This is a genomic window from Phenylobacterium sp. LjRoot219 (assembly GCF_964252995.1).
In the GTDB taxonomy this organism is placed as follows: Bacteria; Pseudomonadota; Alphaproteobacteria; order Caulobacterales; family Caulobacteraceae; genus Phenylobacterium.
Genome location: NZ_CAXUQI020000001.1, coordinates 3,342,764 through 3,451,333, shown reverse-complemented (window position 1 = coordinate 3,451,333; position 108,570 = coordinate 3,342,764). Strand labels below are relative to the sequence as shown.

Annotated in this window: 108 protein-coding genes, 1 other RNA gene and 1 other annotated feature (2 of these 110 only partly in view); of the genes, 48 read left to right on the top strand and 61 right to left on the bottom strand. The window is 70.7% G+C overall.

The genetic code is table 11. From position 1 onward, the window contains the following. Positions 1-355, bottom strand: the 5' portion of a protein-coding gene (locus tag ACSQ14_RS16880; RefSeq protein WP_436014847.1) for a TetR/AcrR family transcriptional regulator. Its footprint begins 236 nt before the window's first position; only the first 355 of its 591 coding nucleotides appear in the window; it begins with the start codon at positions 353-355; its stop codon lies off the left edge, out of view. A 177-nt stretch (positions 356-532) separates the two neighbouring features. On the opposite strand from ACSQ14_RS16880, the gene ACSQ14_RS16875 reads away from it, so the two are divergent. From ACSQ14_RS16875 to ACSQ14_RS16860, 4 genes are all read left to right on the top strand, one after another. Then, positions 533-1,732: an aromatic ring-hydroxylating oxygenase subunit alpha gene (locus ACSQ14_RS16875; protein WP_436014845.1), complete on the top strand. Its 1,200-nt coding sequence runs from the start codon at positions 533-535 to the stop codon at positions 1,730-1,732. Next, positions 1,729-2,076: a hypothetical protein gene (locus ACSQ14_RS16870; protein WP_436014843.1), complete on the top strand. Its 348-nt coding sequence runs from the start codon at positions 1,729-1,731 to the stop codon at positions 2,074-2,076. Before ACSQ14_RS16875 ends, ACSQ14_RS16870 begins: the two co-directional genes overlap by 4 nt. 112 nt (positions 2,077-2,188) lie before the next feature. Beyond that, the gene (locus ACSQ14_RS16865) at positions 2,189-2,431 is read left to right on the top strand and encodes a DUF3606 domain-containing protein (protein WP_436014841.1); all 243 of its coding nucleotides are present in this window, start codon (positions 2,189-2,191) and stop codon (positions 2,429-2,431) included. 179 nt (positions 2,432-2,610) lie between these two features. Continuing rightward, positions 2,611-3,387, top strand: a complete 777-nt coding sequence (locus ACSQ14_RS16860) for an outer membrane protein (protein ID WP_436014839.1) — start codon at positions 2,611-2,613, stop codon at positions 3,385-3,387. Positions 3,388-3,610: 223 nt separating this feature from the next. On the opposite strand, the gene ACSQ14_RS16855 is transcribed toward ACSQ14_RS16860, so the two are convergent. Both ACSQ14_RS16855 and ACSQ14_RS16850 read right to left on the bottom strand, forming a co-directional pair. After that, complete coding sequence (locus ACSQ14_RS16855; protein WP_436014837.1) at positions 3,611-4,498, bottom strand: SMP-30/gluconolactonase/LRE family protein; 888 nt, start codon at positions 4,496-4,498, stop codon at positions 3,611-3,613. A gap of 168 nt (positions 4,499-4,666) precedes the next feature. After that, positions 4,667-4,921, bottom strand: coding sequence for a GlsB/YeaQ/YmgE family stress response membrane protein (locus ACSQ14_RS16850; protein WP_436014835.1), 255 nt, complete (start codon positions 4,919-4,921; stop codon positions 4,667-4,669). Between the two features lie 174 nt (positions 4,922-5,095). On the opposite strand from ACSQ14_RS16850, the gene ACSQ14_RS16845 reads away from it, so the two are divergent. Next, entirely contained in the window at positions 5,096-5,398 is a 303-nt protein-coding gene (locus ACSQ14_RS16845; protein ID WP_436014833.1) for a glycine zipper domain-containing protein, read from the top strand. Here ACSQ14_RS16845 and ACSQ14_RS16840 read toward each other — a convergent pair. The 5 genes from ACSQ14_RS16840 to ACSQ14_RS16820 all read right to left on the bottom strand — a co-directional run bounded on the left by ACSQ14_RS16840 (position 5,389) and on the right by ACSQ14_RS16820 (position 10,987). Further along, positions 5,389-7,032 (bottom strand): peptide ABC transporter substrate-binding protein, encoded by a 1,644-nt coding sequence (locus tag ACSQ14_RS16840; RefSeq protein WP_436014831.1) that lies wholly within the window; start codon positions 7,030-7,032, stop codon positions 5,389-5,391. The two genes, ACSQ14_RS16845 and ACSQ14_RS16840, sit on opposite strands and share 10 nt — an antisense overlap. A gap of 109 nt (positions 7,033-7,141) precedes the next feature. Beyond that, positions 7,142-9,493: an arylsulfatase gene (locus tag ACSQ14_RS16835; RefSeq protein ID WP_436014829.1), complete on the bottom strand. Its 2,352-nt coding sequence runs from the start codon at positions 9,491-9,493 to the stop codon at positions 7,142-7,144. Positions 9,494-9,602: 109 nt separating this feature from the next. Continuing rightward, complete coding sequence (locus ACSQ14_RS16830) at positions 9,603-9,875, bottom strand: usg protein (RefSeq protein WP_436014827.1); 273 nt, start codon at positions 9,873-9,875, stop codon at positions 9,603-9,605. Positions 9,876-10,011: 136 nt separating this feature from the next. After that, a complete protein-coding gene (locus tag ACSQ14_RS16825; protein WP_436014825.1) occupies positions 10,012-10,398 on the bottom strand; it encodes a hypothetical protein in 387 nt (128 codons plus the stop codon). A gap of 19 nt (positions 10,399-10,417) precedes the next feature. Then, positions 10,418-10,987 (bottom strand): NUDIX domain-containing protein, encoded by a 570-nt coding sequence (locus ACSQ14_RS16820; RefSeq protein ID WP_436014823.1) that lies wholly within the window; start codon positions 10,985-10,987, stop codon positions 10,418-10,420. Positions 10,988-11,049: 62 nt separating this feature from the next. Between ACSQ14_RS16820 and ACSQ14_RS16815 the strand changes: the two genes are divergently transcribed. Continuing rightward, complete coding sequence (locus ACSQ14_RS16815; RefSeq protein ID WP_436014821.1) at positions 11,050-12,402, top strand: erythromycin esterase family protein; 1,353 nt, start codon at positions 11,050-11,052, stop codon at positions 12,400-12,402. 24 nt (positions 12,403-12,426) lie between these two features. Here ACSQ14_RS16815 and ACSQ14_RS16810 read toward each other — a convergent pair whose 3' ends face one another. Then, complete coding sequence (locus tag ACSQ14_RS16810) at positions 12,427-13,521, bottom strand: NADH:flavin oxidoreductase (RefSeq protein WP_436014819.1); 1,095 nt, start codon at positions 13,519-13,521, stop codon at positions 12,427-12,429. 64 nt (positions 13,522-13,585) lie between these two features. Continuing rightward, the gene (locus ACSQ14_RS16805) at positions 13,586-15,649 is read right to left on the bottom strand and encodes a 3-hydroxyacyl-CoA dehydrogenase NAD-binding domain-containing protein (protein ID WP_436014817.1); all 2,064 of its coding nucleotides are present in this window, start codon (positions 15,647-15,649) and stop codon (positions 13,586-13,588) included. A 147-nt stretch (positions 15,650-15,796) separates the two neighbouring features. On the opposite strand from ACSQ14_RS16805, the gene ACSQ14_RS16800 reads away from it, so the two are divergent. The 3 genes from ACSQ14_RS16800 to ACSQ14_RS16790 are packed head-to-tail and all read left to right on the top strand — an operon-like array spanning position 15,797 to position 19,409. Then, positions 15,797-18,796: an intermembrane phospholipid transport protein YdbH family protein gene (locus ACSQ14_RS16800; protein ID WP_436014815.1), complete on the top strand. Its 3,000-nt coding sequence runs from the start codon at positions 15,797-15,799 to the stop codon at positions 18,794-18,796. Positions 18,797-18,836: 40 nt separating this feature from the next. Continuing rightward, positions 18,837-19,031 carry a YnbE family lipoprotein gene (locus ACSQ14_RS16795; RefSeq protein ID WP_436014813.1) on the top strand — a complete coding sequence of 65 codons (195 nt, stop codon included), beginning with the start codon at positions 18,837-18,839 and terminating at the stop codon, positions 19,029-19,031. Positions 19,032-19,046: 15 nt separating this feature from the next. Next, positions 19,047-19,409 carry a YdbL family protein gene (locus ACSQ14_RS16790; protein ID WP_436014811.1) on the top strand — a complete coding sequence of 121 codons (363 nt, stop codon included), beginning with the start codon at positions 19,047-19,049 and terminating at the stop codon, positions 19,407-19,409. Between the two features lie 364 nt (positions 19,410-19,773). On the opposite strand, the gene ACSQ14_RS16785 is transcribed toward ACSQ14_RS16790, so the two are convergent. The 3 genes from ACSQ14_RS16785 to ACSQ14_RS16775 form a co-directional block, all read right to left on the bottom strand. Beyond that, on the bottom strand, positions 19,774-21,879 hold the full coding sequence (locus ACSQ14_RS16785) for a malate synthase G (RefSeq protein WP_436014809.1): 2,106 nt from the start codon (positions 21,877-21,879) through the stop codon (positions 19,774-19,776). Positions 21,880-22,156: 277 nt separating this feature from the next. After that, positions 22,157-22,363 carry a DUF4170 domain-containing protein gene (locus ACSQ14_RS16780; protein ID WP_436014807.1) on the bottom strand — a complete coding sequence of 69 codons (207 nt, stop codon included), beginning with the start codon at positions 22,361-22,363 and terminating at the stop codon, positions 22,157-22,159. A 54-nt stretch (positions 22,364-22,417) separates the two neighbouring features. Continuing rightward, on the bottom strand, positions 22,418-24,010 hold the full coding sequence (locus ACSQ14_RS16775) for an isocitrate lyase (RefSeq protein WP_436014805.1): 1,593 nt from the start codon (positions 24,008-24,010) through the stop codon (positions 22,418-22,420). Positions 24,011-24,171: 161 nt separating this feature from the next. Between ACSQ14_RS16775 and ACSQ14_RS16770 the strand changes: the two genes are divergently transcribed. Next, positions 24,172-25,611: a helix-turn-helix domain-containing protein gene (locus tag ACSQ14_RS16770; protein WP_436014803.1), complete on the top strand. Its 1,440-nt coding sequence runs from the start codon at positions 24,172-24,174 to the stop codon at positions 25,609-25,611. Between the two features lie 57 nt (positions 25,612-25,668). On the opposite strand, the gene ACSQ14_RS16765 is transcribed toward ACSQ14_RS16770, so the two are convergent. Beyond that, complete coding sequence (locus ACSQ14_RS16765) at positions 25,669-26,655, bottom strand: NAD(P)H-quinone oxidoreductase (RefSeq protein WP_436014801.1); 987 nt, start codon at positions 26,653-26,655, stop codon at positions 25,669-25,671. 87 nt (positions 26,656-26,742) lie between these two features. Here ACSQ14_RS16765 and ACSQ14_RS16760 point away from each other — a divergent pair, with 87 nt between their 5' ends. Beyond that, the gene (locus ACSQ14_RS16760; RefSeq protein WP_436014799.1) at positions 26,743-26,946 is read left to right on the top strand and encodes a DUF1192 domain-containing protein; all 204 of its coding nucleotides are present in this window, start codon (positions 26,743-26,745) and stop codon (positions 26,944-26,946) included. A gap of 97 nt (positions 26,947-27,043) precedes the next feature. Then, a complete protein-coding gene (rcdA, locus tag ACSQ14_RS16755; RefSeq protein ID WP_436014797.1) occupies positions 27,044-27,553 on the top strand; it encodes a protease adaptor protein RcdA in 510 nt (169 codons plus the stop codon). A gap of 367 nt (positions 27,554-27,920) precedes the next feature. Here rcdA and rpmE read toward each other — a convergent pair whose 3' ends face one another. Next, on the bottom strand, positions 27,921-28,145 hold the full coding sequence (gene rpmE, locus ACSQ14_RS16750) for a 50S ribosomal protein L31 (protein WP_436014795.1): 225 nt from the start codon (positions 28,143-28,145) through the stop codon (positions 27,921-27,923). A gap of 119 nt (positions 28,146-28,264) precedes the next feature. Here rpmE and ACSQ14_RS16745 point away from each other — a divergent pair, with 119 nt between their 5' ends. Further along, a complete protein-coding gene (locus tag ACSQ14_RS16745) occupies positions 28,265-30,127 on the top strand; it encodes an ABC transporter transmembrane domain-containing protein (protein ID WP_436014793.1) in 1,863 nt (620 codons plus the stop codon). Between the two features lie 165 nt (positions 30,128-30,292). Here the strand turns inward: ACSQ14_RS16745 and ACSQ14_RS16740 are convergent, their stop codons facing one another. Next, a complete protein-coding gene (locus ACSQ14_RS16740) occupies positions 30,293-31,087 on the bottom strand; it encodes an inositol monophosphatase family protein (protein WP_436014791.1) in 795 nt (264 codons plus the stop codon). Between ACSQ14_RS16740 and ACSQ14_RS16735 the strand changes: the two genes are divergently transcribed. Then, entirely contained in the window at positions 31,086-31,595 is a 510-nt protein-coding gene (locus ACSQ14_RS16735) for a GFA family protein (protein WP_436014789.1), read from the top strand. The two genes, ACSQ14_RS16740 and ACSQ14_RS16735, sit on opposite strands and share 2 nt — an antisense overlap. Before the next feature lie 106 nt (positions 31,596-31,701). Here ACSQ14_RS16735 and thiE read toward each other — a convergent pair whose 3' ends face one another. After that, positions 31,702-32,352 (bottom strand): thiamine phosphate synthase, encoded by a 651-nt coding sequence (gene thiE, locus ACSQ14_RS16730; RefSeq protein WP_436014787.1) that lies wholly within the window; start codon positions 32,350-32,352, stop codon positions 31,702-31,704. Positions 32,353-32,450: 98 nt separating this feature from the next. On the opposite strand from thiE, the gene ACSQ14_RS16725 reads away from it, so the two are divergent. After that, on the top strand, positions 32,451-33,005 hold the full coding sequence (locus ACSQ14_RS16725; RefSeq protein WP_436014784.1) for a TspO/MBR family protein: 555 nt from the start codon (positions 32,451-32,453) through the stop codon (positions 33,003-33,005). Positions 33,006-33,026: 21 nt separating this feature from the next. Here ACSQ14_RS16725 and ACSQ14_RS16720 read toward each other — a convergent pair whose 3' ends face one another. After that, positions 33,027-33,272 carry a hypothetical protein gene (locus tag ACSQ14_RS16720; protein ID WP_436014782.1) on the bottom strand — a complete coding sequence of 82 codons (246 nt, stop codon included), beginning with the start codon at positions 33,270-33,272 and terminating at the stop codon, positions 33,027-33,029. Positions 33,273-33,316: 44 nt separating this feature from the next. Further along, entirely contained in the window at positions 33,317-34,366 is a 1,050-nt protein-coding gene (locus ACSQ14_RS16715; RefSeq protein WP_436014780.1) for a potassium channel family protein, read from the bottom strand. A gap of 90 nt (positions 34,367-34,456) precedes the next feature. Continuing rightward, positions 34,457-34,515, top strand: a sequence feature (sul1 is cis-regulatory element that is thought to sense ions involved in sulfur or methionine metabolism; They are found in Alphaproteobacteria). A gap of 40 nt (positions 34,516-34,555) precedes the next feature. On the opposite strand from ACSQ14_RS16715, the gene ACSQ14_RS16710 reads away from it, so the two are divergent. The 4 genes from ACSQ14_RS16710 (at position 34,556) to ACSQ14_RS16695 (ending at position 39,348) form a co-directional block, all read left to right on the top strand. Beyond that, entirely contained in the window at positions 34,556-35,194 is a 639-nt protein-coding gene (locus tag ACSQ14_RS16710; protein ID WP_436014778.1) for a SulP family inorganic anion transporter, read from the top strand. Beyond that, complete coding sequence (locus ACSQ14_RS16705) at positions 35,191-36,039, top strand: SulP family inorganic anion transporter (RefSeq protein ID WP_436014776.1); 849 nt, start codon at positions 35,191-35,193, stop codon at positions 36,037-36,039. The genes ACSQ14_RS16710 and ACSQ14_RS16705 overlap by 4 nt, the downstream gene beginning before the upstream one ends. Before the next feature lie 94 nt (positions 36,040-36,133). Further along, the gene (locus ACSQ14_RS16700) at positions 36,134-38,260 is read left to right on the top strand and encodes a TonB-dependent receptor (RefSeq protein ID WP_436014774.1); all 2,127 of its coding nucleotides are present in this window, start codon (positions 36,134-36,136) and stop codon (positions 38,258-38,260) included. Further along, positions 38,260-39,348 (top strand): PepSY-associated TM helix domain-containing protein, encoded by a 1,089-nt coding sequence (locus ACSQ14_RS16695; RefSeq protein WP_436014772.1) that lies wholly within the window; start codon positions 38,260-38,262, stop codon positions 39,346-39,348. Before ACSQ14_RS16700 ends, ACSQ14_RS16695 begins: the two co-directional genes overlap by 1 nt. Positions 39,349-39,488: 140 nt before the next feature. Here ACSQ14_RS16695 and ACSQ14_RS16690 read toward each other — a convergent pair whose 3' ends face one another. The 7 genes from ACSQ14_RS16690 to tkt form a co-directional block, all read right to left on the bottom strand. After that, a complete protein-coding gene (locus tag ACSQ14_RS16690) occupies positions 39,489-40,799 on the bottom strand; it encodes a dicarboxylate/amino acid:cation symporter (RefSeq protein WP_436014770.1) in 1,311 nt (436 codons plus the stop codon). Between the two features lie 77 nt (positions 40,800-40,876). Continuing rightward, positions 40,877-41,317, bottom strand: coding sequence for a hypothetical protein (locus ACSQ14_RS16685; protein WP_436014768.1), 441 nt, complete (start codon positions 41,315-41,317; stop codon positions 40,877-40,879). Positions 41,318-41,690: 373 nt separating this feature from the next. Continuing rightward, positions 41,691-42,776: a class II fructose-bisphosphate aldolase gene (gene fba, locus ACSQ14_RS16680; RefSeq protein ID WP_436014766.1), complete on the bottom strand. Its 1,086-nt coding sequence runs from the start codon at positions 42,774-42,776 to the stop codon at positions 41,691-41,693. A 10-nt stretch (positions 42,777-42,786) separates the two neighbouring features. Beyond that, positions 42,787-43,986 (bottom strand): phosphoglycerate kinase, encoded by a 1,200-nt coding sequence (locus ACSQ14_RS16675; RefSeq protein ID WP_436014764.1) that lies wholly within the window; start codon positions 43,984-43,986, stop codon positions 42,787-42,789. Positions 43,987-44,223: 237 nt separating this feature from the next. Beyond that, positions 44,224-45,237 (bottom strand): type I glyceraldehyde-3-phosphate dehydrogenase, encoded by a 1,014-nt coding sequence (gene gap / locus ACSQ14_RS16670; protein WP_436014762.1) that lies wholly within the window; start codon positions 45,235-45,237, stop codon positions 44,224-44,226. 206 nt (positions 45,238-45,443) lie between these two features. Beyond that, positions 45,444-46,643, bottom strand: a complete 1,200-nt coding sequence (gene purT / locus ACSQ14_RS16665; RefSeq protein WP_436014760.1) for a formate-dependent phosphoribosylglycinamide formyltransferase — start codon at positions 46,641-46,643, stop codon at positions 45,444-45,446. A 5-nt stretch (positions 46,644-46,648) separates the two neighbouring features. After that, positions 46,649-48,619 (bottom strand): transketolase, encoded by a 1,971-nt coding sequence (tkt, locus tag ACSQ14_RS16660; protein ID WP_436014758.1) that lies wholly within the window; start codon positions 48,617-48,619, stop codon positions 46,649-46,651. A 152-nt stretch (positions 48,620-48,771) separates the two neighbouring features. Between tkt and ACSQ14_RS16655 the strand changes: the two genes are divergently transcribed. The 5 genes from ACSQ14_RS16655 (at position 48,772) to ACSQ14_RS16635 (ending at position 51,294) form a co-directional block, all read left to right on the top strand. Beyond that, positions 48,772-49,056, top strand: a complete 285-nt coding sequence (locus tag ACSQ14_RS16655) for a hypothetical protein (protein ID WP_436014756.1) — start codon at positions 48,772-48,774, stop codon at positions 49,054-49,056. A gap of 3 nt (positions 49,057-49,059) precedes the next feature. Further along, complete coding sequence (locus ACSQ14_RS16650; RefSeq protein WP_436014754.1) at positions 49,060-49,386, top strand: cell division protein ZapA; 327 nt, start codon at positions 49,060-49,062, stop codon at positions 49,384-49,386. A gap of 196 nt (positions 49,387-49,582) precedes the next feature. Further along, positions 49,583-49,743, top strand: a non-coding RNA gene (gene ssrS / locus ACSQ14_RS16645) — 6S RNA. A 32-nt stretch (positions 49,744-49,775) separates the two neighbouring features. After that, positions 49,776-50,360 carry a 5-formyltetrahydrofolate cyclo-ligase gene (locus tag ACSQ14_RS16640; RefSeq protein ID WP_436014752.1) on the top strand — a complete coding sequence of 195 codons (585 nt, stop codon included), beginning with the start codon at positions 49,776-49,778 and terminating at the stop codon, positions 50,358-50,360. 97 nt (positions 50,361-50,457) lie between these two features. Further along, positions 50,458-51,294 carry a TIGR00282 family metallophosphoesterase gene (locus tag ACSQ14_RS16635; protein WP_436014750.1) on the top strand — a complete coding sequence of 279 codons (837 nt, stop codon included), beginning with the start codon at positions 50,458-50,460 and terminating at the stop codon, positions 51,292-51,294. A gap of 89 nt (positions 51,295-51,383) precedes the next feature. Here the strand turns inward: ACSQ14_RS16635 and ACSQ14_RS16630 are convergent, their stop codons facing one another. Next, positions 51,384-53,129 (bottom strand): ATP-binding protein, encoded by a 1,746-nt coding sequence (locus ACSQ14_RS16630; RefSeq protein WP_436014748.1) that lies wholly within the window; start codon positions 53,127-53,129, stop codon positions 51,384-51,386. A 71-nt stretch (positions 53,130-53,200) separates the two neighbouring features. Beyond that, the gene (locus tag ACSQ14_RS16625; RefSeq protein WP_436014746.1) at positions 53,201-53,863 is read right to left on the bottom strand and encodes a hypothetical protein; all 663 of its coding nucleotides are present in this window, start codon (positions 53,861-53,863) and stop codon (positions 53,201-53,203) included. Between the two features lie 113 nt (positions 53,864-53,976). On the opposite strand from ACSQ14_RS16625, the gene ACSQ14_RS16620 reads away from it, so the two are divergent. Further along, positions 53,977-54,330, top strand: a complete 354-nt coding sequence (locus tag ACSQ14_RS16620) for a phage holin family protein (RefSeq protein ID WP_436014744.1) — start codon at positions 53,977-53,979, stop codon at positions 54,328-54,330. A 114-nt stretch (positions 54,331-54,444) separates the two neighbouring features. On the opposite strand, the gene groL is transcribed toward ACSQ14_RS16620, so the two are convergent. Both groL and groES read right to left on the bottom strand, forming a co-directional pair. Continuing rightward, entirely contained in the window at positions 54,445-56,088 is a 1,644-nt protein-coding gene (groL, locus tag ACSQ14_RS16615; protein WP_436014742.1) for a chaperonin GroEL, read from the bottom strand. Between the two features lie 68 nt (positions 56,089-56,156). Then, entirely contained in the window at positions 56,157-56,447 is a 291-nt protein-coding gene (gene groES / locus ACSQ14_RS16610) for a co-chaperone GroES (protein ID WP_436014740.1), read from the bottom strand. A 249-nt stretch (positions 56,448-56,696) separates the two neighbouring features. On the opposite strand from groES, the gene ACSQ14_RS16605 reads away from it, so the two are divergent. Beyond that, positions 56,697-57,914, top strand: a complete 1,218-nt coding sequence (locus tag ACSQ14_RS16605; RefSeq protein ID WP_436014738.1) for a class I SAM-dependent methyltransferase — start codon at positions 56,697-56,699, stop codon at positions 57,912-57,914. Between the two features lie 30 nt (positions 57,915-57,944). On the opposite strand, the gene ACSQ14_RS16600 is transcribed toward ACSQ14_RS16605, so the two are convergent. After that, positions 57,945-58,871 carry an HAD family hydrolase gene (locus tag ACSQ14_RS16600; protein WP_436014736.1) on the bottom strand — a complete coding sequence of 309 codons (927 nt, stop codon included), beginning with the start codon at positions 58,869-58,871 and terminating at the stop codon, positions 57,945-57,947. Between the two features lie 209 nt (positions 58,872-59,080). Here ACSQ14_RS16600 and ACSQ14_RS16595 point away from each other — a divergent pair, with 209 nt between their 5' ends. After that, a complete protein-coding gene (locus ACSQ14_RS16595; RefSeq protein ID WP_436014734.1) occupies positions 59,081-59,773 on the top strand; it encodes a YidH family protein in 693 nt (230 codons plus the stop codon). On the opposite strand, the gene mobA is transcribed toward ACSQ14_RS16595, so the two are convergent. Further along, positions 59,770-60,378: a molybdenum cofactor guanylyltransferase gene (gene mobA, locus ACSQ14_RS16590; RefSeq protein WP_436014732.1), complete on the bottom strand. Its 609-nt coding sequence runs from the start codon at positions 60,376-60,378 to the stop codon at positions 59,770-59,772. The genes ACSQ14_RS16595 and mobA overlap by 4 nt on opposite strands. 96 nt (positions 60,379-60,474) lie before the next feature. Here mobA and ACSQ14_RS16585 point away from each other — a divergent pair, with 96 nt between their 5' ends. Together ACSQ14_RS16585 and ACSQ14_RS16580 are read left to right on the top strand one after the other, a co-directional pair. Beyond that, a complete protein-coding gene (locus tag ACSQ14_RS16585; protein WP_436014729.1) occupies positions 60,475-61,221 on the top strand; it encodes a TSUP family transporter in 747 nt (248 codons plus the stop codon). A gap of 160 nt (positions 61,222-61,381) precedes the next feature. Next, positions 61,382-61,966, top strand: a complete 585-nt coding sequence (locus tag ACSQ14_RS16580) for a GNAT family N-acetyltransferase (protein ID WP_436014727.1) — start codon at positions 61,382-61,384, stop codon at positions 61,964-61,966. A 124-nt stretch (positions 61,967-62,090) separates the two neighbouring features. Here the strand turns inward: ACSQ14_RS16580 and tadA are convergent, their stop codons facing one another. Beyond that, positions 62,091-62,531: a tRNA adenosine(34) deaminase TadA gene (gene tadA, locus ACSQ14_RS16575; protein ID WP_436015454.1), complete on the bottom strand. Its 441-nt coding sequence runs from the start codon at positions 62,529-62,531 to the stop codon at positions 62,091-62,093. A gap of 12 nt (positions 62,532-62,543) precedes the next feature. On the opposite strand from tadA, the gene ACSQ14_RS16570 reads away from it, so the two are divergent. The 4 genes from ACSQ14_RS16570 (at position 62,544) to ACSQ14_RS16555 (ending at position 67,366) form a co-directional block, all read left to right on the top strand. Continuing rightward, positions 62,544-63,860, top strand: coding sequence for a pseudouridine synthase (locus ACSQ14_RS16570; protein ID WP_436014725.1), 1,317 nt, complete (start codon positions 62,544-62,546; stop codon positions 63,858-63,860). Positions 63,861-63,920: 60 nt separating this feature from the next. After that, complete coding sequence (locus ACSQ14_RS16565) at positions 63,921-65,018, top strand: DUF3616 domain-containing protein (RefSeq protein WP_436014723.1); 1,098 nt, start codon at positions 63,921-63,923, stop codon at positions 65,016-65,018. Between the two features lie 72 nt (positions 65,019-65,090). Then, positions 65,091-65,660 carry a 16S rRNA (guanine(966)-N(2))-methyltransferase RsmD gene (rsmD, locus tag ACSQ14_RS16560; protein ID WP_436014721.1) on the top strand — a complete coding sequence of 190 codons (570 nt, stop codon included), beginning with the start codon at positions 65,091-65,093 and terminating at the stop codon, positions 65,658-65,660. 131 nt (positions 65,661-65,791) lie between these two features. Beyond that, positions 65,792-67,366 (top strand): ATP-binding protein, encoded by a 1,575-nt coding sequence (locus ACSQ14_RS16555; protein WP_436014719.1) that lies wholly within the window; start codon positions 65,792-65,794, stop codon positions 67,364-67,366. Positions 67,367-67,537: 171 nt separating this feature from the next. On the opposite strand, the gene mutL is transcribed toward ACSQ14_RS16555, so the two are convergent. Then, a complete protein-coding gene (gene mutL, locus ACSQ14_RS16550) occupies positions 67,538-69,391 on the bottom strand; it encodes a DNA mismatch repair endonuclease MutL (RefSeq protein WP_436014717.1) in 1,854 nt (617 codons plus the stop codon). 166 nt (positions 69,392-69,557) lie between these two features. Here mutL and ACSQ14_RS16545 point away from each other — a divergent pair, with 166 nt between their 5' ends. Further along, entirely contained in the window at positions 69,558-70,577 is a 1,020-nt protein-coding gene (locus ACSQ14_RS16545; protein WP_436014715.1) for a TraB/GumN family protein, read from the top strand. 242 nt (positions 70,578-70,819) lie between these two features. On the opposite strand, the gene ACSQ14_RS16540 is transcribed toward ACSQ14_RS16545, so the two are convergent. The 16 genes from ACSQ14_RS16540 to ACSQ14_RS16465 form a co-directional block, all read right to left on the bottom strand. Continuing rightward, complete coding sequence (locus ACSQ14_RS16540; RefSeq protein WP_436014713.1) at positions 70,820-71,359, bottom strand: DUF3035 domain-containing protein; 540 nt, start codon at positions 71,357-71,359, stop codon at positions 70,820-70,822. Between the two features lie 83 nt (positions 71,360-71,442). Further along, the gene (gene lspA, locus ACSQ14_RS16535) at positions 71,443-71,973 is read right to left on the bottom strand and encodes a signal peptidase II (protein ID WP_436014711.1); all 531 of its coding nucleotides are present in this window, start codon (positions 71,971-71,973) and stop codon (positions 71,443-71,445) included. Further along, positions 71,970-74,915, bottom strand: a complete 2,946-nt coding sequence (gene ileS / locus ACSQ14_RS16530) for an isoleucine--tRNA ligase (RefSeq protein ID WP_436014709.1) — start codon at positions 74,913-74,915, stop codon at positions 71,970-71,972. Before ileS ends, lspA begins: the two co-directional genes overlap by 4 nt. A gap of 356 nt (positions 74,916-75,271) precedes the next feature. Then, complete coding sequence (locus tag ACSQ14_RS16525) at positions 75,272-76,003, bottom strand: MBL fold metallo-hydrolase (protein ID WP_436014707.1); 732 nt, start codon at positions 76,001-76,003, stop codon at positions 75,272-75,274. Positions 76,004-76,114: 111 nt separating this feature from the next. Then, positions 76,115-77,056, bottom strand: a complete 942-nt coding sequence (locus ACSQ14_RS16520; protein ID WP_436014705.1) for a bifunctional riboflavin kinase/FAD synthetase — start codon at positions 77,054-77,056, stop codon at positions 76,115-76,117. Next, positions 77,053-77,475 (bottom strand): MaoC family dehydratase, encoded by a 423-nt coding sequence (locus ACSQ14_RS16515; protein ID WP_436014703.1) that lies wholly within the window; start codon positions 77,473-77,475, stop codon positions 77,053-77,055. The genes ACSQ14_RS16520 and ACSQ14_RS16515 overlap by 4 nt, the downstream gene beginning before the upstream one ends. Positions 77,476-77,526: 51 nt before the next feature. Continuing rightward, positions 77,527-78,390 carry a TIGR01459 family HAD-type hydrolase gene (locus tag ACSQ14_RS16510; RefSeq protein WP_436014701.1) on the bottom strand — a complete coding sequence of 288 codons (864 nt, stop codon included), beginning with the start codon at positions 78,388-78,390 and terminating at the stop codon, positions 77,527-77,529. Positions 78,391-78,569: 179 nt separating this feature from the next. Further along, a complete protein-coding gene (tipF, locus tag ACSQ14_RS16505) occupies positions 78,570-79,847 on the bottom strand; it encodes a flagella assembly cyclic-di-GMP phosphodiesterase TipF (RefSeq protein WP_436015452.1) in 1,278 nt (425 codons plus the stop codon). A 224-nt stretch (positions 79,848-80,071) separates the two neighbouring features. Beyond that, positions 80,072-80,491 carry a VOC family protein gene (locus ACSQ14_RS16500; protein ID WP_436014699.1) on the bottom strand — a complete coding sequence of 140 codons (420 nt, stop codon included), beginning with the start codon at positions 80,489-80,491 and terminating at the stop codon, positions 80,072-80,074. Positions 80,492-80,522: 31 nt separating this feature from the next. Next, positions 80,523-81,800, bottom strand: a complete 1,278-nt coding sequence (locus ACSQ14_RS16495) for an RNA polymerase sigma factor (RefSeq protein ID WP_436014697.1) — start codon at positions 81,798-81,800, stop codon at positions 80,523-80,525. Then, complete coding sequence (locus tag ACSQ14_RS16490; protein ID WP_436014695.1) at positions 81,797-82,174, bottom strand: YciI family protein; 378 nt, start codon at positions 82,172-82,174, stop codon at positions 81,797-81,799. The genes ACSQ14_RS16495 and ACSQ14_RS16490 overlap by 4 nt, the downstream gene beginning before the upstream one ends. Before the next feature lie 286 nt (positions 82,175-82,460). Next, positions 82,461-83,339 (bottom strand): 3-hydroxybutyryl-CoA dehydrogenase, encoded by an 879-nt coding sequence (locus tag ACSQ14_RS16485; RefSeq protein WP_436014693.1) that lies wholly within the window; start codon positions 83,337-83,339, stop codon positions 82,461-82,463. A gap of 179 nt (positions 83,340-83,518) precedes the next feature. After that, positions 83,519-84,268: an alpha/beta fold hydrolase gene (locus tag ACSQ14_RS16480; protein ID WP_436014691.1), complete on the bottom strand. Its 750-nt coding sequence runs from the start codon at positions 84,266-84,268 to the stop codon at positions 83,519-83,521. A 20-nt stretch (positions 84,269-84,288) separates the two neighbouring features. Continuing rightward, positions 84,289-85,038, bottom strand: coding sequence for an alpha/beta fold hydrolase (locus ACSQ14_RS16475; protein WP_436014689.1), 750 nt, complete (start codon positions 85,036-85,038; stop codon positions 84,289-84,291). A gap of 295 nt (positions 85,039-85,333) precedes the next feature. Next, complete coding sequence (locus ACSQ14_RS16470) at positions 85,334-86,266, bottom strand: electron transfer flavoprotein subunit alpha/FixB family protein (RefSeq protein WP_436014687.1); 933 nt, start codon at positions 86,264-86,266, stop codon at positions 85,334-85,336. Beyond that, a complete protein-coding gene (locus ACSQ14_RS16465; protein WP_436014685.1) occupies positions 86,266-87,018 on the bottom strand; it encodes an electron transfer flavoprotein subunit beta/FixA family protein in 753 nt (250 codons plus the stop codon). The genes ACSQ14_RS16470 and ACSQ14_RS16465 overlap by 1 nt, the downstream gene beginning before the upstream one ends. 155 nt (positions 87,019-87,173) lie before the next feature. On the opposite strand from ACSQ14_RS16465, the gene ACSQ14_RS16460 reads away from it, so the two are divergent. Beyond that, complete coding sequence (locus tag ACSQ14_RS16460; RefSeq protein ID WP_436014683.1) at positions 87,174-87,425, top strand: hypothetical protein; 252 nt, start codon at positions 87,174-87,176, stop codon at positions 87,423-87,425. Between the two features lie 141 nt (positions 87,426-87,566). Here ACSQ14_RS16460 and ACSQ14_RS16455 read toward each other — a convergent pair whose 3' ends face one another. Beyond that, positions 87,567-88,142: a cob(I)yrinic acid a,c-diamide adenosyltransferase gene (locus tag ACSQ14_RS16455; protein ID WP_436014681.1), complete on the bottom strand. Its 576-nt coding sequence runs from the start codon at positions 88,140-88,142 to the stop codon at positions 87,567-87,569. Beyond that, positions 88,143-88,340: a twin transmembrane helix small protein gene (locus ACSQ14_RS16450; protein WP_436014679.1), complete on the bottom strand. Its 198-nt coding sequence runs from the start codon at positions 88,338-88,340 to the stop codon at positions 88,143-88,145. Between the two features lie 323 nt (positions 88,341-88,663). On the opposite strand from ACSQ14_RS16450, the gene ACSQ14_RS16445 reads away from it, so the two are divergent. Next, positions 88,664-89,314 (top strand): TetR/AcrR family transcriptional regulator, encoded by a 651-nt coding sequence (locus tag ACSQ14_RS16445; RefSeq protein ID WP_436014675.1) that lies wholly within the window; start codon positions 88,664-88,666, stop codon positions 89,312-89,314. A gap of 3 nt (positions 89,315-89,317) precedes the next feature. Further along, entirely contained in the window at positions 89,318-89,929 is a 612-nt protein-coding gene (locus ACSQ14_RS16440; protein WP_436014673.1) for a TetR/AcrR family transcriptional regulator, read from the top strand. 18 nt (positions 89,930-89,947) lie between these two features. On the opposite strand, the gene ACSQ14_RS16435 is transcribed toward ACSQ14_RS16440, so the two are convergent. From ACSQ14_RS16435 to ACSQ14_RS16405, 7 genes are all read right to left on the bottom strand, one after another. After that, positions 89,948-90,919 (bottom strand): D-alanyl-D-alanine carboxypeptidase family protein, encoded by a 972-nt coding sequence (locus ACSQ14_RS16435; RefSeq protein WP_436014671.1) that lies wholly within the window; start codon positions 90,917-90,919, stop codon positions 89,948-89,950. Between the two features lie 204 nt (positions 90,920-91,123). Beyond that, positions 91,124-92,221, bottom strand: a complete 1,098-nt coding sequence (locus ACSQ14_RS16430; protein ID WP_436014669.1) for an aromatic ring-hydroxylating oxygenase subunit alpha — start codon at positions 92,219-92,221, stop codon at positions 91,124-91,126. 259 nt (positions 92,222-92,480) lie between these two features. After that, positions 92,481-94,091: an alpha-glucosidase family protein gene (locus tag ACSQ14_RS16425; protein WP_436014667.1), complete on the bottom strand. Its 1,611-nt coding sequence runs from the start codon at positions 94,089-94,091 to the stop codon at positions 92,481-92,483. A gap of 4 nt (positions 94,092-94,095) precedes the next feature. Further along, complete coding sequence (locus ACSQ14_RS16420; protein WP_436014665.1) at positions 94,096-94,713, bottom strand: ATP-dependent Clp protease proteolytic subunit; 618 nt, start codon at positions 94,711-94,713, stop codon at positions 94,096-94,098. Positions 94,714-94,965: 252 nt separating this feature from the next. Further along, the gene (locus ACSQ14_RS16415) at positions 94,966-96,132 is read right to left on the bottom strand and encodes an aminotransferase (protein WP_436014663.1); all 1,167 of its coding nucleotides are present in this window, start codon (positions 96,130-96,132) and stop codon (positions 94,966-94,968) included. Between the two features lie 104 nt (positions 96,133-96,236). Then, positions 96,237-97,298, bottom strand: coding sequence for a response regulator (locus tag ACSQ14_RS16410; protein WP_436014661.1), 1,062 nt, complete (start codon positions 97,296-97,298; stop codon positions 96,237-96,239). 107 nt (positions 97,299-97,405) lie between these two features. Continuing rightward, positions 97,406-97,588: a hypothetical protein gene (locus tag ACSQ14_RS16405; RefSeq protein WP_436014659.1), complete on the bottom strand. Its 183-nt coding sequence runs from the start codon at positions 97,586-97,588 to the stop codon at positions 97,406-97,408. A 109-nt stretch (positions 97,589-97,697) separates the two neighbouring features. On the opposite strand from ACSQ14_RS16405, the gene ruvC reads away from it, so the two are divergent. From ruvC to tilS, 11 genes are all read left to right on the top strand, one after another. Beyond that, positions 97,698-98,204, top strand: coding sequence for a crossover junction endodeoxyribonuclease RuvC (gene ruvC / locus ACSQ14_RS16400; RefSeq protein WP_436014657.1), 507 nt, complete (start codon positions 97,698-97,700; stop codon positions 98,202-98,204). A 90-nt stretch (positions 98,205-98,294) separates the two neighbouring features. Next, positions 98,295-98,915, top strand: coding sequence for a Holliday junction branch migration protein RuvA (gene ruvA / locus ACSQ14_RS16395; RefSeq protein ID WP_436014655.1), 621 nt, complete (start codon positions 98,295-98,297; stop codon positions 98,913-98,915). A 172-nt stretch (positions 98,916-99,087) separates the two neighbouring features. Next, positions 99,088-100,116 (top strand): Holliday junction branch migration DNA helicase RuvB, encoded by a 1,029-nt coding sequence (ruvB, locus tag ACSQ14_RS16390; protein WP_436014653.1) that lies wholly within the window; start codon positions 99,088-99,090, stop codon positions 100,114-100,116. Positions 100,117-100,306: 190 nt separating this feature from the next. Beyond that, complete coding sequence (locus ACSQ14_RS16385) at positions 100,307-100,753, top strand: YbgC/FadM family acyl-CoA thioesterase (RefSeq protein ID WP_436014651.1); 447 nt, start codon at positions 100,307-100,309, stop codon at positions 100,751-100,753. A gap of 135 nt (positions 100,754-100,888) precedes the next feature. Next, positions 100,889-101,581 carry a protein TolQ gene (gene tolQ / locus ACSQ14_RS16380; protein WP_436014649.1) on the top strand — a complete coding sequence of 231 codons (693 nt, stop codon included), beginning with the start codon at positions 100,889-100,891 and terminating at the stop codon, positions 101,579-101,581. Between the two features lie 3 nt (positions 101,582-101,584). Next, positions 101,585-102,079 (top strand): ExbD/TolR family protein, encoded by a 495-nt coding sequence (locus ACSQ14_RS16375; protein WP_436014647.1) that lies wholly within the window; start codon positions 101,585-101,587, stop codon positions 102,077-102,079. Then, a complete protein-coding gene (locus tag ACSQ14_RS16370) occupies positions 102,076-102,870 on the top strand; it encodes an energy transducer TonB (protein ID WP_436014645.1) in 795 nt (264 codons plus the stop codon). The genes ACSQ14_RS16375 and ACSQ14_RS16370 overlap by 4 nt, the downstream gene beginning before the upstream one ends. Further along, complete coding sequence (tolB, locus tag ACSQ14_RS16365; protein WP_436014643.1) at positions 102,867-104,183, top strand: Tol-Pal system beta propeller repeat protein TolB; 1,317 nt, start codon at positions 102,867-102,869, stop codon at positions 104,181-104,183. Before ACSQ14_RS16370 ends, tolB begins: the two co-directional genes overlap by 4 nt. Positions 104,184-104,256: 73 nt before the next feature. Continuing rightward, the gene (gene pal, locus ACSQ14_RS16360) at positions 104,257-104,796 is read left to right on the top strand and encodes a peptidoglycan-associated lipoprotein Pal (protein WP_436015450.1); all 540 of its coding nucleotides are present in this window, start codon (positions 104,257-104,259) and stop codon (positions 104,794-104,796) included. A 92-nt stretch (positions 104,797-104,888) separates the two neighbouring features. Continuing rightward, entirely contained in the window at positions 104,889-105,644 is a 756-nt protein-coding gene (gene ybgF / locus ACSQ14_RS16355) for a tol-pal system protein YbgF (RefSeq protein ID WP_436014641.1), read from the top strand. A gap of 106 nt (positions 105,645-105,750) precedes the next feature. After that, positions 105,751-106,971: a tRNA lysidine(34) synthetase TilS gene (gene tilS / locus ACSQ14_RS16350; RefSeq protein ID WP_436014639.1), complete on the top strand. Its 1,221-nt coding sequence runs from the start codon at positions 105,751-105,753 to the stop codon at positions 106,969-106,971. Positions 106,972-107,073: 102 nt separating this feature from the next. On the opposite strand, the gene ACSQ14_RS16345 is transcribed toward tilS, so the two are convergent. Together ACSQ14_RS16345 and ACSQ14_RS16340 are read right to left on the bottom strand one after the other, a co-directional pair. Continuing rightward, positions 107,074-107,940, bottom strand: coding sequence for an alpha/beta fold hydrolase (locus tag ACSQ14_RS16345; RefSeq protein WP_436014637.1), 867 nt, complete (start codon positions 107,938-107,940; stop codon positions 107,074-107,076). Positions 107,941-107,974: 34 nt separating this feature from the next. Next, positions 107,975-108,570, bottom strand: the 3' portion of a protein-coding gene (locus ACSQ14_RS16340; RefSeq protein ID WP_436014635.1) for a M23 family metallopeptidase. The gene runs 454 nt beyond the window's last position; 596 of the gene's 1,050 nt are visible here — the last part of the coding sequence; its start codon lies beyond the right edge, outside the window; the stop codon is at positions 107,975-107,977.

Below are 108,570 nucleotides of genomic sequence, written 5' to 3'. Positions count from 1 at the left end.
CGCGCATGTCGCCCGGCGACAGCACCTCCTCGATCCAGAGCTTGATCAGCTCCGGGTTCTCCAGGACGAAGCGGGTGATGTAGTCGGCGCGCTCGGCCCGCGAGCCGATCGGCCCGAAGCCGCGGGCGAGCTGCTCCGACGACCAGGCCTTGACCGCGGCGATCAACGCCTCGCGGGTCTCGAAGTGGTAGTAGACCGTCGTCCGGTTGACGCCCATCGCCCGGGCGAGCGCCGAGACCGACAGCGCCTCCACCCCCTTCTCCGAGATCAGGCGCACAGCCGTCTCGATCATCTCCTGATGGGTCTCTTCGAACCCCTTGTTGCGCCGTTGGGGGCCGGCATCGGCTGAGGTCATCGGGGCGGGGGAGTCCTGAAAGTCACGCCGGAAGCTAGCCTGATACGGCCTGCACGCGCCAGCGCGCGCCTACAGCCAAGCTTTGCGACAGGCCTGTTGTATTTACGACAGGTCTGTCGTATTTTTCGTCGCAGCCAGATACGCCGGCCGACCGGCCGCCGCAGCGGGATGGAAGCGATGAACCTGCAGTCTCCGCAGTTCCTGACGATCAAGGGCGAAGACCCGGCGCAACTGGGCACCGGCCCGGTGCCGGCCGGCCCCTACTATCGGACCGACTATTTCGAGCTGGAGCGCGAGGCGATCTTCCGACGCAGCTGGTTGCAGATCGGCCACGTCTGCGAGCTGCCCGAGCCGGGCAGCTTCATCGTCCGCGAGCTCGAGGTGCTCGGCGCCTCGATCCTGATCACCCGCGGCAAGGATGGCGCCTTGCGCGCCTTCCACAACGTCTGCACCCACCGCGGCACCCAGCTGGTCGCCGAGACCGAGGGCAAGCGCTCGTCGTTCAGCTGCCGCTATCACGCCTGGACCTTCGGCAACGACGGCGCGCTGCGCTCGGCCCCCGACATGGAGCGGTTCTATGTCGAGCCGAAGGATTGCGGCCTGCCGAAGATCGCCATCGACGTCTGCGCCGGCCTGATCTTCGTCAACTTCGCCGCGGCCCCGGCGCAGTCCCTGCGCGACTACCTCGGCCCGCTCGCCGCCGAGCTGGAGACCCTGCCGGTCGCCAAAGCGACGACCTTCTCGGAATACGTCTACGAGATCGACGCCAACTGGAAGCTGACCTACGACAACTTCCAGGAGAACTACCACCTGCGGTTCATTCACCCGCGCTCCGGCAAGGCGGCTGGCGGCGAGGACAATCCGTTCGGCTATCCGACCCGGTTCGGCTTCCACGGGCCGCACCGCACCCAGACGATCTGGTCGAACCCGGCGCCGGAGATCCTGCCGGTCCAGGGCTTCGCTTTCGGCAAGGGCTTCCAGTTCGTCACCGAGGCGGGCTTCGCCCAGGCGCCGAACAACCGCGAGTATTTCGCGCTGTTCCCGAACTTCTTCCTGCTGGGGTCGCCCAACCAGCATTTCTCCCACACGGTGTTTCCGATCTCGGCGACCAGGACCCGCGGGGTGATCCGGCTCTACTGGATCGGGCCGGACGACAGCGCCAGCAAGCGCTTCGCCCGCGAGTACGCCATGGCCTCGGCGAAGGACATCCACTCGGAGGACCGCGCGGTGATCGAGGCCGGCCAGCGTGGGCTGTCCAGCGGCGCGCTGCAGCACATCCATTTCCAATCGCAGGAGGTGCTCTGCCGCCACCTGATGCACGCCGTCGACCAGGCGGTCGAGGCCTACAAGGCCGAGCGCGCGGGAGCCGCCCAATGAGCCAGCCGCAGACCGCCCTGCCGTCCGGCTTCGAAACGCTGGAGCCGTTCGTCGTGTCCTGGGCCTTCGACCGGGCCGAGGCGCGCGCCGGCGCACGCCGATCCAGCAGCGCGGCCGACCGCGTCGCCTTCTTCGAGGCCGCCAAGCCGCTGCTGGCGCCGGCCCTCGCCTACCTCGACCAGAAGCCGCTCGATCAATTCGACGCGAAGGAGACGCGGCTGATGCAGCTCTGTCTCAGCTTTGCGCACATCGCCATGGCGGTGGAGGTGCTGGGCGACGACGAGGCCAAGCACGCCGAGGACGCGCGGCACCTCACCATCACCCGGGCGCCGTCGGAATTTTAATCCCGTCGGCGCGAGGGGTTTTAGCAATACAGCCGAAGGTGTGAACGGCGGCGCGGGAACGTCGGTCGCCAACGGTCCGTTTCTGTGCCGGACCACATGGAGCCATCGGCTGATGGGCAACAAGAAGCGCAATCTGGAACGCCGCGGCGACGAGCGCCGCAGCTTCGAGGCGCCCCGGACGATCGACGTCAGCGATCAGCAGGCCATGCGCTTCTGGTCCCAGCGGCTGGGCGTCCCGCAGGAAGAGATCGCCGAGGCGGTGAGGGAGGTGGGGCCGAATTCCACCGCCGTCGCGCTGAAGCTGGAGGCGCCGCAGGAAGAGCGCACCGCGCCGCCAAGTCCGCCTCTGCGCTGATCTGCTTCAGAAATCGCTGGTCGCTTTCAGCGCGAACCTTCTTGTCTACCTGCAACTAGCGACTGTGGCGTGACGGTCACATGCTGATGCGACTTTGCTTGAATAACGAGCTGCGCTGTTGCCGCTGCGGGCGCCGAGGCGCTAGGGGAGCGCCCATCCGTTCAACGGGAACAATAATTATGAAAACGTCTCTCCTCGCCACCGCCGCCGCCGTGATCGCCCTGTCGGCGACCGCCGCCCAAGCTCAAGTCACCGGCCAAGTCGGCGTGAACTACGCCCGCAGCGTCGTCGACGTCGACGGCCCGAACCCGGACCTCGACATCTTCCAACTGGAAGGCGCCACCGGCTTCGCCGCGGGCTCGCTGAACGCGCTGATCAACGGCGCCGTGACCAGCATCGGCGGCGACGTGAGCGACCAAGTCGACTATTCGCTGACCGGCCACCTGAACGGCAAGGTCGGCGCTGGCCTGGTCGGCGGCTTCGCCGGCTTCAACGCCACTGAGAACCTGAACGTGTGGGCCGCCGGCGCCGAAGGCCAATGGGCCGTCAGCGACGCCGTGACCCTCTACGGCCAAGGCGGCATCGGCTACTCGGACGACCTGGACGACGCCCTGCTGTACGGCCTGCGCGGTGAAGCCCGCTTCTTCGTCAACGAGAACGCCAAGCTGCAAGCGCAAGCCGGCTGGTCGAAGGTCGACACCGACGACCTCGGCTCGTTCGACACCTGGACCGTCGGCGTGGAAGGCGAATACCAGTTCGCCGGCACCCCGTGGTCGATCCAGGCCGGCTACGACTACGCCGACACCAGCGATTTCGACTACAAGAGCCACACCTTCCGCGTCGGCGGCCGCTACACCTTCGGTGGCGCGACCCTGAAGGCGCGTGACGCGTCGGGCGCCGACTTCGGCACCGTGCGCGACCTGTTCCCGGGCCTGAACGAACTGAACGCGTTCTAAGCCCGCGGCCCTCGCTCGAGGGCTGAGCTTGAAGAGCCCCCTTCGCCTCGCGGCGGAGGGGGCTTTTTCGTTTAGGTGCGAACCACGAAAGACACGAAAGGCACAAAAAGCCGGCGCTGAGAGCGGCTCACCGCAAGGGTGCAATGGATCGCATGACCGGCCAGCGGCCGGTCGATAGTCATGGTCGACCTTTCGTGCCTTTCGTGTCTTTCGTGGTTTCTCCTCAGAGCTTCGCTTTGAAGCTCTCCAGGCCTGCGACGTCGGCCTGGTAGGCGAACAGCGAGCCAGCCAGCCGGTCGGACGCGCTGGTCTCCATCGCCGCGGTGGTGATGTAGAGGGTCTTCAGGTCCGCGCCGCCGAAGGCGCAGGTGGTGACGTTGCGCGCCGGGACCTCCAGAACCTGCTCGATCGTCCCGTCCGGCGCGACGCAGACCACGCAGCCGCCGTCGAAGCGGCAGTTCCACAGCCGCCCCGCCGCGTCGACCGACGAGCCGTCCGGCACGCCGCGCTCGAAGCCCGAGAAGAACGGCCGTTCGCCGGAGATTTCGCCGCTCGCCACGTCGTAGTCGTACGCCCAGATGGTGTTCTGCAGGGTGTCGGCGAAATAGAAGGTCGTGCGGTCCGGCGACCAGCAGACGGTGTTGGAGATGCCGAGCTCGCGCTTGATCTCGGTGACCCGGCCGCCGGGCTGCAGCCGATGCAGCACGCCGTGGCCGAACGGCGCCGCGCCGGGCTCGCCGTTGGGGCCGACGTTGTTGGCCATGGTGCCGATCCAGAAGTCGCCGTTCGGCGCGGCGCGGCCGTCGTTCAGGCGCGCCGTCGGCCACTGGGCGAGTTGGAAGCCGTGCTCGCGGCGGCTGTCCTCCGCCGGCCGCCAGAGGATCAGCCGCGAGCCCAGCGCCACCAGCCACACGCCCGGCTGCTCGGTCAGCGACAGGGCGGTGACCGGCTGGTCGAAGTACCAGCTGGCGACCCGCTCCTCGGCGTCGAGCCGATGGATCAGGAAGCGGTTGACGTCGCACCAGTAGAGCGCCTGCTCCTCGGCGCTCCAGGTCGCCGCCTCGCCGCACTTGTCCCCGACCGGCGCCACGCACCGCAGCCGCTCGCTCATCACATTACTCCGACAAAAGGCAGGCGACCCTAGCGCGCTCTCTTCCTCCCGTCATCCCGGCCGGAGCGCCGGGACCTAAGGGGCGGTGGGCACGGCGCCAACCCGTCACGAAAAAGCCCCGCCCGATGCCCGGGCGGGGCCCTTCCAAAGCCACGAACGCGGGGGTCGCTACACCCGACGGCCCGCGATGGCGTGGTAGATGAACAGCACCACCACGGCGCCGACGATGGCGACCAGGATGCTGTAGAGGTTCAGGCCGCTGACGCCCGCCGCCCCAAAGCGGGTGAACAGGAAACCGCCGACGAAGGCGCCGACGACGCCCAGCACGAGGTCGGCGACGAGTCCGCCGCCGCTCTTGTTCACCAGCTTGCTGGCCACGAAGCCGGCGATCAGGCCCAGAACGATCCAGGCGAGGATGGACATCAGAGTATCTCCAATGGCGCCGGCCTGACGGGGAGTCGCAAGCCGACTGACGCCGCAGAAAAGCCCTAGGCCCCGGTTGGGTTCCGCCGACGCGCCCAAGCGGCGCAGCGTGCAACCCTCGGCCGTCCGAAGCTGTTTTCCGCCGGCGTGTTTTTGCGGAATGAGGAGATCTGTTTGCGTACGAAGATCATCGCCAAGGCGATCCTGGCGGCGTCGGCCCTGACCGTCGCGGCCGCCCCGATCACCGCCGAGGCCCGGCCGAAGAAGCGGGTCCTCGAATGCTCCACGCCGAGCGGCGTGCGGCGCAACGCCAACAACGGGACGCTGATCGGCGCGGTCGGCGGCGGCCTGGTCGGCAACGCCATCGGCAAGAACACCACCGGCACGCTGGTCGGCGCGGGCGTCGGCGCGGTGGCCGGCCATGAGATCGCGAAGAACCGCGCGCAGAAGAAGCAGTGCCGCTACGTCTATCGCTGAGCCCGGGCGCCGCGTCCGGCAGGCGCGCATAGCCACCGGGCGCGGTGCTTGTTCTCGATGTTGTCGACCCAGCCGGTCACCTGCGGGCTGACCAGGCTGCGGCTGACCGCGAAGAACACCGGCCCCACCGCCTCGTCCGTCAGGATCAGCTGTTCGGCCTGCGCAAGGATGTCGGCCCGGCGGCCGACGTCGGTCTGCTGCTCGGCGGCGGCGAGCAGGGCGTCGTAGGCGGGGTTGCTGTAGTCGCCGTAGTTCTGCGCCCCGGTGCGCGACTCGAACAGCGCCAGGAAGGTCAGCGGATCGTTGAAGTCCGCCACCCAGCTGACCAGCGCGGTCTGGAAGTTCCGCGCCCGCAGGTCGGCGAACAGGATCTGTCCCTCGTTCTGCTGGATCCGCGCCTCGACGCCGACGGCGCGCCAGTCGGCCTGCACCGCCTGGGCGATCAGCGCGCTGTCGGTGGCCGTCGCTGTCTTGACCTCGATCTTCAGCGGTTTGCCCGGGCCGTAGCCTGCCTGCGCCAGCAGGGCCCGCGCCTCGGCCTGGCGGGCGGCCAGCGACTTGCCGGCCCACACGGTGGCCGGGCCGATGCGGGCGTTCGCCGTGCCGGGCGGGACGAAGTTGTAGGCCGGCTGCTCGCCGGCGCGCAGCAGCTTGGCGGTGATGAAGTCGCGGTCGATCGACTGCGACAGCGCCCGGCGCACCCGCGGGTCGCGCAGGGGGCCGGGGTCGCGGGTGTTGACCGTCAGATAGGCGGTGCGCAGCCACAGGTGGGTGCGCGCATAGCCCGGCATGGTCTGGCGGATATGCGCCAGCCGGTTCGACTGGAAGGTGGTGACGACGTCGAGCTCGCCGCGCGCGACCCGGCGTTCGGCGGCGACATAGTCCGGGGTCGGATAATAGTTGATGCGGTCGACGCAGACCCGGGCGGCGTCGAAGAAGTGCGGGTTCTTCTCCACGGTGATCTGGTCGCCGAGCCGCCAGCCGATCAGCCGGTAGGGACCGTTGGAGACGTAGCGTCCGGGCCGCACCCAGGCCTCGCCCCAGCGGCGCACCGCGTGGGCCGGGGCCGGATAGAAGCTCAGGTGGGTCAGCAGCTGCGGCAGGTAGGGGGCCGGGTGCTCCAGCGTCAGCTGCAGGGTGCGGGCGTCGAGGGCGCGTGCGCCGACGCTCTCCAGCGGCGCCTTGCCGGCGGTGGCCGCCGCGCCGTTCTTCAGCAGCTGCAGCAGGTAGGCGTAGGTCGCGCCGGTCTTCGGATCGAGCACCCGGCGGTAGGCGAAGACGAAGTCTTCGGCGGTGACCGGCGCCCCGTCCGACCACAGCGCCCGCCGCAGGTGGAAGGTCCAGGTCAGCCCGTCGGGACTGGTCTCCCAGCGTTCCGCCATGCCGGGGATCACCGCGCCGTCCGCCGCCTCGGTGGTCAGCCCCATCATCAGGTCGCCGATCACCAGCGACTCGTTGACCAGTTCGGCGCGCTGCGGGTCGAGCGTCAGCGGCTCGGTGTCGTTGCCGTACTCCAGGCAGACCTTGCCGGCCGGGCAGGCGGGCCGCTGGACGCCCTGCTGGCAGCCGCCGAGCGCCACCGCCGCGGCGAGCGCGAGCCAGGTCAGCGGGCGACGGAGAGACGGAAGCGCCAAAGACGGCCTCGTGCGGCGAACGAAGCGGCCATCACGCCCGCAGCGCGGCGCATTGTCGAGAGGGCAGCGCCGCCGCCGGCGCTGAACCGGCGGCGGCCGTTCTCCGAGCCTACTGGCGGGCCATCGCCACCTTGAGCCGATCCTCGGCGGTGACCAGGTGATTGTGGTCGTCGTCGCCGACGTCGATCTGCACCCAGTGGATCTTGCCGGTGAAGCGGTTGCCGGAGGGACCGTAGTCGGGCGAGGCCGGCGAGCCGGAGTCGCTGCCGACGTCGCAGGCCTCATCCGCCGAATAGCCCATCGGCTCGGTCTGATCGACCCGGCCAGTCCCCACCGCCTTGCCGTCGTAGTAGAGGGTGACGTCGCCGCCTTTGGCGAGGCCGCCGCCGTCGTACTTGAACTCCATCCGCACCTGGTGGTCGCCGGCGGGGATCGGCTGGTCGGCCTCGGCGAAGTAGTGGTCGATGCCGAAGAAGTTGTAGCAATACTTCAGCTTGCCGCCCTTGGCGTAGAGGGTCCAGCCGCCGACGCTGCCGCCCTGGGTGATGATCACGCCCTCAGGGGTGACGCCGGCCGGGATCGTCAGATTGGCGGTCACCGAATGCGACTTGTTCTTGAGGGTCAGCACACAGGCTTCGCTGACCCGCATGCCGGGGAAAAGGATCTGGCTGGCGCCGGTGATCAGCTGCGGGCGGCCGGCGATGTCGGGATTGATCCGCTCGAAACCGCGGTCGTCGAGCGGCACGACGTTGTACTTGGTCGCCTCGATCAGCCACAGCCGCTGCATATCGGCCAGCTTCTTCGGCTCATTGGCGGCCAGGTTGTTCGCCTGGGTCCAATCGTCGGGGCCGTAGAGCTCCCAGGTGTCCTCATCGAAGGGGCCGGGCTGGTCGGCTTTCCACGGCGTGCGGTGCTTGGTGCAGGCGGTCCAGCCCTGGTGGTAGAGGCCGCGGTTGCCGAACATCTCGAAGTACTGCAGGTCGTGGACCTCCGGCGCCTTCGCGTCGTTGAAGGTCGGGGCCATGCTGAAGCCCTCGAGCGGCGCCTGGGCGATGCTGTTGACGATCGAGGGTTCCGGCAGGCCGGCGACCTCGAGGATCGTCTTGGCGACGTCGATCACATGGTGGAACTGACTGCGGATCTCGCCCTTGGCCTTGATGCCGTTCGGCCAGTGGACGATCGTCCCGTTGCGGGTGCCGCCCCAGTGCGAGGCGACCTGCTTGGTCCACTGATAGGGCGCGCACAGCGCATGCGCCCAGCCGACCGCATAGTGGTTGTAGGCTTTGGGCGTGCCGAAATCGTCGATCTTCGAGACCAGGAATTCGGTGGTCTCGATCCCCGGCATGCCGTTCAGCGTGGTCATCTCGTTGAAGCACCCCTGGATGGTGCCCTCCGCCGAGGCGCCGTTATCGCCGATGATCACATAGACCAGGGTGTCGTCGAGGCTCTGCAGGTCCTTCAGCGCGTCGAGCAGCCGGCCGGCCTGGTGGTCGGCCTGCTCGAGGAAGCCGGCGTAGATCTCCATCTGCCGCGCCAGCACTGGCTTCAGCGCCGCGTCGATCGAATCCCAGGACGGAATCTCTTCGTGGCGCGCGGTCAGCACCGCGTCCTTGGGCACCACGCCGAGCTGCTTCTGCCGCGCCAGGGTCTCCTCGCGCAGCTTGTCCCACCCCTGGTCGAACTTGCCCTTGTATTTGTCGGACCAGGCCTTCGGCACGTGGTGCGGCGCGTGGGTCGCGCCCGGCGCCCAGTACATGAAGAAGGGCTTGTCCGGCATCAGCGCCTTCTGCTGGCGCACCCAGGTGATCGCCCGGTCGGCCAGGTCCTCGGTGAGGGTGTAGCCCTCCTCCGGGGTCTTTGGCGGTTCGACCGCCGCCGTGCCCTCGTAGAGCCCCGGATAGTACTGGTTCGCCTCGCCGCCGACGAAGCCGTAGAAGTGCTCGAAGCCCGAGCCGGTCGGCCATTGGTTGAACGGCCCGACCGGGCTCACCTCCCAAAACGGCACCTCGTGGCACTTGCCGAACTGGGCGGTCGAATAGCCGTTCAGCTTCAGGGTCTCGGCGATTGGCGCCTTGTTTTTCGGCCGGATGCTGCTGTTGCCGGGGGCCGAGGTGGCCATCTCGGTGATCGCGCCCATGCCCACCGAATGATGGTTGCGGCCACACAGCAGCGCCTGGCGGGTCGGCGAGCAGAGCGCGGTGGTGTGGAAGCGGTTGTATTTCAGCCCGCCCGCCGCCAGCCGCTCGAAGTTCGGCGTGTGGCAGGGGCCGCCGAAGGCCGACGCGGCGCCGAAGCCGACGTCGTCGATCAGCACGATCAGCACGTTCGGCGCGCCCTTCGGCGGCCGCAGCGGCTTGATCGGCGGGTACTTCGTCGCCGGGTCGCGCGCGTCGTAGGTGGTGAGGCCGACATGCTGCGCGTCGGGGATCGGCAGGATGTCGCGGGACGGCTCTTGGGGCATGACCGGGCTCCTTTTGGGAGCCCGATCGAACGCCGGAGGCTGGGGCTGGGCTATCGGGTAAACCCCTAGCGCCGGGGGGAGGGCGCCCCCGCGACTTTCGCCGTCCGCCTCAGTGCAGTCGGAACTCGCCGTCCAGCGCCTTCAACTCCGCGGGCTTGATCAGCCGGTTATGGGCGACGCTCACCTTGAACAGCGGCCCGTCGAGGCTGCGGGTCCAGAAGTCGAGGAACTTCTTCAGCACCGGAAACTCGGGGAAGAGGTCGTACTCCTGCCAGATGTAGCTCTGCAGCAGCGCCGGGTGATCCGGCATCCGGTAGAGGATCTCGGCGGTGGTCAGGCCGTAGCCTTCGAGCTGTTTCCGGAACTCGGGCGACGCGATCATCAAGCACCTCGCGACTTGTTCAATCCGCGCGGCGCAGTCGGCGCCGCACCTGCGAAGCGTGCGCCCGATTCGAATAAATGTCGCGCAAATTCAGTGTTTTAGCACTCATCCATCGGGACTGCTGCCAAGCTTGGGATCATCCGCCGCCGAACGGTTTCGGTTCGAGCCGGATCGGGATTGGCGCCGGCAGCGCCGTAAAGCCCAGCTGGGCGATCACCGCGTTGCTCTCACGCGCCTCGCGGCCCGGCCCGAGCGACCAGGTGATGTGGTAGGTCGAGCCGTCCGGACGCGCGGTGGCGCCGTCGATCCGCACCACCAGCGCCTGTACGCCCTGGCCGTCGTCGGCGACGCCGACCACCTCGCCGGCGGTCGCGCTCGGCGGGTCGGCGCGGACGTCGCCGAACTTCTGCGTCACGTGATGAGCGACGACCTCGGGGTAGACCGGCGCAAAGCGCGCCAGCAGCGCCGCGCGATCGTCCGCGTCCAGCAGCCAGCCGGTGTAGAATTTTCGCGGGTCGCTCATCGGATGCTCCGTCTCCGGATCAACTCGCGAACAGCTCCGGCCGCCGCACCCGGAGCGCCAGGAGCAGCGTCAGGGTCTTCAGGTCCTCGATGCTGTGAGTTTCGACCCGGGCCCACAGCTGGGCGAGCGGGAGCTCCATCACCGTGATCAGCTCGTGCTCCTCGGCCAGCCCGCCTCCGGCGGCGACCCGGTCGCTCAAGCGGTAGGGCGCGAGGAACAGCTGCAGCCGCTCGCTGGAGACGCCGGGCGAGGCGTAGGCGGTCCCGACCGGCTCCAGCGCCTGCAGCTGGACGCCGGCCTCTTCCAGCGCCTCGCGGCGGACGCAGGTCTCGGCGTCCTCGCCGTCGAGCATGCCGGCGACCGCCTCCAGCAGTTCGGACGGCCCGTCGGCCCAGATCACCGGCGCCCGCGGCAGGCTGACCATCAGCGCGGTGCGCCGCTCGGGATCGTACGGCAGCACCGCCGCGGCGTGGCCGTGATGTTCGATCTCGCGCTTGAAGGTGGTTCCGTCGTCGGCCGCCAGCGTCGCCAGCATCAGCGTCATGTAGCCCTGGTAGACGGTCTCCAGCGTGCGCAGCTCGACGGGCATCACGGCTCCTTGAAACATCAGCGCGGGCGGAACTGGCGAGGGCCAGGGGCGGTTGCCTCGCCATGTCCGAGTTCCTTGACGACATCGGCCCGTCACGCCGACCCCGCAAGGATCTTCCGCAGCTGATCGGCGAGGCCGCCGAGCCGATGCCGGAGATCGACGACCCACTGTTCGGTCGGCTGTTCGACCGCTTCTTCGACGGCGCGCGTGTCGTGCTGTTGGGCGAGGCCAGCCATGGCACCGCGGAGTTCTATCGCGCCCGTGCCAGCCTCACCCGCTGGGCGATCGAGGAGCGCGGCTTCCGCATCGTCGCGCTGGAGGCCGACTGGCCCGACGCCCGCGTGCTCGACGCCCACGTGCGCTATCGCCACAAGCCGCCGCACGCCGCCGACGCCTTCACCCGCTTCCCGACCTGGATGTGGCGCAACCACGAGTTCGACGGATTCCTGCAGTGGCTGCGCGACCACAACCGCTTCCACACCGGGGCGCACCGGGCCGGGATCTACGGCCTCGACCTGTACAATCTCTCCGCCTCGATGCGGACGGTGATCGACTACCTGGACCGCGAGGACCCCGAGGCCGCCCGCATCGCCCGCGAGCGCTACGGCTGCCTGGAGCCCTGGGCGCACGCGCCGGCCGCCTATGGCCGCCAGGCGATCAGCGCCGGCTACACCCGCTGCGAACGGGCGGTCACCGCCATGCTGCGCGAGATGCTGGAGCGGCAGTTGGAGGCCGGGACCAAGGACGCCGAGGAGCTGCAGGACGCGGCCCAGAGCGCGCGGCTGGTGCGCGACGCCGAGGCCTACTACCGGGCCATGTACTACGGCGGCTCCGAGAGCTGGAACCTGCGCGACCGGCACATGTTCGAGACCCTCGAGGCGCTGCTCGAGTCGCACGGGCCCGACGCGCGGGCGGTGGTCTGGGCGCACAACTCGCACATCGGCGACGCCCGGGCGACCGAGATGGGCGTGGTGCGCGACGAGCTCAACATCGGCCAGCTCTGCCGCGAGCGCTGGGGCGAGTCCGCGCGGCTGATCGGCTTTGGCACGCATATGGGCGAGGTGGCCTGCGCCGACGACTGGGACGGGCCGATACAGATCAAGACCGTGCAGCCGTCGCTGCCGGGCAGTTGCGAGCGGGCGGCGCATGACTGCGGCCGCGACCGCTTCCTGCTCGACCTGCGCGAGGGCGAGAACGAGGCGGTGCGCAACGCCCTGTGGGAGCCCCGGCTGCAGCGCTTCATCGGGGTGATCTACCGGCCGCAGAGCGAGCGTTCGAGCCACTACGTCGACTGCCGCCTGCCCGGCCAGTACGACGCCTACGTCTGGTTCGACGAAACCACCGCCGTCACCCCGCTGCCGACCCGGATGTCGCCCGCCGGCGCCGCCGACGAGACCTGGCCGACGGGGCTGTGAAGGCGGACGCCGAGGGCCTGCCGCCTACTCCGCAGCTACGTGCTCGGCCACGAAGCCGCTGAAGCTCTTCATGTACTCGACGAACCCCGGGCTCAGGCCCTCGGCGGCCAGGTGCTCACGCGCGACCGGGGTCGCCACCGGGCGGAAACGGTCGTCGCGGCGCAAGCGGTCGGGATAGTCGTGGTGCAGGATCGCGGCGCGGCCGAGGCTGACGTAGTCGCAGCCGGCCGAAATCACCGCGGCGGCCTGGTCCGGGGTCATCACCTTGCCGGCGGCGCCGATGCGGGTCCGCCCGCGGTCGAGCTCGGTGAAATAGGACATCAGGGTGCGGCCCTGGAACGCCTCTTCCGCCGGCTCCTTGAAGACGTCCCACAGCGACAGGTCGAGGTAGTCGAGCTGGCCGCCGGCCAGCAGTCGCCGGGTCATCGCCACCGCCTCGGCGAGCTCGATGCCGAAGCGCTCGGGGGTGATCCGCAGGCCGAGCTGGAAATTGGGGCCGGCGGCGGCGCGCACCCCGTCGATGATCTCGAACAGCAGCCGCGTGCGGTTCTCCAGGGGGCCGCCGTAGCGGTCCTCGCGCCGGTTGAGCTCGGCCGACAGGAATTGGGTGATGATGTAGCCGTGGGCGCCGTGGATCTCGACGCCGTCAAAGCCGGCCCGCTCGGCGCGGACGGCGGCGGCGATGAAGTCGTCGCGCAGGGCCTCCACCTCGTCGAGGCTCAGGCCCCGGGCGCCGGTCTGCGGGTCGTCCGATGCCGAGACCGGCTGGCCGACTAGCTCGGCCGGCGAGCGATTGCCCGCATGATGCAGCTGGACGGCGCAGACCGCGCCATGCGCGCGCAAACGCTCGGCCATGCGGGCCAGGCCGGGCAGGTGCTGGTCGCCGAACACGCCGAGCTGGCCCTCGAAGCCCTTGCCGACCGCCTGCACGTGGGCCGCAGCGGTCATCACCAGGCCGAAGCCGCCCTTGGCCCGCAGCGACAGCCAGTGGATCTCGTCCTCGGTCAGCACGCCGTCCGGGCGGCTCTGTTTGTTGGTCAGCGGGGCCAGCATGAAGCGGTTCTTCATCTGCGGCCCGCGCGCGAAGGCGAGCGGCTGGAACAGGTTGTCGAACGACACGGAAATCCCCCGGCGAGTGATCCGTCTGATGTAGTGCGCCGCAAGCGCGGCGCCAGCGGAAGCTTCAGCTTCGGTCGGCCAGCTTCTTGCCTTCCGCGGCTAGCCGTTCGAGCCGCGGCGCGGGCTCGTACTGCGGCCCGAACTTGGCCTCGAATTCCTTGAGCCTGGCGACCACCTTATCCAGGCCGATCTGGTCGGCGTAGTACATCGGCCCGCCGCGATCGACCGGCCAGCCGTAGCCGTTGACCAGGGCGACATCGATGTCCGAGGCGCGGATGGCGACGCCCTCGTCCAGCACCTTCGCGCCCTCGTTGACCTCCAGGTAGAGGCTGCGCTCGAGGATCTCCTCGTCGGTCACCTCCTTCGGCTGCGCGCCGGCGGCCTGGCGGAAGTCGGCGATCACCTGGTCGGCGGCCGGCGAGGGCTGCGGATTGCGCGCCGCATCGTAGTCGTAGAAGCCGCCGCCGCCCTTCTGGCCGCGCCGGCCGGCCTCGACCATCCAGCTGCGGATGGTCTTCTGCCCCGGCGGGTCGGGGATCACGTCGAGCCCGACCAGGTCCATCATGGCGAACGGCCCCATCGGGAAGCCGAAGTCGTAGAGCACCTTGTCGACGCGGGCCGGCGACAGTCCCTCCAGCAGGAAGCTGTTGATCTCGGCCAGCCGGGCGCTGGCGACCCGGTTGGCGATGAAGCCGGGCCCGACGCGGGAGATCACCACGGTCTTGCGGATGCGCTTGCCGAGCTCCAGCACGGTGGCCAGGGTCTCCGGGCTGGTCTTCGCCCCACGGACGATCTCCAGCAGCGGCATGACGTTGGCCGGCGAGAAGAAGTGCAGGCCGAGCACCTCGCCGGGCCGGCTGGTCGCCGCCGCGATGTCGTCGATGTTCAGGTAGGAGGTGTTGCTGGCCAGGATCGCGCCCGGCTTGCAGGCCTTGTCGAGCTTGCCGAAGACCTCCTTCTTGACCTCGAGGTTCTCGAACACCGCCTCGATCACCAGGTCGCAGTCGGCGAGGTCGGCCATGTCCAGCGAGCCGGTCAGCAGGCTCATCCGCTGCTCGGTCTCCTCGGGGCGGGCCCCGCGCGAGCGCTCGTAATTGCCGCGGATCACCGCCAGGCCGCGGTCCAGCGCCTCCTGCTTCATCTCGATCAGGGTGGTCGGCAGGCCGATGTTGGCGAAGTTCATGGCGATGCCGCCGCCCATGGTGCCGGCGCCGATCACGCCGACCTTGCGGATCTCGCGCGGCTTGGTCTCGGGCGGCAGGTCGGGCGCCTTCTGGGCGGTGCGCTCGGCGAAGAAGTAGTAGCGCCGCGCCTGCGACTGCGGGCTCATCGCCGCCTGGAAGAAGCGCTGCTTCTCGAGCGCCAGGCCTTCGTCGAACGGCTTCTCGACCGCTGCCTGGACCGCCTCGACGATCCAGTCCGGCGCGATCTGGCCGCGGAACTTGGCCGCATTGGCCTTGCGGAACTGCTCGAACAGCTCGGGCTTGCCGCGGAACGGCGCGATCTGGTCGTCGCGGTCACGGATGCGCTTGAGCGGCCGGCCCTCGCTCAGCACCAGGCGGGCGAAGGCCAGCGCGCCGTCGCGCAGCTTGCCCTCCTCGACCAGGTCATCGACCAGCCCGAGCGCCAGGGCGTCCGGCGCACGCACCGGCTTGCCGGAGGTGATGATCTCCAGCGCCTTCTGCGGGCCGGTCACCCGCGGCAGTCGCTGGGTGCCGCCGGCGCCCGGCAGGAGGCCGAGGTTCACCTCCGGGAAGCCGAGCTTGGCCGAGGGGACCGCGACGCGAAAATGGGCGCACAGCGCGACCTCCAGGCCGCCGCCGAAGGCGGTGCCGTGCAGGGCGGCGAGCAGCGGCCGGTCAGCCCCGTCCATCAGCGTCTCGATGTCCTCGAGGCTCGGGCCTTTCAGCATGTCGCCGAGGTTGGTGATGTCGGCGCCGGAGATGAAGGTGCGGCCGGCGCAGATCAGCAGCGCCGCCTTGGCCTCGCTGGCCAGCGCCGCCTTGAAGCCTTCGAACAGGCCTTCGCGCACCGCCAATGACAGGGCGTTGACCGGTGGGGAGTCGAGGGTGAGGACGGCGACCTCGCCGTCGTGGCTCAAGTCCATCACCGTATTGACGGCCGTCATCGCAAATTCTCCTCGAAGGCGTCGCCTGGAAACGGATTGGCGTCGGGCGTGGCTCCCAAGTCAATCTCAGGTCGTTAGTCGCAAGCGGCGCCACGCTTTCGCGCGGTTTGCGCTACACCTTCGCCCTAGGATCTCAGGGACCCTCGTTTGACCGAAGCCGCGCCGCCCGTATTTTCCCGCCGCCTGCGCCTGGCGCTGACGGTGCTGGGCGTCGTCGTGCTGGTCGCGGCGCTGCTGCTCTATGCGGCGCGCAAGACCATCGCCCGCGAGGCGCTGACCGCCTGGCTGCGCTCCAAGGGGGTGGCCGCCTCGGCCGAGGTGCACGCGATCGGCCCGAGCGGGGTGGTCGGTTCGGTGACCATCGGCCCGCCCGGCCGGCCGGATCTGACCATCGAGCGCGCCGAGGTCGGCTACGGCCTCAAGGGCCTGGGGCTCGAGGTCCGCTCGGTGCGGCTGCAGCGGCCGGTGCTGCGCGCCCGGCTGCGCGGCGGCAAGCTGTCGGCCGGCGCGCTCGACCCGCTGATCGCCGAATTCACCAAGCGCCCGCCGCGGCCCAGCGCGGTGCAGCCGCGGGTCGCCGTCGACGGCGGGGTGCTGCTGCTCGACACCGACTACGGCCTGGTGCGGATCGACGGCGACGGGCTGACCGAGGACGGCCGCCTGCGCCGGCTCAGCGCGCGCAGCGGGGCGACGCGGCTGCGCGGCCAGGGCTTCGACGTCACCCTCGGCTCGGCGGCGGTGCGGGCCCAGGCGGTCGGCGACCGGGTCGAGCTCAGCCTGGACGCGCCGGTCGCCAGCGCCAAGGCCGGACAGCTCTCGGCGGCCAATGCGCGGCTGCGGGCGTCGGTCACCGGGCCCTACCCGGACCTGGTCCGCCGGCGCGGCGAGGGCGCGGTGGTGGCCAATGCGTCGCTGTCCGGCGGGCGGCTCGCGGTCGGCGACAACGCGCTGCGCAACGGCTTCGTCACCGCGGCGGTCACCGGCAAGGCCTCGGGCTGGATCGAGGATTTCGCCCTGCACGGCCGGGCGGTCGCCAACCTGCGCGCGACCGGCGCGGAGGCCGCCGGCGGGACGGCGCGCGAGCTGCGGGCGACGGCCAGCGTCGAGGACCTCGCCTGGACCCGCAAGGGCGGCGACGCGGTGGCCGGCGCGCTCGCCGCCACGCTCGGGCTGGCCGACTATGCGCGCGAGGACCTGAGGCTCGCCACGGTCACCGCCGCGGCCCGCGGGCCGGTGGCGCTGGATCAGCGCGGCCTCGACCTCGATCTGGTCGCCCACGCGCTGGGGCACGGCGCCTGGACCGGACTCGGCCTGCCGACGCCGGAGGATTCCCGGGAGATCGCCGCCGCCAAGCGCGCCGCCCGCGGCTTCCGCTTCGCCGCGCCCGCCGTGGCGGTGCGCGGCCGCGACGGGGCGGTGAATGCGCGGCTGGTCCAGCCGGTGCGGCTGACGCCGGACGCCGGCGGTGCGGTGACGCTGGCCCCGGCCGGCGCGGGCTGGCGGCTGACCGCGGCCGGCGGCGGCCTGCCGGTGGTCGACGCGCGCATCAGCCGGGTGGCGCTGACCGCGGACGGCGCGACCGCCTCGGGCCAGGTCAAGGCCAAGTTTTCGATCGGCCCGATCGAGCAGGGCGATTTCGACGCCGCCGGCGCGCTGCGCCTGGCCGGTGGGCGCTTGAGCTTCACCGCCGACCGTTGCGTCGCGGCGACCGCGCAGCGGCTGAACTTCGGCGAGAACGACGTCCGCAAGCTGGACGGCCGGCTGTGCCCGGACGGGCGGCCGCTGCTGACCCTGGCCGGCGGCGACTGGCGGATCGAGGGCCGCGCCGAGGCGGTCTCGGCCGAGGTCCCATTCCTGCAGGCCCGGGTGACCCAGGGCGCCGGGACGATGGACATGGGCCTGCGCGGCGGGACGATGGATGCCCGGGTGCGGATCGCCCGGGCCGAGGCGACCGACGCCGCGCCGCAGACGCGGTTCCGCCCGGTGACGGTGGCCGGCGAGGCGCGGCTGGCGCGCGACATCTGGAGCGCCGACCTCGACGTGCGCGAGGCCGCGCTCGGCCGGCCGCTGGCCACCGCCAAACTGCGGCACGACGCCATCCGCGACCGCGGCGGCGTCGACATCGAGACCGGGAGCTTGCGCTTCGCCCAGGGCGGGCTGCAGCCGGCCGACCTGTCGCCGCTGGCCGCGCCGGTGGCCTCGCCGGCGACCGGCGAGGTGCGCTTCTCCGGCGGCTTCGCCTGGACGCCGACGACGGCGACCAGCTCCGGCGTGCTGGAGATCCCGCGCCTCGACTTCCAGAGCCCGGTCGGGCCGGTGGTCGGGCTGTCCGGCAAGGTGGCGCTGGCCAGCCTCGCCCCGCTCGCGGCGGCGAAGGGCCAGGCGCTGCGGGCCGAGCGGGTCGACACCCCGGTCGGCCCGATCACCGACCTCAGCCTGGCCTTCGGGCTGGAGCCCGAGACGCTGACCGTCACCGGCGGCAAGGCGGCGTTCGCCAGCGGCCTGGCGAAGATCGAGGTCCTGGAGATCCCGCTGGTCCCCGGCCGGCCGGTGCGCGGCGTGATCGAACTGGCCGGCGTGCAGCTGAACGACCTGGTCGAGGCCTCGCCGTTCGGCGATCGGGTCGAGCTGGACGCCAAGGTCGACGGCCGCATCCCATTCACCGCCGACGGCGAGCAGGTGCGGATCCAGAAGGGGACGCTGCAGGCCATCCAGCCGGGGCGGCTGTCGATCCAGCGCACCGCGCTGACCGGCGTCGCCGCCTCGGGCGGGGCGGAAGTCTCCGGCGCGCCGGCGGCGGTGGCGGCCGCCGCGGCGGCGGAATCGACCGACACCATCAGCGACTTCGCCTACCAGGCGATGGAGAACCTCGCCTTCTCGACCTTGTCGGCGGGCCTCGACAGCCGCGACGACGGGCGCCTGGCGGTGCTGTTCCACATCATCGGCAAGCACGACCCGCCGCAGCACCAGGAGATCCGGTTGTCGCTGATCGACCTGATCCAGAAGAAGTTCCTGAACCGCAAGCTGCCGCTGCCGTCGGGCACCGGGGTCGATCTGACCCTGGACACGACGATCAACCTCGACCAGTTGCTGGGGGACTACGCCGAGTTCCGGCGGCTGCAAGGTTCAGCTCCGGTTCAGCCCTGATGCAGAAGGATGTAATGGTGAGATCGACGGAGACCAGCGTATGACCGGCAAGACGCCCCCTGCAGCTGCGTTCAGCGCGCTGCTCTTGATGGGGACCCTGGCCTCGGCCTGTGCGCCGACGGTGACGGTCGACGTCAAGCCGATCACCATCTACGCCAAGCTGGACGCCGACGTCCGGCTGCGCCTGGATCAAGAGGTCAAAGACCTGATCCAGAAGAACCCGAACCTCTTCTAGGCGGACGGAACAGAGATGCAGACCCGAGACATTCTGGGCGTGGGCGCGGCGGTCCTGGCGGCGCTGGCCCTTCCGGCCGCCGCCGTGGCGCAGTCCGCGCAGGCCAAGGCCGCCGTCGATTCCGCCAAGGCCGCCGGCGTCGTCGGCGAACAGGCCGACGGCTTCCTCGGCTTCGTGACCGGCGGCGGCGACCCGGCGCTGCGCTCGGCGGTGGCCGAGATCAACGCCGGCCGTGCGCAGGTCTACCGCGAAGCCGCGGCGCGCACCGGCGCCACCCCGGAGGCCGCCGGCGCCGCGGCCTTCGTCAACGTCGTCCAGCCGCGCATCCAGCCCGGCCAGTTCTATAAGCCGAACGGCGGCGGCTGGGTGAAGAAGTAGGCTGAGACGCGCTTACCTCCCCCGTGCAACGGGGGAGGGGGACCGTCCGCCGAAGAGCGGACGGTAGTGGGGGCAAGCCGCAGGCGCGGCGTCCCCGCTTCGAAAATGCAGGCGTGTGAGCGGCGAGGCCCTGCCGGCCGCCCGCCCCCTCCACCCCGCGCTCTTCGCTGCGCTCGGCGCGCGGTCCCCCTCCCGCCGCTTCGCGGGGGAGGTAGGGCGGAAATTTCCAGTGTCATCCCGGTTTCGCGAAGCGAAGACCGGGACCCAAGAACACGGCGCGGCGAGGGTCGCGCCGAGGCCGGCGACGCCGGTGTTCTTGGATCCCGGACAGCCGCTCACGCGGCTTCCGGGATGACAGGTGGGGTTACTGGGCGCCCGCCTTCACCTTCGCCCGGTAGGCGTGCAGCAGCGGCTCGGTGTAGCCGTTCGGCTGGGCGACGCCTTCGAACACCAGCGCCCGGGCGGCCTGGAAGGCCAGGCTCTGGTCCTCGCGCCCGGCCATCGGCCGGTAGGCCGGATCGCCGGCGTTCTGCTGGTCGACCTTGACCGCCATGCGCTTCAGCGCCGCCTCGACCTCGTCGGCGGTGACCACCCCGTGCAGCAGCCAGTTGGCCATGTGCTGGCTGGAGATCCGCAAGGTCGCGCGGTCCTCCATCAGCCCGACGTCGAAGATGTCCGGCACCTTCGAGCAGCCGACCCCCTGGTCGACCCAGCGCACGACGTAGCCGAGGATCCCCTGGGCGTTGTTGTCGAGCTCCTCGCGGATCTCGTCGGGGCTGAAGTTGCGGCCCAGCGCGACCGGCACGCTGAGCAGCCGGTCGAGGCTGGCGACCGGCTCGGCCCGGCGCTCGGCCTGGCGGGCGAACACGTCGAGCCGGTGGTAGTGGGTGGCGTGCAGGGTCGCCGCGGTCGGCGAGGGGGTCCAGGCGGTCGAGGCCCCGGCCTTCGGATGGCCGAGCTTCTGCTCGAGCATGTCGGCCATCTTGTCGGGGGCCGCCCACATGCCCTTGCCGATCTGCGCCTGGCCGGACAGGCCGCAGGCCAGGCCGATCTGCACGTTGCGGTCCTCGTAGGCCTTGATCCAGTCGGCGTTCTTCATCTCGACCTTGCGGATCATCGGCCCGGCCCGCATCGAGGTGTGCATCTCGTCCCCGGTCCGATCCAGGAAGCCGGTGTTGATGAAGACGATGCGGTCCTTCACCGCTTCGATGCAGGCCGCCAGGTTGGCCGAGGTGCGGCGCTCCTCGTCCATCACCCCGATCTTCACCGTGTGGCGCGCCAGCCCGAGCAGGTCCTCGACCGCGTCGAACAGCCGGTTGGCGAACGCCGCCTCCTCCGGGCCGTGCATCTTCGGCTTGACGATATAGACCGAGCCTTCGCGGCTGTTGGTGAAGCGGCCGAGCCGCTTCAGGTCGTGCAGCGCGATCAGGCTGGTGACCGCGGCGTCGAGGATCCCCTCGGGCGCCTCGCGGCCGTCCGGCAGCCGCACCGCCGGGGTGGTCATCAGGTGGCCGACGTTGCGCACGAACAGCAAGCTGCGGCCCGGCAGCACCAGCTCGGCCCCGTCGAGGCCGACATAGCGGCGGTCGCCGTCGAGCGCGCGGGTCAGCACCTTGCCGCCCTTCTCGAAGCGGGCCTCGAGGTCGCCCTTCATCAGCCCCAGCCAGTTGGCGTAGGCCTCGACCTTGTCCTGCGCGTCGACCGCGGCGATCGAGTCCTCGAGGTCGACGATGGTGGTCAGCGCCGACTCCAGCACCACGTCGGCGATGCTGGCCGGGTCGTCCTGGCCGATCGGGTGGGCCCCGTCGACCACCACCTCGATGTGCAGGCCGTTGTGGCGCAGCAGCAGGCTCTCGCCGCGCCGGCCGACCAGCTGCGACGGGTCCTTGAGCTCCGGGTCGCCGCCGGCGAACTCGGCCCAGGTCCCGTCCGCCAGCGGCACGGCTTCGTCGAGGAAGGCCTTGGCCCAGGCGATCACCTGCGCCCCGCGGGCCGGGTCGTAGCCCGGGCCCTTAGCCTGGCCGGGGATCGCGTCGGTGCCGTAGAGCGCGTCGTAGAGGCTGCCCCAGCGGGCGTTGGCGGCGTTCAGCACGAAGCGGGCGTTGAGCACCGGCACCACCAGCTGCGGCCCGGCCAGCGTCGCCACCTCGGCGTCGACGTTACGCGGCGCGACCGCGAACGGCGCCGGCTCGGGCACGAGGTAGCCGATCTCGCGCAGGAAGCCCTGGTAGGCGGCTTGGTCGATCGGCTGGCCCTTGCGGGCCGCGTGCCAGCCGTCGATCTGCGCCTGCAGCTCGTCGCGGCGGGCCAGCAGGACTGCGTTCTCCGGCGCGAAGCGGGCGTAGATCGCGGCCAGCCCGGCCCAGAAGGCCTCGGCCGTCACCCCCGTGCCGGGCAGCGCCCGGTCCTCGAGGAAGCGGACCAGCGGTTCGGCGACCTGCAGCCCGGCCTTCTCGATCATCTGCGTCATGGGGGTGGATGTCCTTGAAACTATGGTGCGGCGGCGAGGGCGAGAACGCCCCTCAGTCAGCTTCGCTGACAGCTCCCCCGCTGCGCGGTGGGAGCATCTTTACGCCAAGATCCTCCACCGCGAAGCGGGGGAGGTGGCCACCCCGCCGCTTTGCGGCGGGCAATCCCAGGGTGGCCGGGTCGCTTTGCGACCCGGTAGGCCGGCAGGCGCGAGACGGAGGGGGCGTTCTTCCGGATGAGAAGCCGCCCCCGCCGGTGCGGGAGCAGCCCAAAATCCATCAGTGCGGCAGGGTCAGCTGCTCGGCGGTGATTGAGTACTTGGCGGTGGCGCAGCTGCGGGTCTGCTCGGAGATCTGCTTCCAGGCGGCGCGGGCGTCGTCCCGGGTCGCGAAGGGGCCGAGTACGTCCGGTTGACCCTTCTTCAGCGTATGGAAGGTCGTGCTGCTGTATTCGCCGCCGACGACCCAATAGCGTTCCGTGGTCATGCTGCTTGCTCCTGAAGATCCGGCGGACGGACCAGCCGCCCGCCGGGCGCCGCCTTAGGCGAACTGGTTCATCGTGTTGTGGACGCCGCCGGCCTTCAGCGCGGCTTCGCCGGCGAAGTACTCCTTGTGGTCGTCGCCGAGGTCAGAGCCGGACATGTTCTGGTGCTTCACGCAGGCGATGCCCTGACGGATCTCCTGGCGCTGAACGCCGAGCACGTAGCCGAGCATGCCCTGGCTGCCGAAGTACTCCTTGGCCAGGTTGTCGGTCGACAGCGCCGCGGTGTGGTAGGTCGGCAGGGTGATCAGGTGGTGGAAGATGCCCGCGCGCTTGGCGGCGTCCGCCTGGAAGGTGCGGATGCGCTCGTCGGCTTCGATCGCCAGCGCCGTGCCGTCGTAGTCGACGCTCATCAGCTTGGCGCGGTCGTACTGGCTGACGTCCTTGCCGGCCTTTTGCCAGGCGTCATAGACCTGCTGGCGGAAGTTCAGCGTCCAGTTGAACGACGGCGAGTTGTTGTAGACCAGCTTGGCGGTCGGATGGGCCTCGCGGACCCGGTCCATCATGCCGGCGATCTGCTCGATGTGCGGCTTCTCGGTCTCGATCCACAGCAGGTCCGCGCCGTTGTCGATCGCGGTGATGCAGTCGAGCACGCAGCGGTCCTCGCCGGTGCCGGCGCGGAACTGGAACAGGTTCGAGGGCAGGCGCTTCGGCCGCAGCAGCTTGCCGTTGCGGTTGATGATGACGTCGCCGTTCTGCAGCTCCGACGGGGCGACCTCCTCGCAGTCGAGGAAGCTGTTGTACTTGTCGCCCAGGTCGCCCGGCTGCTTGGAGACCGCGATCTGCTTGGTCAGGCCGGCGCCCAGGCTGTCGGTGCGCGCGACGATGACGCCGTTGTCGACGCCGAGCTCGAGGAAGGCGTAGCGGACCGCGCGGATCTTCTGCAGGAAGTCCTCGTGCGGGACGGTGACCTTGCCGTCCTGGTGGCCGCACTGCTTCTCGTCGGAGACCTGGTTCTCGATCTGGATGCAGCAGGCGCCGGCCTCGATCATCTTCTTGGCGAGCAGGTAGGTCGCTTCGGCGTTGCCGAAGCCGGCGTCGATGTCGGCGATGATCGGCACGACGTGGGTCTCGTAGGAGTCGATCGCGTCGGTCAGCTGCTCTTCGCGCGCCGCGTCGCCGGCCTTCCGGGCGGCGTCGAGCTCGCGGAACATGCCGCCGAGCTCACGGGCGTCGGCCTGGCGCAGGAAGGTGTAGAGCTCTTCGATCAGCGCCGGCACCGAGGTCTTCTCGTGCATCGACTGGTCCGGCAGCGGGCCGAAGTCGGAGCGCAGCGCGGCGACCATCCAGCCCGACAGGTAGAGGTAGCGGCGCTTGGTCGTGCGGAAGTGCTTCTTGATCGAGATCAGCTTCTGCTGGCCGATGAAGCCGTGCCAGCAGCCCAGCGACTGAGTGTACTGCGCCGGGTCGGCCTCGTAGGCCGCCATGTCCTTGCGCATGATGTCGGCGGTGTAGCGGGCGATCTCCAGGCCGGTCTTGAAGCGGTTCTGCAGGCGCATGCGCGCCACGGCCTCGGCGCCGATCCCATCCCACATGCCGCTCTTGCTCTTGATGAGCTGGCCCATCTCGATGATGTGGTCTTGGTAGGACATTTTGACTCTTCCGCGAATTGACTGGGGGGGTCGCCTTTGACAACCGTCGCAGCCCACTAACGCTTGAATTCCCATTAAGGAAACAGCCCTCGGCGGGGCAAAAGGCGAAGCTGTCACAGTTCGACGTTGTAATACTTGTAAATCTGTGACAACTCACACAGATGGCTGGCCCGACCACCGACCGGAAGCTGTTCCTGGGCGCGCGCCTGAAGCGCCTGCGCCGCGAGCTGGGCATCACCCAGACGCGGATGGCCGAGGACCTGGGCGTCTCGCCGAGCTACCTGAACCTCCTGGAGCGCAACCAGCGCCCGGTCACCGCCCAGGTGCTGCTCAGGCTGGCCGAGGCCTATGACCTCGACCTGAAGAGCCTGTCGTCGGATCCGGAGTCCTCCGGCGCGACCGGCCTCTCCGAAGTGTTCACCGACCAGCTGTTCCGCGACCTGGGCTTGCCGCGGCACGAGATCGCCGAGGTCGCCGAGAGCGCGCCGGGCGTCGCCGAGGCCGTGGTGCGGCTGTATCGCGCCTACCTCGACCAGCGCCGGCTGTCGGAGCTGGGCGCCGCCGGCCGGCCGGAGGAGGGCGGGGCGGCGATGCCGGTCGCCATGCCGTCGGACTGGGTGCGCGACTTCATCCAGGCGCAGAAGAACTACTTCGGCGAGCTGGAGGACGCCGCCGAGACGGTGGTCGAGGCGATGGGCGCCGAGCCGCAGGACTTCGCCTGGGCCGCGCGCGAGCGGCTGGCCAAGACCCACAACATCCAGGTCCGGGTGGTGCCGGTCGAGGTGCTGCCGGAAAGCGTCCGGCGCTTCGACCATCACCGCAAACGGCTGTTCCTGTCGGAGGCGCTGACCGCCGAAGGCCGGGCCTTCTCGCTGGCCTATCAGCTGGCGATCCTCGAGCACCGCGAACTGCTCGACCGGCTGGCCGACCGCTCGAACCCGCCGGACCGGCCGACCCGCAACCTGCTGAAGGTGTCGGTCGCCAACTATCTGGCCGCGGCCATGCTGATGCCCTACGGCGCCTTCCACGAGGCCGCCGAGCGCACCGCCTACGACATCGACCTGATCCGCGCCCGCTTCGGCGTCTCGTTCGAACAGGCCTGCCACCGGCTGACCACGCTGGCCCGCTCAGGCGCGCGGGGCGTGCCGTTCTTCATGATGCGGGTCGACAGCGCCGGGAACATCTCCAAGCGGTTCGCCGGCTCGACCTTCCCGTTCTCGCGGTTCGGCGGCGCCTGTCCGCGCTGGAACATCCATTCCAGCTTCCGCACGCCCGGGCGGATCATCACCCAGATCGTCGAGACCCCGGACGGCCAGCGCTACTTCACCATCGCCCGCACCGTCACCCGCGTCGCCACCGCCTACGCCGGCGAGGACGCCGAGCTGGCGATCGGCATGGGCTGCGAGCTGAAGTACGCCGAGCGGCTGGTCTATTCGCGCGGGCTCGACCTGAAGGAGCCGAAGGCCACCGCCATCGGCCCGGCCTGCCGGATCTGCGAACGCCCGGCCTGCCCGCAACGCGCCGCCGAGCCGATCAGCCGGACGCTGACGGTCGACGACTTCACCAAGTCGATCTCGCCGTACCCGTTCGCCGAGGGGTGATCCGCTTCAACGCGCTCACCTCCCCCACTGCCGCGGGGGAGGTAGGAAAGGGGGGCGTCACACCGTCAGCACCACCTTGCCGACGTGCCCGCCGGCTTCCAGGTGCGCATGCGCCTGGGCCGCCTGCTCCAGCGGGAAGGTGGCGTCGACCGGCGGCCGCAGCAGGCCCTGGGCGACCCACGGCCAGACCACCCGCTCGACCTCCGCCGCCAGCCGGGCCTTCTCGTCGGCGCTGCGGGGGCGCAGCAGCGAGCCGGTGACCACGGCGCGCTTCTGCATCAGCTTGAAGATCGGCAGGCTGGCCTCGCCGCCGGCGAGGCTGGCGACGAAGACGATGCGGCCGCCGGTCTTCAGGGCGTCGAGCTCCTTCTTGAAGTAGTCGCCGCCGACCATGTCGAGCACCACGTCGACGCCGCCCTCGCGCTTGCAGACCTCGGTGAAGTCCTCGGCGGTCGTGTCGACGGCGACGTCGGCCCCGAGCGCGCGGGCGACCGCGGCCTTGTCGGCCCCGCGGCCGGTGGCGATCACCTTGGCGCCGGCGGCCTTGGCCATCTGGATCGCGGTGACGCCGATGCCGGAGGTCGCACCGTGCACCAGCAGGTTCTCGCCGGCCTTCAGGCTCCCGTGCTCGAAGACGTTGGCGTAGACGGTGAAGACGGTCTCCGGCAGCGCCGCGGCCTGGACGAAATCCAGCCCGGCGGGGAGCGGCAGGGCGTGCCGGGCGTCGCAGACGGCGTACTGCGCATAGCCGCCGCCGCCGAGCAGGGCGCAGACTTGGTCGCCGACCTGCCAGCGCCCGGCGGCCACCGCCACCTCGCCGGCGACCTCCAGGCCCAGGGTGTCCGGCGCTCCGGGCGGCGGCGGATAGGCGCCGGCGCGCTGCACCAGGTCGGGCCGGTTCACGCCGGCGGCGCGCACGGCGATCAGGATCTCGCCGGGCTTCGGCTGCGGCGTCGGCAGGGTTTCGGCGCGAAGGGCCGCGGCCGGGCCCTTGCCGCCTTCGATGACGATCGCCCGCATGGTCGCCGGGACGGAATTGCTCATGGGTGTGGCTCCATCGGTCTTGCGCGGGACGGCTTTGCGGGGTTTGGATAGCCGGCTCCGGGGGGACGGCATAGGGAGGCGTTCGCGATGGATGAACCTGCCGAAGTTCGCGTGGGTCGTGGCCAACGGCTCAACGAAGCCCTGAAGGAAGACCTCGAACTCTACGCCGTCGCCGAGCTTGAGGAACGCATCGCCATGCTGCGCGCCGAGATCGACCGGGTGCAGGGCCAGATCGAACGCAAGCAGGCCGGGCGGGCCGCCGCCGACGCTCTGTTCTCACCGCGATCTTAACCGGTCGCTTACCAAGCTTGGCACGGGTGTTGCACCCTTGCCTCCGACAACACACCACTCGTCCCGTGTCAGGAAACGGCCGGAGGCTGGGATCAAAATGAGCGAAGCGAACACCGTGCTGCCCTGGCGTTCTGACGTGATCCAGGACTTCGCCCGATCCGAGCTGTTCGAGCGGACCTTCCAGGAAGGCATGGACCTGGTCGAAGAGACCGCCGGCTACCTCGACGGCTCCGGCCGGCAGGAGTCCAAGTCGCTGTCGCGCAACGCCGCCCTGGCCTACGCCTCGGAGAGCATGCGGCTGACCACCCGGCTGATGCAGGTGGCCTCCTGGCTGCTGGTGCAGCGCGCCGTGCGGGAGGGCGACATGGCCCCGACGGCGGCCTGCGAGGACCGCTACCGGCTGGCCGCCGAGGACGTCTGCCGCAACGCCGAGACCCCGGCCGAGGGCCTGCCGATTGGTCTGCTGTCGCTGCTCGACCGCTCCGAGCGGCTGTATGAGCGCGTCCGCCATCTCGACCGGCGGATGTACGTCGAAGTCGAAAACGCCGCCCCGCACCCGGTGCTGTCCCAACTCGACCGCCTGAAGACCGCGCTCGGCGGGTTCTGAGGTCCGAGCCGCTCGTCCCCGCGCAAGCGGGGAGCCAGGCTTTTTGGAAACCACGAAAGCCACGAAAAGGCTTTGCCGGCGCGCGCCGTGGCGCGACGTCGCAGCTTGGCTGTGCCGGGCGGTCCTGAGGCCGATCAGTCGACCGGCCGCTGGCCGGTCATTTTGACGCAACAAGGCCAGCCAGTGCGGGCGCGCTCAGCGCCAGCGTTTCGTGTCTTTCGTGTTTTTCGTGGTTCGAGTTTCGCGTGGTCCCTGGCGAAGAAGCCTGGGTCCCCGCTTTCGCGGGGATGACCGGAGAGGGCGCGCACAGCAAAAACGCCGCGAAGGTTGCCCCTCGCGGCGTTCGAAACTTGCAGTCTTCCAGCGCTTACTTGCGCGTGAAGGCACCGAACTTGGCGTTGAAGCGCGACACGCGGCCGCCGCGGTCGAGCAGCTGGTGGCCGCCGCCGGTCCACGCCGGGTGGGTCTTCGGATCGATGTCCAGGTTCAGCGTCGCGCCTTCCTTCCCGTAGGTCGAACGGGTCTGGTAGGAGGTGCCGTCGGTCATCACCACGGTGATGAAGTGATAGTCCGGGTGGGTGTCTTGTTTCATCGCGCGGGCGCCTGACGTAAAGGAGCGGCCAAAGTTGAACGGCCGCCCGCCAGGACGGCCACGAAAATGAAGCCGGGCCTATAACCGAAAGCCCGGCCGAAATGCAAGGTGTGACGCGTATGAGTGGAGACACGGCCGACGTCGCGGTCGCGGCGGACGGGCGCCCCAGCGCCGGCCAGACGCTCGCGCAGGGCCTCGACGAGGCGGCGGCGCGGCGCGGCAAGAGCCGCAACGTCGGCGCGCTCAGGCGGCTGGCGCCGTTCATCGCGGCCCACTGGGGCGACGCGGCGGCCTCGGGCCTGTTCCTGCTGGTCTCGACCTGCGCCACGCTCGGACTGTCGGGCGCAGTGCGGCTGCTGGTCGATCACCTGGGCTCGGCCCAGCGCACCGCGGCGACCGCGGCCTCGATCAACCCGTGGTTCCTGCTGATCGGCGCGGTGGCGCTGACCTTGGCGGTGGCCACCGCCGGCCGCTACTTCTTCATCACCAAGCTCGGCGAGCGGGTGGTCGCGGACCTGCGCAAGGTCACCTACCGGCACATCCTGACGCTCGACCCGCTGTTCTTCCTCAGCACCCGCACCGGCGAGGTGCTGTCGCGGCTGACCACCGACATCCAGATCGTCGAATCCCTGGTCGGCTCGTCGATCTCGGTGGCGCTGCGCAACCTGCTGACCCTGATCGGCGCGATCATCCTGATGGTGATCGTCAGCCCGCAGCTGACCGGCCTGGTGCTGCTGCTGATCCCGCTGCTGATCGGCCCGCTGGCGATCTTCGGCCGCCGGGTGCGCAAGCTCACCGCCTCGACCCAGGACCGCTTCGCTGAGGCTGTCGGCCTGGCCGGCGAGAGCCTGGACGCGCTGGAGACCGTGCAGGCCTTCGGCCGCGAGGGCATGGCCGCCGAGCGCTTCGGCGCGGCCGTGGAGGCCTCCTTCGCCACCTCCCTGAAGCGGATGAGCGCCCGGGCGCTGATGACCGCCCTGGTGATCGGCCTGGTGTTCGGCGGTGTGGTGCTGATCTTCTGGTTCGGCGTCCAGCAGACCCTGCAGGGCCATCTCAGCACCGGGGCGCTGATCCAGTTCGCCATCCTGGCGGTGCTGGCCGCCGGCGCGGTCGGCTCGCTCGGCGAGAGCTGGGGCGACGTGCAGAAGGCCTCCGGGGCGATGGAGCGGATCGGCGAGCTGCTGGACTCCCAGCCGAACGTGAAGCGTCCGGCCCATCCGCAGCCGCTGCCGGCTCCGGCCCGCGGCGCGCTGGCCTTCCAGGACCTGACCTTCGCCTATCCCGGGCGGCCGGACCTGCCGGCGCTGCGCGACTTTTCGCTGCAGGTCCGCCCGGGCGAGCGGGTGGCGCTGGTCGGCCCCTCGGGCGCCGGCAAGAGCACTGTCTTCCGCCTGCTGCTGCGCTTCTATGATCCGCAGGCCGGCCGCATCCTGTTCGACGGCGTCGACCTGAAGGACGCCGATCCCGCCGAGCTGCGCGCGCGGATGGCGCTGGTGGCCCAGGACAGCCCGCTGTTCTCCGGCTCGGCGCTCGACAACGTCCGCTTCGGCCGCGACGACGCCAGCCCCGAGGAGCTGCGCGCCGCGATCCGCGCGGCCCAGGCCGAGGGCTTCTTGGAGACCCTGCCGCAGGGGCTGGACTCCGCGGTCGGCGAGCGGGCGCGCGGCCTGTCCGGCGGCCAGCGCCAGCGGCTGGCGATCGCCCGGGCGCTGGTGCGCGAGGCCCCGGTGCTGCTGCTCGACGAGGCGACCAGCGCGCTGGACGCCGAGAACGAGCGCCTGGTCCAGGCCGCGCTCGACCGCGCCATGGCTGGCCGCACCACCCTGGTGATCGCTCACCGGCTGGCGACGGTGCTGAAGGCCGATCGCATCGTGGTGATGGACGAGGGCCGCGTCGTCGAGCAGGGCGCGCACCCGGAGCTGGTGGCGCGCAACGGCCTCTACGCGCGGCTCGCCGCGTTGCAGTTCGGCGAGGCGGCGTAGCGCCGCCGCACCCGCTCATCCCCGCGAAAGCGGGGACCCAGGTGTATTTGTTGTCAAAGCTGGGGGTTCGCTCGCCGACGCAGGACAAAAAGCCTGGATCCCCGCTTTCGCGGGGACGAGCGGATTAAACGCGGGCGGAACAGCTCCCCCCGAGGGGAGCAATGCCTACTGCGCCGCCTTCAGCCGATCGAGCACCAGCGGGTGGACGTCGAGGTTGCCGGCGAGGATCGAGCCCTGCGTCAGCATGTCATCGCCGCCGTCGGCGTCGGTGACCTTGCCGCCGGCCTCGGCGACCAGCAGCAGGCCCGCGGCGACGTCCCACGGCTTCAGGTCGCGTTCCCAGAAGCCGTCGTAGCGGCCGGCCGCGACCCAGGCGAGGTCGAGCGCGGCGGAGCCGAAGCGGCGCACGCCGGCGACCCGCTGGCTGATCCCGTGCAGCTCCTTCAGGAACCGCGCGTGCTGGCCATGGCCGAGGAACGGGATGCCGGTCGCCACGACGCACTCGTCGAGCCGGGTCCGGGCCGCGACGCGCAGCCGCTTGTCGTTGACGTAGCAGCCCTTGCCCTTCTCGGCCCAGAACAGCTCGTTGCTGATCGGGTTGTAGGTCACGGCGGCGACGATCGCGCCCTCGCGCTGGAGGGCGATGTTGATCGCGAAGTGCGGGATGGCGTGCAGGAAGTTGGTCGTGCCGTCGAGCGGGTCGACGATCCAGGTGTGGGTCTTGTCGGTGCCTTCGATCAGGCCGCGCTCCTCGCCGAGGAAGCTGTAGCCCGGCCGCGCCTTGCTCAGCGCCTCGAACAGCGTCTCCTCGGCCTTGAGGTCGGCGGCGGAGACGAAGTCGGCGGGGGCCTTGCGCGCCACCTGCAGCTCGGCGAGTTCGCCGAAATCGCGGTTGAGCCCACGCGCGGCCTTGCGCGCGGCGTCGCTCATCACCTTCAGAAGGGCGGATTGGCTGATCATGGGGCGGGATACCTATTGGCCGGGGGCAAGGCAAGGCGGTTGCGCTTCGCCCCGCCGGCGGCGATCTGTTCGGAGTCTGACAGGAGGCGGCGATGGACGCAGCAAGATACATGAGGCGGCCTGTGCTTGCGGCGGCCTGCGGCTGCGGCTGAAGGGCGATCCTGAGTATGTTTCGAGCTGCGCCTGCCAGGCCTGCCAGCGTCGCACCGGGGCGGCGTTCGGCGTCACCGCCATCTTTTCGCAGGACCAGGAGCTCGAACACTCCGGCGACGTGAAGGTCTGGCGGCGGATCGCCGAAAGCGGCGCCTGGGTCGACTACAGCTTCTGTCCGACCTGCGGCACGACCGTCTGGTGGCTCGCCGAGGGCCGGCCGGGGAAGATCATGGCCGCCGGCGGCTGTTTCGCCGACAAGGACTTCCCGCCGCCGCAGCGGATGATCTGGATCGAGCACCGCGCCCCGTGGGTGCGGCCGCCCGAGGGCGTGCCGGAAATCCTCGGCGCGCCTTAGATCAACCTGATCTCCGCTCGTACCCGCGAAGGCCGGTATCCAGATCCAGCCTGAGGCCCTGGTGGGCTTCACCTGGGCCCCGGCCTTCGCCGGGGTGAACGGTCAGCTAGGCCCGCTCGGCCAGCCCGGCGTCGATCTCGCGGTTGAGCGCGGCGACCGCCGCGGCCGGGCCCTCGCCATGGCTCCAGACGCCGGCGCAGACGGCGACGAAGTCGGCCCCGGCGCGGGCCACTTCGCGGGCGGTCTCGACGGTGATCCCGCCGATGGCGACGCACGGCGTCTCCATGGTCTCCTGCCAGATGCTCAAGACCTCCAACTCGCAGCGGGACTTGGCGTCCTTGGTGCCGGTCGGGAACACCGCGCCGAAGGCCACGTAGTCGGCGCCGGCCTCGGCCGCCTCCATCGCCATGTGGCGGCTGTCGTGGCAGGTGACGCCGACGATCCGGTCGCGGCCCATCAGCCGGCGGGCCTCGGCGAAGGTGCCGTCCTCCTGGCCGATGTGCACCCCGTCGCAGCCCAGCTTCGCCGCCAGGTCCGGGCGGTCGTTGAGGATCACCGCCACGTCGCGCGCCGCGGCGATCGGGCTCAGCGCATCGACGGCCGCGGCGATGATGTCGTCGTCGACGTCCTTCAGCCGGATCTGCAGCGCGGCCACGTCGCCGGCGTCCAGCGCGTGGGCCAGCACCCGGCCGAAGCCGGCCAGGTCGTCGAGCTTCGGCGGGGTGATCAGGTAAAGCCGGCAGAGAGAAGCGCTCATGCGCGCCTCATAGCGCGCTTCCCGCCCCGGCTGAAGGCGTCGCCGGAACCGGCTTTGGGCCTTGTGGATTTCGGCAGGACGCAAAAGCGGAGGTAGGCATGACGTCGTTGGTACGCGGAGCGGTGGACAACCTCGCCAACAGCCGGGGGCGTTCGACCCAGCACCTGCTGATCGGCCTGGGCGTGACGGCCACGGCCGTGCTGGGCTCGGCGATCATCGCCAGGCTCAACGCGCCGACGCCGGACAATCCGAAGGTCCGCGCCGCCTACGACCGCCTCGACAAGCCCGCCATGCAGCCGCCGCCCAAGGCGTTCGCGGTGATCTGGCCGCCGCTGTTCCTGGCGCTCACCGTGTCCGGCCTGCGGATCTGGAATGCGCCGAGGAGCCCGGCGCGGACCCAGGCGCTGACGCTGTGGGGCGTGGTGCAGGCGCTGAACGCGATGTGGATGGCGCTGGGCCCGCGTCGCCTCGGCGGCCAGCTCGCCACCGCGATCACGACGCTCGGCACCGCGGCGGCCTATGTCTGGCGCGCCCGGCAGATCGACCCGCCGGCGGCGCGCATGGTCGCGCCCTACGTCGGCTGGATCGGCTTCGCCAACGTCCTGACTGAAGAACTCTGGCGCAAGAACGCCGCCAAGCCGACGTTGCACTAAGTTCGGGGCGAGGAGGGAGGACTAGTATTCGTCTGGGTCGAAGCGCTCGTCGAAGCCGTGGTTGGCGGAATAGAAGGCCAACCACATCAGCACGCCGGTGAGCGCGGCGACCATCACGCAGCCGCCGACCACATAGGGCCAGATCGGGCCGAGGCTGCGCCAGCCGCCGCCGAATTGTGACCCCTCGAAGAAGGCCCAGCCGGCGAACACTGCGAAGGCCGCCAGGCCTGCGAAGGTCAGCCCCAGAACGATGAAGTGCTTGCCCATGATTGGAAACAATGGGTGATCGCCGCGCCGGTTCCGCCGCGGCGCTAGCGTGACGTCTGCGGGGCGTCTGGCGCATCGCCCGCGCGGGCGACCACCTCGACGACGAGGTCGCCCGGCTCCAGCCGCGCGGCCTGCGGATCGGAGAAGCCGAACGCCTGGCCGCCACGATAGATGCGCAGGCCCAGCCCGGTGGCGAGGGCCGACAGCGGTTTGCCGACCTCGTCGGGGGCGACGCGCCGCTCGCGCAGCATCACCGTGCCGTGCGCGCCGGCCAGATCGGCCATGTACTCGGCGATGTGCGGGCCGTGGGTCGAGCCGGCCAGCAGCAGGCCGGCGAAGCTCGCCGGATTGATCACCGTGTCGGCGCCGGCCTGGCGGGCGAGCGGTTCGTTGTCCTCGGAGCGGACCACCACGCTGATCGGCAGGTCGGGCGCGAGCCGCCGGGCGGTCAGCACGATCAGGATCGAGGTGTCGTCGCGTCCGGCCGAGACGATCAGCGCGCTGGCGCGCGCCAGGTGGGCGGTCTCCAGGGTGGCGTTGCGGGTCGCGTCGCCGTCGAGGACGGTGACGCCGCAGCCTTCCGCCGCCTTGAGGGACGCCGGATCGCAGTCGATCACCAGGATCTTGGTCGCGGGGGTGCCGGCGCGCATCAGTTCGGCCACCGCCTCGGCGCCGCTGACGCCGTAGCCGGCCACGAGCACATGGCCGTGCAGGTTGCGCTGTATCAGGCTCATTCGGCCCCTCTCCAAGAGTCCGCGCAGGAAGAAATCGTACGCCGTGCCGAGGAAGATCAGCCATACGAACAGCCGGATCGGGGTGAGGCCGAAAGCGTCGAACAGCCGCGCCCGCTCGGTCACCGGCACGATGTCGCCATAGCCCACCGTCGTGACGGTGATCATGGTGAAGTAGACGACGTCGGAGAAGCTGATCTCTCCGTCGATGTTGTCCCGCAGGCCGCCGCGGTCGAGCCAGTGAACGCTCAGGGCGACGCTGATCAGCGCCAGGGCCAGCGCCAGGCGCAGCACCAGCGACAGCCAGGCGGGCAGGCCGGTCTGGCGACGGATGCTGAGGGGCTTGGCGGCGCGCGCGGGCATCGTGAAGCTTAAACTCCTATCGCGCCCGGTGTGGGCCACGCCAGCCAACCTTGCATTCGCCGACGCGGCGTAGCATCAGGCGCGCCTCGCTTCGGACCCGCCCACCCAGGGACGGGCGGCTATCCCGGCCGCCGATCCGCCAGGAAACTTCGCCCGCAACGTCGATGCGGCCGACCTGCAGATGAACCCATGTCCGTAATTGCTTCGGCGCGCCAGCAATGGCTCGCCAACCCTCGCCGCGAACTGCTGGCCGGGACGGTGGTCGCCCTGGCGCTCATCCCCGAGGCCATCGCCTTCTCGATCATCGCCGGCGTCGATCCGGCGGTGGGCCTGTACGCCAGCTTCATCATCGCCACGACCATCGCCTTCGCCGGCGGGCGGCCGGCGATGATCTCGGCGGCGACCGGCGCCATGGCGCTGCTGATGGGCGGGTTGGTCCGCGACCACGGCCTCGAATACCTGTTCGCCGCCTCGCTGCTGTGCGGGGTGTTCCAGGTGCTGATCGGCCTGCTGCGGCTGGGGCGCTACATCAAGTTCGTCTCCCGCTCGGTGATGACCGGGTTCGTCAACGCCCTGGCGATCCTGATCTTCCTGGCGCAGATGCCGGAGCTGGTCGGGGCCAATTGGCAGACCTTCGCCATGACGGGCGCCGGCCTGGCGATCATCTATCTGTTCCCGCGGCTGACCCGGGCGGCGCCCTCGCCGCTGGTGGCGATCCTGGTCCTGACCGCTGTGGCGGTCGGCCTGGGCCTCGACGTGCGCACTGTCGGCGACATGGGCCAGATGCCCCGCACCCTGCCCAGCTTCCACCTGCCCAGGTCCCGTTGAGCTGGGAGACGCTGGCGATCATCGCGCCGGTCTCCGCCACGCTGGCCTTCGTCGGCCTGCTGGAAAGCCTGCTGACCGCCAACCTGATCGACGACCTGACCGACACGGCGTCCGACAAGGACCGCGAGACCCGCGGTCAGGGCCTGGCCAACATCCTGTCGCCGCTGTTCGGCGGCATGGCGGGCTGCGCCATGATCGGCCAGTCGATGATCAACGTCTCCTCGGGGGCCCGCGGCCGGCTGTCGACCCTGTGGGCCGGGGTGTTCCTGCTGTTCCTGATCCTGGTGCTGCAGGACTGGGTCGCGCGCATGCCGATGCCGGCGCTGGTCGCGGTGATGATCATGGTCTCGATCAACACCTTCGACTGGAAGTCGCTGGCCACGCTGCGCTCGACCCCGCTGCAGTCGTCGATCGTGATGATCGCCACGACGGGAACGGTCGTGCTGACCCACGATCTCTCCAAGGGCGTGGTGCTGGGCGTGCTGCTGTCGGCGGTCTTCTTCATGCGCAAGGTCGGCAAGACGCTCGCCGTCGCCGAGGTCGCGACGCCGGAGGCGGGCGTGCTCCGCTACCGGGTCGGCGGCCAGCTGTTCTTCGCCTCGGCCGGCCTGTTCGCCGCCAGCTTCGAGCACCATGGCCGGCCGACTCGCGTCGAGATCGACCTGTCCGACGCCCATGTCTGGGACCTGACCGGCGTGGCCGCGCTCGACAAGGTGGTGTTCCGCTATCGCCGCCAGGGCGCGGAGGTGACGGTGAGCGGCCTGAACTCGGCGAGCCGGGCCCTGGTCCAGCAGGTCGGCCGGCACGGCAAGACCCATCTGCCGGAGGGCGCCGAGCTTCACTAGGGCGGGGGCCCACGCCGGGGTCTGGGCGCAAAAATGCGAATGCCTCGCAGAAACTAATCGCGTATAGGGCGCCCAAAGAACAAGCGGGGGCGTCATGCGGACGGCTGTTTCGATTTCCATGGTCCTGGGCGCGGCGCTGGCGGCGTCCCCGGCGATCGCCCAGACGAGCGTGGAGCGCGAGGTCGACGAGGTGGTCGTCACCGCCACGCGAAGCACCCTGCCGGCCAACGCCTTGCCGCTGACCGTCGAGGTGATCGGCAAGCCGGCGCTGGACCAGCAGGTGGCGATCAGCGGCTCGGTGGTCGACGCGGTCTCGGCGCTCACCCCGTCCTTCTCGCCGACGCGGCAGAAGCTGTCCGGCTCCGGCGAGACCCTACGCGGCCGCTCGCCGCTCTACGCGATCAACGGCATCCCCCAGTCGACGCCGCTGCGCGACGGCTCGCGCGACGGCTTCACCATCGATCCGTTCTTCATCGACCGGGTCGAGCTGATCTTCGGCTCCAACGCCCTGCAGGGCATCGGCGGCGCCGGCGGCATCGTCAACCAGGTGGTGGTCGGCGCGCCGAGCCAGGAGGGCTGGAGCGGCCGGATGCTGCTGCAGGGGACCGCCGACGACGAGTTCCACGGCGACGGCTACGGCAAGAAGGCGGCCGGCCTGGCCAGCTGGCGCGGCGGCGGCTTCGACGCCACCGTCGGCGGGGCCTACGAGACCCGCGGCGCCTTCTACGACGGCGACGGCAATCGCGTCGGCGTCGACACTGTCCAGGGCGAGTCGCAGGATAGCGAGAGCTGGTCGCTGTTCGGCCGCTTCGGCTACGAGTTCGGCGAGGCCAGCCGGCTCGACCTGATGCTCAACCGCTTCCAGCTCGATGGCGACGGCGACTACCTGGCGGTGGTCGGCAATCGCGGCCTGAACATCCCGGCCTCGGCGATCCGCGGCACGCCGCCCGGCATTCCGGCCCGCGGCCGCACCGAGACCGCCTCGCTCACCTACACCGACGACGCGCTGCTCGGCGGCCACCTGGTCGCCCAGGCCTACTACAACCGCACCCGCGACACCTTCGGCAGCGACCCGACGCCGATCGCCACCTTCCAGGACGCCCGCATCGCCCCGGTCGGCACGCTGTTCGACCAGTCGGAGAACCGCTCGAAGAAGCTGGGCGCGAAGTTCAGCTACGAGCGCACCGTGCCGGGCTGGGAGGCGATGACCGCGACCCTCGGCTTCGACCTCTTGAAGGACCGCACCGAACAGGCGCTGGTCGCCACCGACCGCGCCTGGGTGCCGCCGACCGACTTCCGCAGCATCGCGCCCTTCGTCCAGGCCAACCTCGCGCTGTTGGACGGCAAGGTCCGGGTCGCCGGCGGCCTGCGCAACGAGAACGTCCGCATCAAGATCGACGACTTCACCACGCTGGCCTTCTACGGCGCGCGCGAGGTCGACGGCGGCGCGCCGAAGTTCAGCGACACCCTGCTGAACGGCGGGGTCATCTACGAGCCGATCGACGGCCTGCGCGCCTACGCCAGCTACGCCGAGGGCTTCACCGTGCCGGACGTCGGCCGGATCACCCGTTCGATCACCCAGACCGGGGTCGACATCGACGACTTCCTCGACATCAGCCCGATCATCTCGAACAACCGGGAGATCGGCCTGGAGTGGAAGCGCGGCCCATTCGAGGCCACCGCCGCCTACTTCTGGTCGACCAGCAAGAAGGGCCAGCTGCTGGTGCTGGTCGGCACGGTGTTCGAGGCGCAGCGCCAGCGGGTGGAGATCGAGGGGCTGGAGCTGAACGCCAGCCTGCGCACCCCGATCCCCGGCGTCACCGTCTCGGCCGGCTACGCCCACCTGACCGGCAAGACCGACTCCGACGGCGACGGCAAGGTCGACATCGACCTCGACGGGGCCAACATCTCGCCGGACCGCATCCTGGTGGCGCTCGACTACGCCCGGGGCCCGTGGACCGGCCGGCTGCAGGCCAACGGCTACCTTGCCCGCGACTACGCCGGCGCGGACCCGCGCAACAGCTTCGACGGCTACGCCCTGTTCGACGGCTCGGTGCGCTACGACAGCGGCCGCTGGGGCGGCGTCACCCTGGCGGTGCAGAACCTGCTTGACGAGTTCTACATCGACTACAACACCGACACCCAGCAGCCGACCAACAACCAGCGGTTCTTCGCCGGTCGCGGACGGACCTTCACCCTGGCCTGGGATTACCGCTTCTGATGCGCGCGCTGGATCTCCTGCACCGCTGGCTGGGGGCGATCATCGGCCTGCTGCTGGCGGTGTTCGGGCTGTCCGGCGCGCTGCTTGCGCACAAGGACCTGTGGGTCACCGCGCCCGGCGCGCGCGACGCCCAGGTGCAGGACGTCGCCGCCCTGGCCGCGGCGGTCGAGAAGATCATGGCCGACCCGGCCGAGCGGCCGCGCAGCATTCTCTTCGCGACCCGCAGCTTCGGCCTCGACCGGCTGAACTTCGGCGAGGAGGCCGGCGCCTACGCCACCCAGGGCGGCGAGATCGTCGCCCGCTGGTCCAGCAAGTGGGACAGGCCGGAGCTCTGGCTGTTCGACCTGCACCACCACTTGTTGTCCGGCGACACCGGCGAGACGATCGGCGGCGTCGCCGCGCTGGTCGGCCTGGGGTTCGTCGTCACCGGCCTGATCCTCTGGTGGCCGCTGCGGCGCAGCTTCCAGCTGCGCGCCTGGCCGAAGAGCGGCGCGCGGTTCGCCATCCTGAGGCACCATCGCGACTGGGGCGCGCTGCTGGCGCCGGTGCTGGCGCTGGTGCTGGCCAGCGGCGCGCTGATGATCTTCCGACCGCTGACGAACGTCGTGTTCGGGCCCGGCGCGGCGGCCGAGATCACGAGCGCGCTCAAGCCGCCCCGCGCGCCGAAGGCCGAGCTCGCGGCCCATCCCGACTGGCGCGGGATGCTGGAGACGGCGCGCCGGCTCTATCCCGACGCCGAGGTGCGGTCGCTGTCGCTGCCGAAGGGCGAGGCCGGGCTGATCAGCTTGCGCCTGCGCCAGCCGCACGAATGGGCCCCGAACGGCCGCACCATGCTGTGGTTCGCCGCCGACAGCGGCCGGCTGGTCGAGGCTCGCGGCGTCCAGGCGCTGCCGGCCAGCGCCCAGGCCTACGGCGCGCTCTACCCGCTGCACGCGGGCAAGGTCGGCGGCCTGGCTTACCGGCTGTTGATCACCCTGGTCGGCGTCGGGCTGACACTGTTCGGCACGCTGACGGTCTGGACCTTCTGGTTCCGCCGCAAGCCGCTGAAGCGCAGCGTCCGCGTGGCGCAGGCGCCCGTCCGAGGCTGAGGCTTAGAACCACGAAAAACACGAAAGACACGAATGGCGGTCCCGGACGCGCAGCGCCTGGGATCGGATGACCGGCCTGCGGCCGGTCCGGGATGTCTCGCTCGCAGCTACCGCCCGCTCGGCGCTTTTTTTTGGTTCAGTCAGCCCGCCGCCGCGGCCTCGGCGGCCGCCTGGTCGCGTTCCGGCTTGGAGACCACCACGGCGGCGACCAGGTCGCCGGTGACGTTCAGCGCCGTGCGGCACATGTCGAGGAAGCGGTCGACGCCGAGGATCAGGCCGATGCCTTCCGGCGGCACCCCGACCATCCCGAGGATCATCGCCACCACCGGCAGCGAGCCGGCCGGCACCCCGGCGGTGCCGACGCCGCCGAGGATGCAGACCAGCATCACCATCAGCTGCTGGCCAAGCGTGAGGTCGACGCCGAAGAACTGGGCGAGGAACAGCACCGTCACGCCTTCGAACAGGGCGGTGCCGTTCTGGTTGGCGGTGGCCCCGATGGTCAGCACGAAGCGCGAGATCTTCGGCGGCAGCTTGAGCTGGTCCTCCGCCACCCGCAGCGCGGTCGGCAGGGTGGCGTTCGACGAGGCGGTCGAGAAGGCGACAAGGATCGCCTCCTGCGAATTGCGGAAGAAGGCGATCGGCGACATCCCGCCGAACAGCCACACCGCCGCCGAGTAGACGACGAACATGTGGATGCCGAGCGCCAGCAGCACCACGCCGACATAGGCGCTGAGCCGCACCAGCAGCTCCCAGCCGAACAGGGCGGCGAGGTTGAACATCAGGCAGGCGATGGCGATCGGCGCCAGCCGGATCACCAGGCTGATCAGGATCATCGAGACTTCGAGCAGCCCCTCGATCGCCGATTTCAGGGTGGTGACCGCCGGGCTGCGGTTCTGCAGCAGCACGACGCCGACGCCGAACATCAGGGCGAAGAACATCACCGGCAGGATCTCGTTGTCCGCCGCCGCGCCGATCACGTTGGCGGGGATGATCTGCACCAGGGCGGCCGGCCCCTCGAGCGACTTCGGCGAGCGCTCGACGATCGCCTGCGCCCCGCTGGCGGCCTCGCCGAGCAGCCGCTGGGCCAGCGCCGGATCGACCCCGTCGCCGGGCCGCAGCAGGTTGACGGTGAGCAGGCCGACGACCACCGCGACGCTGGACAGGCCGAGCGTGAACAGCAGCGTCCGCCAGCCGGTGCGGCCGAGCGCGCCAAGGTCGCCCATCTCGGAGATGCCGATCACCAGCGCCGAGAACAGCAGCGGCAGCACCAGCATGAACAGCAGCCGCAGGAACACCTGCCCGGCCGGCTGGGTGACATAGGTGGTCAGGTTGACCACCCAGGCCGCGTCCGGGCCGGCGGTGAGGTTGACCACCAGCCCGACCCCCAGGCCGACCAGGAAGCCGACCAGCATCTGCAGCTGCAAGGGGAGGGCGCGGAGCTTGGCGATCATCGGCGTACGGGTGTCCTGAACAGGCGCCCACTCCGACCGCGCCGGGCGTCACAGTCAAGTCGTGGCTGTGTGTCGGTCTACTCGGCGGCGAGCGCCTGGCCGGGGCGGCGGGCGGGGCGCTGGCCTTGAAGGGCATCTTCGCCCGGCGAGGGATCGACGCCGAGGGTCGCGGCGGCCAGGGTGATCCAGCCGACGGCGGCCGCCGCTATGCCGGCGGCGGCGACCAGCCAGACCGCCGGCGGCGCGCCGGCCGCCTTGGCGTAGATCGCGCCGGGCAGCAGGACGATGCCGGTCAGGAAGAAGCCCGGCGCATGTCGCGCCCGCAGGCCGCCGATCTGCACCACCGTGGCGCAGGCCAAAGTGGCCATCGAGTGCATGAACTGGATCGCCGCGCCCGCCCTCAGCAGATCCGCGACGGGCCCAGCCGGCGCGAGCAGCACCGCGGCGGTGGCGACGCCGGCCGCGCCCATCGCCGACAGCGCGGCGAGCGTCATCCAGGTGCGGCGTCTCCAGGGCAAGGGCGGCCTCCAGGCTGCAGCATAGCTGGAGGCGCCCCGGCGCGCGGGACGCTAGCGTCGGCGTGGCCGTCCACGTTCACGCTGCGGCGATTTTGGGCGCAGAGAACCCCGTCTGTGCCGCGCGCCCGGGCAGTCAGAGGCGGCCACCGCATATGCAGAACGCCCCCTCCGTCTCGGCGCGGACGCGCCGATCCACCTCCCCCGCTGCGCGGTGGAGGATCTGGACCGTAGATGCTCCCCTGCGAAGCGGGGGAGCTGTCAGCGAAGCTGACTGAGGGGGCGTTTCGGCGGTCGGGACAGGGCAGAGCCCAACGAAAAAGGCCGCCGGTCTCCCGGCGGCCTTTCCGTGGTCGGATCAGGTCAGGGCTGACGTCTATTCCGCGGCCTGGCGGGTGACGCCAATCTTCGGGGCCAGCTCGCCGGCGGCGTAGCGCTTGGCCATGGCCGACAGCGGCAGCGCCTTGATCTTCGAGGCGTGACCGGCGGTGCCGAACTCCTCGAAGCGCTGGACGCAGACCTTGCGCATGGCCTCCTTGGCGGGCTTCAGGTAGCCGCGCGGGTCGAACTCGCCCGGCTTCTCCGCGAAGACCTGCCGGATCGCGGCGGTGATGGCCATGCGGTTGTCGGTGTCGATGTTGATCTTGCGCACGCCGTGCTTGATGCCGCGCTGGATCTCTTCCACCGGCACGCCCCAGGTCTGGGGCATCTCGCCCCCGTACTTGTTGATCAGGTCCTGCAGGTCCTGCGGCACCGACGACGAGCCGTGCATCACCAGGTGGGTGTTGGGCAGGCGGCGGTGGATCTCTTCGATCACGTTCATCGCCAGGACGTCGCCGTCCGGCTTGCGGGTGAACTTGTAGGCGCCGTGGCTGGTGCCCATGGCGATCGCCAGCGCGTCGACCTCGGTGGCCTTCACGAACTCGACCGCCTGGTCCGGATCGGTCAGCAGCTGGTCGTGGTCCAGCTTACCTTCGAAGCCGTGGCCGTCTTCCTTCTCGCCCATGCCGGTCTCGAGGCTGCCCAGCACGCCGAGCTCGCCTTCCACCGAGGCGCCGACCCAGTGGGCCATGTCGACGACGTTCTTCGTCACGCGGACGTTGTAGTCGTAGTCGGCCGGGGTCTTGGCGTCGGCCTTCAGCGAGCCGTCCATCATCACCGAGGTGAAGCCGTACTGGATGGCGGTGGCGCAGGTCGCCTCGTTGTTCCCGTGATCCTGGTGCATGCAGATCGGGATGTGCGGGTACATCTCGGCCATCGCGTCGATCAGATGCTTCAGCACGATGTCGTTCGCGTAGGACCGCGCGCCGCGGCTGGCCTGCATGATCACCGGCGAGTCGGTGGCCTCAGCGGCCTCCATGATCGCCAGCGCCTGTTCCATGTTGTTGATGTTGAAGGCAGGAACGCCGTAGCTGTTCTCTGCGGCGTGATCGAGAAGCTGTCGAAGCGTAATTCGCGCCATGGCCTAAACCTCACCCTACCTGTTCGTTCAGCGCCGCCACGCCGGGCAGCGTCTTACCTTCCATCCACTCCAGGAACGCACCGCCAGCGGTGGAGACGAAGGTGAAATCCTCCGTCACGCCGGCCACGTTCAGAGCGGCGACCGTATCACCGCCGCCAGCCACGGCGACGAGCTTGCCCGCCTTGGCCAGTTGCGCCGCGTGATTTGCTGCATCGACAGTCGCTTTGTCGAACGGCGGCACCTCGAACACTCCGAGCGGGCCGTTCCAGACCAGGGTGGCCGAGGCGTCCATCGCCGCGATCAGCCGCGCCAGGGTCTTGGGCCCGGCGTCCAGGATGCGGTCGGCCGCGCCGATCGCGTCCAGGTCCCGAACGGTTGAAGCCGCGCCGGGCTCCACCTTCTCGGCGACGACGACGTCGACCGGCAGCAGCAGTTCGCAGCCCTTTGCCTTTGCGGTGGCCATGATCTGCCGCGCGGTGTCGGCCAGATCGTGCTCGCAGAGCGAGGCGCCGACGTCGACGCCCTGCGCCGCCAGGAAGGTGTTGGCCATGCCGCCGCCGATCGCCAGCCGGTCGAGCTTGCCGACCAGATTGTTCAGCAGGTCGAGCTTGGTCGAGACCTTCGAGCCGCCGACGATGCCCAGCACCGGCCGCTTCGGCGCGCCGAGCGCGGCGTCCAGCGCCTGCAGCTCGCGGCGCATTTGCTCGCCGGCGTAGGCCGGCAGCACCCGGGCCAGGCCCTCGGTCGAGGCGTGCGCGCGGTGCGCGGCGGAGAAGGCGTCGTTGACGTAGAGGTCGCCATTGGCGGCCAGCGCCTGGGCCAGCGCCGGATCGTTCTTCTCTTCGCCGGCCTCGAAGCGGACGTTCTCCAGCAACAGCACGTCGCCGGGCTGCAGCGCGTCGACCGCGGCCTTGGCCGTCGGGCCGACGCTGTCGTCGGCGAAGGCCACCGGAGCGCCGAGCAGCTTGGCCAGCGGTTCAACCACCGGCTTTAGGCTCATTTCCGGGACCCGCTTGCCCTTCGGACGGTCGAAGTGGGCCAGCAGGATGACCTTGGCCCCGCCCTTGCGGAGCTTTTCGATGGTCGGCAGCGCCGCGCGCAGGCGGGTGTCGTCGGTCACCCGGCCGTCGGCCATCGGCACGTTGAAGTCGACGCGGACCAGGGCGCGCTTGCCGGCGAGGTCGGCGTCATCGAGGGTTTTGAAAGTCATGCGTTCGTCCTAACCGCGAACCCTTCCTCCCCCGCGAAGCGGCGGGAGGGGGACCGCCCGGGGCACACCGGGCGGTGGAGGGGGCGAGCCGCGCGCGCAGGCGCTGATGAAATCGAGAAGGGCGGCGGAGGGGCGGAGCCATGGCTTGCCCCCTCCACCACGCGCTCTGCGGCGCGTGGTCCCCCTCCCGCCGCTGCGCGGGGGAGGGAGATGCCGCGCGGATCATCGGTGATCCGCTTAGATCAGCTTCGCCATGGCGATGGCGGTGTCGCTCATCCGGGTCGAGAAGCCCCACTCGTTGTCGTACCAGGACAGCACGCGGCCGAGCTGGCCTTCGATGACCTGGGTCTGCGGCAGGGCCGCGGTCGAGGAGGCGGCGATGTGGTTGAAGTCGATCGACACCAGCGGGTCGTTCGACACCGCCAGGACGCCCTTCAGCGGGCCGGCGGCCGCGGCGGCGGCCAGCGCTTCGTTCAGCTCATCCTTGGTGATGCTGCGGCCCGGGACGAACTTCAGGTCGACGACCGAGACGTTCGGGGTCGGCACGCGGATCGACGAGCCGTCCAGCTTGCCCTTCAGGTTCGGCAGCACCAGGCCGACGGCCTTGGCCGCGCCGGTCGAGGTCGGGATCATGCTCAGGGCCGCGGCGCGGGCGCGGTAGAGATCCTTGTGCATGGTGTCGAGCGTCGGCTGGTCGCCCGTGTAGGAGTGGATGGTGGTCATGTAGCCGCGCTCGATGCCGCACAGGTCGTCGATGACCTTGGCGATCGGGGCCAGGCAGTTGGTGGTGCACGAGGCGTTGGAGACCACCAGGTCATTGGCGGTCAGGGTCTCGTGGTTCACGCCGAAGACGATGGTCTTGTCGGCGTCGTCGCAAGGCGCGGAGACCAGCACGCGCTTGGCGCCGGCGTCGAGGTGCGCCTTGGCCTTGTCCTTCGAGGTGAACAGGCCGGTGCATTCCAGCGCGATGTCGACGCCGAGCTCCTTGTGCGGCAGCTCGGCCGGGTTGCGGATCGCGGTGACCTTGATCTTGTTGCCGAGGCCGACGTCGATCATGTCGCCGTCGACGATCACCTGGCCGGGGAAGCGGCCGTGCACGCTGTCGAAGCGCAGCAGGTGGGCGTTCGTCTCGACCGGACCCAGATCGTTGATCGCAACGACCTCGATGTCGCGACGCGCGTGCTCGACGATCGAACGCAGGACCAGTCGGCCGATGCGACCGAAACCGTTGATTGCGACGCGGACGGGCATGGGCAGGTCTCCTTGTGGACGCGCGGCGACCTCGCAGCCGCCTCTTTGATGCGGGGCGTTGTTCGACCGGGGGGGCCGCGAGTCAACCCCTGCTCATAGTTAAGTTTCCGCACTGCAACGGAGCTGTTGCCGACGGGACGCCAAAGCGGGGTTTCTCGGCGCTTTTCGAGCAGATTACTCAGACAATTCAGCCGAGTGTTAACGAGTCAGCCCTCGGTGGGCTTAACCTTTCCGGCGGCTTCCCGCGCCCGGGCGCGGGCGTCGTCCACCCCGCCGGCGCGGGCCAGCGCCACGCCCATCCGCCGCCGGGCGTAGCTTTCCGGCTTGCCGAACAGCCGCAGGTCCGCGCCTGGCACGCGCAGCGCCTCGTCGACGCCGGTGAAGGCGACGCCCTTGGCTTCCAGCCCGCCGTAGATCACCGCGCTGGCGCCCGGCTCGCGCAGCCGCACGTCGACCGGCAGGCCGAGGATGGCGCGGGCGTGGATCGCGAACTCGCTCTGCACCTGGCTGATCAGGGTGACGAGGCCGGTGTCGTGCGGCCGCGGGCTGACCTCGGAGAACCAGACGTCGTTGCCCTTGACGAACATCTCGACGCCGAAGATCCCCCAGCCGCCCAGCGCATCGGTCACCGCCCGGGCGATGTCGCGCGCCTTGCGCTGGGCGCCCGGGGCCATGCCCTGCGGCTGCCAGCTCTCGACGTAGTCGCCCTTCACCTGGCGATGGCCGATCGCCTCACAGAAGGCGGTGACGGTCTCGCCGTCGGCGACGCGGGCGCGCACCGTCAGCAGGGTGATCTCGAAGTCGAACTCGATCTTGCCCTCGACGATCACCCGGGGCTGTTCGACCCGGCCGCCCTCCAGCGCATAGCGCCAGGCCTCGGCGATCTGCTCGGGCCGCTCGACGTAGGACTGCCCCTTGCCGGACGACGACATCACCGGCTTCACGAAGCAGGGGAAGCCGGTGAGCTCGGCCGCGGCCCTGGCCAGCTCCGCCTCGGACGAGGCGAAGGCGTAGGGGCTGGTCGGCAGCTTCAGCTCTTCGGCCGCGAGCCGGCGGATGCCTTCGCGGTTCATGGTCAGCTGGGCGGCGCGGGCGGTCGGGATCACCCGGGCCAGCCCCTCGGCCTCGATCTTCACCAGCTCGTCGGTGGCGATCGCCTCGATCTCCGGCACGACGAGGTGCGGCCGTTCCTGCTCGATCACCGCGCGCAGCGCCGCGGCGTCGGTCATGGCGATCACGTGGCTGCGGTGGGCCACCTGCATCGCCGGCGCGTCGGCGTAGCGGTCGACCGCGATCACCTCGCAGCCGAGCCGCTGCAGCTCGATGGCGACTTCCTTGCCGAGCTCCCCCGCCCCCAGCAGCATCACCTTGACGGCGGAGGGCGAGAGCGGGGTGCCGAGGCGCATGACGCTTAGAGCTTCGACTTGGCGGCGCGGCAGACGGCCTCGGGCGTCAGGCCGAAGTGCTCGTAGAGCACCTTGTCCGGCGCGCTGGCGCCGAAGCCGGTCATGCCGACGAAGGCCCCGTCGGTGCCGATGAAGCGGTCCCAGCCCATCCGCACGCCGGCCTCGACCGCGATCCGCACCTCGGTCTCGCCGATCACCGCGGCCTGGTAGTCGGCCGGCTGCTGCTCGAACAGCTCGAAGCAGGGGACGGAGACGACGCGCGCGCCGATGCCGTCGGCCTCGAGCAGGCCGCGGGCGGCCATGGCGATCGAGACTTCCGAGCCCGAGGCGAACAGGGTCACCTGCGCCGGCAGGCCGGCGGCCGCCAGCTGATAGGCACCGCGCGACGAGAGGTTCTCGCCGACCGGGTCGATGCGCACCGGCGGCACCTTCTGGCGCGACAGCGCCAGCACCGACGGCGTGGTCTTGGCCTGCAGCGCCACCTTCCAGCACTCGGCCGCTTCGACCGCGTCGGCCGGACGGAAGACGTTCAGGTTGGGCATGGCGCGCAGCGACGCCAGGTGCTCGACCGGCTGGTGGGTCGGGCCGTCCTCGCCGAGGCCGATCGAGTCGTGGGTGCCGACGAAGATCGTCCGCACGCCCATCAGCGCCGACAGGCGCAGCGCCGGGCGGGCGTAGTCGGAGAACACCAGGAAGGTGCCGCCGTAGGGGATCACCCCGCCGTGCAGCGCCATGCCGTTCATCGCCGCGGCCATGCCGAACTCGCGCACGCCGTAGTTGACGTAGCGGCCGCCGTAGTCGGGCGCGTCGAGGATCGGGGTGTTCTTGACGAAGGTGTTGTTCGAGCCGGTCAGGTCGGCCGAGCCGCCGACCAGTTCCGGGATGTCGCTGAAGATCTTCTCCAGCACCGAACCGGAGTGCTGGCGCGTCGCCGCCGACGGCCGCGAGGTCTCGACCTCGGTGATGAAGGCGTCGAGTCGGTCGAAGGCGTGCTTCGGCAGCTCGCCGGCCATGGCGCGCTCGAACTCGCTGGCGTGCGGCGAGGCGGCCAGGCGGGCTTCCCAGGCCTTGCGGTCCTTGGCGCCCTTGCGGCCGGCCGACCGCCAGGAGCGGGAGACCTCCTCGGGAACCACGAAGGCTTCGTGCGGCCAGCCCAGGTTGGCGCGGGTGGCGGCCACCTCGTCCTTGCCCAGCGCCTTGCCGTGCACGTCGTGGGTGCCTTCGAAGTTGGGCGAGCCCTTGCCGATCTTGGTCTTGCAGGCGATCAGCGACGGCTTGTCCTGCTTGGTCGCCCAGGCCAGCGCGCGGCGGATCTGGCCGACGTCATGGCCGTCGATCGCCTTCACCGCCCAGCCGGCGGCCTTGAAGCGGGCCTGCTGGTCGGTGATGTCGGACAGCCCGACCGCGCCGTCGATGGTGATGTCGTTGTCGTCCCACAGCACCGTCAGGCGGTTGAGCTTCAGCCGGCCGGCCAGGCTGATCGCCTCGTGGCTGACGCCTTCCATCAGGCAGCCGTCGCCGGCCACCACCCAGGTGCGGTGGTCGACCAGGTCGGCGCCGAAGCGGGCGGCCAGGTGGCGCTCGGCGATCGCCATGCCGACGGCGGTGGCCAGGCCCTGGCCGAGCGGACCGGTGGTGGTCTCGACGCCCGGGGTGTGGCCGTATTCCGGGTGACCCGGGGTCTTGGAGTTCAGCTGGCGGAACGCCTTGAGCTGCTCCACCGTCATCGCCTTGGAGCCGGTCAGATGCAGCAGGCTATAAAGCAGCATCGAGCCGTGGCCGGCCGACAGCACGAAGCGGTCGCGGTCGGCCCAATCCGGCCGGCTGGCGTCGTACTTCAGGAACTTGGTCCAGAGCACGGTGGCGACGTCGGCCATGCCCATCGGCATGCCGGGGTGGCCGGAATTCGCCTGCTCGACGGCGTCCATCGAGAGCACGCGGATCGCGTCGGCCATGGTCTGGGGTGTGGCGGGCATGGCAGTCCAGGTCAGTTCGGAGGGAGAAGTTGCGCGCGCCCTCGCATGCGAAGGGCCTCACGGTCAAGGAAACGCCCCATCCGCCAGGCTATCTGGAGGAATAGGCCGACGCTCTATAGATTAACGGTCACACCTCAGCGGACGGAGTGCGCATGATCCGGGAGAGCGCGGGCGAGAGCGCGCTGGAACTTGCCGCGAAGCGGCTGGAACGGGCGGTTTCCGCTCTGGAGCAGCGACTCGCGAAGGGGGCCGGCGGCGATCGCGGCGATCTTTTCGAGCCGGCTGCCGAACCGCCCGGCCTCGTGGCCGAGCTGGAGCGGGTCCGTGCCCGCGAACGCGATCTGGAGACCGCTGGGGCCGAAGCCTCTGCGGCGCTGGGTCGCGCCATTCAGGAAATCCGCGCAGCGCTGAACAACGCGCCCGCGGCGGAGCGCTGAGCCATGGCCCAGGTCACCCTCGACGTGAACGGCCGACCCTATGTGGTCGGTTGCGAAGACGGCCAGGAGCAGCACCTGACCGAGCTGGCCCGGATCTTTGACCGCCAGGTGCGCCAGGTCGGCCAGCAGCTCGGCCAGCTCGGCGAGACGCGGCTGTTCCTGATGGGCGCGCTGCTGCTGGCCGACGAACTGGCCGAGACCAAGGCGCGGATGGCCGCCATCCAGGCCGACCTCGGCCGCCTGCAGTCCGACCAGGCCCGGATCGAAGCCCGCGCGGTCCTGGCCTTGGACAACGCCGCCAAGCGGATCGACAAGCTGGCGACGGAGTAGGGCGTCAGATGCTCCCCCTCAGGGGGAGCTCCGCCGAAGGCGGTGAGGGGGTTTCCGCTCAGACGCGGATGACACCGAACACCGACCTTCTGAGCGGAAACCCCCTCCGGCCCTACGGGCCACCTCCCCCTGAGGGGAGGATCTCGGCGTGGCGCTTGAGAACTCGCCCCCCACCCACTACGTTAGCGGCTCGGCGGGTCTGCTGCGGCTCGCGTCGAAGGCGACATATCCCAGCGACCTTAATTCTCTCTAAGGGAGCTGTCCCTGTTTGGGATCGTGGTCCCAAGCACACGGCGCCCACCTGGTTGTCCAGGTCGAGGGGGTGAAACAGTCCTTCACGGTTTCCGCGGCGCCGCCACCCTGTTTGCAGGTTCGGCCTTCTTCCGATCGTGACCCCGCACCCCGACAAGACCGCGCTGCGGATGCGCCTGCGCGGCCTGCGCCGGCGGCTGGCGCACGAAACGCCGCATGCGGCCGAGCGGGCTGCGGCGCATCTGCCGCTCGAGCGGCTGCCGCCGTTCCACGCCTTCAGTCTCTACCAGCCGATGGGCTCGGAGCTGGATCCGCGGCCGCTGCTCGCCCGGCTGGCGCACCGCGGGGCGCGCGCCGCGTTGCCGGCGACCCGGGCGCGGGACGCGGCGATGAGCTTCCGGCTGTGGGAGCCGCAGATGCGGCTGGAGCCGGACGCGCTGGGCATTCCCGCGCCGCCGCCGTTCGCCCCGGAGCTCGAGCCGGACCTGGTGGTCGCCCCGCTGCTCGGCTTCGACCGTTCCGGCCGCCGGCTGGGGCAGGGGGCCGGCTATTACGACCGGGCGCTGGCGGGCCTGCGGGCGCGCAAGCGGGTGTTTGTGCTGGGCCTGGCGTTCGCGGGGCAGGAAATCGCCGAATTGCCGCACGAAGATCACGACGAGCGCCTCGATGCGATCCTCACCGAGACCGGCTACTTCGAGGTCGCCCAGGGCGTCGGCGGCTGAGCCCTTTCGGCCGTTAGCCATCTTATAGTTTGAATTCAGAGCCGTTTTGACGGGGCGGATGGTTCCATCCGACCGCAAAGGGCTCTAGGGGATACGGATGCGGTTTGCCTTTTTTGGAGACGTGATCGGGCGCTCGGGGCGCGACGGCCTGGCCGAGCACCTGCCGGGCCTGCGCCGACGCCTGGGTCTCGAGTTCGTCATCGTCAACGCGGAGAACGCCGCGGCGGGCTTCGGCATCACCGAGTCCACCGCGCGCGAACTGTTCGACGCCGGCGCCGACTGCCTGACCTTGGGCAACCACGCCTGGGACCAGAAGGAAGCGCTGACCTACATCGTCAGAGAGCCGCGCCTGATCCGACCGCTGAACTACCCGCTCCTGGCCGACGCGCCGGGCCGTGGCGCGCAGCTGTTCGAGACCGACTCCGGCAAGCGGATCCTGGTGATCAACCTGCTGGGCCGGGTGCACATGGACAGCCTCGACGACCCGTTCGCCGCGGTCGACCGCGAGCTGGAGGCCTGTCCGCTCGGCGCGGTGGCCGACGCGGTGGTGGTCGACATGCACGCCGAGGCGACCTCCGAGAAGATGGCCATGGGCCACTTCTGCGACGGCCGCGCCAGCCTGGTGGTGGGCACCCACACCCACGTGCCGACCGCCGACGCCCAGGTGCTGCCCGGCGGCACCGCCTACCAGACCGACGCCGGCGGCTGCTGCGACTACGACAGCGTCATCGGCAACGAGAAAGAAGAGCCGCTGCGGCGGTTCACCACCCGGATCTCCGGCGGCCGCTACAAGCCGGCCAGCGGTCCCGCGACGGTCTGCGGCGTGTTCGTCGAGACCCATCCGGGCACCGGCCTCGCCCGCCGCATCGAGCCGATCCGCCTCGGCGGCCGGCTGGCGCAGCACGTGCCGTCGGTGGAGCAGGTCGGGGCGTAAGGGCCTCGCCTCGAAAATCGCAAGAAACTCCGTCATCCCGGCCGAAGCGAAGCGGAGAGCCGGGATGACGGAGTTGATTGAGCCGACCGCTAAGCCGCCCCGACCCGCGCCTCGCGGTTCTCCACCACAGCGCTGATCGCGCCCAAGAGCTCGGCCGGGCGGATCGGCTTGGTCTGCAGTGCGTCGAAGCCGGCGGCCTGCAGGCGCGCGTCGGCGGCCGCGTCGCCGTCGGCGGTAAGCGCGATCACCGGCAGATCCGCCGGGCCGGCCTCGCCGGCGCGGATCCGGCCGACCGCCTCGATCCCGCTCATCACCGGCATCTGCACGTCCATCAGCACCAGGTCGAAGGTCTCGCAGCGCAGCCGCTCCAGCGCCGCGCAGCCGTCGGCGGCGGTCTCGATGACCAGGCCCGCCGCCTCCAGCAGGGCGCGGGCGACCGCCAGGTTGACCGGGTTGTCGTCGGCCACCAGCACCCGCAGCGGCGGCAGGGCGGGGGCCTCGGCGGCGTCCTCCGGCGTCTCGGTCGCGCCGTAGGCGGCCGGCAGCGGCAGCCGCACGCGGAAGGTCGAGCCGGCGCCGGGCGTGCTTTCGGCGCTGATCTCCCCGCCCATCATCTCGGCGAGGTTGCGGCAGATGAACAGGCCGAGGCCCGTACCGCCGAAGCGCCGCGCGGTGGAGACCTCGGCCTGGGCGAACGGGCGGAACAGCCGGCCGAGCTGCTCGGGGGTCATGCCGGGGCCGGTGTCGGTGACGCGGATCTCGACGCCCGCCTCGCCGTCCGGTCCGGCGACCGGCGAGAGCGCCAGGACGACCCGGCCGCGCTCGGTGAACTTCAGCGCGTTGGACAGCAGGTTGAGGACGATCTGGCGCACCCGGGTCTCGTCGCCCATCAGTCGCGGCGGCAGGTCGGGCGCGGCCTCGCAGGCCAGCGCCACGCCCTTGCTCCGCGCCGTCTCGCTCCACAGCTGCGTCGCTTGCCGGCCGAGCGCCGTCAGGTCGAAGGCGGCGACCTCCAGGTCCATGCGGCCGGCCTCGATCTTGGCGTGGTCGAGCACGTCGTTGAGGATGGTGATCAGGCCGTCGCCGGAGCGGACGATGGTCTCCACATAGTCGCGCTGGCGCACGTCGAGCGGCGTGCGCTGCAGCGCCCGGGCCATGCCGATGACGCCGTTCATTGGCGTCCGCAGCTCGTGGGTCACCATGTTGAGGAAGGTGGTCTTGGCGGCGTTGGCCTCGGTCGCGCGGCGCTCGGCCGCCTCCAGCGCCGAGGCGATGCCGGTGTGCGTCCGGCCGGCGACGATCAAATAGGCCAGCAGGGTGATGCAGCCGAAGCTGACGATCGCCAGGTCGGGGCCGGCGTAGTCGCGAAAGGCGATCGGCGCGATCAGGCTGAGCAAGGCCGGCGGCCCGCCCAGCGCGAGCAGGGCGGCCGGCGCGCGGGCCGAGAAGGCGTGGGCGTGCACCAGCAGCGCCATCAGGATCACCATCGTCGCCAGGCGCAGCGGCTCGGCCCCGGTGGCCCAGCAGCGCACGGCCAGCGCGCACCAGGTCATGCTGGCGGCGCACATCAGCACGACGTAGGCGACCCGCTGCGCTGGACTCAGTTCGCCGCCGCGGAAGGCGGCGTTCAGCGAGACGAGCCGCGTGCCGGCTTCGGTGAGGGTGAAGGCGGCGAACCAGCCGAGGCCCCAGACCAGGCCGAACCGCCAGCCGCCCAGCATAGCGGCGCCGACGCCCATGACGATGCGTACGGCCAGCACTTCCCAGGCCGTGCGCGCGACGCTGTCCAGCCGCGCGTCGTGCAGCAGACTCCAGGGCTTTGCGCCCACAGCCATCTCTCCCCCCAAGCTCGGCCAGCAAGCTTGGCCGTAGCGAGGGGGATCCCATACACTATTTTAGGCTGGTGTTAACCAAGCCCGCCCCCGGCGACGGCCGCGGTTCGGCGCTTCGCCGATTGCGGACGCAGGCCGGCGAGGGTCAGGGCGCCGGCCCGCTCACGGTCCAGGCGGGCGAAACGGCGGGCGCTCGCCCGATCCCACTCGGCGCGGTGGACCTTGCCGTCGACGTCCTCGTCGGCGGCCAGCAGGGGCTGGGGCTCGTTCAGCAGCGAGAACCGCGCCGCGCCGCTCGCGCCCGCGCCGTGGAAGCCTGCGCCGGGCGCCTCGCCCGGGCCGCGGCTCTTGCGCCGGCCAAATCCGCCGCGGCCGCCGCGCTCGCCGGGGGCGTCGGCGAAGGCGAACTCGGTGATCTCCGGCGCCTCGTCGCGCTCATAGGCCTGGATCTCCAGGCCGTTCAGCACGCCGTCGCGGTCGGCGTCGTAGCGCACGAAGGCGCGGTCGGCGTCGGCCTGGAACTCGACTGCTGTGAGGCGGCCGTCATGGTCGGCGTCGACCTTGGCGAACCAGACCGACAGGCCGTCGGCGACGCGGAACGGCTCGCCGGACGGGCTGACGAACAGCCGGCCGCGCGGCAGGGGCGCGTTCGGGCGGGGCTCGTCCGGGCGGGGCTGGGCCTGGGCGGGCGCGGCCAGGGCGGCCGCCGCGGCGGCGAGCAGGAGGAGCTTGCGCATGAAATCCAGGACCCCGATCTAATGGCGCAGCTAGGGCCGCGTCCCGCAACGAATAGCGCCGCTTGCTATCCGGTTACATCGTGGACGCCGCGGATTCCGTCGGAGAGATGCGCATGCTCGCCAAATTCCTCGTCCGGGCCGTCTTCGCCGCGCTCGGCCTGTGGGTCGCGGCGGCGATCGTGCCGGGCGTGCACTTCGACTCCACCGGCAGCCTGGTCGCCGCGGCGGTGCTGCTGGGCGTGGTCAACGCCTTCGTCCGGCCGGTGGTCTTCGTGCTCACCCTGCCGCTGACGATCCTGACCCTGGGGCTGTTCTTGCTGGTGGTGAACGCCCTGATGATCGGCCTGGTGGCGGCGCTGCTCGGCGGCTTCCACCTCGACGGCCTGGTCTCCGGCATGCTGGCGGCGATCGTCACCGGCGTCGCCAGCTGGTTCGGCAGCCTGGTGATGGGCGACGTGAAGGACTGAGGCGTGCCTCCTACCTCCCGCCGCTCCGTGGGGGAGGAAGGGTGCGGAGAAGACAAAGAAAAAGGGCGGAGCCTTGCGGCCCCGCCCCCATTCCCTAGTCGCTGGTCGACTGGACTAGAAGTCCATGTCGCCCATGCCGCCGGGCATGCCGCCCGGGCCGCCGGCCGCAGCGCCCTTCTTCGGCGCTTCGACGATCGCGGCTTCCGTGGTGATCAGCAGGCCGGCCACCGAGGCGGCGTCCTGCAGAGCCGTACGGACGACCTTCGCCGGGTCGATGACGCCGGCTTGGACCATGTCCACGTACTCTTCGGTCTGGGCGTTGAAGCCGAAGGTGGCCGAGGGGTTCTCGAGCACCTTGCCGACGACGATCGAGCCTTCGACGCCCGCGTTTTCCGAGATCTGACGGATCGGGGCTTGCAGGGCGCGACGGACGATGGCGACGCCAGCTTCCTGGTCGTCGTTGTCGCCCTTGAAGCCGTCGAGAACCTTCGAGGCCTTCAGCAGGGCGACGCCGCCGCCGGGGACGATGCCTTCTTCCACCGCAGCGCGGGTGGCGTTCAGGGCGTCGTCGACGCGGTCCTTCTTTTCCTTCACTTCGACTTCGGTCGCGCCGCCGACGCGGATCACCGCGACGCCGCCGGCCAGCTTCGCCAGACGCTCTTGCAGCTTCTCACGGTCGTAGTCCGAGGTGGTGTCCTCGATCTGACGCTTGATCTGCGCAACGCGGCCTTCGATGCCTTCCTTGTCGCCCGAACCGTCAACGATCGTGGTGTTTTCCTTGGTGATCGTGACCTTCTTGGCGCGGCCGAGCATTTCGACCGAGACGTTCTCGAGCTTGATGCCGAGGTCTTCGCTGATCAGCTGACCGCCGGTCAGGATGGCGATGTCTTCCAGCATCGCCTTGCGGCGATCGCCGAAGCCCGGCGCCTTGACCGCCGCGACCCGCAGGCCGCCGCGCAGCTTGTTGACCACCAGGGTGGCCAGCGCTTCGCCTTCGACGTCTTCCGCGATGATCAGCAGCGGACGGCCCGACTGGACCACCGCTTCCAGCACCGGCAGCAGCGGCTGCAGCGAGGAGAGCTTCTTTTCGAAGAGCAGGATCAGCGGCTCTTCGAGGTCGGCTTCCATCTTTTCGGCGTTGGTGATGAAGTACGGCGACAGGTAGCCGCGGTCGAACTGCATGCCTTCGACGACGTCGAGTTCGGTCTCGGCGGTCTTGGCTTCTTCGACGGTGATGACGCCTTCGTTGCCGACGCGCTCCATCGCCTTGGCGATCATCTCACCGACTTCGGTGTCGCCGTTGGCGGAGATGGTGCCGACCTGAGCGATCTCGCTGTTGGCCGAGACCTTCTTGGCCGAAGACTTGATCTCTTCGATGACCTTGGCGACGGCCTTGTCGACGCCGCGCTTCAGGTCCATCGGGTTCATGCCGGCGGCCACCGACTTCAGACCTTCGACGACGATGGCTTGCGCCAGCACGGTCGCGGTGGTGGTGCCGTCGCCGGCCTTGTCATTGGTCTTCGAGGCGACTTCGCGGATCAGCTGGGCGCCGAGGTTCTCGAACCGATCGGTCAGTTCGATTTCCTTGGCGACCGACACGCCGTCCTTGGTCGAACGCGGGGCGCCGAAGGACTTTTCGATGACGACGTTACGGCCCTTCGGGCCGAGGGTCACCTTCACCGCGTTGGCGAGGGTGTTGACGCCGCGCAGCATGCGGTCGCGCGCGTCGGAGGAGAAATAAACGTCTTTGGCAGCCATGGTTGGCGTCCTTTTCTAAAATTGTGAGGGGTGCGAACGGTCCGCGGTGGGGCCGATTTCGGGGCCGCTTAGGCCTCGAGCACGCCCAGGATGTCGCTTTCCTTCATGATCAGCAGGTCCTTGCCGTCGAGCTTGACCTCGGTGCCGGACCACTTGCCGAACAGGATGCGGTCGCCGGCCTTCACGTCGAGGGCCTGGACCTTGCCGCTTTCATCGCGAGCGCCCGGGCCGACGGCGACGACTTCGCCTTCCTGCGGCTTTTCCTTGGCAGTGTCGGGGATGATGATCCCGCCCCGGGTCTTCTCTTCTTCCTCGACGCGCTTGACGAGGACTCGATCTCCCAGAGGACGAAACGCCATGATGCTCTTTCTCCGTTCGAGACGGTTGGAATGGTGACGCCGCAGCGCCGCCAGGGGTCCCGATTAACTCTGTTAGCAGTCGGGGCCCCTGAGTGCTAACGACGCGAGGGAATTAAGAAGGGGCCGCGCGGGAGTCAAGCGAGCCGGCCGGTCCGTCCCCGGTTCGTGGAACTGAACTCATGAAATGACGTTCAGGGAACCTCGGCTTTTGTGCATCGTTCCATCCTTGGTGGGACGATTGGGGTGCACATGGCTCTGCAGTCCTTGCTACGCAAGATGGTGCGGAAGGGCGATTTGACGGTTCGCCTGCCGGGCGCGGCCGACCTCAAGCTCGGCGACGGCTCCGGCCCGCCGGTGGTGATCGCCATCCGCTCCCGGCGCTGGGCGACGCGGATCGCGACCAACCCGTCGCTGGCGGTCGGCGAGGCCTACATGGAAGGCGGCCTGGTCCTCGAGCGCGGCGGCATCTACGACTTCGCCGACATCATCGGCCGCAACGTCAGGCTCCGGCCCTTCTACCGCGCCGGCCTGCTCGAGCGCTGGTGGCGCGACTGGCGGCTGCAGGCCAACCAGCGGGCCGCGGCGCGGCGCAACGTGGCCCATCACTACGACCTGTCGGTGGATTTCTACCGCCGCTTCCTCGACTCCGACCTGCAGTACTCCTGCGCCTACTTCCAGCGGCCGGACGCCAGCCTGGAGGAGGCGCAGCTGGCGAAGAAGCGGCACATCGCGGCCAAGCTGCTTTTGGAGCCGGGCCAGCGGGTGCTCGACATCGGCTGCGGCTGGGGCGGACTGAGCCTGACGTTGGCCGAGGAGACCGGCGTGCAGGCCGAGGGCATCACCCTGTCGAGCGAGCAACTGGCCACCGCGCAGGCGCGCGCCGAGGCGGCGGGGCTCGCCGGGCGGGCGCAGTTCTCGCTGACCGACTACCGCGACGTTCAGGGGCCCTACGACCGGATCGTCTCGGTCGGCATGTTCGAGCATGTCGGCCGGCCGAACTTTCAGGCCTATTTCGACCAGATCGCCCGGCTGCTGAAGGACGACGGCGTGGCGGTGATCCATTCGATCGGCCGCTCCGAGGGCCCGTCCTTCACCAACCCGTGGATCGCCAAGTACATCTTCCCCGGCGGCTACATCCCGGCGATGAGCGAGGTGCTGGCCACCGTCGAGCGGGCCGGCCTGATCGTCACCGACGTCGAGGTGCTCCGGCTGCACTACGCCGAGACGCTGAAGGCCTGGCGCGAGCGCTTCACCGCGCAGCGGGCGGAGATCGCCGAACTCTACGACGAGCGCTTCTGCCGGATGTGGGAGCTCTATCTCTGCTACAGCGAGATCGCCTTCCGGCACCGCGACCACATGGTCTTCCAGCTGCAGCTGGCCAAGAAGGTCGACGCCGTCCCGGTGACCCGCGACTACATCGGCGAGGCCGAACGTCGGCTCGCCCGGCCGGCGCGGCGCGCGGCTTAGGACGTAGATGCTCCCCCTGAGGGGGAGGATCTAGACCTGCGGAGGAAACACCACCCCCCAATCGCGCGCCATGCTGACGACGCGGAGGCCGTAGCGGTCGGCGTGGTCGAGCGCCTCGGCCAGCGGGCTCAAGCGGAACTCGCGGTCGTAGGCGACCTCGCGCGCGGCGTCGTCGTGGTGCAGCAGCAGCGCCAGCCGGCGGCCCGGGCCGGAGACGGTGTAGCGCATCATCGCCAGGTCGCCGTCGGAGTTGCCGAACGCCAGGATCGGCCGGCGGCCGATGTGCAGGGCGATGTTCTGCACCTTCACCTCGCGGTCGTCGAAGCTGTTGAGCTCGGCCAGCTTGGTGACCTGACATGGGCCGTCGTCCGCCGGGTCGAAGCGCAGCTTGACCGAGCTGCCGATCACCTGCTCGGGCGGCACGCCGTAGGTCTGCTCGGCGAAGGCGCGCATGAAGTCGACGCCGCCGCCGGAGACGATGAAGGTCTTGAACCCGCTGGCCCGCAGGAAGGCCAGCAGTTCGAGCTGCGGCTGGTAGATGATCTGCGTAAAGGGCCGCTTGAAGATCGGATGGCTCGCCTGCGCCAGCCAGTCGCGGGCGACCTGGTCGAAGGCCTCCACCGTCATGCCGGCGTGGACCGCGAAGGCGAAGGCCATGACGCCTTCTTTGCCCAGGGCGCGGATCGCCGCCATGTCGTGCGCTAGGAAGGCGCGGAACGGCTCGCGGGTCTTCAGCGACGGGTCGGCGGCGGCCAGCTCGGCGGCGCGGGCCTGGGCGAACAGCACCTGGGCCTGGGCCGGTTGCTCGCACCACAGGGTGCCGTCGTTGTCGAACACCGCGATGCGTTCGCCCTCGGGCGTGAAGTCCGGCGAACCGGCCGTGGTCACGGCGGCGACGAACTGCAGGATGGCGGTCTTCGCCTCGCCCTCACGCCAGGACGGCATCGGGTCAGCCATGGTCGCGCTCCCTGGGGCGGTTGAGGCGCGAGGACATCATGGCCTTTCCGTTCCGGCCATCGGGCGAAATCCGGAGCCCCAAGGCGGCGCGGCGCCCTGAGACGCCGCCGCGCCCCGGCGCGGGGCGGGGGCGAAGTCAGGGATTCGACGGATAGCCGGCCGGGTCGGGGGCGGAGAGGGTGGGGCCGTTCACAAGGGCGGAGGCGGAGATGTCATCCACGTCTTCAGACAAGGAGCCGGTCCGGCCGCCGCGCGTGGTGTTGAGCCCGCTGCCGCCGATCCCGGACGTGCAGGGCGACAGCGCCGACCAGGCCTCGGTCGAGTACTCGCACTATCGCACCAACCTTTCGCGCCATCGCACGGGGCTGTCGGAGCACCGCACCGATCTGTCGGAGTTTCGCACCGACCTGTCGCGCCACCGCACCGACCTGTCGGAGCACCGCACCGACCTCTCCGAGCACCGCACCAAGCTGTCGGGCGACCGCACCGAGATGTCGATGCGCCGGACCGGCATGTCGATTCAGCGGACGCGGATGAGCGCCGATCGCACGCTGATGTCGGTGATCCGCACCGCGCTGTCGATGATCGGCTTCGGCTTCACCCTCTACCAGACCTTTCAGAAGCTGCACGAGGCCGGGGTGATCCATCGGGCGCAGGCGCCGTCGAACTTCGGCCTGAGCCTGATCGTGCTGGGGGTGTTCCTGTTGATCGGCGGGATCGTCAACCACGTCCGCTTCTCGCTGGAGCTGCGACATCGGCGCGGGGCGATGAAGGAATCCGGGCTGGTCCACGCCGAGAGCGACTATCCGGTGTCGATCACCTTCCTGACCGCCCTGGCCCTGCTGGTGGTCGGGATCGTCGCGGCGGTCAGCATCATCCTGGACCTGTCGCTGTTCGGCTAATCGCCGCGCTCCAGCCGCGCCAGCTCCTCCGGGGTGTTGGCGTTGGCGAAGAGGCCGGCCTCGTCGGGGCCGAAGTCGACGGTCGCCAGCCCGCAGGCGGCGGCGAAGCCGCGCAGCGAGCTCTGGCCGGAGGCGAGATAGGCCGGCAGCCGCTCCAGCGCCGTGGTCCGCCATAGGCCGCAGACCGGCTGCACTTCGCCCTCGACCCGCGGCAGCGCCGCGCCGGCCGCGGGTCCGAGAGCCCCGGCCAGCCGCTCCGGCAGGTCGGCAGGCAGATGCGGCATGTCGCAGGGCAGGGTGAGCAGCAGCTCGGCGCCGGCGGCGCGGGCGTGCGCCAGCGCCCCGGCCAGCCCGGCCAGCGGCCCGGGGATGTCGGCCCGGTCGCAGGCCAGCGGCGCGTCGACCGCGCCGGCCACCTGCTCGGCGTCGCGCACCGCCACCACCACCTGCTCCGACCAGCCGCGCGCGCGGGCCAGCGCCTGGGCGACCAGCGGCGCGCCGCGGAACGACCGCAACGCCTTGACCCCGCCCATCCGGCGGCCCTCGCCGCCGGCCAGGACGGCGACCACCAGACCCTCGATCTTCCGCGGCGCTCCGATCTCCATTCGCTTGTCATCGCCCGCCGCGCCCGCGCCATCCAGCCGAAAACGCGACTTCGCAGCTTGGCCGCTCCGCCGCGGCGGGTGTAGCGCTACCGGCGCGTGCTCACCTCGGCCCTCATCCTCGTCGCCGCCCTGCTGACGGCCACCCTGTCGGGCGTGTTCGGCATGGCCGGCGGCCTGTTGCTGATGGGCGTGCTGGCGCTGGTGCTGCCGGTGCAGGCGGCGTTCGTCACCCACGGCCTGCTGCAACTGGTCGCCAACGGCTGGCGCGCGGTGCTGCATCGCCGCTTCGTCCGCTGGGACATCGTCGCCGTGCATGCGGTGGCCTCGTTCGTCGCCGGGGGGGTGGTGTCGCTGCTGGCCTTCACCCCGTCGAAGCCGCTGGTCTACCTGCTGATGGGGCTGATCCCCGGCCTGCTCTGGCTACCCCGCAGCTGGATCCGGCTGGATGCGGCCAAGCCTGCGCAGGCCTTCCTGTCCGGCCTGCTGGTCACCGGGGCCAACCTGACCGCCGGGGTCGCCGGGCCGCTGCTCGACATCTTCTTCGTGCGGACCGAGCTGACCCGCCACGCGATCGTCGCCACCAAGGCGGCCACCCAGGTCTTCTCCCACCTGGCCAAGATCGTGGTCTACGGTGCGCCGCTGGTCGCCTCACGGCAGAGCGGCTTGCCGCCGGTCTGGGTGTTCGCGCTCGCCGTGCCGCTGTCGATGGCCGGCGCCGTGCTTGGCGGCCGGATCCTGCAGCGGATGACCGACGTCAACTTCAAGCGCTGGACCCGCTGGATCGTCACCGCCATCGGGCTGGTCTACCTGGTCCAGGCCGCCCAGCTCTGGCTGGTGCGCTAAGGCGCGAAAGCCGAGGCGCAAAAAAAAGAGCCGGGCGCGAGGCCCGGCTTGAAGTCATTAGGGAGGAAACGCCCAGGATGGGCACGGCTGAGATAGGCGCCCCTTGCGGGCGCACAATGGCTCAGCCAGAAAAAATTCGCCGAGAGGTCTGGGGTCGATCATGCAGCTGCAACCTGCGACGCTGGAAAACGCCGTCGTCCGTCTCGAGCCCTTGAGCGAGGCGCACCGCGAGCCGCTGCGGGCCGCCTGCGCCGCCGACGCGGAGATCTGGACGGCGCTCTATCCCTATTCCCTGGCCGGCGAGCACTTCGCCCCGCGCTTTCGCGAGATCCTCGCCGACGCCGCCCGCGGCCCGACCCTGCCGTTCGCGGTGGTCGTCGGCGGCGAGGTGGTCGGCATGACCAGCTTCCTGGCCATCGATCCGATCAACGCCAGCGTCGAGATCGGCGCCACCTACTACCGGCCGGACGTGCGCGGCGGGGCGGTGAACCCGGCGGCCAAGCGGCTGCTGCTGGCCCACGCCTTCGCCGCCGGCGCCCGGCGGGTGCAGCTGAAGGTCGACGCGCTGAACGCCCGCTCCCGCGCGGCGGTGCTGAAGCTGGGCGCCGTGCAGGAGGGAATCCTGCGCCAGGACCGGGTCACCTGGACCGGACGGGTGCGCGACACGGTGCATTTCTCGATCCTCGCCGGCGAGTGGCCGGCGGTGCGGGATAGGCTGGACGCGCGGTTGGCGGCGCAGGCGTAACCCACAATTTCCGTCATCGCCCGGCTTGTCCGGGCGATCCATCCCAAGCTCGTACGGCATCAGCAGCGGCCGGCGTATTGGGCTGGGCGGCCCGGACGAGCCGGGCCGTGACGGATTGGAAGTGCTACTTCTTGCGCCTGGCCCGGAAGAAGCTGCGCAGCAGCTCGGCGCTCTCGACCGCCAGCACCCCGCCGGTGACCTGCGGGCGCCAGTGGCAGGTGGGTTGGGCGAAGAAGCGGGGGCCGTGGACCACCGCGCCGCCCTTCGGATCGTCGGCGCCATAGATCAGCGAACCGATCCGGGCGTGGCTGATCGCCCCAGCGCACATGGCGCAGGGCTCGAGCGTGACCGCCAAGCCGAGGTTGGTCAGCCGGTAGTTGCCGAGCTTTTGCGCCGCCGCACGCAGCGCCACGATCTCGGCGTGGGCGGTCGGATCGTGCGCGCCGATCGGCTGATTGGCCCCGGTCGCGATGACCTCGCCGGAGGCCGGATCGAACACGACGGCGCCCACCGGGGTTTCTCCGGCGTCTGCGGCGGCTTGCGCCGCTTCGAGGGCGATGCGCATGGTGCGCTGAACATGATCCACGATCCGCACCGAACCGGCCGGCCCCCCTCCGGTCAAGCCCGCAACGACTCCGAGCCCGTTCTCGACCCCCGGCACGACCGCATCGCCAAGGCGCTGGCGCGCGCCGGGGTCGGCTCGCGCCGTGACGTCGAGAAGCTGATCGCCGAGGGGCGCGTGGCGCTGAACGGCCAGGTGCTGACCACGCCGGCGGTCAAGGTCGAACCCGGCGACATCCTGACGGTCGACGGCAAGGTGGTGAACGACGCCGAGCCGACGCGGCTGTTCCGCTACCACAAGCCGGTCGGGCTGATGACGACGCACAAGGACCCGAAGGGCCGCCCGACGGTGTTCGAGGCGCTGCCGCCCGGCCTGCCGCGGCTGATCTCGATCGGCCGGCTCGACATCAACTCCGAGGGCCTGCTGCTGCTGACCAACGACGGCGGCCTGGCGCGCGGGCTGGAACTGCCGGCCACCGGCATCCAGCGTCGCTATCGCGCCCGGGCGCACGGCCGGATCACCCAGGAGCGGCTCGACAAGCTGCAGGCGGGGGTCACCGTCGAGGGCGTGCGCTACGGGCCGATCGAGGCGAAGCTCGACAAGGCCAAGGAGGGGCCGCAGGGCTCCAACCTGTGGATCACCGTGACGCTTGCCGAGGGCAAGAACCGCGAGGTCCGCCGGGTGCTGGAGAGCCTCGGCCTGAAGGTCAACCGGCTGATCCGCCTGTCCTACGGCCCGTTCGCGCTGGGGACGCTGGAGGTCGGCGAGATCGAGGAGGTCGGCCCGCGGGTGATCCGCGAGCTGCTGACCGCGCACATCGAGCCGGAGAACATGCCGAAGGGCGATCGCCCGCAGTTCCAGCGCGCCCTGACCCCGGCCCCGGGCCGGCGTCAGCGCTCGGCGCCGCCGGTGGACGGAGAGGCTCCGGCCCGTCCCGCGCGCCGGCCGGGCGCCGCGGGACGCCCCGGCCAGGGCCGCGCCGCGGCCGGCGAGGCGCCGACGAAGAAAACCTACAAGGCCGGCTGGGCCAAGGCCAAGCCGAAGCCCACGGTCCACGCCGCGCCTTCGAAGAAGTCCGGCGCCCCGAAGCGGCCGAGCGCGGCCAAGCCTGGCCCGGCCACGCTCAGCGCGGCCAAGCCCGGCGCGTCTAGGCCCGCCGCGCCCCGGTCGGGCGCGTCCAAGTCCGGGACGCCGAGGTCTGCAGCGCCCACGTCCGGCGCGCCCAGGTCCGGGCCGTCCAAGTCCGGCGCGGCCAGGTCCGGCCCGCCCAAGTCTGGCGCGCCCAGGTCGGGAGCGCCCAGGTCCGGCGCGCCGAAGAAGCCCCGGCGGTAGAGCCGAGGCGGCTGCCCGGCGGACCTTGTGTCCGCCAGGGCGGGGGCGCAGGCTGCCGGCATGAGGCAAGCCGCGGGCGACGTCGAGCAGGTGGCCGCCGGCTGGCCGGAGGCGGCGCGCCCCGACGCCCAGGTCTGGTTGGCGTTCGACACGCAGTCGGCGCGCGGTGAATCCCATCCGGCGCACGACATTTCCGCCGCCGCGCGCGTCGGCGACACGCTCTTTCTTGCCGCCGACGAGTCCGCGAGCCTCGAGATCCTCGACTGGGACGGCGAGCGCTTCGCCGACCACAGGCGCATCCGCCTGCAGTGCTACTTCGATCTTCCCGGCGGCGACGACGAGATGGACATCGAAGGCCTGGCCGTGGACGGCGACTGGCTCTGGGTGGTCGGCTCCCACAGCCTGACCCGGCGCAAGCCGTCGAAGAAAAAGTCCCTCGACGACGACGCCCTCGAGCGGCTTGCGGAGCTCAAGGGCAATCCGAACCGCATGTTCCTCGGGCGCTTGCCGCTTCGCCAGGCGCCGGGGCGCGAGCTCTGGGACGTCGATGACGCGGCGACCGGGGCGCGGCGGCCGCAGATGCTGGCCGTCGGCAAGCGTGGCAGCCTTCTCCAGAGGCGTCTGCAAGACGATCCGCATATCGGTCCGTTCTGCGCCCTGCCGGTGAAGGAGAACGGGCTCGACGTCGAAGGCCTCGTCGTCGACGGGGCGCGGGTCGGCCTGGGGCTGCGCGGCCCGGTGATCAACGGCTGGGCGATCGTGGTCGAGGCGCAGGTGCGCCCCGACAAAGACGGCGAGCTGATGCTGGACGGTCCGCTCGAGAAGTATTTCCTCGATCTCAACGGGCTCGGCATTCGCGACCTGAAGCGACGCGGCGACGACGTGATCGTGCTCGCCGGCCCCACGATGAAGCTCGACGGGCCCGCGGCGGTGTTCCGGTGGAGCGGGTGGAAGCAGGACGGGTCCGCCAGGCGGCTGCAGACCCCCGAGCGGCTGCTGGACCTGCCCTTCGGCCGCGACTGCGACCATCCGGAGGCGGTGGCGCTGTTCGATCTCGCCGGCGACGACGCCTTGCTGGTGGTCTCCGACCATCCCGGCGACCACAGGCTGGCCGGCGGCGCGGTGTTGGCCGACGTCTTCCGCTACCCGGATCGCTGAGCAGCGGCGGTTCCCGCTTTCCCGCGGGCGATCGGTTCGGTAGGGCGAAGCCGGACCTGAGAGGAACTGCACGTGCGCATCGTATCCGGCGAATTTCGCGGCAAGGCGCTGATCACCCCGGCGGGACAGACCACGCGGCCGACGTCGGATCGCGCGCGGCAGGCGATCTTCAACATCCTCGAGCACGCCGCCTGGTCGCCGGGCGTGCGCGACGTCCGCGTCATCGACCTGTTCGCCGGCTCCGGCGCGCTCGGCTTCGAGGCGCTGTCGCGCGGCGCGACCTTCTGCCTGTTCGTCGAGACCGACGAGGCGGCGCGCGGGGCGATCCGCGAGAACGTCGACGCCATGGGCCTGTTCGGCCGCACCCGGGTGCACCGCCGCGACGCCACCCAGCTCGGCCAGCGTCCCGGCGCCGACGGCCCGGCGTTCGAGCTCGCCTTCCTCGACCCGCCCTACGCCAAGGGGCTCTGCGAGAATGCGCTGGCCAAGCTGGCCGTCGGCGGCTGGCTGGCGCCGGGCGCGATCATCGTCTGCGAACGCGGCGCCGACGAGCCTGCGCTGGCGGTCGAGGGCTATGAGGAGCTGGACGTGCGCGAATACGGCGCGGCCAAGGTCTGGTTCCTGCGCTATCCCGAGCAGTAGAGCGAGGAATTCGCGCTCCCCGTTAAGGGTGTCACGAACACTTCTCAAAAGGTTCACGAAGTCAGAGCCTTAGACTAACCGCGCGTTCACCTGACCCGACGCACCTCCTGCGCATCTGTTGGAGTGCGGGGATGACGCTTCTTTTCGATATCGCGCCTTACGCCGAGCCGGTGACCGCCGACGTGGCCGGGCGCGAGATCTACAAGCGGTTCCAGGACGAGCCGGACACCCTGGCCATCGCCGTGGTGGATGCGGCCGGCGGGCCGATCGGCCTGATCGAGCGCAACGACTTCCTGGTGCGCATGGCCGGGCAGTACGGCTACGCCCTGTGGTCCGGGCGGCCGGTGTCGTTCTGGATGCGCACCGATCCGGTCGTCGCCGACGGCGAGATGACCGTCGCGGAGTTCTGCGGCCGCGTGCTGGAGGAGCGCCCGTCGGAGCTGCTGCAGGGCTTCATCGTCACCTGCGGCGGCCGCTACGCCGGGGTCGGCACGGCGCTCGACCTGCTGCAGGCCACGGCCACGGCCACCGCCACCGCCACCTACGCCCGCGAGACCCAGGCCGCGCTGGCCGCCAAGGAGCGGTTCCTGGCGGTGATGAGCCACGAGATCCGCACGCCGCTGAACGGGGTGCTGGGAGTGGCCGAGATCGTCCGCCGCAAGTCGCGCCAGCCGGACCTGGCGCCGTTCGTCGACACCATCCTGGATTCCGGCCGCACCCTGCTGCGGCTGTTGAACGATGCGCTGGACCTGTCGCGCGCCGAGGCCTCGGGTCTGGACCTGAAGGAGGGCCCGCTGGAGGCGGCGACCCTGCTGGAGGACGTCAGCAGCCTGTGGTCGGCGCAGGCCGAGCTGAAGGGGCTGAGCTTCCGCGCCGTCTACGCAGGGCCGCAGGACCTCTGGCTGCTGGCCGACCGCGACCGGCTGCGCCAGGTGCTCAACAACCTAGTCGGCAATGCCCTGAAGTTCACCGAGCGCGGCGGCGTCGAGGTGCGGCTGAGCGCCGTGGTCGAGGGCGACTGCGTGCGGCTGAGCGCCTGCGTCGACGACACCGGCCCGGGCGTGCCGGCGGCGCGGCGCGAGGAGATCTTCGCCCCCTTCAGCCAGACCGAGGTCGGGATGCAGCTCGGCGGCGCCGGCCTCGGCCTCGCCGTCTGCCGGCAGATCGTCGAGCGGATGAACGGCTTGATCCGGGCCGAGGAAAGTCCCGCCGGCGGCGCCCGCTTCGTGTTCGAGGCGCCGCTCTACCATGTGCCGGCGCCCGCCGCGCAGGCGGCCCAGCCGACGCCGGCCGAGGCGCAGGGCGGGGCGCTGCACGTGCTGATCGTCGACGACAACGCCACCAACCGGCTGGTCGCGGCGACCCTGTGCGAGATGTTCGGCTGCAGCAGCGAGGCCGTCGAGGGCGGCCTGGCGGCGGTGCAGGCCGCGGCCAGCGGCCGCTTCGACCTGGTGCTGATGGACATCAAGATGCCGGGCGTCGACGGCATCGAGGCGACCCGGCGGATCCGCTCGGGGGCCGGCGTCTGGAGCCAGCTGCCGATCATCGCCGTCACCGCCAACGCCGACCCGTCCGACGCCGCCTTCTATCGCGCCAGCGGTATGAACGGCGTGGTCGAGAAGCCGCTGAAGCCCGAGCGTCTGCTGGCGGCGATGGGCGCGGTGCTGGAGCTGGCGGACGCCGAGGCCGCGGTCTGCGCGGCGTAGGCGCCGAGATGTCCAGCGCGTCCCACCCTTCCACCGCTCATCCCGGCGAAGGCCGGGACCCAGGTGCAGCCTGAGCGTCAGGCAAGATGTGCGCAGGTGAATAGGCCCGCCGCGTCGGCGCATTGGATCTGGGTCCCGGCCTTCGCCGGGATGGGCGGAGTTTGGTGGCCCCTACCGCCGCCCGAACAGCCGCTCGATGTCGGCCAGCTTCAGCTCCACATAGGTCGGCCGGCCGTGGTTGCACTGGCCGGAGTGCGGCGTGGCCTCCATCTGCCGCAGCAGGGCGTTCATCTCCGGCGCGGTCAGCCGCCGCCCGGAGCGCACCGAGCCATGGCAGGCCATGGTGCCGCAGACCTCCTCCAGCCGCTCCTTCAGCGCCAGCGCCTGGCCGTTCTCGGCGAGGTCGTCGGCGATGTCGCGGACCAGGCCGGCGACGTCGGTCTCGCCGAGCAGCGCCGGGGTCTCGCGCACCAGCACCGCGCCCGGGCCGAACGACTCGACCAGCAGCCCGAGCTGCTCCAGCTCCTCGGCGCGGGCGGCGACCCGCTCGGCGTCGGCTGGGTCGAGCTCGACCACCTCCGGCAGCAGCAGCGCCTGGCGGGCGACCGATCCGCCGGCCATCTCGGTCTTCATCCGCTCGTAGACCAGCCGCTCGTGGGCCGCGTGCTGGTCGACGATCACCATCCCGTCGCGGGTCTGGGCGACGATGTAGGTCTCGTGCACCTGCGCCCGGGCCGCGCCCAGCGGGAAGTCGACCGGGTCGACCACCGGGGCGGCCGACGGCTCGGCCACGCCGTACGGCTCATAGGCCGGCTCGGCCCGGGCGGAGACCTCGGTCAGGCCGGGCAGCGACTGCGCCGCGGCGGCGCGGCCGGCGTCCGCGCTCCAGCCGCCGGCGCTCCAGGCCGAGAACCCGCCACCCGACGGCGGCGGGACGTAGCTGGGCACGTAAGACTGCGGCTTGAAGCCGCCGAGCGCGGCCGCCGCGACGGTGGTCGAGGCGCGGTGGCCGGCGCTGGCCAGGGCGTGGCGCAGGCCGCCGATGATCAGGCCGCGCACCAGCCCGGGATCGCGGAAGCGGACCTCGGCCTTGGCCGGATGCACGTTGACGTCGACATAGGCCGGGTCGAGTTCGACGTAGAGCGCCGCCAGCGGATGGCGGTCGCGGGCCAGGAAGTCCGCATAGGCCGCCCGCAGGGCGCCCTGCAGCAGCCGGTCGCGCACCGGCCGGCCGTTGACGAACAGGTACTGGTGGGCGGCGTTGCCGCGGTTCAGCGTCGGCAGGCCGGCGAAGCCCGACAGCCGCACGCCCTCGCGCTCCTGATCGATCGGCAGGGCGTTGTCGGAGAACTCCCGGCCCATGATCGCCGACAGTCGGGCGAGCCGGCCGTCCGGCCCCTTGGCCTCGGCCGGCAGCCGCAGGGCGCGGCGGCCGTCGAGGTCGAGCGCGAAGCTGACCGCCTCGTGGGCCATCGCCTGGCGCTTGATCTCGTCGGTGATCGCCAACGCCTCGGAGCGCTCGGACTTCATGAACTTCAGCCGCGCTGGGGTGGCGTAGAACAGGTCGCGCACCTCGACCCGGGCGCCGTGCGGCCCGGGGAAGGCCGACGGCGTGACCGCGCCGACCGCGCCGCCCTCGACCTGGATGGCGTAGGCGTCGGCCGCGCCGCGCGCACGGCTGGAGATCGTCAGCCGTGCGACCGAGCCGATCGACGGCAGGGCCTCGCCGCGGAAACCCAGGGTGGCGATACGCAGCAGGTCGTACTCGCCGTCGGCGTCCGGGGCGAGCTTGGAGGTGGCGTGGCGCTCGATGGCCACCGGCAGCTCGTCGGGGCCGAGCCCGCAGCCGTCGTCGGCGATCAGCAGGCGGGTCAGCCCGCCGCCGTCGGCCTGCACCTCGACCTTCGACGCGCCGGCGTCGAGGGCGTTGTCCACCAGTTCCTTGACGGCGCTGGCCGGACGCTCCACCACCTCCCCGGCGGCGATGCGGTTGACGGTCTCGGGCGGAAGACGACGGATCGGCATAGGCAACCCCTGGACCCTGGCCGGAGCAGATCGAATAATCTGCGCCGGACAAGAAGGGTCCATCTTTGAGCTTAGAGTGCGTCGGACGGCGAAGCGGGCGCCCACTTTCGCCTGACGCGCTCTGGCGGACCCGGCACTATAGGACGATTCCGGTATGGTGATGGGCGTGCGAAACCCTCTCGGACCCCTAACGCTCGGCCTGGCCCTGGCGGCCGCGCCGGCGTCCCTCAGCCTCGCGCAGGTGGCGCTGCAGCCGGCGCAGCCGCCGGCCGTGCAACCGGCGCCCGGCCAGCCGCCGCCCGCCGCCAACCTGCCGATCGACCCCGACGCGACCCTGGTTGAGGAACTGGTGGTCGTCGCCCGCGACAAGGGCCCGGCCTGGTGGACCGTCTCCAACGGCGCCAGCACCGTCTATGTGATGGGCGCGCCGTCGCTGGCGCCCAAGCGCACGCCCTGGGACACCACCACCCTCGACCGCAGGCTGCAGGGCGCCAGCGTGGTGATCCTGCCGTTCCAGACGGTGAAGGTGAAACTCGGCGGCGCGCTCGGCGCGGGCATCAACATGATGCGGCTGAAGTCGTCGACGCCGTTCGAGGACACCCTCGATCCGCAGACCCGCGCCCGCTTCATCGCGGCGCGCGAAAAGATCGGCCAGCCCGCCAGCCGCTACAAGACCAAGAACGCCCTGGCCGCCGGCCTGCTGCTGGCCGGCGACTACCGCGACAAGTCCGGCCTGACCAACGCCGACACCGCCAAGGTGGTGAAGGTCTACGCCGAACGCGACAAGGTCCCGGTGACCCAGCGCAGCTATGACGTCGCCCCGCTGCTCGGGGCGGTGCTGCGCACCTCGCAACCCGCCGGCCGCGCCTGCCTGGACGCGGTGCTGGAGCAGATCGAATCCGGACCCGGCATCACCGTCCAGGCGGCCCACGCCTGGGCCGGCGGCGACACCCCGGGCGCGCTGGCGAACGAGCGCACCTACGAGCGCTGCGTCAACATGGTCCCCGGGGCCCAGGCGTTCGACGCCCGCACCAAGTCCGACCAGGTGGCGGCGATCGAGAAGGCGCTGCAGAAGCCGGGCCACGCGATCGCCGTGGTGCACCTGCGCCCGCTGCTGGCCCAGGGCGGCGTGCTCGATCAACTGCGCGCCAAGGGCTACCAGGTGAAGACGCCTGGGGAGGTGTGATCCCGCTACATCCCGCCTACCGCCCCCGCGCAGCGGGGGAGGGTGACCACGCGCCGAAGAGCGCGTGGTGGAGGGGGCAAGCCGCAGGCAGGGCTTGGCCGTTTCTGGGTTCAGGAAGGCAAGTTGAAATGAAAAAGGGGGCTGCGGCTACGCTGTGCGCGCCGCATGCCCCCTCCACCGCCCGCTCTGCGGCGGGCGGTCCCCCTCCCCCGCGTCGCAGGGGAGGTAGGAGATTCAGGTGATTACAGCCCCGGCAGCTTGAAGCGGGTGTCCTGGTTGCGCTGGATGACGACCGGCTTGTCGCCGACCAGGCCGGCGATGCGCTGCTGCTCGGCGGTGGCGTCGACCGGGGCCGGGGTGGTCTGCTCGGCGGCCGGCTTGTCGGCGCGCCAGAACATCACGCGGTCGGCGAAGCTCTTGTCCTTGTGCGCGACGTCGCCGAACTCGTCGTCGACCACGTAGCGGATCAGCGGATCGGCCTTCTCGGCGCCGGCCTTGGCGACCAGCATCTTCTCGCCGTCCGAGCGGACCTGCGCCTCGCGGGCGCCCAGCAGCGCGGTGCGCGCGGCGCTGTCCGGCTGCAGTTCCTGCGGGCGCGGTTGGCCCGGCGCCGGCGGCCGCAGCGCGTAGTCCGGCGGCACCACCAGCGGCGCCTTGGTGACGACGCGGAACTCGTCGGGCGTCACCTTGGTCATGCCCAGAGCCTTGCTCGTCGACTGGCAGCCGGCGAGGCCGGCCGCGGCGATCAGAGCGGAAGCGACGATCACACGGTTGACGCTCATGAACCTCAACAGCTCCAAATGGCCGCCCCCGGCCGAAAATGCGCAGATTAGTTAGCGCAAACCTGACGCGTGCGCCACGCGCATTAGATCGCATCCCGCTGGGGCTTGCGGGCGGCGTCGGTCGCGGACTTCGGCGCGGCTTCCTTCTCCTGCAGCAGCATGTCGAGCAGCAGGATCAGGATGCCGACGGTGATGGCCGCGTCGGCGACGTTGAAGATCCACGGGAACCAGAGCCGCGAGAAGTCGAGGAAGTCGGCGACCGCGCCGAAGCGGATGCGGTCGATGACGTTGCCGATCGCCCCGCCCATCACCAGGCCGAGCGCCACCGCGGTCAGCTTGCGGGTGGTCTTGCGCGCCCACACCGCCAGGAAGATCGCGACGATGATCGAGAAGGCGGCCAGCGCCCAGCGGGTCACGTCGGCGTCGGCCCGCAGCAGGCCGAAGCTGACGCCGCGGTTCCAGACCATGGTCAGGTGGAAGGGGCCCGCGACCGGCACGGTGCCCTTCAACGGCAGGTCGAAGACGTTGAGAATCCAGAACTTGGAGGCCTGGTCGAGCACCACCGCCAGGGCGGCCAGCAGGTAGGCGCTCCAACCGAGCTTGGTCACCTTCATGCGGCCACGTTCCCTTGAGTCGCGTCCCACGTCTCCACCGCTTCGTCGCAGCGCAGGCAGAGCATCTTCGGCGAAGAGACCTCCGGCAGGAAGCGCCAGCAGCGAGCGCACTTACAGGCGTCGGCGCGCAGCGGCTCGACGGCGATCCCGGGAACCTCGGCCAGGCGGAAGGCCTCGGCCGGCCCGTCACCGCGGATCAGTTCGGCGGCGCTGGTGCGGAACACCTCGGCCGCGTCGAGGCCGTCGAACGCCGCCAGCAGCTCGGCTTGCGCGACGTGCACCCGCGGCGCGGCCTCGAGCGCGGCGCCGATGCGCTTCTCGCGCCGCTCGACCTCCAGCGCCCCGGTGACCACCGAGGTGACCTGGACGACCCTGGCCCAGCGCTCGGCCTCGGCCTCGTTGCGCCAGGACTCCGGCGTCTCCGGGATCACCCGCAGGCCGTTGGAGCCGGCGTCCGGGAAGCGGCTGGTCCACGCCTCTTCGGTGGTGAACGGCAGCAGCGGGGCCAGCCAGATGGTCAGCCGCTCGAACGCCAGGTCCATCACCGTGCGCGCGGCGCGGCGGGTCACAGCTTCCGGCGCGTCGCAGTAGAGGCTGTCGCGGCGGATGTCGAAGAACAGCTGCGACAGGTCGGTCTGGCAGAACTCGACCAGGGCGCGGGTCACCTCCTGGAAGGCGTAGCGCTCGTAGGCGGCGCGGATCTCGCGATCCAGCGCCCAGAGCCGGTGCAGCACGTAGCGCTCCAGCGGCGGCATCTCGTCCAGCGGCAGCCGTTCGGCCTCGCTGAAGCCGGCCAGCGCGCCCAGCATGTAGCGGATCGTGTTGCGGATCTTGCGGTAGGCGTCGGTGGTGGTCTGCAGGATGGTCTTGCCGATCCGGGTGTCGTCCCCATAGTCGACCATCCCCGCCCACAGCCGCAGGATCTCGGCGCCGCTGTCCTTGATGACCGACTGCGGATCGACCGTGTTGCCCAGCGACTTCGACATCTTCTCCCCCTTCTCGTCGAGGGTGAAGCCGTGGGTCAGCACGCCCTTGAACGGGGCGCGGCCGCGCGTGCCGGAGCTCTCCAGCAGCGAGGACTGGAACCAGCCGCGGTGCTGGTCGGAGCCTTCCAGATAGAGGTCGGCCGGGGTGGCGGTGGGCTGGCGGCCGTTCGGCCGGCCCTCCAGCACGAAGGCGTGGGTCGAGCCGGAATCGAACCAGACGTCGAGGATGTCCTCGACCTTCTCGTAGCGGCTCGGGTCGTAGCCGCCGAGGAAGTCCTCGGCCGGACGCACGAACCAGGCGTCGGCGCCCTCCTTGGCGATGATGTCGACGATCCGGGCGTTGACCTCCGCGTCGTGCAGGGGCTGGCCGTTGTCCTTCTCGACGAACATCGCCATCGGCGAGCCCCAGGCGCGCTGGCGGCTGATCAGCCAGTCGGGGCGGCCCTCGACCATGGCGCGGATGCGGTTCTTGCCGGCCGCCGGGTAGAAGGCGGTCTCGTCGATCGCCGTCAGCGCCGTCTCGCGCAGGGTGCGGCCATCGTGCACGCCGCCCTCGATCGCGTGGTCCATGCGGATGAACCATTGCGGAGTGTTGCGGAAGATCACCGGCGCCTTGGAGCGCCAGGAGTGCGGGTAGGAGTGCTCCAGCCGGCCGCGCGCCAGCAGGTTGCCGGCCTCGATCAGCTTGTCCATCACCGCCGGGTTCGCCGGGCCGAACTTGCCGGACTTCTTGCCCTCGGTCTCCAGCACCTTCAGGCCGGCGAACAGGCCGACGTGCGGATAGTAGGCGCCGTCGGGATCGACGGTCTCGGGGATCTCGCGATGCCCGTGCGCCAGCCAGACCATGTAGTCGTCGGCGCCGTGGCCGGGCGCGGTGTGCACGAAGCCGGTGCCGGCGTCGTCGGTGACGTGGTCGCCCGCCAGCATCGGCACGCCGAAGCTGTAGTAGCGGTCGAGGTCGGCCAGCGGGTGGGCCAGCTCCATGCCCTCGCAGTCGATGCTCTCGACCTTGAGGTAGCGAGCGACCTTGGCGGCGGCCATCACCTCGGCGACCAGCTTCTCGGCGACGATCAGCTTGTCGCCCGGCTTGGCCCAGGGCTCGAAGGCCAGGTCCTGCTCCATCGCCTCGACTTCGTAGACGGCGTAGGCGATGTCCGGGTTGTAGCTGACCGCCCGGTTGGCCGGGATGGTCCAGGGCGTGGTGGTCCAGATCACCACCGCGGCGCCCTCGGCGGCGTCGGAGCCCTCGACGACCGGGAACTTCACCCAGACCGTCGGGCTGACGTGGTCGTGGTACTCGACTTCGGCGTCGGCCAGGGCGGTGCGCTCGACAGGGCTCCACATCACCGGCTTGGAGCCGCGGTAGAGCTGGTTGGTGCTGAGGAACTTGTGGAACTCGGCGACGATCGCGGCTTCGCTTTCGAAATCCATCGTCGCGTAGCGGTTGGCCCAGTCGCCGGTCACGCCGAGCCGCTGGAACTCGCGCATCTGCTCGCCGATCCAGTGGCCGGCGTAGTCGCGGCACTGCTGGCGGAATTCGGCGACCGGCACGTCGTCCTTGCGCTTGCCCTTGGCGCGGTACTGCTCTTCGATCTTCCACTCGATCGGCAGGCCGTGGCAGTCCCAACCGGGGACGTAGTCGACATCGAAGCCCAGCGCGAAACGCGAGCGGACCACGAAGTCCTTGAGGATCTTGTTCAGCGCGTGGCCGATGTGGATCCCGCCGTTGGCGTAGGGCGGGCCGTCGTGCAGCACGAACAGCGGCGCGCCGGCCTTCTGCCGCTCGGCGCGCACGGCGTTGTAGAAGTCGAGCTCGCGCCAGCGCTCGAGGATCTGCGGCTCCAGCTTCGGCAGGCCGGCGCGCATCGGGAACGGAGTGTCGGGCAGGAAGACCGTGGCGCGGTAGTCGCGCCCGTTGGTGGTCTCGGAAACGGGCTTGTCGGCGTCGTCGGCCATAGGACTTTCCAGCTTGGCTCGGAAATCAGGAGGCGGGGGTTAGACCCGGCGCGCGCTGGGACGGTCACGTCCGGCGGCGTCACGCCGGGCGGATAATTCGCAGCGCTTTCCGACCCGAAGTCATCGGCAAGCGTCTAACAGAGCTGCGGCGCGAACCCAAGCGCTGGCGTGTGGATGCGCCAGATCCTCCCCCTCAGGGGGAGATGACACGAACTATCAACCGCTCGTCCCGGCGAAGGCCGGGATCCAGATACAGCCGCAGCGCGGGCCGATGCTCCACTGCGGATTTGCCGGAGATCCTGGCGCTCCTCATCTGGGTCCCGGCCTTCGCCGGGACGAGCGGAGAAAGGGCAAGCCTAACCCCCCACCAGGCTCGCGCACTCGCGTTCGCAGAACGAGGCCAGGCCTTCCAGCGCCGCGGCGGCGTCGCCGCGCAGCGACGAGCCGTGCATCAGCGCCAGGGTCATCGGCTCCAGCTCGGCCAGGCCGCGCAGGATCACCGGGGTGCCGGGGGCCAGCGACATGGCGCGGAACATCCGCTCGGCTTCCAGCGCCGGGCCGAGGATGTCGGCGTCGGTCAGCGGCGGGCCGTCGCCGACGTGGGTCAGGAGGTCGCCGCTGAACAGGGTCCTGGTGGTCTCGTCGAACATCACCCCGGCCTCCCAGCCGTGCGGCACGTGCGGCGTCGGGATCCAGCGCATCCGTCGGCCGCCGAGGTCGAGCAGCTCGCCGTCGCCGAGCGGCTTCGGCGGCCGATCGGCGAGGTCGTTGAGCGATACGTCGCAAGCCAGCGCGCCGTGCGCCACCTGGGCGTTCGGCGCGGCCGCCAGCCACTGGTTCATCGAGCCGCATTCGTCGGCCTCGACATGGCCGAAGCTGATCCAGCGCAGCTTCTCCAGCGGCATGACCTTGGCCATCGCCTCGGCGACCAGCGGGAACAGCTGCCGCTGGCCGCAATGGAAGAGCATCGGCTCTTCGGCCTCGATCAGGAACTGGTTGAAGGTGAAGCCGGCGGGCGGGGCGACCTGCGGGACCCAGGTCGAGAACCGGTATACGCCCGCGGCGATCTCGCTGATCCGGGTCTCCATGACCGATCCTCTGCTAGAGCGCGTTCCGCGAGAGCAAGCGCCTGCAGGCGGCGTCTGACAAGCGCCCAGGATTAATTCGGGATCAATTCGGGCGCGCCAGCGCGCGCCGCTTCAGGCGCTGAGCAGAATCCGCGCCGCCTCGGCGTCGGCCATGACCTGGGCGGTCATGGTCTCCAGGTCGGGGAACTTCTCTTCCGGGCGCAGGAAGGCGACCAGTTCGGTCTCGATGACCTGGTCGTAGAGGTCCTCGTCGAAGTCGAACAGCCAGACTTCCAGCACTGGCTCGGTGCGCCCGTCGATCGTCGGATTGACGCCGATGCTGGCGACGCCGGGGATCAGGCGGCCGTCCGGCAACCGGGTACGGGTGGCATAGACGCCGAAGCGCGGCGCGACATAGCCGGAAATCGAGACGTTGGCGGTCGGGAAGCCGAGCGTACGGCCGAGCTGGCGGCCGCGGACCACCTCGCCCTCGATGGCGAATGGCCGGCCGAGGATCTCGGCGGCCTCCTGCGGGCGGCCCTCGCGCAGCGCCTCGCGGATCCGGGTGGAGGAGAACTTGGCTCCTTCCTCGCCGGTGACCGGCGGGGCGACCGAGACGGTGAAGCCCAGCTCCTGGCCGTAGGCGCGCATCGCGTCGGGCGTGCCGCTGCGGTCCTTGCCGAAGGTGTTGTCGAAGCCGACCGCGACGTGCCGCGCGCCGAGGCCCTGGGCCAGCACCTTGGTGGCGAACTCGCGGTCGGTCATCCCGGCGAGCTCGGGTTCGAGCGGCAGCACGTAGAGCACGTCGACGCCGAGCGCCTCCAGGGCGCGCGCCTGCTGGTCGCGCTTCTGCAGCTCGAAGGCCTGGTCGCCCTGCCGGAAGTAGGCGCGCGGATGCGGGTCGAAGGTGATGACGCCGAGCGGGCAGCCCAGCTTGCGCGCCGTTTCGGCGGCGAGCCCGATCACCTGCTGGTGGCCGCGGTGCACGCCGTCGAAGCTGCCGACCGCGATCGCCGCGCCGCGATCGGCGTCGGGCAGGTCCTTCCAGCCGCGGACGACGCGCAGCCGTTTCACGCCGGACGCCTCGGGACCATGATCCAAGCCTCTCCGTCGGCGACGGTCTTGCCGGCCACCTCGCAGATGGTCTTCAGGGTGGCGTGGCCGCGGCGGACGTCCAACTCCTTGACGGTGACGCGGGTGGTGACCTCGTCGCCGAGCCGCACCGGGCGGCGGAATTTCAGCGACTGGCTCAGATAGACGGCGCCGGGGCCGGGCAGCTTGGTTCCGATTACCGCCGAGATATAGGCGCCCGAAATCATCCCGTGCGCGACCCGCACGCCGAAGTCGGTGGTCTTGGCGTAGGCCTCGTCGAGGTGCACCGGATTGGTGTCGCCGGAGAGCTCGGCGAAGGCGTCGACCACGGCGGCGCTGACCACGCGCGTCATCTCGGCGCTCTGGCCCTCGCTGAGATCCTCGAAATACAGCCCCTGCACGGCGTCCTGTTCTCCCTGGCGCCCCATCTCAGTACGGGACCTGACCGTCCGTTACCAGACGAGGTCGGTCATCGCCCAGCGCGCGTGCAGCCCTTCCTGCCGCAGCAGGTCGGCCGCCAGCTCCGGCTTCAGCCCGTCCGGGCCGACCACCTCGGCGCCGTGGATGCCGTTGGCGATGAACAGCACGTCGAGGTCCTGGGCGTTGGCCCCGCGGATGTCGGTCGGCAGGCCGTCGCCGACGCAGAGCACGCGGGACTTGTCGAGCGGCCGCCCGAGCAGGCGGGCGGCCTCGGACAGGCACAGGTCGTAGATCGCCGGATAGGGCTTGCCGGCCATCACCACCCGGCCGCCGAGGCTGGAGTAGAGCTGGGCCAGCGCGCCGGCGCAGTAGATCAGGGTGTCGCCGCGCTGCACGACGATGTCCGGATTGGCGCAGATCATCTCCAGGTCGCGGGCGACCGCGCCGACGAAGGCCTCGCGGTAGTCCTCCGGCTCGTCGTTGACGTCGTCGAACGGGCCGGTGCAGGCGATGAAGGCGGCGTGGTCGAGGTCGGCGTTCTGCAGCGCCAGGCCGTCGTAAAGCGGCCAGTCGCGCTCCGGCCCCAGCTTGTAGACCGGCCCCGGCGCGCGCTGCGCCAGCAGCAGGCGGGTGGCGTCGCCCGAGGTCACCACTTGCGACCAGGCGGCGCGCGGCACGCCCAGGCTGTCCAACTGCTCGAGGATCGGGGCCTGCGGCCGCGGCGCGTTGGTGATCAGCACGACCGGCCCGCGCTCGGCGCGGAACCGGGCGAGCGCCTCGCAGGCGTCGCGGAAGCTCTCGCGGCCGTTGTGCACCACGCCCCAGACGTCGCAGAGAAGCACGTCGTAGCGGTCGGCGATCTCGGACAGGCCGGCGGGCAAGGTGGGCAGGGTCATGGCCCGGCGGTAGCCCCGGCGGCCGGCGGGGTCAATGCGCGCAGGTGGATCCAATGATCCGTCATGGCCCGGCTTGTCCGGGCAACCCAGCTCAAAGCGCCGGCCTCAGCTGCTGCGGAACGACATCGGGATGGGTCGCCCGGACAAGCCGGGCGATGACGAAAGGGATGGTGGTCGGCTCAGTACACCCCGCCGGCGCGGCGCAGCCCGGCGCGGCCGTAGCTGGGGGCGGGCGGGGAGCCGGTCTCGGCGAGCACGGCGTCGCGAATGGCGCGCGGCTCGCCGAACAGGTTGCCCTGGCCGAACGGGATGTCGAGCTCGAGGATGTCGACCACCTGCCGCTCGCTCTCGACCTTCTCGGCGACCAGCTGCATGCCGTAGCGGCGGGTCAGCGCCGCGAAGTCCTCGGCGGCGAGGTCGGGCATCGAGCGCAGCACCAGCCGGCCCTCGGCCTCGACCAGCTGCTCGAGCAGCATCTGGGCGCCGACCTTGACGAAGTTGACGTCGGCGCGGGCGAAGTCCTGCAGGTCGAAGTCGAGGTCGGTGACCTTGTCGATCGAGAAGCGGAAGCCGAGGTTGGCGAGGCGGCCCATGTTGCGGCTCTCGACCGGCCCGCGGGAGTCGAACGCCGCCTGGCCGAGCTCGAAGATCAGCGCGTTGGACAGGTCGCGGTTGGCGGCCAGCAGTTCGAGGAACTGCGGGAAGAACTCGTCGTCGCCGAGGCTGGCCATCGAGATGTTGCAGAAGATGCCGACCCGGCGGTCCTGCTTGGCCAGCCGGCGGACGATCTGCACGCAGCGGAACAGCAGCAGGTTGTCGATCGCGGTGACCAGGCCGCCCGGCTCGGCGACGCTCAGGTATTCGGTCGGCATCAGCACCCGGCCGCTCTCGTCGCGCAGGCGGGTGAAGCTCTCGTAGAACACCGTCTTGCGCTGCGGCAGGGCGACGATCGGCTGCAGATAGAGGTCGACGCGGTTCTCGGCCAGCGCCTCGCGCACCGTGTCCATCAGCGTGGCGGACTGGCGGTGGCCGGAGTTGTGGCCCATCCGGCCGGTGTAGGCCGGGGCGGGCTCGGCGGCCTGGGCCGCTTCGGCGCCGCGGGCCTGCAGCCGCTGCACCAGGCGCTCCAGCAGCTCGACCTCGTCGGTCAGCTGCTCGCCGCGGCTGAGGTCCTCCTCGACGGTCTCGGCGACCTGGCTGACGCGCGCGTCCAGCCGTTCGACCTGGTCCAGCAGCAGCTTGTGGGCCTCGCGCAGGGCGTCGACGTCGGAGCGCATCGCGCCGTGTTCCAGCGCGCGCGCAATCAGCCCGTGAAAGGCGAAGCAGAGGCCCAGGCCGCCCACCAGGGCGGCCACGCCGGCGCCCCAGCCGCCGCCGTTGCGCCACAGGGTGAGCGCGACGATCAGCGAGAGGCAAAGATAGGCGCCGCAGAGCAGCGCAAGGGTGAGCCGTCGCATCATCCCGCCATCCGAATCGAACGGAAGTATCCGCCGACGACTCGGGCAGTGTCGAATGGATTAACGCGCGGGTAAGATCTTCCCCACAGGCATGTCATCCCGGTTTTCGCGCCAGCGAAAGACCGGGACCCATGAACACTGAGGCCGCCGCGCATTCTCCGGGCGCGCCGTGTGCATGGATCCCGGACAGCCGCTGCGCGCCTTCCGGGATGACATAGTGGGGTTCAGCTCACCGGCTGGTTCAGCGCCCAGTCGACGCCGTAGGGGTCCTTGAGCTGGCCGTAGAGGTCGCCCCAGAACATCTCCTGCACCGGCATGGTCACTTCGCAGCCGGCGTCGGCGGCGCGCTGGAACTGCTTGTGGATGTCGGTCGCCATCAGCGCCAGGCTAAAGCCCTGCGGCTTGACGGCAGGCTGGCCGTGCTCGGGATAGAAGTCGGCGATCATCAGCGACGCGCCGTTGATGTAGAGGTGCACGTGCATGGTCCGGCCGTTGTCGTCCGGCGGATGCATGGCGGCGATCTCGGCGCCGAACGCCTTTTCGTAGAACTTCGCCGCGGCGACGGCGCCGTCCAGCTGCAGATAGGCGACCAGGCCGCACTTCGGCTGGGCTTTGGGCGCGGCTTGCGCTTCGGAACTCGACATCTTCAGGCCTCCTTCGGGCGGGGTTGACCTCTCAAGGACGCGCGGCGTCGGGCTGCGCCGACATCGCCTGCGCGGAATCCTGCGTCAGCCGGTCGAGATGCTGACGGATGTGGTTGGCCTCGGCGGCGGTGTTAGCCAGGGCGATGGCCTGGTCGAAACAGGTCCGCGCCTCGGCCGTGCGGCCGAGCTGCAGCAGCAGCGCGCCGCGCGCGCCGTGGAAGTGGAAGTAGCCGGCGAGCCGCGCGCCGAGCGGTTCGATCATCTCCAGCGCCTCGGCGGGGCCGGCGACCTTGGAGAGCGCCGAGGCGCGGTTGAGGGTGACCACCGGCGAGGGCTGAAGCAGCTCCAGGGTGGCGTAGAGCCGCTCGATGCCGCGCCAGTCGGTGTCGGCGAAGCGCGCCGCCCGGGCGTGCAGCGCGGCGATCGCCGCCTGCACCTGATAGGCCCCCGGCGCGCGGTGACGCATGGCCTTGTCGATCAGCGCCAGCCCCTCGGCGATCAGCTTGCGATTCCAGAGGCTGCGGTCCTGATCCTCCAGCAGCACGATCTGGCCGTCGGCGTCGAAGCGGGCGGCGACGCGCGCGTGCTGCAGCAGCATCAGCGCGGTCAGCCCCATCACCTCCGGCTCGGTCGGGAACAGCCGCAGCAGCAGCCGGGCCAGGCGGATCGCTTCGTTGCAGAACTGGGCGCGGGCCTCGCCGTCGCCGGCGGAGTAGCCCTCGTTGAACACCAGGTAGAGCATGGCCGCGACCGCCGCGAGCCGCTCGGACCGCTCGACCGCGCCGGGCGTCTCGAACGGCACCTCGGCCTTGGCGATGCGGGCCTTGGCGCGGGTGATGCGCTGCTCCATCGCCGCCTCGCCGACCAGGAAGGCGCGGGCGATCTGCTTCACCGACAGCCCCGCGACGATGCGCAGGGCGAGCGCGATCTGCTGGGTGGCCGGCAGCTCCGGATGGCCGCAGACGAACAGCAACCGCAGCACGTCGTCGCGGTAGTGCGAGCCGTCGAGCCGCTCGGCCAGCGGCGCCTCGACGTCGTCGAGGTCGGACAGCGCGTCCTCGTCCGGCAGGGCCGCGTCGCGCGAGCGGCGGCGCACCCCGTCGAGGCCGGCGTTGCGGCCGACCAGGATCAGCCAGGCGGCCGGGTCGCGCGGCGGGCCGTTCTTCGGCCAGCTCTTCAGCGCCCTGAGGCAGGCTTCCTGGAACGCCTCTTCGGCCTGGTCCAGGTCGCGGAAGTAGCGCAGCAGCGCGCCGACGGCCTGGGGCCGGGCGGCGATCAGCGCCCCGTTGATCCAGGCCAGGTCGGTCATGCGGAGGCCTTCCGCTCGTCGCCGAAGTAGAGCGCCACGGGGCGGATCTCGTAGGTGCCGCCGGGATTGGCCTCGCCGAGGTCGCGGCAGATCGCCAGCGCCGCTTCGAGGTCGGCGACGTCGAGGATGTAGAAGCCGAGCAACTGCTCCTTGGTCTCGGCGAACGGGCCGTCGATCACCAGCGGATCGACCCCGCTCTTGCGCAGGGTGGTGGCGGCGGTGGTCGGCAGCAGCCGCAGCGACGGGCCGAGCTTGTTCTCGGCGATCAGCTTCTCGCGGACGACGTTGATCTTCGCCATGACGGCGTCGTCCTGTTCCTTGGTCCAGGACCAGACGACGTCTTCGTCGTTGTAGCAGAGCAGGGCGTAGAGCATGCGGCGGACCTCGTTTCCATTCGAAGGACGCGGGAGTATGACCCGGGCCGACAGGTCGTCATGGAAAAATTCAGAGACGCGCCTACCGCCCCCGCGGAGCGGGGGAGGGGGACCACGCGCCGAAGAGCGCGTGGTGGAGGGGGCGAGCGGCGCGCACCGCTGCCCCGTTTCGAAAGCTGAGCAAAAGTGAGGTGGCGGCGCCGCGAATGTGGCCTGCCCCCTCCACCGCCCGCTCTGCGGCGGGCGGTCCCCCCCGCCGCTTCGCGGGGGAGGTAAGGGAGTGCGCCTAGCGCGTCGGGACGGGGGCTTCGCCGCGGTAGTCATAGAAGCCGCGGCCGGCCTTGCGGCCGAGCCAGCCGGCCTCGACGTACTTCACCAGCAGCGGGCAGGGACGGTACTTCGAATCCGCAAGGCCTTCGTAGAGCACATTCATGATCGAAAGCACCGTATCGAGGCCGATGAAGTCGCCCAGCTCGAGCGGGCCCATCGGGTGGTTGGCGCCCAGCCGCATGGCGTTGTCGATCGCCTCGACGGTGCCGACGCCCTCGTACAGGGTGTAGATCGCCTCGTTGATCATCGGTACCAGGATGCGGTTGACGATGAAGGCCGGGAAGTCTTCGGCATTGGCGGTGGTCTTGCCGAGCGACTTGGCGAAGTTGACGGCGATCTCGTAGGTGGCCGCGTCCGTGGCGATGCCGCGGATGATCTCGACCAGCTTCATGACCGGCACCGGGTTCATGAAGTGCAGGCCGATGAACTTTTCCGGCCGGTCGGTGGCCGAGGCCAAGCGGGTGATCGAGATCGACGAGGTGTTCGAGGCCAGCAGGGTCTTCGGGCCGAGGTGCGGCGACAGCGCCTTGAAGATGGTTTTCTTGACGCTTTCGTCCTCGGTCGCCGCCTCGATCGCCAGGTCCGACTTGCCGACGTCCTGCAGTTCCTCGGCCGCCTTGATGCGCCCCAGCGCCGCGTCGACGTCTTCCTGGCTGACGAGGCCGCGGGCCACCTGGCGGGCCATGTTGCGCTCGACGGTCTGCAGCCCGGCCTCGATCCGCTCGACGCTCACGTCGTGCAGCAGCACATTGTAGCCGCCCAGCGCGCAGACATGAGCGATGCCGGAGCCCATCTGGCCCGCGCCGATGATGCCGACGGTTTTGATGTCAACCATTTAAGCCAGGTCCCATTGACCGCGACGAGCGTGCGCTCGTGTACTTGTGACGGCTTTCTAACATCCGTTTTACGGTGGTGGCCAAGGCTTTTGCTGCGCCGCAACCAAACGCCGACCGGGAGATGCGCGTCGAGCTTGAGTATTCGCGGTGTCGGCAATCCCCGGCTGTGGTTGGCTGCTCAGGCGGCCGCCTCGTGTCGCAACACTTCGGCCAGCGTATGCGGCCGCGTGGTCATCGCCTGGTGGCCGGCGTCGAGGCGCACGATCCGCTGGCAGTGGTAGCGCTCGGCGAACCGTTCCTGCCAGGCCACCGGCAGGATCCCGTCGCGCAGGCAGACGACATAGCTCGCCGGAACCGCGCCGAGGTGGTCGTAGCTCCAGTCGGTGTGCGCGTAGCTCTGCATCGGCCAGGCGTCGTGGCCGAGCTTGCCGAGGAAGCCGGCGGTCTCGAGCGGGCTCATGTCGTTGCAGAACATCAGCAGGTAGCGCTCTTCCATGCTGTGGGTCTTCGGATCCACCGGCCAGCCGACCTCGTCGGGGTTCTCGCCGTGCAGGCTCTGGCCGACCATGGCGATGACCGTCTGTCCGGGGAGCGGCGAGGAGCAGGAGACGTAGACCAGCCGGCGGAACAGGTCCGGCCGCGCCGCGACCATCTTCGGCAGGATGCAGCCGGCCTGGGAATGGCCGACCAGCACCACGTCGCGCAGGCCCGCGGCCTCGACGTCGGCGACCAGTTCGGCGGCGATGTCGTCGACGCTGACGCTGTCGGTGTTGCGGGCGCGCTTGGCGCCGCAGCCGGGCACGTCGAGCCTGAGCGCCCGGCCGAAGCCGCCGTCGGTCTGCCGGCCCAGCGCCTCGATCGTCTCGTCCCAGACCCAACCGCCCTGGCCGCCGCCGTGCAGGAAGGCGTAGTCGACAGCTTGGCTCATATTTCTCGCTCCTCGCGCTCTCAGAGCGCCGCTTCGATGCGCAGCACTTCGGCGAGCGCATGCGGACGGGTGACCATGGCCTGGTGGCCGGCGTCGATGCGCACCAGCCGCTCGCACTTCAGCCGCGCGGCGAACACCTCCTGCCAGCGGGCGGGGGCGCTGTTGTCCTGCAGGCAGACGACGTAGGTCGACGGCGGCGTCCCCAGGTGATCGTAGCGCCAGTCGCGGGCCGCCTGGGTGCGGGCCGGCCAGCGGTTCTCGGGCAGGCGGCGGCGGAACATCTCGGTCTGCTCGGGCGTGGTGTCGTTCCAGAAGAGCACGCCGAACAGTTCTTCGACGCTGCAGGCCCGGGGGTCGATCGGCCAGCCGATCTCGTCGGGGTTCTCGCCGCGCCGGCTCGCGCCGAAGATCTCCGAGGCGGTTTGTCCGGGCGCGGGCGCGGCGCAGGCGACGTAGACCAGTCGCCGGAACAGGTCCGGGCGCTGGGCGACCATCCGCGGCAGGATGGTTCCGGCCAAGGAATGGCCGACCAGGATCACGTCCTTCAGGCCGGCCGCCACGATGTCGTTGATCAGTTCGGCGGCGATCTCGTCGGGGCCCAGGTCCTCGACGTCGCGGCCGGGCTTCTGGCCGCAGCCGGGCACGTCGAGCGCCAGCGCGCGCCCGAACTGGCCGTCGGTCTGTCGGTAGAGCGCGGCGATCAGATCGTCCCACAGCCAGCCGCCTTCGCCGGCGCCGTGCAGGAAGGCGTAGTCGGCAGCCTGGTTCATGTGCCCTCCCTAGGATTCTCCGGGGAAGCCGCAGAACGCCGAACGCCCCCTCAGTCGGCTTCGCCGACAGCTCCCCCGCTGAAGCGGTGGAGCATCTTGCGCCCAGATCCTCCACCGCGCAGCGGGGGAGGTGGACCGGCGCGATGCGCGCCGAGACGGAGGGGGCGTTCGCTGGCGACCGCCCGATTGTTGCTGATGACATGGAAGCCGATCAGGCTCGGCAGGCCAAAACAAAAAACCCCTGCGCGGCGGACCGCGCAGGGGCTTTTGGCCAGATCAGGCGACTGTGGCTGGATCAGCCGAGCGCAGCCAGGAGCTCCGGCACGGCGGTCTTGTAGTCGGCGACCAGGCCGTAGTCGGCGACCTGGAAGATCGGCGCGTCCGGATCCTTGTTGATCGCGACGATCACCTTGGAGTCCTTCATGCCGGCCAGGTGCTGGATGGCGCCGGAGATGCCGACCGCCACGTACAGCTCGGGAGCGACGACCTTGCCGGTCTGGCCGACCTGGTAGTCGTTCGGCGCGTAGCCGGCGTCGACCGCGGCGCGGCTGGCGCCGACGGCGGCGCCGAGCTTGTCGGCGAGCGGCTCGATGACCCGCTGGAACTCTTCGGCCGAGCCGAGCGCGCGGCCGCCGGAGACGACGATCTTGGCGCCGGTGAGTTCCGGACGCGCCGACTTCACCAGTTCCTGGCCGACGAAGCGGGTCTTGGCCGGAGCGGCCGGAGCCGCAACGGTTTCGACCGCGGCCGAGCCGCCTTCCGCCGCCGCCTTGAAGGCGGTCGGACGGACGGTGATGACCTTCTTGGCTTCGCTCGACTGCACCGTCTCCAGCGCGTTGCCGGCGTAGATCGGCCGCACGAAGGTGTTGGCGTCGACCACTTCGATGATGTCGGAGATCTGCGACACGTCGAGCTTGGCGGCGATGCGCGGCGACAGGTTCTTGCCCTGGGCGGTGGCCGGGGTCAGCACCGCGTCATAGTTGGCCGCGAGCGGCACGACGAGGTCCTGGAACGCCTCGGCCAGGCCCTGGCCCAGCTCGGCGCTCTCGGCCAGCAGCACCTTGCGGACGCCGGCGATCTTGCTGGCGGCCTCGGCGGCAGCCTTGGCGTCCTTGCCGGCGACCAGCACGTCGACGTCGCCGCCGATGGCTTGCGCCGCGGTGACGGTCTTGTGGGTGGAGTCCTTCAGCGACGCGTTGTCGTGATCGGCGATAACGAGAACGGCCATTAGAGGACCCCCGCTTCGGTCTTGAGCTTGCTGACGAGTTCGGCGGCGCTCTCGACCTTGACGCCGCCAGCGCGCTTCGGCGGCTCGCTGACCTTCACCACCTTCAGGCGCGGGGCGGTGTCGGCGCCCAGCGAAGCCAGCTCTTTCACGTCGAGCGGCTTCTTCTTCGCCTTCATGATGTTCGGCAGGGACGCATAGCGCGGCTCGTTGAGGCGCAGGTCGACGGTGATCACCGCCGGCAGGTCGACTTCCAGCGTCTGCAGGCCGCCGTCGACTTCCCGGGTGACCTTGGCCTTGCCGCCGTCGATCTCGACCTTCGAGGCGAAAGTCGCCTGCGGCCAGTCGAGCAGCGCGGACAGCATCTGGCCGACGGCGTTGTTGTCGCCGTCGATCGCCTGCTTGCCGATGAGCACGACTTCCGGCGCTTCCTCGGCGATCACCGCCTTCAGCACCTTGGCGACCGCGAGCGGCTCCAGGTCCTGAGCTTCGGCGTTCACCAGGATGGCGCGGTCGGCGCCCATGGCCAGCGCGGTGCGCAGGGTTTCCTGCGCTTGCGTCGGGCCGACGGAGACGGCGACGATTTCGCTGACGACGCCCTTCTCCTTGAGGCGCACGGCCTCTTCCACGGAGATTTCGTCGAACGGATTCATCGACATCTTCACGTTGGCCAGGTCGACGCCCGACTGGTCGGGCTTCACCCGCGCCTTCACGTTGTAGTCAATAACCCGCTTGACCGGGACCAACACCTTCATGGTCGACAAGGCCTCGTAAATTGCATGGCGGAAATTCGGTCGAAGGGGGCAATAGCGGTTTGGGCGCGCATTGCAAGTCGCGCAGCTTCCCCACGCCGCAATTCCGCCAGGGCGAACGGCTAGCGAAGGGCCGTGCAGACGATTAAGAACGGCCCATGAACCGGACGCTCGAGCGGCTCAAGCTCATCTTCCTCGCCATCTTCGCGGTGCTCACCGTCAGCATGCTGATCTGGCAGTTTGGCTGGATCGCGCCGCAACAGAACTGCGAGCGGGCCCGCAAATGGTGGGACAACTCCCAGCGGGTGTGCGCCCAGCCGATCCTGATCTCCGACATCACCGGCCGGGTGATCGCCGACCCGCAGGCCCGCGCCGAGGCGCTGAAGGCCCTGGGCCGCGAGCCGAAGTAGGCAACGCCAAATTCCGCTCATCCCGGCGAAGGCCGGGACCCAGGTCCAGCTTGAGCGCTCGAAGGTCTGAACTCGGGAACAATCGGCCGGCGCTCCTGCGCGCCACCTGGGTCCCGGCCTTCGCCGGGATGAGCGGGTGATTTATCGCGTCGCCCCGGCCTTCCAGAGCACCTCGCTCGCGCCGCGGTCGTTGGCGTAGCGGGCGGCGACGAACAGCAGGTCGGACAGGCGGTTGAGGTAGCGCAGCGCCGACGGGCTCGTCGGCGCGCCGCTCTCGACCAGCCGCACCGCCTCGCGCTCGGCCCGCCGGCAGACGGTGCGCGCCAGGTGCAGCGCCGCCGCCGCCGGAGTCCCGCCGGGCAGGATGAAGGAGGTCAAGCCGGGCAGGTCGGCGTTCAGCGCATCGATCTCGGCCTCCAGCCGCTCGACCTGGCTGTCGAGGATGCGCAGCGCCGCGCCCTCCGCCTCGTCCGGCTTCGGCGGAGTGGCGAGGTCGGCGCCCAGATCGAACAGCTCGTTCTGGATGCGACCAAGCATCGCATCAAAGGCCGCGTCGCCGCCGGTGTGCAGCCGCGCCATGCCGAGGCAGGCGTTGGTCTCGTCGACCGCGCCGTAGGCCTCGACCCGCCGGTCGGTCTTGCTGATGCTCTCGCCGGTCGCCAGCCGCGTGCGGCCCTTGTCGCCGGTGCGGGTGTAGATTCGATTTAGCGTGACCATTCAGTGGTTTGCCCGCCAGAGCAGGGCGCCCACCAGGACCGCCACGGCGATCGCCTGGGTGACCACCCGCAGCCGCATCAGCTTGTTGGAGTAGGAGCGCCCGAAGTCGCCGCCGCGATAGAGCGAATAGATGCCCAGCGCGAGCACGATGGTGACCGCGGCGAGGGCGGCCGGGATCAGGTAGCTGAAGATGTCCATTGCACCAATTTAGGGCTTTGCAGGGTTGCCGGCCACACAGGATCGACCTATTCCGCCGCCGCTCAACGCTCGTTGAGCATGTTCACCGAGTCGACTTCATCGACTTGCGGGCAGCGAGGGGATCGTCCGCTGGAAAGCGACGGAATCAGGCGCCCGCGCCGTGAACATGTTCAACGAGCGGCTACTTGCCACCTTGCGCCCGGCTTCGGGCTGACGCGGCGGTGCGAATCGTCCAAGCCGGCTGCCGGTGACGACGGGGAGCGAGCGTAGTTGCCTATGGATCCAATCGAGCGCGTTCGCGCGCTCACGAAAGGTCGGAGTCGATGAAACACGTTTCCCCGAACGAGATCACCAGCGAGGCCCGCGTGAAGGGGCCGACCCGCCGCGCGCTGGCCAAGCAGCAGACCCGCATCAAGGTGATCGCCGCCGCCCGCAAGCTGTTCAGCGAGCACGGCTACGAAGGCGCCACCATCCGCGACATCGCCTCGGCCGCAGGCATGTCGACCGGCGCGGTGTTCGCCAACTTCAGCGACAAGTCCGACCTGTTCCGCGAGATCATGATCTCGGACATCGCCAAGATCGTCGCCGAGATGCGCGAGGCGGTGACCCGGGCGCGCAACGTCGAAGAAGCGCTGTTGAAGATCTTCTCGGCCGGCTACCACTTCTACCAGTCGCAGATGCCGCTGGCCCGCGCCGCGTTCAGCGTCTCCTGGGCGCCGAAGGACGGCGAGGTGTTCCGCAAGCTCGAGCCGCTCAGCGACATCCAGCAGCTGATCCTCGACCAGCTCAACGCCGGCGTCGAGCGCGGCGAGCTGAGCCAGGAAGCCGAGGTCAAGCTGCGCGCGCAGATGCTCTACGAGTCCTACCTGTCCAACTACCCGCAGGCGATCTTCGAGGGCTGGAGCGTCGAGGCGCTGCAAGCCCGGTCGCGCGACCAGATCCGCATCCTCCTCGCCGGCGCGCGGCGGGGCTAGGATTTGAGCGGGGCGGGGGTTCGCCAGGTCCAGAAGGCGGCGACGCGCGAACGCGTGCTCGTCGCCGCCCGCGAGCTGTTCGCGACCCAGGGCTATGAAGGCGCCACCATCCGGCAGATCGCCACCTTGGCGGGCGTGTCGGTCGGCAGCGTCTTCACCACCTTCGCCTCGAAGGGCCAAATCCTCAGCGAGGTGATGAAGGCCCGGCTCGAGGCGCTCTACGCCGAGCTCGACCAGGTCATCCCGCATCTGCGCGGCTCGACCGCCGACCGCCTGCGGTCGATGTTCGCCCTCCACTTCGATTTCGAAATCCGCCACGTGCAGCTGTTCCTGGCGCACATCGCGGCGGCCTACGACTGGACGCTCGGGCCCGACGCGCGCCCGTTCGGCCGCAACCCTCGGCTCAAGGGATTGGTCGAGGACTGCCTGACTGCGGGGGTCGCGAGCGGCGACGTCGATCGGGCGACGGACGTGAGCGGGGTCGTCGACCTGCTGATGGCCGCTTACGCCTGGACCTATCGCCTGGCTGCCTGGGAGAACGCCAGCGCCGCGCAGATGATTGCGGTGATGGACCGGCAGATCGGCCTCATCGCGGCGGGCTTCAGCCCGCGCTGAGCCTAGCGTCCGCGCGGCCTACTGAACGGCGCGCACGACCGCCCCGCCGCTGGGGGACACCTTCGGGGCCTCGCCGGTCCATTCCCAGTGCCACGGCTCGAACGGGTAGTTGACGAAGCCGAAGCGGTCGGCGTTGGCCACCAGCCAGCGGTAGGCGCGTCCCTCGCTCAGATGCAGCCGGTTGGCGTCGGCGCTGGCGTCGGCCAGGAACCCCGGCGCGTGGCCGAGATAGAGGTCCACTGCCAGGCCGGTGCGGTGCGGCGAGCAGAGCGCCCGTTCGCGGCCGTTGCAGTTCTGCTGGGCCTCGCAGCGCGCGGCGTCGTAGCTCGGGCTGCGATAGCCGGAGAAGATCCGCAGCAGTTCGGGATCGGCGGCGATCGCCGGCTCCTCCGCGCGCGCGGCCTCGGCCATCCGCCGGTAGGCCGCCAGCACGGCCGGGCGCAGCTTGACCACCTTGTCGCCGAGGATCTCGCCGGGCTGCGCCGCCGCCAGGCGCCGCTCGTCGGCCGGCGCCGCGCAGATCCCCTGGGCGGAGAGCAGCAGGATCGGCCGGCGGCCCTGCATGTCGCCCTTCATGTGCAGGAAGGTCGCCTGGCTCACCAGGCCGTCGGCCGGCATGCCCTGGCGCTGCTGCCAGGCGGCGAGCGCCTGGGCGAAGCCGCTGGAGCTCGGCGGGCAGTCGACGCCGATCTCGCGGGCGATCAGCGGGGCGTAGATCCGCCAACCGACCTCGTTGCGGCCGAACGGCGTCCACGGCAGCGCCTTGAGCGAGCTCTGGTTGACGCTGGCGGCGTGCTCAAAGGCCGGGGCTTGGCAGTCGTGCGCCAGCTCGGCCGGCGGCGCCGCCGGCGGGGCCAGCCCGGGCTTCGGCACGGGCGCGCAACTGGTCACGCGCAACGCCACTCCGCCGAGCAGCAGGGCGGTGATCGCGAAGCCTCCCAGGACCCGCGCATAGTATGACAGCCGGTGGTCCACGCCCCGTGAACGCATGTTGCACGGCGCAGGTCCAGTCTCTTGTTAAGTCAGAACGGTCCTAGTGTGCTGGATCTGAAGTTCGCCTGCACATCGGTCATGCGCCGAAGCGAACTTCAGATCCGTAAAGCACACTAGAAACATATGCTTGCTAGTGTCCTGATCGATTTCGAAGTTCGCCAGAGCCGCCACAATGCGCAAGCGAACTTCGGAATCGGGACACTAGCTGCGCCAGCGCAGCGTCACCGGCTCCACCGGATTGACGAACGGGCGGCCGGCCTTGCGGCTGGCGGTCCATTCGCGTTTCAGCTGCTGGTACCACTTGGCCTGCCGGTCGGCGTCGTCGACCCACAAGAGGGCCGGGTCGTACTTCAGCCCCTGGTTCTGCAGGTTCACCATGTCGCCGTCCTGCCGCAGAAAGGCGCGCGCGCCGGCGGCGATCAGCGGCTTCAGCAGCACGAAGGCCGGATGGTCGGACCAGATGATCTGGGTGATCCGGGTCTTGGTCTCGTGCACCGGCGTCAGGCAGGTCAGCGACAGCACCTGGCGCTTGCCGACGGTGACATGCTCCCAGCGCAGGCCGGGAATGCGGAAGGTGATCTCGGTCAGCGGCTCGCCGCCCAGCACCGCATAGGCCCGGGAGTTCTTCGACGGCTCGTGGCGCACCATGGCGAAGCCCGCCTCGCGCGGCTCGAAGCGCTTGGCCTTCTCGTGCTGGCTCTTGGCCGAGCGCCACCACCACTGCTGGTGCACGTAGGGGCCGTGCGCCGGGTCCATCAGGCCGACGACCGCGTGATCGATGTGCGCGTCGAACGCCATCCGGTCGACCAGCTTCGGCGCGCCGCCGACGACGCCGGGAAAGGTCGGCGGCGGCTCGCTCGGCTCGGCTTCGCGCGCGGCCTCGCTGGCCATCCAGACGAACACCAGCCCCTGGCTTTCGGCCACCGGATAGCGGCGCACGCGGATCCGGCTGACGTCCATCGCCTGGTCGTCGACCAGGCTGGGGATCGCCGTGCAGGCCCCGTCCGCGCCGAACCGCCAGCCGTGGTAGGGGCACTCGACGCTCGGCGCCCCGCCGGGCTCGGCGGTGAAGCGGCCGGCCGACAGCGGTGCGGCGCGGTGCGGGCAGATGTCGCGCAGCGCGAACAGCTTGCCGGACGGCGCGCGGCCGAGCAGCACCGGTTCGCCAAGGATCTCATGGCGCGCCAGCTTGCCCGGCTTCAGCTCGCTGGAGAGCGCGGCGAAGTACCAGATGTCGGTCAGGTAGCCCTGGCCGAATCGCGTCTCGCTGCGGCTGGTCTTGGCGTCGCCTTCGGCCATTCTCTCTACCGCTCGTCCCCGCGAAAGCGGGGATCCAGGTGTATTGCGTTGTAAGGCTGCATCGGCCTTCGACCACAAGAGATAGATCAAAAAAAGCCTGGGTCCCCGCTTTCGCGGGGATGACCGGAGGAGAGAGATTCCATCCGTCTTGGCCCGGCTTGTCCGGGCCATCCAGCCCAAGGCGCCGGCCTCGGCAGCTGTGGAACGACCTTGGGATGGGTCGCCCGGACAAGCCGGCGATGACCAACGGAATGGGGCCCTACCCCCGCAACTCCACGAACGCCGCGGCCCAGGGGGCCAGGCCCAGGGAGCCGCCGCGGAGGTCGGCGTCGGCGGCGCGCACCGGGTGCAGGGCGCCGCCGGCGACCGTCGGCAGTTCGACGAAGCGCGGCGCGTCGCTCAGGTTGAACACGCAGGCGACCGCCTCGTCCTCCCAGCGGCGTACGAAGGCCAGCACCGGATCCGGCGCGTCGAGGAACTCCAGGTCGCCCAGGGTCAGCGCCGGCGAGCCCTTGCGCAGGGCGATCATCTGCCGGGCGAAGGCCAGGTTCGAGTCCGGGTCGGCCTCCTGGTCGGCGACGGTCAGGCGGCGATGCTCGGACGCGGCCGGCAGCCAGGGCTCGCCGTCACTGAAGCCGAGGTTGGGCAGGTCGGCGTCCCACGGCATCGGCGTGCGGCAGCCGTCGCGGCCGCCGTCGTAGGGCCAGTAGAGGTCGCCGACCGGATCGCGCAACTGGCTGCGGGCGAGCCTGGCCTGCGGCAGGCCGAGCTCCTCGCCCTGGTAGATCAGCGTCGTGCCCTTCAGGCTGAGCAGCAGGGCGAACATCAGCCGGGCGAGATCCGGCGCCGGCGCAGCCCCGCCGAACCGGCTGACCGTGCGCGGCACGTCGTGGTTGGAGAACGAGATCGTCGGCCAGTGCGCCGGGAAGGCCGACAGCGTCGCGTAATGTTCGCGCACGAAGGCCGGGGTGAGCTGGTCCTGCAGCAGCAGGACGAAGGTGTAGGCCGAGTGGAGGCCCTCGTCCGGCGCGAGATAGGCGCCGCAGCGCGCCTCCTCCTCGGAAAACTCGCCGAACACGAAGCGGTCGTCGCCGTGCGCCTCGACCCGGCGGCGCACCGCGTCCATCAGCGCGCAGTTCTCCTCCAGGTTGGCGTCGTGGAGGTGGCGCTGGAGGTTGCCGGCGTGGCCCCAGTGGGCCGCAGTCCGCGCCTCGGCCGGCGTGGCCGGATTGTCGGTCAGCTCGGGGTCGTGGAGATAGGCGTTGGCGACATCCAGGCGGAAGCCGTCGACGCCGCGCGCCAGCCAGCGGTCGAGCACCGCCAGCGCCGCCTCGCGGGCCGCCGGCTGGCGCCAGTTCAGCTTCGGCTGCTGGCGCAGGAACTTGTGGTGGTAGTGCCGCCGCCGTTTGGGCTGGTAGGACCAGGCCGGACCGCCGAACACCGACAGCCAGTTGTTCGGCGCGGTTCCATCGGCCTGCGGATCGGCCCAAACGTACCAGTCGGCCTTGGGCCCGTCGGGGCCGCCGGTCAGGCTCTCGAGGAACCAGGGGTGTTCGTCGGAGGTGTGGGCTAGCACCTCGTCGAGGACGACCTTCAGGCCGCGCTCGTGGGCGGCCTCCAGCAGGCGGTCGAAATCCTCGAGGGTGCCGTAGTCGGCCTGGACGCCGTCGAAGTCGGCGACGTCATAGCCCCAGTCGCGGTTCGGCGAGGGGTGGATCGGCGACAGCCAGATCCCGTCGACCCCCAGGCCCTGAATATAATCCAGCTTGGCCATGACGCCCGCAAGGTCGCCATGGCCGTCGCCGTCGGAGTCGAAGAAGCTGCGCACGTAGACGTGGTAGAGGACGGCGCCCCGCCACCACGCCGGCACGGCCTCAGACCTCGGAGGTGTTCTTGATGATCCGGGAGACGATGCCGTACTCGATCGCTTCCTCGGCGTTCATCCAGAAGTTCCGCTGAGTGTCCTTGACGATCCGCTCGACCGACTGACCGGTCTCGGCGGCGATCATCCGGTTCACGCGGTCGCGCATGCGGATGATCTGCTCGGCCTCGATCTGGATGTCCGAGGCCTGGCCGCGCATGCCGCCGGCCGGCTGGTGCAGCAGGAAGCGGGTGTTCGGCAGGCAGAGGCGGTTCTTCTTCTCGGCGCCGAGGAAGATGTGGGCGCCGGCGCTGGCCACCCAGCCGGTGCCGATCACCGTCACCGGCGCGCCGCAGAAGCGGATCATGTCGTGGACAGTGTCGCCGCTCTCGACGTGGCCGCCCGGCGAGTTGATCAGCATCCGGATCGGCGCGTCGCTTTCAGCGGCGAGCGCGGTGAGCTGGGCGGTGACCCGCTCGGCCAGGCGCATGTCGATCTCGCCGAACACCAGGACCGTCCGCGACTTGAACAGCGCGTTCTGGACCGGGCCGGCCGTCATCGGCATGTCGGGCTGGCGGCCCTTGTCGTCGTCGTCGCCGTCATCGTCCAGCAAGGCCGTCCACTTGGTCATGGGATCTCCTAAGGCGTCCGCTTCCAGACGAGCCGCTTTGCCGCCCGCCCGCAAGCCGAGAATGCTCGTCTAGCAGTTATTGGTCCCCGCGGCGTCCGGCAAGCGGGCAGGGGCGTGATTTGCGCGAGAACTAGATCCTCCCCCGCAGGGGGAGGTGGCCCGGAGGACCGGAGGGGGTTGAAGCCCGCGACGCTTTGCGCCTGGACCCCCTCAGTCGCTTCGCGACAGCTCCCCCTGAGGGGAGCAGCTGGGCTAGCGCGCCCGGCTCAGCTCGCGCGCCTTCGCCAGGCGCTCGACCGCCTCGTCGAGCACCGCGTCGCGCTTGGCGAAGCAAAGGCGCAGGATGTGGGTGACCGGGGCCGCCTCGTAGAGCGCCGAGACCGGGATCGAGGCGACGCCGGCCTCCTTCACCGCGCGCAGGGCGAAGGCGCGGTCGGGCTCGTCGATCCCGGAGGCGGCGAGGTCGAGGTTGAGGAAATAGGTGCCCTGCGCCGGCAGCACGGCGAAGCCCTCGCGCGCCAGCCCCGCCGCCAGCCGATCGCGCGAGCGCTCCAGCCCGCGCGGCATGGCGGCGAACCAGTCGGCGCCGGTCTCCAGGCCGAACGCCACCGCCATCTGCAGGTTCGGCGGCGTGGTGAAGGTCAGGAACTGGTGGGCGCGGGCCAGGGTGCGGGTCAGCGCCGGGGCGGCGCACAGGAAGCCGACCTTCCAGCCGGTCAGGCCGAACATCTTGCCGGCGGAGCCGATCTTCACCGTGCGTTCGCGCATGCCGGGCTGGGCCATCAGCGGCCGGTGGACGGCGCCGGAGAACACCACTTGCTCCCAGACCTCGTCGCAGATCGCGGTGACGTCGTAGCGGACGCAGAACTCGGCGAGCAGCGTCAGGTCGGCCTCCGGCAGCACCACCCCGGCCGGGTTGATCGGGGTGTTCAGCACCACGAAGCGGGTGCGCTCGCTGAACGCCGCCTCCAGCATCGCCCGGTCGAAGCGCCAGTGCGGCGGCGACAGGCGGACCAGCTTCGGCACGCCGCCGGCGCGGCGGATCAGCGGCAGGTAGGCGTCGTAGACCGGCTGGAAGACCACCACCTCGTCGCCAGCCTCGATCAGGCCGAGGAAGGCTGCGGCCAGCGCCTCGGTCGCGCCGGAGGTGATGGTGACCTCGCTCGCCCAGTCCAGCGCCAGCCCCTGTGTGCGGGCGTAGTGGTCCGCCACCGCCTGACGCAGCTCCGGCAGGCCGGCCATCGGTGGGTACTGGTTGTAGCCGTGCAGTAGGGCGTCGGCGGCCTTGGCGCGCACCGCCTCCGGCCCGGGATCGTCGGGGAAGCCCTGGCCGAGGTTCAGCGCGCCCAGCTCGCGCGCCAGGCCCGACATCTCCTCGAAGATGGTCGTCGGCAGGTTGGCGAAGATCGGATCGGCCATGGGCGCGAGGCTTGGCATCCCCCGCGCCGCGCGTCCAGCGGGGCCGCTAGAGCCAAAGACGACGACCCTGTTTATCCCGCCTGACTTGTCAGGCAGGACAGGGGCTAGGCGACCGCGCTGAGGTCCTCGGACTCGCGGCTGAGCGCGGCGGCCAGCGCGGCCAGCAGGCCGGCGGCGGTCACCGGCCGGCACATCGACAGGTCGGCCCCGGCGGCCAGCGCCTGGGCGCCCGCCTCGCTGTCGGGGGCGATCGCCAGGACCGGCGTGCGCCGGGCCTTCGCCTGCCGCTCGGTGCGGCGGATCGCGCGGATGCCGGCGATCGACTCGGCGGTGGAGACGTTGACCAGGATCAGGTCGACCATGCTGGCCTCGGCGGCCAGCGCCGCCTGCAGCCCGGTGGCCACCTCGACCAGGTCGATCGGCGTCTCGGCGGCGTCGAGCATGCCGCGCATCGCCTGCCGGCTCTCCGCGTCGTCGTCGGCCGACAGCACGCGCAGCACCTCCCGCGGCGTCCGGCTGCGGCGGTCGCCATGCTCCAGCGCCTCGATCAGCAGCCGCTCGAGCGTCCCGGCCGAGGCCTCGACCAGCTCGACGACCTTCTTCAGTTCCGGCGTCACGCAGATCCGGGTGAGCACGCCGGCGGCGCGCAGCACGCCGGCCAGCGGGGTGCGCACCTCGTGGCCGAGGTGGGCCAGCATGGCGGCGGTGTTCTCCGCGCGGACCACCGCCTCCTGCAGCTTCACCAAGTTGATTTCCAGCGCGTGGTTGATGTCCGTCGCGCGCGGGCGGCGCAGCTGCATCGCGGCGCGCGCATAGGCCAGCTCGAGGTCGACCGGGCGGGGAATGCAGTCGTCGGCGCCGAGTTCGAGCGCTTCGCGCGCCTCCTCGCCGGCGGCGCGGTCGACGACCATCAGGATCGGCAGCTCGCTGCGGCTGCGGGTCTCGCGCATGCGGCGCAGCAGATTGAAGTCGTCGGCCTCGGGCTCGGTCACGTCGACGATCGCCAGATCGTAGGGGATCATCGCCACCAGCGACAGCGCCCTGGCCGCGTCGGCGACCTCCATCACCTCGTAGCCGACGCGGGTGAAGCGTCGGCGCAGCAGGTTGCGGTTGGCCTCGTCGTCGCAGACGAGCAGCAGCCGGATCGGCGAGACAGGCTTCGCCATGGTCGTCCTCATGTCCCCGTGCGCGTTTGGCGCCCGAGACTTAGCTAGGATGAACAGGCTTAAAGTCCGGTGCACGCGGGCGGCGATTCTTTGCGCCCCTGGGGTCGTCAGCGCTCGGCGGCCTCGGGATCCTTGGGCGGCCGGGGCGTGGTGAGGCCGGCGGCCTCCATCACCTCGCGGTGCGCCTCCATGTGGGCCCGCACCGCGGCGATCTGCTGGCGCAGGACGCGCGCGACGCTTTCGGCCTCACCGTCGGGCTCGTCGGCCGGGTTGTCGAATGGCTCGGACACAGCGCTACAAGGCCCGCAGCCTGTGTCGGGTTCCCAACATTTGTGGGCCGGCGCGCATCCACCTTTCGTCAAGCATTCGCGCGCCAGATGGGGCATGGTCTCGGAACATATGACGAACGCTGCGATTCGCCCGGTCCGCATCCTGGGCCTCGATCCGGGGCTGCGCCGCACCGGCTGGGGCGTCGTGGCGGTCAGCGGCGCGCGCATCGCCCATGTCGCCCACGGGGTCATCGCGCCGAAGGAGACCCTGCCGTTCGCCGAGCGGCTGCTGGTGCTGTTCGAGGGGCTGGTCGCGGTGATCGCCGATCAGGCGCCCGACGAGGCCGCGGTCGAGGAGACCTTCGTCAACACCAACGCCGCCTCCACCCTCAAGCTTGGCCATGCGCGCGCCTGCTGCTTGATCGCCCCGGCGCGCGCCGGGCTGCCGGTCGCGGAGTACGCCGCCACGGTGGTGAAGAAGGCGGTGGTCGGCACCGGCGCCGCCGACAAGGATCAGGTCGGCTTCATGATCCGCCGGCTGCTGCCGACCGCCGGCGCGGCGAGCGCCGACGCCGCCGACGCGCTGGCGGTGGCCATCGCCCATGCGCATCACCGCACCGCCCGCGCCTACGCCTGACGCCGGGCGATTGATCCGGTCCCGCGGCGCAGGTTATCTGGAACAGATGTCGAACATGAATCCTCTCCCCCGGCGCCTGGAGCGCCTCGCATGATCGGCCGGCTGCGCGGCGTCGTCGCCGAGGTCGGCGAGGAGGAGGCGCTGATCGACGTGGTCGGCGTCGGCTACGTGGTCCGCTGCGGCGCACGCACCCTGTCGCGCCTGCCGGCGATCGGCGAGGAGGCGGTGCTGCACGTCGAGACCCAGTGGGGCGAGCAGACCGGCATGACCCTCTACGGGTTTCTGTCGCGCGACGATCGCAAGGCCTATCTGGCGCTGCGGGCGATCCAGGGGGTCGGGCCGAAGGCGGCGCTTTCGGTGCTCGACGTGCTGCCGCCGGCCGAGCTGGCCTCGGCCGCCGCGCGCGACGACAAGGCCGCGGTCGCCCGCGCCCAAGGGGTGGGCCCGAAGCTCGCCCAGCGCATCGTCACCGAGCTGAAGGGCAAGCCGCTGGCGGACCTCTCGGCCGGCGGCTTCCATCCGACGCCGCTGAGCCCGGCCGCCGAGCCGCTGCGCCCGTCGGTCGCCGGCGAGGCGGTCGCCGCGCTGATGGGCCTCGGCGTCGCCGAGCCGAACGCCCGCCGTGTCGTCGAGCAGGCGGTGATCCGCCTCGGCGAGGACGCCGAGCCGCCGGCGGTGATCAAGGCCGCCCTGCAGGAGCTGGGGCGGTGAGGGGAGTTCCAGAACGCCCCCTCCGTCTCGCGCCTGCGGCGCGATCCACCTCCCCCGCTTTGCGGTGGAGGATCTCGGCCCAGATGCTCCACCGCAATGCGGGGGAGCTGTCAGCGAAGCTGACTGAGGGGGCGTTCGGCGCCGGCGGCGCCTTATTCCTCAGGACCGCCCCATGACCCGCATCGTCTCCGGCGACGCCCAGCCGTTCGAGGGTCACGACAAGGCGCTGCGGCCGCAGACGCTGGGCGAGTTCGTCGGCCAGGAGCAGGTGAAGGCCAACCTGCGGGTGTTCATCGAAGGGGCGAAGGCCCGTTCGGAGGCGCTCGACCACGTGCTGCTGTTCGGCCCGCCGGGGTTGGGCAAGACGACGCTGGCGCAGATCGTCGCCCGCGAGCTGGGGGTGAACTTCCGCGCCACCTCCGGGCCGGTGCTGGCCAAGGCCGGCGACCTGGCGGCGATCCTCACCAACCTCGAGCCGCGCGACGTGCTGTTCATCGACGAGATCCACCGGCTGGCGGCCAACGTCGAGGAGATCCTCTATCCGGCGATGGAGGACCACGTGCTCGACCTGGTGATCGGCGAGGGCCCGTCGGCGCGCTCGATCCGCATCGACCTGGCGCCCTTCACCCTGGTCGCGGCGACCACCCGGGCGGGCCTGCTGGCCACGCCGCTGCGCGACCGCTTCGGCATTCCGTTGCGGCTGGAGTTCTACACCCACGACGAACTCGCCTGGGTGCTGAAGGGCGCGGCCGCCAAGATGGGGCTGTCGCTGGCCGACGAGGGCGCCGCCGAGATCGCCTGCCGCGCGCGCGGCACGCCGCGGGTCGCCGGCCGGCTGCTGCGCCGGGTGCGCGACTTCGCCGCCGCCGACGGCGTCGAGCTGATCGGCCGCAAGGCCGCGGCCTCGGCGCTGGCCCGGCTCGACGTCGACGAGATGGGGCTGGATTCGCTCGACCGCCGCTACCTGCGGGCGCTGATCGAGAACTACGCCGGCGGCCCGGCCGGGGTGGAGACCCTGGCCTACGCCATCGCCGAGGCGCGCGACGCGGTCGAGGACGTCATCGAGCCCTTCCTGCTGCAGCAGGGCTTCATCCAGCGCACGCCGCGCGGCCGCATGGCCGCCGCCAAGGCCTACGCCCACCTCGGCCTCACCGCCCCGCCGCCCGCGGGCCGGCCGCCGGCGACGGATCTGTTCGAGTAGGACGGCGGGGTTCCTAAGCCCGTCATCGCCCGGTCGTCCGTGCGACCCGCCCCGATGTCGCTCCGCTGCAACGGCGGCCGACGCTTCGGGCTGGATGGCCCGGACAAGCCGGGCCAGGACGGAAGGGGATGGCGGGGGGTTGCCGTCAGGGCCGTCTGAGGCTTCAACCGCACCCGATCTGGAGCGGGACATGACCGAACGGAACGAACCCAGCGCCGGCTGGCTGGATGGCCGCGAGCACGTGCTGCCGGTGCGGATCTATTACGAGGACACCGACTTCACCGGCGTGGTCTATCACGGCGGCTATGTGCGGTTCTTCGAGCGCGGCCGCACCGACTTCCTGCGGCTGGCCGGGATCGCCCACGCCGCGCTGCTGGAGCGGCCGGACCCGCTGGCCTTCACCGTGACCAAGCTGGCGATCGACTTCCGTCGGGCCGCGCGGATCGACGACGCCCTGCAGGTGCGCACCCGCTACCAGGCGGTGCGCGGGCCGCGGCTGTTCGTCCGCCAGCGCATCCTGCGCGGCGAGGAGCTGATCGCCGAGGCCGAGGTCGAGGCCGCCTGCATCGATCTCTCCGGGCGGGCGCGGCGCCCGCCGGCCGATCTGGTGCTGGCGCTGAAGCCGTTTTTCGACTGAAGCGGCGCCGGAATGACTGTGGCGCCATTGCGACGGATTCCCGTAGAGGGCGAAGCGCTCTAGCCTCGCCACAAGTTCGCCATCCCCGCGAGCCAACCCCACGCACTCGTTTCAAGACTCGGAGCCCAAGGTCGAATGGACGCCGTCACGCCCGACACTTTCAACTTCCTCACCCTCTTCCTGCGCGCCGACTGGGTGGTGAAGCTGGTGATGGTCGGCCTGGCGCTGGCCTCGCTCTGGTCCTGGACGGTGATCCTCGACAAGAGCTTCCGCTTCGCCGCCCTCAACCGTGAGGCCAACCGCTTCGAGAACGAGGTGGGTTTGGGCCAGAGCCTCGAGGACATCGCCGCCCAGGCCGGCGAGCGCCCGCGCCACGCCCTGCCGCGCATGCTGCAGGCGGCGCTGCGCGAATGGCGCGACTCGCGCGCCAAGCCGCAGTCCGACAGTCAGACCGCCTTCCTGATCCAGCGGATCGACCGGGCGCTCGACACGATCATCGCCCGTGAGAGCGCACGGGTGGAGGACGGGCTGGGCGTGCTGGCGATCGTCGCCACCGCCTCGCCGTTCGTCGGCCTGTTCGGCACGGTCTGGGGCATCATGCACGCCTTCCAGGCCATCGCCGTGCAGAAGAACACCAACCTGACGGTGGTCGCCCCGGCGATCGCCGAGGCGCTGTTCGCCACCGCCGTCGGCCTGATCGCGGCGATCCCGGCCTACATCGCCTTCAACGCCTTCTCGACCAAGGCCGGCAAGTACGCCGCCCGGCTGGAGGGCTTCGCCGACGACCTCAGCCACGCGATCCAGCGCCGGCTGGCGGAGCGGGGCTGAGCCATGGCGCTGTCCGCCAACGACGCCTACGCCGCCGGCGGCCGGCGCGGCCGCCGGCGCCGCGGCCGCCAGCGCGGCACCCTGTCGGAGATCAACGTCACGCCGCTGGTCGACGTGATGCTGGTGCTGCTGATCGTGTTCATGATCTCGGCGCCGCTGCTGACGGCCGGGGTGCCGCTGGAGCTGCCGAAGACCGAGGCCAGCGCGGTCCAGGACCAGCGCGAGCCGCTGTCGGTCTCGATCCAGGCCGACGGGGCGGTGTTCATCGGCGAGCGGCCGGTGCCGTTCGCCAACCTCGGCCCGCAGCTGCGCGAGATGGCCGGCGACGACGCCAAGAAGCCGATCTTCGTGCGCGCCGACGGCCGCGCCTCCTACGCCAACGTCGCCCAGGTGATGGCCGCGCTCTCCACCTCGGGCTTCACCTCGATCAACCTGATCACCGACACCGGCGGCCCCTCGTCGGGCGCGCAAACTGAGACGGAGCCGGCCGCGCCGTGAATGGTCGCGAGCTCTCGCCTGCGCTGATCGGCTCCGTGGCCCTGCACGGCGCGGTGGCCGCGGCGCTGCTGATCGCCTGGCCGTGGGGGCGTGACCTCAAGGTTGGCTCGGCCGTGCCGGTCACCATCGTGAGCAATGCGCCGCCGGCCGAACTCGCGCCGGCGATCCAGGCGCCCGAGCCGCAGACCGCGCAGACCGAACAGCCCGTGCCCGAAGCCCCGCCGGAGGTTCAGCCGCCGGCGCCGCAGCCGAAACCGCAGCCGCCGGCCCCGCAGCCGACCCCGAAGCCGACGCCGACGCCGCCGAAGCCGGCCCCGACGCCGCAGCCGACGCCGAAGGCCGCGGCCAAGCCGGCGGCGAAGGCGGAGAAGGGGCTCGATCTCGACGCCCTGCAGGCCAGCGTCTCCAAGATGGCCAAGCCGTCCTCGGCGGCGAAGGGGCCGAGCCGGCCCGCCACCGCGACCGAGGCCCGCAGCGGCCAGGGCACGGCCGAGGTGGCGGCGGCGATGAACGGCCTGAGCGAGGAGCTCCAGCGCCGCTGGAACCCGAACTGCGGCGTCGCCGAGGGCCGCGCCGTGGTGGTGAAGGTGGGGTTCCGCCTCAACGCCGGGGGCGGGGTGGCCGGCGAGCCGCGCGCCCAGATCCAGGGCACCGACAACGCCCTCAGCCGGGTCGCGGCCCAGCGCGCCGTCAGCGCGGTTTACGCCGCCGCGCCATTCCGCAATCTGCCCCGGGATTTCTACGGTCAGACGATCAACGTGACCTTCAACGCCCGCGAAGCCTGCTCATGAGGATCCGCTTGCCGAGACATCTGAAAACCCTGGCCGCCGCCCTTGTCGCCGCCCTGTTCGCCGTCGGCGCAGGCGTCGCGCCGGCCCGCGCCGAGATCGAGGTCAACGTCAACCGCGGCGACGTCCAGCCGTTGCCGATCGCGGTCCCCGCCTTCGGCGGCGGCCAGGTCGGGGCCGACATCGCCCAGGTGATCGGCGCCAACCTGCAGCGCTCCGGCCTGTTCCGGCCCCTCGATCCGGCGACCTTCATCGAGAAGGACCTGACCACCGCGGTGCAGCCACGCTTCCCCGACTGGAAGCAGATTAACGCCCAGGCGCTGGTCAACGGCCAGGTGACCGTCCAGGGCGACCGCGTGGTGGTCGATTTCCGGCTGTGGGACGTGTTCTCCGAACAGCAACTGCTGGGCCTGCAGTTCACCGCCAGCCAGGAGAACTGGCGGCGGGTGGCGCATAAGATCTCCGACCAGATCTATGAGCGGCTGACCGGCGAGAAGGGCTACTTCGACACCCGGGTGGTGTTCGTCGCCGAGACCGGCGCGCGCGGCAAGCGCACCAAGCGGCTGGCGATCATGGACCAGGACGGGGCCAACCCCAGCTACCTGACCGACGGCTCCTACATCGTCATGACGCCGAGGTTCTCCGCCAACAGCCAGGAGATCACCTACATGGCGCTGCGGCCCGAGGGCTCGGCGGTCTACCTGTTCAACCTCGAGACCGCCCGCCGCGAGAGCCTAGGCGAGTTCTCGGGCATGGTGTTCGCGCCGCGCTTCTCGCCGGACGGCAGCCGGGTCGCCTTCTCGGTCGAGCGCAACGGCAACAGCGACATCTACGTGATGGACCTGCGCAACCGCTCGAGCTCGCGGATCACCACCGACCCGGGGATCGACACCTCGGCGTCCTTCTCGCCGGACGGCTCGAAGATCGTCTTCAACTCCGACCGCTCGGGCTCGGCGCAGCTCTACGTCATGGGCGCCGACGGCTCGAGCCCGCGCCGACTCAGCTACGGCCAGGGCAAGTACACCACCCCGGTCTGGAGCCCGACCGGCGAGTTCATCGCCTTCACCAAGCAGACCGGCGGCGAGTTCCACATCGGGGTGATGCGCGCCGACGGCTCGGACGAGCGGCTGCTGACCTCCAGCTACCTCGACGAGGGCCCGACCTGGGCGCCCAACGGCCGCGTGCTGATGTTCTCGCGCGAGAGCCCCGGCGGCGACTCCCGGCTCTGGAGCGTCGACGTGACGGGCAGGATCCTGCAGCCGGTGCCCTATCCGGGCGCGGCGTCCGATCCGGCCTGGTCGCCCCTGCTCAACTAGTTGCGCCCACAGCGCAGCTGTGACCTGTTCCCCGGCCAAGCGCCGTACCCAAGGAGACGAATTCGTGAAGCCTATGACCGCCCGGACCGCCTTGCGCCTTGCGATGATCGCCGCCGCCGCGGCCTCGATGAGCGCCTGCGCCTCGAAGCCGAAGCCGGCCGGCCCCGCCCCGACCACCACGGCCTCGCCGCCGGCCGCCGAAGCCCCGCCGCCGTCGCCCGGCGTGGTCGGCGAGAGCGTCATCCCCGGCTCCGAGCGCGACTTCGTCATCAACGCCGGCGACCGGGTCTACTTCGACTTCGACAGCTACAGCGTCCGCGCCGACGCCCAGCCGATCCTCGACGCCCAGGCCGCCTGGCTGCAGCGCTACCCGGCGGTGCGCGTGCGCATCGAGGGCAACACCGATGACCGCGGCACCCGCGAGTACAACCTGGCGCTCGGCGCCCGGCGGGCCAACGCGGTGCGCGAGTACCTGGTCACGCACGGCGTCACCTCGGACCGGATCGCCACCGTCTCCTTCGGCAAGGAACAGCCGGTCGACGCCGGCACCGGCGAGGAAGCCTGGGCGCGGAACCGTAACGCCCGCACCGGCATCGTCAGCGGCGCGCGCTGAGGCTTGGGGCGATGAACCTCCCCCGCTTGCGCGTTGCGGCCACGGCGGTCGCTCTCGTTCTGGCCGCCGGGCCGGCGTTTTCGCAGACGCCGATGCCCGATCCGCTCGACGCACGCGACGCCAAGCGGGTGGAGCGGATGGAGAAGGTGGTGCGGGAACTCCGCTCCATCGTCTTCCAGCTGCGCGACACCGGTAAGCCGGTGGTCGTGCAGCCGGCCGACACCGACGCCCGGATGCAGGACCTGGCGACCCGGATCGGCGACCTCGAACAGTCGCTGACCCGGATCAACGGCGCGCTCGAGACCACCAGCTACGAGCTCGAGCAGACCAAGCGCGTCAACGGTCAGCTGCAGGCGCAGGTGAAGGACCTCAGCGACCGGCTCGCCGCCGCCGAGCAGGCCGCCCAGGCCGGCGCGTCGGCGCCGGAGGCGGCGACGCCTGCGCCCGGGCCGGCCAAGGCCAGCTCGGCCGAGGCCTTCACCCAGGCGCGCGAGCTGATGCTGGCCGGCGACTACGACGCGGCCGAAGGCGCCTTCGCCGCCTACGTCGAGAGCTATCCGGACTCCGCCCGGGCGCCGGAGGCCCGCTACTGGTGGGGCAAGACGCTGAGCGTGCGCGGCGACCACGCCCAGGCGGCCAGCGCCTACATCGCCGCCATCCGCGGCTGGCCGAAGACCGCCTGGGCGCCCGACGCCGTGGGCGAGCTGGCCCGCTCGCTGGTGGCGCTGAAGAAGCCGCAGGACGCCTGCGCGGCGCTGTCGGAACTGACCAAGCGCTATCCCAAGGCCCCGGCCGCCGTCACCACCCGCGCCACGGCCACCGCGCGCCAGGCGAAGTGCGCGGCGTAGGCGCTTTACAGCTTCTCACGTCCCCTTCTCCCCTTGCGGGAGAAGGTGGCGCGCGTAGGGGGGCGGATGAGGGGTCTCTCAGAACCTTCTGCTAAGACCCGAAGCTGTGCGCAGCGGCGATCATCATCGACCCTTCATCCGTCGGGCTGGCGCCCGACACCTTCTCTCGCAAGGGGAGAGGGACGGTCTGTCGGCGGCGGCCTGCGCCGTCCTCGACCGCCGGCTGGACCCGACCAGCCCACGCCCGATCGCCGTCGCCCTGTCCGGCGGCGGGGACTCCGTCGCCCTGCTGCTGATGGCGCAGGCCTGGGCGCAGGCGCACGGCCGGCCGCTCGTCGCGCTCACCGTCGACCATCAGCTGCGACCTGAGAGCCGCGCTTGGACCGACGCCTGCGCGGCCTTGGCCGCCCGGGTCGGCGCCGGCTTCCAACCGCTGGCCTGGGAGGGCCCGAAGCCCGCACACGGCCTGCCGGCCGCGGCCCGCGCCGCGCGCCATCAGCTGCTGGCCGACGCCGCCCGGGCCATGGGCGCAAGCGTCATCCTGATCGGCCACACCGCCGACGACGTGCTGGAGGGCCGCGCCATGCGCGCCGAAGGGGCCACCACGCCGGCGCCGCGCGAATGGTCGCCGTCGCCGGCCTGGCCCGAGGGGCGGGGCCTGTTCCTGCTGCGGCCGCTGCTGGGCTTGCGTCGCGCCGAGCTGCGGGCCTGGCTGGCGGCGCGTGGCGAGACCTGGATCGAGGACCCCGCCAACGCCGACCCGCGCTTCGCCCGCGCCCGGGCGCGGGCGGCGCTGCCGCTGGATGGCGATGTCGAGCTGGACGCGCCGCCGCCGCTGGCCCTGGCCGAACTCTGCCGTCATGCGCCCGGCGGCGCGGTGGCGCTGCCGCGCGCGGCCCTGCGCGCCGCGCCTTTCGAGGTCGCGCAGCGGCTGCTGGCGATCGCCAGCGTCTGCGCCGGCGGCGCGGCGCGCCTGCCGGCGGCCGGGCCGCGCGGCCGGCTGACCGAAGCCCTGCGCGGCCAGGCGCCGGTGGCGGCGACCCATGGCCGGCGCGCGGATCGAGGCCGACGCCGCCGAGGTGCGGATCGTCCGCGAGGCCGGCGAGGCGCGGCGCGGCGGGCTGCAGCCGCTGGGGCTGGCGGCCGGGCGGCAGGCGGTGTGGGACGGCCGCTTCGAACTGGCGCGGCGGCGACGAGGCGGTCGAGGTGCGGCCGTTGCGCGGCCTCGCCCGGCGGCTGCCGGCCGACCAGCAGCGCGTTTTGGCGAGGCTGCCGGCCGCGGTGCGCCCGGGCCTGCCGGCGGTGCTCGACGCGTCCGGCGCGGTGAGCTGTCCGCTGCTCGGCGCCTCGCCGGTCCGGGCGGCTTGCCTCGTCGCCGAACGGCTGCGGGCGGCGGCCGGGCTGGTCGAGCGGGAGCCGGACTGAGCGCTTAGCGGCCCTGCAGCACGTGGGCGACGCCGCGGACGATCGGGTCGGCGAACCGGGACCCGAGCAGGCTGGCGTGCGACGCGTGGGCGACGTGCTCGATATAGCCCTGGCGCGAGGCCAGCGCCGGGATCGCCTGGATGGCCTTGAGCCAGGGCGCGCTCTTCTCCGCGCCGGCGGTGATCACCGCGACCGGCATCTGGGCCGGCAACTCGGCCTCGGCGGCCTGGTCGGAGGTGGTCGGCCAGGAGGCGACCTCCTCGGCCGCGCCGTGCGCGTGCGGCGCTGCGCCGTAGATGCGCCGCTTCTCCAGCGCCGCCTCGCCGGTCAGGCCGATCAGATTGCCGGCGACGTAGGCCACCGGCCGCATGATGCCGAACTTCGCCCCGCGGCTGACCCAGCGCAGCGCCCGGCCGTAGGCGCGCACCGCGCCGGGGCCGGCGGCGGTCTTCATGATGTCCGGGGTCACCGCGTCGACCAGCACCACGCCGACGGTGCGGTCCGGGTGGGTGAGGGCGAACAGCCGGGCCATCAGCCCGCCCATCGAATGGCCGACCAGCACGTAGGGGCCGGGCTCGTCGAGTTCGCGCAGCAGGGCGGCCAGGTCGGCGACGATCGCCCGGCCGTCGCGCGGCGCGGGTCCGGGGTCGGAGTGGCCAAGGCCGGCGCGGTCGTAGGCCAGGCTGCGGAAGCCCTTGGCGGCGAGCCGCTCCTGCACCACGGCCCAGTCGGCGGCGCAGCCGAACGCGCCGTGCTCCAGCACGACGACGGGGTGGGGGCTGCTGGCGGGCCCGGCGCGGACGACGCGCAGCGCGCGGTCGCCGAGTTCGATCCTCTCGCCCCGAAAGGACGCACGCTGCGATACCGACATCGAACTCTGATCGAACTCTGAACGACTGGGGCTCCTAAGGGGATGTGGAGGCCGTGGCGCCGGTTGGCAAGCCCGCGGTCCCGCTGGGCAGGCCGGCGAGGTCGTCCGGCGGACCGGCCATGGCGGTCGGCGTTCCGCTCGGCAGTCCTGCGGTGCCGCTGTGCAGACCCGGCGGGATGACGGGCGGCGTCAGCGCCGTCGCCGGCTGCGGCCGCGCCGCGCCGCGCGCATCGCTGAACCGCAGCCGGGCGAACGGCCGGCCGTTCTTCAGCTTGTAGTCGCGGATCGTCGCGCTGGCGTTCACGCCGCGCGCCGTCGCGCTGGCCGCGCCCGGCGCGTCGGTCCAGCCGGCTTCGGCGGCGGCCAGCGCCAGCTCGGCTTCTTCGCGCGCCTCCATCTCCTCGCGCTTGGCCTTGGGGATGTTGGAGACGTAGGCGACCCGGACGCGGCGGCCGAACCGCTGGGCGTCGCGCAGCGGCAGATCGTCGGCCGCGGCGAAGCGCCGGTCGAGGAAGAGTTCGGGATTGAGCGGCCGGCCCTTGTCGTCGCGGATCTCGAAATGCAGATGCGCGCCGGTCGAGGTGCCGGTCGAGCCGATCGCGCCGACCGGCGTCCCGGCCTTCACGGCGA

Bases quoted from the DNA above. Each gene is read 5' to 3' on its own strand.
- ACSQ14_RS16700 (WP_436014774.1), top strand. From the start codon at position 36,134: ATGCGGACGGCTGTTTCGATTTCCATGGTCCTGGGCGCGGCGCTGGCG.
- ACSQ14_RS16655 (WP_436014756.1), top strand. From the start codon at position 48,772: ATGATCCGGGAGAGCGCGGGCGAGAGCGCGCTGGAACTTGCCGCGAAG.
- ACSQ14_RS16715 (WP_436014780.1), bottom strand. From the start codon at position 34,366: ATGCCCGCGCGCGCCGCCAAGCCCCTCAGCATCCGTCGCCAGACCGGC.
- ACSQ14_RS16690 (WP_436014770.1), bottom strand. From the start codon at position 40,799: ATGATCGCCAAGCTCCGCGCCCTCCCCTTGCAGCTGCAGATGCTGGTC.
- thiE (WP_436014787.1), bottom strand. From the start codon at position 32,352: ATGAGCGCTTCTCTCTGCCGGCTTTACCTGATCACCCCGCCGAAGCTC.
- ACSQ14_RS16720 (WP_436014782.1), bottom strand. From the start codon at position 33,272: ATGGGCAAGCACTTCATCGTTCTGGGGCTGACCTTCGCAGGCCTGGCG.
- ACSQ14_RS16500 (WP_436014699.1), bottom strand. From the start codon at position 80,491: ATGTCGAGTTCCGAAGCGCAAGCCGCGCCCAAAGCCCAGCCGAAGTGC.
- ACSQ14_RS16510 (WP_436014701.1), bottom strand. From the start codon at position 78,390: ATGACCCTGCCCACCTTGCCCGCCGGCCTGTCCGAGATCGCCGACCGC.
- ACSQ14_RS16485 (WP_436014693.1), bottom strand. From the start codon at position 83,339: ATGGTTGACATCAAAACCGTCGGCATCATCGGCGCGGGCCAGATGGGC.
- groL (WP_436014742.1), bottom strand. From the start codon at position 56,088: ATGGCTGCCAAAGACGTTTATTTCTCCTCCGACGCGCGCGACCGCATG.
- ACSQ14_RS16860 (WP_436014839.1), top strand. From the start codon at position 2,611: ATGAAAACGTCTCTCCTCGCCACCGCCGCCGCCGTGATCGCCCTGTCG.
- ACSQ14_RS16465 (WP_436014685.1), bottom strand. From the start codon at position 87,018: ATGAAGGTGTTGGTCCCGGTCAAGCGGGTTATTGACTACAACGTGAAG.
- rpmE (WP_436014795.1), bottom strand. From the start codon at position 28,145: ATGAAACAAGACACCCACCCGGACTATCACTTCATCACCGTGGTGATG.
- ACSQ14_RS16850 (WP_436014835.1), bottom strand. From the start codon at position 4,921: ATGTCCATCCTCGCCTGGATCGTTCTGGGCCTGATCGCCGGCTTCGTG.
- ACSQ14_RS16415 (WP_436014663.1), bottom strand. From the start codon at position 96,132: ATGGCCGATCCGATCTTCGCCAACCTGCCGACGACCATCTTCGAGGAG.
- ACSQ14_RS16805 (WP_436014817.1), bottom strand. From the start codon at position 15,649: ATGACGGCCGTCAATACGGTGATGGACTTGAGCCACGACGGCGAGGTC.
- gap (WP_436014762.1), bottom strand. From the start codon at position 45,237: ATGCCCGTCCGCGTCGCAATCAACGGTTTCGGTCGCATCGGCCGACTG.
- ACSQ14_RS16445 (WP_436014675.1), top strand. From the start codon at position 88,664: ATGAAACACGTTTCCCCGAACGAGATCACCAGCGAGGCCCGCGTGAAG.
- ACSQ14_RS16435 (WP_436014671.1), bottom strand. From the start codon at position 90,919: ATGCGTTCACGGGGCGTGGACCACCGGCTGTCATACTATGCGCGGGTC.
- tolB (WP_436014643.1), top strand. From the start codon at position 102,867: ATGAGGATCCGCTTGCCGAGACATCTGAAAACCCTGGCCGCCGCCCTT.
- ACSQ14_RS16785 (WP_436014809.1), bottom strand. From the start codon at position 21,879: ATGACGCAGATGATCGAGAAGGCCGGGCTGCAGGTCGCCGAACCGCTG.
- ACSQ14_RS16490 (WP_436014695.1), bottom strand. From the start codon at position 82,174: ATGCTCTACGCCCTGCTCTGCTACAACGACGAAGACGTCGTCTGGTCC.
- ACSQ14_RS16780 (WP_436014807.1), bottom strand. From the start codon at position 22,363: ATGACCACGGAACGCTATTGGGTCGTCGGCGGCGAATACAGCAGCACG.
- lspA (WP_436014711.1), bottom strand. From the start codon at position 71,973: ATGAAGGTGACCAAGCTCGGTTGGAGCGCCTACCTGCTGGCCGCCCTG.
- ACSQ14_RS16770 (WP_436014803.1), top strand. From the start codon at position 24,172: ATGGCTGGCCCGACCACCGACCGGAAGCTGTTCCTGGGCGCGCGCCTG.
- ACSQ14_RS16765 (WP_436014801.1), bottom strand. From the start codon at position 26,655: ATGAGCAATTCCGTCCCGGCGACCATGCGGGCGATCGTCATCGAAGGC.
- ACSQ14_RS16625 (WP_436014746.1), bottom strand. From the start codon at position 53,863: ATGCGCAAGCTCCTCCTGCTCGCCGCCGCGGCGGCCGCCCTGGCCGCG.
- ACSQ14_RS16600 (WP_436014736.1), bottom strand. From the start codon at position 58,871: ATGGCTGACCCGATGCCGTCCTGGCGTGAGGGCGAGGCGAAGACCGCC.
- purT (WP_436014760.1), bottom strand. From the start codon at position 46,643: ATGCGCCTCGGCACCCCGCTCTCGCCCTCCGCCGTCAAGGTGATGCTG.
- tkt (WP_436014758.1), bottom strand. From the start codon at position 48,619: ATGCCCGCCACACCCCAGACCATGGCCGACGCGATCCGCGTGCTCTCG.
- ACSQ14_RS16630 (WP_436014748.1), bottom strand. From the start codon at position 53,129: ATGGCTGTGGGCGCAAAGCCCTGGAGTCTGCTGCACGACGCGCGGCTG.
- ACSQ14_RS16475 (WP_436014689.1), bottom strand. From the start codon at position 85,038: ATGAACCAGGCTGCCGACTACGCCTTCCTGCACGGCGCCGGCGAAGGC.
- ACSQ14_RS16675 (WP_436014764.1), bottom strand. From the start codon at position 43,986: ATGACTTTCAAAACCCTCGATGACGCCGACCTCGCCGGCAAGCGCGCC.
- ybgF (WP_436014641.1), top strand. From the start codon at position 104,889: ATGCCCGATCCGCTCGACGCACGCGACGCCAAGCGGGTGGAGCGGATG.
- ACSQ14_RS16525 (WP_436014707.1), bottom strand. From the start codon at position 76,003: ATGGAGACCCGGATCAGCGAGATCGCCGCGGGCGTATACCGGTTCTCG.
- ACSQ14_RS16825 (WP_436014825.1), bottom strand. From the start codon at position 10,398: ATGAGCGACCCGCGAAAATTCTACACCGGCTGGCTGCTGGACGCGGAC.
- ACSQ14_RS16725 (WP_436014784.1), top strand. From the start codon at position 32,451: ATGACGTCGTTGGTACGCGGAGCGGTGGACAACCTCGCCAACAGCCGG.
- ACSQ14_RS16760 (WP_436014799.1), top strand. From the start codon at position 26,743: ATGGATGAACCTGCCGAAGTTCGCGTGGGTCGTGGCCAACGGCTCAAC.
- ACSQ14_RS16710 (WP_436014778.1), top strand. From the start codon at position 34,556: ATGTCCGTAATTGCTTCGGCGCGCCAGCAATGGCTCGCCAACCCTCGC.
- tolQ (WP_436014649.1), top strand. From the start codon at position 100,889: ATGGACGCCGTCACGCCCGACACTTTCAACTTCCTCACCCTCTTCCTG.
- ACSQ14_RS16815 (WP_436014821.1), top strand. From the start codon at position 11,050: ATGTCCGAGTTCCTTGACGACATCGGCCCGTCACGCCGACCCCGCAAG.
- ACSQ14_RS16735 (WP_436014789.1), top strand. From the start codon at position 31,086: ATGGGGCGGGATACCTATTGGCCGGGGGCAAGGCAAGGCGGTTGCGCT.
- ACSQ14_RS16605 (WP_436014738.1), top strand. From the start codon at position 56,697: ATGGCTCTGCAGTCCTTGCTACGCAAGATGGTGCGGAAGGGCGATTTG.
- ACSQ14_RS16460 (WP_436014683.1), top strand. From the start codon at position 87,174: ATGAACCGGACGCTCGAGCGGCTCAAGCTCATCTTCCTCGCCATCTTC.
- fba (WP_436014766.1), bottom strand. From the start codon at position 42,776: ATGGCGCGAATTACGCTTCGACAGCTTCTCGATCACGCCGCAGAGAAC.
- ACSQ14_RS16555 (WP_436014719.1), top strand. From the start codon at position 65,792: ATGACGCTTCTTTTCGATATCGCGCCTTACGCCGAGCCGGTGACCGCC.
- ACSQ14_RS16580 (WP_436014727.1), top strand. From the start codon at position 61,382: ATGCAGCTGCAACCTGCGACGCTGGAAAACGCCGTCGTCCGTCTCGAG.
- ACSQ14_RS16830 (WP_436014827.1), bottom strand. From the start codon at position 9,875: ATGATCGCGTCGCCCGAGTTCCGGAAACAGCTCGAAGGCTACGGCCTG.
- ACSQ14_RS16865 (WP_436014841.1), top strand. From the start codon at position 2,189: ATGGGCAACAAGAAGCGCAATCTGGAACGCCGCGGCGACGAGCGCCGC.
- ACSQ14_RS16375 (WP_436014647.1), top strand. From the start codon at position 101,585: ATGGCGCTGTCCGCCAACGACGCCTACGCCGCCGGCGGCCGGCGCGGC.
- groES (WP_436014740.1), bottom strand. From the start codon at position 56,447: ATGGCGTTTCGTCCTCTGGGAGATCGAGTCCTCGTCAAGCGCGTCGAG.
- ileS (WP_436014709.1), bottom strand. From the start codon at position 74,915: ATGGCCGACGACGCCGACAAGCCCGTTTCCGAGACCACCAACGGGCGC.
- ACSQ14_RS16455 (WP_436014681.1), bottom strand. From the start codon at position 88,142: ATGGTCACGCTAAATCGAATCTACACCCGCACCGGCGACAAGGGCCGC.
- ACSQ14_RS16540 (WP_436014713.1), bottom strand. From the start codon at position 71,359: ATGAGCGTCAACCGTGTGATCGTCGCTTCCGCTCTGATCGCCGCGGCC.
- ACSQ14_RS16745 (WP_436014793.1), top strand. From the start codon at position 28,265: ATGAGTGGAGACACGGCCGACGTCGCGGTCGCGGCGGACGGGCGCCCC.
- ACSQ14_RS16740 (WP_436014791.1), bottom strand. From the start codon at position 31,087: ATGATCAGCCAATCCGCCCTTCTGAAGGTGATGAGCGACGCCGCGCGC.
- ACSQ14_RS16595 (WP_436014734.1), top strand. From the start codon at position 59,081: ATGTCATCCACGTCTTCAGACAAGGAGCCGGTCCGGCCGCCGCGCGTG.
- ACSQ14_RS16775 (WP_436014805.1), bottom strand. From the start codon at position 24,010: ATGTCCTACCAAGACCACATCATCGAGATGGGCCAGCTCATCAAGAGC.
- ACSQ14_RS16820 (WP_436014823.1), bottom strand. From the start codon at position 10,987: ATGCCCGTCGAGCTGCGCACGCTGGAGACCGTCTACCAGGGCTACATG.
- ACSQ14_RS16410 (WP_436014661.1), bottom strand. From the start codon at position 97,298: ATGGCGAAGCCTGTCTCGCCGATCCGGCTGCTGCTCGTCTGCGACGAC.
- ACSQ14_RS16835 (WP_436014829.1), bottom strand. From the start codon at position 9,493: ATGCCCCAAGAGCCGTCCCGCGACATCCTGCCGATCCCCGACGCGCAG.
- mobA (WP_436014732.1), bottom strand. From the start codon at position 60,378: ATGGAGATCGGAGCGCCGCGGAAGATCGAGGGTCTGGTGGTCGCCGTC.
- ruvA (WP_436014655.1), top strand. From the start codon at position 98,295: ATGATCGGCCGGCTGCGCGGCGTCGTCGCCGAGGTCGGCGAGGAGGAG.
- ACSQ14_RS16570 (WP_436014725.1), top strand. From the start codon at position 62,544: ATGATCCACGATCCGCACCGAACCGGCCGGCCCCCCTCCGGTCAAGCC.
- rcdA (WP_436014797.1), top strand. From the start codon at position 27,044: ATGAGCGAAGCGAACACCGTGCTGCCCTGGCGTTCTGACGTGATCCAG.
- tadA (WP_436015454.1), bottom strand. From the start codon at position 62,531: ATGCGCATCGCCCTCGAAGCGGCGCAAGCCGCCGCAGACGCCGGAGAA.
- ACSQ14_RS16385 (WP_436014651.1), top strand. From the start codon at position 100,307: ATGACCGAACGGAACGAACCCAGCGCCGGCTGGCTGGATGGCCGCGAG.
- ACSQ14_RS16420 (WP_436014665.1), bottom strand. From the start codon at position 94,713: ATGACCAAGTGGACGGCCTTGCTGGACGATGACGGCGACGACGACGAC.
- ACSQ14_RS16450 (WP_436014679.1), bottom strand. From the start codon at position 88,340: ATGGACATCTTCAGCTACCTGATCCCGGCCGCCCTCGCCGCGGTCACC.
- ACSQ14_RS16430 (WP_436014669.1), bottom strand. From the start codon at position 92,221: ATGGCCGAAGGCGACGCCAAGACCAGCCGCAGCGAGACGCGATTCGGC.
- ACSQ14_RS16635 (WP_436014750.1), top strand. From the start codon at position 50,458: ATGCGGTTTGCCTTTTTTGGAGACGTGATCGGGCGCTCGGGGCGCGAC.
- ACSQ14_RS16855 (WP_436014837.1), bottom strand. From the start codon at position 4,498: ATGAGCGAGCGGCTGCGGTGCGTGGCGCCGGTCGGGGACAAGTGCGGC.
- ACSQ14_RS16870 (WP_436014843.1), top strand. From the start codon at position 1,729: ATGAGCCAGCCGCAGACCGCCCTGCCGTCCGGCTTCGAAACGCTGGAG.
- ACSQ14_RS16480 (WP_436014691.1), bottom strand. From the start codon at position 84,268: ATGAGCCAAGCTGTCGACTACGCCTTCCTGCACGGCGGCGGCCAGGGC.
- mutL (WP_436014717.1), bottom strand. From the start codon at position 69,391: ATGCCGATCCGTCGTCTTCCGCCCGAGACCGTCAACCGCATCGCCGCC.
- ACSQ14_RS16565 (WP_436014723.1), top strand. From the start codon at position 63,921: ATGAGGCAAGCCGCGGGCGACGTCGAGCAGGTGGCCGCCGGCTGGCCG.
- ACSQ14_RS16695 (WP_436014772.1), top strand. From the start codon at position 38,260: ATGCGCGCGCTGGATCTCCTGCACCGCTGGCTGGGGGCGATCATCGGC.
- pal (WP_436015450.1), top strand. From the start codon at position 104,257: ATGACCGCCCGGACCGCCTTGCGCCTTGCGATGATCGCCGCCGCCGCG.
- ACSQ14_RS16790 (WP_436014811.1), top strand. From the start codon at position 19,047: ATGCAGACCCGAGACATTCTGGGCGTGGGCGCGGCGGTCCTGGCGGCG.
- ACSQ14_RS16470 (WP_436014687.1), bottom strand. From the start codon at position 86,266: ATGGCCGTTCTCGTTATCGCCGATCACGACAACGCGTCGCTGAAGGAC.
- ruvB (WP_436014653.1), top strand. From the start codon at position 99,088: ATGACCCGCATCGTCTCCGGCGACGCCCAGCCGTTCGAGGGTCACGAC.
- ACSQ14_RS16650 (WP_436014754.1), top strand. From the start codon at position 49,060: ATGGCCCAGGTCACCCTCGACGTGAACGGCCGACCCTATGTGGTCGGT.
- ACSQ14_RS16795 (WP_436014813.1), top strand. From the start codon at position 18,837: ATGACCGGCAAGACGCCCCCTGCAGCTGCGTTCAGCGCGCTGCTCTTG.
- ruvC (WP_436014657.1), top strand. From the start codon at position 97,698: ATGACGAACGCTGCGATTCGCCCGGTCCGCATCCTGGGCCTCGATCCG.
- ACSQ14_RS16495 (WP_436014697.1), bottom strand. From the start codon at position 81,800: ATGACCGACCTGGCCTGGATCAACGGGGCGCTGATCGCCGCCCGGCCC.
- ACSQ14_RS16875 (WP_436014845.1), top strand. From the start codon at position 533: ATGAACCTGCAGTCTCCGCAGTTCCTGACGATCAAGGGCGAAGACCCG.
- ACSQ14_RS16345 (WP_436014637.1), bottom strand. From the start codon at position 107,940: ATGTCGGTATCGCAGCGTGCGTCCTTTCGGGGCGAGAGGATCGAACTC.
- tipF (WP_436015452.1), bottom strand. From the start codon at position 79,847: ATGCGACGGCTCACCCTTGCGCTGCTCTGCGGCGCCTATCTTTGCCTC.
- ACSQ14_RS16620 (WP_436014744.1), top strand. From the start codon at position 53,977: ATGCTCGCCAAATTCCTCGTCCGGGCCGTCTTCGCCGCGCTCGGCCTG.